Here is a 115343-nt window from a genome sequence, read left to right on the forward strand (position 1 = left end):
TGTGGAAATAATCTCAAAAGAAACACTGTTTCAGGGATTCTTCCGTATGGTTAAGTATCGCTTTAAGCATAAATTGTTTGAAGGCGGTTGGAGTGAGCCCCTCGAAAGGGAGATGTTTGAGCGCGGTCATGCTGCAGCAATGCTTCCTTACGATCCTATCAGTGACCAAGTCGTGATCATTGAGCAGATCCGTGTCGGCGCGCTCGAACACCGAAGTCCGTGGCAGCTTGAAATAGTGGCTGGCATGATTGACCGTGATGAAAAGGCTGAAGATGTCGTCAGACGTGAAGCGATTGAAGAGGCCGGGATAGACGTTGGTTTACTTGAGAAAGTGACGTCTTATTATCCTTCTTCGGGCGGCTGCTCTGAAATGCTAGACGTGTATGTCGGCCAAGTGGATGCAAGCACGGCGCATGGCGTTCATGGTTTAGACTATGAAGGGGAAGACATTAAAGTGCACGTTATCTCTCGCCAACAGGCCTATCAATGGGTTGTTGACGGAAAATTTGAAAATGGTGCCTCAATCATTGCACTGCAGTGGCTAGAGCTCAATCATCAACGTTTGAAAGAAGAATGGAACAAGTAGCAATAAAGAAGTCGTATCATGTTGATTTATCAGATTTGATGCGAACTTATGAAACAAATTACGCTAAGTTGAACGCTTTGCTGCCTAATCAGCCGAGTGTCGGTGACGTACGCTGCTATCAAGCGGCCATGATGACCTACCAAATTCAAGTGGTCGAAGTCACAAAGTACACAACTTTGGTCGATATTTGTCAAAGTGATGACGTTCCAGTATTTCCATTGCCGACAATGTCTGTCAGGCTTTACCACGATGCGAGAGTCGCAGAAGTAAGTGGTTGTGAACACCTCAAACGTGTTCAAGCTCGCTATGAATATCCCAACGATAAAATGCTCCAACAAGATGAAAAAGTGCAGCTCAACCGATTTTTAGGTGACTGGCTTTCATTTTGCTTAAGACAGGGTATTAGCCGAACCCCATTGAATATTTAGGTTTAGTTTTGAAAGTAACGTCTATTTCACCAGCTCAAGACAGTATCAAACTGCTGCAAATAACGGACACTCACTTGTTTGAGCCGTTAGATGGCAGCTTGTTGAGTGTCAAAACGCTAGACAGTTTTCATGCGGTCGTTGCAGCCATTGCTGAAAGTGGAGCAAGCTATGACGCGATGCTGGCAACGGGTGATATTTCCCAAGATCACACTGCGGTATCATACCAGCATTTTGAGCAAGGTATTTCCCCCTTGGCGTTGCCATGCTATTGGTTGCCTGGAAACCATGACTTTAAGCCGAGCATGCATTCTGTGTTACCTTCTAGTCAGATTCAGCAGGTGGAACACGTATTGCTTGGTGACCATTGGCAAATGGTTCTTTTAGACTCGCAAGTTGTCGGTGTCCCTCATGGCTTCCTAAGTGATGATCAGCTTTCGATGTTAGATGAAAAGCTTACCCAGAACCCAGACAGACATACCTTAGTGTTACTGCATCATCACCCGCTACTTGTCGGAAGTCGTTGGCTTGATCAACACTCGTTAAAGGAAGCAGAAAGCTTTTGGAATGTGGTTGAAAAACATAGCAACGTCAAAGCTGTTGTGTGTGGTCACGTTCATCAAGATATGAATGAGATGCATAGAGGGGTTCAAGTGATGGCAACCCCGTCGACGTGTGTACAATTCAAACCTAAATCGGACGATTTTGCGTTAGATACCCAATCACCTGGTTGGCGTGAATTGGATCTCCACAATGATGGCTCGGTCTCGACTCAAGTGAAACGACTTGCTTCGGGAAGTTTCCAACCAGACTTTAACTCAGCCGGCTATTAAGCTTTATCCTTAGGGCAAAATATGAAACCTTCATTGCTTCTGTATATCCACGGCTTTAACAGTTCACCACTTTCACATAAAGCACATGTGATGAAAGCGTATTGTGAGTCTCAGAGGCCAGATATTAAAGTGGTGATTCCTCGCTTGCCTTGCTTTCCTAACCAAGCTGCACAGCTATTATTGGATATCGTGACGCAGCACAAAGACGATTACCAGATTGGTCTGGTAGGCAGTTCTTTGGGGGGATATATGTCGATGTGGTTGAATGCCCAGTTTGGTTTTAGAGCGGTGGTGGTCAACCCAGCGGTAAAACCATACGAATTGCTTGTTGATTTCCTAGGTGAGCAAGAAAATCCTTACACTCATGAGAAGTATTTGCTAGAAGAAAAGCATATCGACGAGTTAAAATCGCTTGATACTCCATCCATCAAGGCTCCAGAAGATTTTTGGCTGCTGCAACAAGAAGATGATGAAGTGCTTGACTACCAACAAGCTGTGGCACATTTTTCTGGTGCACTTCAAACAGTAGAACAGGGCGGTGATCATAGCTTTGTTGATTTTGAACGTTACCCAAGTCAGATCATAGATTTCTTACAACTCTGACCTTCATTGAGGGAAGAGTCATAATTTTACTTGTTACTTACTTATCTCTCTTGACATAATTGGGCCTGTTCCAGACTATGTCTCTCCTGTGCTAAGCAGGATACGAGCTATGATGATTAGCTTGTACTCTCGATAACTTGAAATTATTGAGCGCAATTTCACCTGCCTGTTTAGCTACTCCATTTTTTCTCTATAAAGATATTCCGTATTATGACTGAACAATATAATGCGAAAGACCTTTCGGTTCTTGAAGGTCTTGACCCAGTACGACATCGTCCTGGCATGTATACCGAGACAGAGCGACCAAACCATCTTGCACAAGAGGTTATCGACAACTCGGTGGATGAAGCGCTTGCTGGGCACGCAAAGAAGATCAAAGTCATTCTCCATGCTGACCAGTCACTCGAAGTTATCGATGATGGTCGAGGCATGCCAGTTGATATCCACCCAGAGAAAGGTATCTCGGGTGTTGAGCTCATTATGACCAAGCTTCACGCTGGTGGTAAGTTCTCAAACGACAACTACAAATTTTCCGGTGGTCTACACGGCGTCGGTATTTCGGTAGTAAACGCACTATCAAAACGTGTTGAAGTCACAGTAAAACGTGGCGGTGAAGTACACGACATCGCTTTTGAAGGCGGCAATGCCGTTACCGAGCTAACGGTGACGGGTACGTGTGGTCATCGTAATACCGGTACATCGGTACACTTCTGGCCAGATGAAAAATACTTCGATAGCCATAAATTCTCCGCGCTACGCCTGGTGAACAACCTGCGTGCGAAAGCGGTCCTCTGCCCGGGCTTGGAAATCATCTTTAGCGATAAGGTGAATAACGAAGAGCATAAGTGGTATTACGAAGATGGCCTTAAAGACTATCTTTCTGAAGGCGTGAAAGGTTACGAAGTTCTACCCGCTGAACCCTATATCGGTGAGTTTACTGCTGAAACAGAAATGGCGACGTGGGCAGTCATTTGGCAGCCAGAAGGCGGCGAAATGATCACGGAAAGTTACGTGAACTTAGTCCCAACAAAGCAAGGTGGTACCCACGTTAACGGTCTGCGCCAAGGTCTGCTTGATGCGATGCGTGAGTTCTGTGAGTTCCGTAACTTGCTACCGCGTGGTGTGAAGCTAACCGGTGATGATATTTTTGACCGCTGTTCTTACGTTCTTTCTGTCAAGATGCAAGATCCTCAGTTTGCTGGCCAAACCAAAGAGCGTCTTTCATCTCGTCAGACCGCAGCGTTTGTTTCTGGCGTCGTAAAAGATGCCTTCAGCTTGTGGTTAAACGAAAAACCTCAACTGGCTGAACAGCTGGCAGAAGTATGTATTGCTAATGCTCACCGCCGCATGCGTGCAAGCAAAAAAGTCGTGCGTAAGAAAGTCGCGTCAGGTCCGGCCCTTCCGGGTAAGCTGACAGACTGTTCGGTACAAGACTTAAATCGCACTGAAATCTTCTTTGTCGAGGGTGACTCGGCGGGTGGTTCTGCGAAACAGGCTCGTGACCGAGAGTTCCAAGCGGTGATGCCACTGCGTGGTAAGATCCTAAATACTTGGGAAGTGTCTGCAGATCAGGTGCTTGCTTCACAAGAGGTGCATGATATCTCGGTTGCACTCGGTATTGATCCTGACAACGATAACCTAGAAGGCCTGCGTTACGGTAAGATTTGTATCTTGGCCGATGCGGACTCGGATGGTCTTCACATTGCGACCTTGCTTTGTGCGTTATTTACGCGCCATTTCCGAGCGCTTGTGGAAGCAGGTCATATCTATGTCGCAATGCCACCTCTCTATCGTATCGACTGCGGCAAAGAAGTCTTCTATGCCCTTGATGATGATGAGAAAGAAGGGGTACTTGAGCGCCTGTCTAAGAAGAAAGCCAAAATCAACGTACAGCGATTCAAAGGTTTGGGTGAAATGAACCCGCTGCAGCTGCGCGAAACTACCATGGATCCAAATACGCGTCGTCTGGTTCAGTTAACCATTGATGACAATGAGCAGACCATGGAAATGATGGATATGCTGCTAGGTAAGAAGCGCGCGGATGACCGCCGTCACTGGCTGCAATCTAACGGTGATATGGCAGAGGTTTAATGAATGTCTACTGAGATTACATACGATGGCGTTGAACAGTTGCCGATGCGCAAGTTCACCGAAGACGCTTATCTAAATTACTCAATGTACGTAATTATGGACCGCGCGTTGCCATACATTGGTGATGGTTTAAAGCCGGTTCAACGACGTATTATTTACGCAATGTCGGAGCTTGGCCTATCGGCAGCGTCAAAATATAAGAAATCAGCACGTACCGTGGGTGACGTGTTAGGTAAATACCATCCACACGGTGATTCTGCGTGTTATGAGGCGATGGTATTGATGGCTCAGCCATTCTCTTACCGTTATCCATTGGTTGATGGTCAAGGTAACTGGGGTGCGCCAGACGATCCGAAATCATTCGCGGCAATGCGTTATACCGAAGCGAAACTGTCGAAGTTTGCTGAGGTTCTACTGGGTGAATTAGGTCAAGGCACGGTTGAATGGCAACCAAACTTTGATGGCACCATGAAAGAGCCACAGATGCTTCCTGCTCGCTTGCCTCACATTCTGCTGAATGGTGTGACCGGTATCGCTGTAGGTATGGCTACAGATATTCCGCCACATAACGTGCGTGAAGTAGCAGGTGCCGCGGTTCATTTGATTGATCATCCCAAGTCTGAATTGGCTGACGTGATGAACTTTGTTCAAGGGCCTGATTACCCGACTGAAGCAGAGATCATCTCGCCGAAAGCTGACCTTGAAAAGATCTACCGTACAGGTAAAGGCAGCATTAAGATGCGCGCGGTTTGGCATAAAGAGGGCAGTGATATTGTCATCACGTCTTTGCCACACCAAGTGTCAGGCTCAAAGCTGTTAGAGCAAATTGCAAACCAAATGCGAGCGAAGAAACTGCCAATGGTGGATGATCTTCGTGATGAATCGGATCACGAGAACCCAACACGTATTGTTGTGGTTCCTCGCTCGAATCGAGTTGATTGCGATCAGCTAATGAACCACCTATTCGCGTCGACGGATCTTGAAAAGAACTATCGCGTTAACTTGAACATGATCGGTTTAGACAACCGTCCTCAGGTGAAAGGTTTAGTTCAAATTCTGTCTGAGTGGATTGAGTTTCGTCGTGAAACCGTTCGACGTCGCTTGCAGTACCGTTTAGACAAAGTGCTGGCTCGCCTACACATCTTAGAAGGTTTGTTAGTTGCTTATCTTAACCTTGATGAAGTGATTGAGATCATCCGTACGGAAGACGACCCTAAAGCAGTGCTAATGGCACGCTTTGGTATCACTGATATTCAAGCTGACGCGATCTTAGATACCAAACTTCGTCACCTAGCGAAGCTAGAAGAGATGAAGATCCGTGGCGAACAAGATGAACTTGAGAAAGAGCGCGAGAAGCTAGAGAAACTGCTAGGTTCTGAGCGCCGTATGAACACCCTGCTTAAGAAAGAAATTCAAGCGGATGCTGAGAAATACGGTGACGATCGCCGTTCTCCATTGGTTGAGCGTGCAGAAGCGAAAGCACTGACAGAGCGTGATTTAGTGCCAAGTGAGCCGATTACTGTCGTGCTTTCTGAAAAAGGTTGGATTCGTCATGCGAAAGGCCATGACGTGGATGCTGAAAGCTTGAACTACAAGTCAGGCGACAACTACCTCGCGCATGCGCGTGGTAAGAGCAATCAGCAAGCGGTGTTCTTGGGTAATGATGGCCGAAGTTATTCGCTTGAGTCTCACTCTTTACCATCTGCACGTAGTCAGGGTGAGCCAATTACCGGTCGACTTAACATCAATGCGGGTAGCCAAATTCGCCATGTAGTGATGGGTGAAGAAGAGCAGCTGTGGCTTGTGGGTTCTGATGCGGGTTATGGTTTCGTATGTAAAGGCAGTGATCTACTTTCTAAGAACAAGAGCGGTAAAGCGTTAGTTACTTTACCTGCTAACTCAGAAGTGATTTGCCCACAGACGATCGGTAACTTAGATAGCGATGAAATCTTAACGATTACCAACCAAGGCCGTATGTTGCTGTTCCCGATTAAGGATTTGCCGCAATTGGGTAAAGGTAAAGGGAACAAGATCATCAACATTCCGGCAGCCAAGGCCAAAGAACGTGAAGAGTTTGTTTCTCACCTGATGTCTTTGCCACAGGGAAGCACGGTCACTTTATATGCAGGTAAACGAAAACTCGGTTTGAAATCGGCTGACCTTGAAAACTTCCGTGGTGAACGAGGTCGACGTGGTGGATTACTACCACGAGGCTTGCAGCGAGTGACGCGCATAGAGATAGAGTCCTCAGATAGCACTGACTCAGAACCTCAAGAGTAATAACAAAAAACCCATGCCAACAAAGCATGGGTTTTTATTTGTCAGAGTGTCACTCGTCAGTTAGTTGCGAACATCTTCTGCAATCGTCACAGGAAGCGTTTTCTCTTCACCTTTGCGCAGAATCAATACATCAACGGTTGTGCCAGGCCTTAGCTCTGTAACAATGTCCATGACGCTCTGGCGGCCATTGATCTTCTGCCCATCAATCTTAAGAATAATATCTTGCTCTGTGAATCCAGCCGCCGCGGCTGGACCATTAGGGTCAACACCAAGTACCACAATGCCACCTAAGTGTTCGTTGCCAAGCAGTCGAGAGGTGACCGAATTAATATCTTGGCCATCGACACCTATATATCCACGAATAACACGCCCATCAGCGATGATCTTCTCCATGATCTTATTCGCCAACGTGTAGGGGATAGCAAATGAAATTCCATAGGTTTCAAGCTCGGTCGCTTGTTGGAAAGAGGCGGTATTGATGCCAACCAATTCCCCTAAAGTGTTCACTAGAGCGCCACCAGAGTTGCCCTCATTGATGGCTGCATCCGTTTGAATGAATGCTTGGTGACCATCGGCGCTGATTGAAGAACGCCCTGTTGCTGAGATGATACCAAAAGTGGTGGTTTGACCTAGGTTATATGGGTTTCCTATCGCGAGTACCACATCGCCTACTTTAGGCGTGTAATTTGGGTTTAGGGGGATGACGGGTAAGTTCTCGCCTTCAATGCGCAAAATTGCTATATCAGTACGGCGGTCTTTTCCGACTAATTGGGCGGCAGCAATACGTCCATCCTGCAGCGCGACGATAATTTGGTCTGCCTGAGCCACAACATGGTAATTAGTAATGATATAACCTTTCTCACTGACGATGACACCGGAGCCCAAGCCTTGAGTTAGAAGCTTAGAACGATCGTTCTCGGTGTATTTACGGCTGTAGATGTTTACAACGGCAGGGGCTGCTTTACGTACCGCCTTATCAAACGAAATTTGAGAAAGATTCACCGCGTCGCGATCTTCTGGAGCGCTCGGTGGGACGATATTGTAGCGTAGAGAGGGCACTGCAATCAGCAGTAGTAGCGCGGTTGCCAAGCCTAAGCCAATAGAGCGCAACAGAAATTGCAGCATGTCTTCCCCATAAATGTGATTCAACAGATAAGTTGGTGAAGAATAGCACTAGATGAGAAAATAACAAAAGGACAGCAGCATAAGCTCCTGTCCTTTCAAGCCTGTATCGCATTTATGGCTTTGATGTAATTATCGGATAACGACTAAACCTAGCGGATGACTAAGTAAAGGCTACGGTCACCACGTTGAATGTTAAGCGCTAAAACGCCTGAATGGTTCTCAACAATCGTTCTAAAGTCAGCGAGGTTTTTGACACGCTGGCGGTTCACTCCAATGATGATATCACCTTGCTGTAATTGATAAGATTCGGCATTGGAGCCTACTTCAACCGATGTCACTTTTACGCCTTGAGCTTTATCTGACGCATTGGTATTGGTTAGCTGAGCGCCAGTGAGGCCTTGATGAAGTTTATCTGCGGTGGTCTTTACATCGGACTGTTCACCCAATGTCACGTCATAGCTCTTGCTCTTACCATCGCGAATAATGCCCAGCGTCACTTCCTTACCCGCCCCTAAAGTGGCAACTTTTGCACGTAGTTCACTGAATGAATCAATCGACTTACCGTTAACTGAAACGATGACGTCTCCTGGTTCAAGGCCCGCTTTGTCAGCCGCACTGTCTGGAACAACTTGGCTGACGAAGGCGCCTTTGCTAGATTCGTAGCCTAAAGCTTCTGCCAGTTCTGAAGTTATCTCACCACCTTGCACACCGAGCATGCCGCGTTTTACTTCGCCGAACTCAAGAATTTGCTCGGTGAGGTTGGTCATCATATTCGATGGAATAGCGAAGCCGATGCCCACATTGCCGCCATTAGGGCCCAAAATTGCGGTATTTATACCAATTAGTTCACCTTTAAGGTTTACTAACGCCCCTCCTGAGTTGCCGCTATTTATCGCTGCGTCTGTCTGGATAAAGTTCTCTAAATTTTCGAGGTTTAGTCCACTACGTCCCAGCGCGGAGACAATGCCAGAGGTCACGGTTTGCCCAAGTCCAAACGGATTGCCGATAGCAACAGTGAAGTCGCCAACACGAAGTTGGTCTGAATCTGCGATTTTTATATCAGTTAAGTTTTTTGCTTCTTCGAGTTTGAGTAGTGCCACATCTGACATCTGATCGCCGCCAATCAGCTCTGCGTCATACTCACGGCCGTCGCGCAGCTTTACACGGATTTTTTCAGCGCCATTAATGACGTGATAGTTAGTCACGATGTGACCTTTCTTGGCATCGATAATAACCCCGGAGCCCAAGCCTCTAAATGGGCGCTCCTGAAGCTGTTCGGTCGGGAAGTCCGGACCAAAGAAGAATCGAAATTGCTCTGGAATGTTTTGTCTAGAGACTTGAGTGCCTTCAACTGAAATGCTAACAACGGCAGGGGTCACCTTTTCGAGCATTGGGGCCAAACTGGGAAGTTGCTCCCCATCAACAGCGAAAGGTAGGGCGGCGGTTGCCTGTATTGGTGTGATGATTGAACTTAGGCTTAGAGAAAGGACAGTTAAGGCAAGCAAAGGCTTTTTCATCGGATACTCCTAGTTGATTAAGGGCTGAGCTCTAATCTTGATACGATAGATAAGAGCTCAGTGGCCACTTCTAGGAGTATGACTCAAAAACCGATGCAAAGTTCACAGGAGATATTAGGAAGCTTTCTTCTCCGAAACAACATCTTGCGAATCTAGGATGGCCTTTTTTTCTTCTTTTAGAAGACCGGTTGAGCCAGACGCATAATCTTTTGGTGCTTCACTGATTGATTGAACATCTGCGTCAGCTTGGCTGCTTTCAGTGTCGTTCGACTCTGATTGTTGCGTTACTTTCTTAACGAACGGGTTATCCTGCTCAGGAAGGTTCGGAAGAAGTTCTGATGACGTTTTAGCCATGTGTTGATAAAGCTTCGTGTACTCTTTGCCGACAGAATCTAGCATTTCCGCTGTTTGGGCGAAATGATCGGCAAGGTCTTGTTTTTGTTGCTCTAACTCAAATTTAGCGCTTTCTAAATCTTTTTGGACACTCTTTTGTTTCTTATAACTAGGTGTTGTTAAGCGAGAAATGACCACACCCAATACTGTACCGACAAGCAAACCAATTAAGGCGTACATCCAAGGCATAATAGCTCCTTATCATTGTTATTTAACATGTTTTTTACTGGTTGGTTACACATGTTGAGCTCACATGGTACTATGAGAGTCTTAGCCAATAAAGAAAAATGCATGTGCTCTACATAGCAGTTTAACAGTCTTCTTCATCAGGTAGCGATACGATGACGCCATTAGAAATCTATAACAAAGACATAAAAGATCACGGTTTTCAAAAGGATGAAGCTCAACTTCAAGCGGTCACTGCACTTGATACGCTTTATCACGAGTTTATCGAATATATGAATACGCCGGTCGAGAAGCCGAGTGGCTGGCGGAGTTGGTTTTCGAAGAAAGAGGCAGGTTTACCCCAAGCGCCTAAAGGCCTCTATTTTTGGGGCGGTGTAGGTCGAGGGAAAACGTATCTTGTTGACACATTCTTTGAAGCGCTACCGACCGACAAGAAGATGCGCGTGCACTTCCATCGCTTTATGTACCGTGTTCATGATGAACTTAACGCACTCGGAGATGTGAACGACCCATTGGAATTAGTGGCGGACAAGTTTAAGTCTGAAACAGAAATTATCTGTTTCGATGAGTTCTTTGTGTCCGATATTACTGATGCGATGATTCTAGGGACATTATTCCAAGCCTTGTTCAAGCGAGGTGTAATTCTTGTCGCGACATCAAATATTCCGCCGGAACAGCTGTATCGAAACGGTCTACAGCGCGCTCGTTTTTTACCCGCCATCGCACTTATTCAAGAAAACTGTCGGATCTTGAATGTCGACAGTGGAATCGACTATCGACTACGAACGTTGGAACAAGCTGAAATCTATCACTTCCCACTCGATAAAGCCGCCGCAACTAACCTAGCTCATTATTACGAGCAGTTGGTTGGGGAAGGGAAACAAGGACAAACAAGCATAGAGATAAATCATCGCCAAATTACGGTAATTCAAGCCTCAGAAGATGTCCTTCATGCAAGTTTTGAGCAGTTATGCCAGTCAGCGCGCAGTCAAAATGACTATATCGAAATGTCACGTTTGTACCACACAGTGTTGTTAGCTGATGTAAAACAGATGAACAGTACGATAGACGATGCAGCAAGACGATTCATTGCGTTAGTGGATGAATTTTATGAACGTAACGTGAAATTGATCATTTCTGCTGAGATCGCTTTAGAAGAACTTTATGCGGGTGGTCAGCTTGACTTTGAATTCAAACGTTGCCAGTCACGTTTGATAGAAATGCAAAGCCATGATTACTTGGCAAAAGAGCATTTGGCGTAAAACCTCGCTAGCTCAGAGTGGGATTCAAAAAAAGTTGAATTTTTTCTTCGAAAAGAGGTGATTTTTTCAACTGACTTCCCTATAATCTTGCGACCCACCGTTACTGCAGACCTTATTATCGAAGGTATTTCGACATAACGGGTCGAGAGTGCCAACCACTCGAAGGGGTGTTGACTGGACTCTTAGTCAGTGGGAGCGAAAGCTCCTTAAGTGTAAATTTAATTATTGAACGGGTTATTATTAGCATGAAAACTTTCGTTGCTAAACCAGAAACTGTAAAACGCGACTGGTACGTTGTAGACGCTGAAGGTAAAACTCTTGGCCGTCTAGCAAGTGAAATTGCATCTCGCCTACGTGGCAAACACAAAGCTGAGTACACTCCACACTGTGACACTGGTGATTACATCATCGTTGTTAACGCGGAGAAAGTTACTGTAACTGGTAACAAGGCTAAAGGTAAGATTTACTACCGTCACACTGAATTCCCTGGCGGCCTAAAATCAATCAGCTTCGAGAAGCTAATTGATCGCAAGCCAGAGATGGCTCTTGAACTAGCAGTTAAAGGTATGCTACCACGTGGTCCTCTTGGCCGTGCTATGTACCGTAAGCTGAAAGTTTACGCTGGTGCTGAGCACAACCATGTTGCTCAACAACCACAAGTACTAGACATCTAATCGGGGATTTCGAAAATGGCAGATAATCAATACTACGGTACTGGCCGTCGCAAAAGCTCAGCTGCACGTGTTTTTGTTAAACCAGGTAGCGGTAACATCGTAATCAACAAGCGTAGCCTTGATGAGTACTTTGGTCGTCCAACTTCTCGCATGGTTGTTAAACAGCCTCTAGAGCTAGTTGAACTTACTGAGAAACTAGACCTATACGTTACTGTAAAAGGTGGCGGTATTTCAGGTCAGGCAGGTGCGATCCGTCACGGTATCACACGTGCTCTAATGGAATACGATGAGTCTCTACGTCCTACTCTACGTGCAGCTGGTTACGTTACTCGTGACGCTCGTTGCGTTGAACGTAAGAAAGTTGGTCTACGTAAAGCACGTCGTCGTCCACAGTTCTCTAAGCGTTAATCTTTTTCGAAAGATTTTTCGCTTCCAATGTTTACATTGGAATGTGGTCCAAAAGCCTGGCTTCTGCCAGGCTTTTTTGTTTTTTATCCCTCAAAAAATTCCTTTCCGACACAGACTTACCGTTTGCAGTACCTTACTTACTCTCCTTTTGTGACCTCACAGGCGATTCGCCTCACAAATGTTACAAAAAGGTAGCTTTATCTTGTCAAAAAGTAGGGTTTTATTTATCATTTGCCGTCAAATAAATACAACTAAATTCGTATTTTGTTAGCCATGCTCTTTAAGCGGAATAACAATAATCCACAAGGAGCAAATGGGAGAATGTTTGGATGAGCAATGCGCCTTTAAATAACGGCCGTAGACGTTTCCTAACCGCGACAACAGCTGTTGTTGGTGGTCTGGGAGCTGCTGCTGTCGCCGTTCCTTTTATTAAATCTTGGAACCCAAGTGACAAAGCCAAAGCTGCGGGTGCCCCTGTTGAAGTTGATATCGGTAAACTTGAAGAAGGGCAAATGGTTCGTGTCGAGTGGCGTGGTAAACCTGTATGGGTTGTCCGTCGTGCACAAACCGTTGTAGATGGGCTTAAATCAATCGATGGTCAATTACGTGACCCGTCTTCTGGTGAAGAACAACAACCGACTTACGCTCAGAATGCTTTCCGCTCAATTAAGCCTGAGTATTTTGTTGCAGTAGGTATCTGTACACACCTTGGTTGTTCACCAACGTATTTACCTGACAGTTTCAATGAACAAGTTCAGGGTGTGAAATCTGGTTTCTTCTGTCCATGTCATGGTTCTAAGTTCGACATGGCAGGACGTGTATTCCAGGGTGTTCCTGCGCCATTGAACCTAGTTGTTCCAAAGCACATGTATTTAAGTGATACAAGAATCCTTATCGGTGTTGACGAAGAAGGGGAGGCATAATGCAAGGTCTACTGGATTGGGTAGAAAAACGCATACCCGCAATGAACGCGTACAAGAAGCACCTTTCTGAGTACCCGATGCCGAAGAACTTTAACTTCTGGTATCTATTTGGCTCGTTGGCAATGCTTGTTTTGGTTAACCAAATCCTCACGGGTATTTGGCTAACAATGAACTACGTACCATCTGGTGATGGTGCATTTGCGTCAATCGAATACATCATGCGTGATGTAGAGTACGGTTGGCTACTGCGTTATATGCACTCTACAGGTGCGTCAGCATTCTTCGTTGTCGTTTATCTGCATATGTTCCGTGGTCTTATCTACGGCTCATATCAGAAGCCTCGTGAGCTGCTGTGGATCTTTGGCATGCTTATCTTCCTTGTGTTGATGGCTGAAGCGTTCATGGGTTACCTACTTCCTTGGGGACAAATGTCTTACTGGGGCGCGCAGGTAATCATCTCACTATTCGGTGCAATTCCTGTTATTGGTGACGATTTAACACTATGGATTCGTGGTGACTACGTTATCTCTGGTGCGACGCTAAACCGTTTCTTCGCTCTGCACGTTATCGCACTGCCAATTGTACTTCTGCTGCTAATCGTACTTCACGTACTCGCGCTGCATGAAGTGGGCTCGAATAACCCTGACGGTATCGAAACCAAGCTTCCTAAAGGCACAATGGGCGATGACTACAAAACTCAGTTCCCATTCCACAAGGATTACACTAAGAAATACGACATCATCGACTCTATTCCGTTCCACCCTTACGGTACGGTTAAGGATATGGTGGGTGTTGCTGGCTTCTTGTTCTTCTTCTGTTACGTGCTGTTCTTTAACCCAGAGATGGGCGGTTTCTTCCTTGAGCCACCTAACTTTGAAGCGGCTAACCCACTGAAAACGCCTGAACACATTGCTCCTGTATGGTACTTCACTCCGTTCTACGCGATCCTGCGTGCGGTTCCAGATAAGCTACTTGGTGTTATCGCGATGGGTGGTGCAATCGCTGTACTGTTTGCTCTACCGTGGTTTGACCGTTGTAAGGTCCGTTCTTACCGTTACCGCAGTAAGTTCCACCTATTCAATATCATCCAATTTACGATCAGTTTCATTGCTCTTGGTATTCTAGGCGCGCTTCCAGCAACGGATCTATACACGCTGTTAGCTCGAATCTTTAGTTTGGGTTACTTCATGTTCTTCGTATTGCTGTTCTTCTACAGTAAGAATGAAGCGACTAAGCCACTACCAGAAAGGGTGACATTCAAATGAAAAAATGGATTGTAATTTTATTTGCAATGCTGCCTTCATTGGCGATGGCAGCGGGTGCAAACGTACCACTAGACAAAGCAAACAATGACCTTAGTGACCAAGCTTCACTTCAAAATGGCGCCAAGCTGTTTATGAACTACTGTTTCGCTTGTCACTCAACGCAATATCAACGTTACGAGCGTGTTGCTCGTGACATTGGTATCCCAGTTGATTTGTTAAAAGATAACCTGATCTTTGATCCTGAAGCGAAGGTTGGCGATCTTATGGTGAGCGCGATTCCACAAGAATCAGCGGCGAAATGGTTTGGTGCTCCACCACCAGACCTAACTCTTGTTGCTCGAGTTCGTGGTACAGATTGGTTATACACTTACCTACGCTCTTTCTATGAAGATCCAAGCCGTCCATTTGGCGTTAACAATGTTGTTTTCCCAAGTGTTGGTATGCCGCATGTTCTAGAAGAGCTGCAAGGTATTCCTAAGCCGGTTTACGCAACAGAGATTGTTGATGGCAAAGAAGTGACGAAAGTTGTTGGTACTCAATCAGACGGTACTGGTGAGCTGAACCAAGAAGAATATGATAACGCAGTGCGTGATCTCGTAAACTTCCTAGAGTACTCAGGTGACCCTGTGAAACTCGAGCGTCATGCTCTAGGTTGGTGGGTAATGGGTTTCCTTGTTATCTTCACTATCGTTGTAGTATTGCTGAAGAAAGAGTATTGGCGTGATGTGCACTAATTGTGCTATCATACCGTGCTAATTCCCAATTTTTGAACTTAACAATGGAGGCATAGCCTCCATTGTTTTTATATTTGTAAGTGTGCTGGAGGGCTCCATGGCTGTAGCTGCCAATAAACGTTCTGTGATGACTCTGTTTTCAAGTGCATCTGATATGTATAGCCATCAGGTACGTATTGTTCTAGCAGAGAAAGGTGTAAGTGTTGAAGTAGAACTTGTAGATGATGCAAATCTACCTGCTGAGCTTATTGAACTTAACCCGTACAAGACAGTTCCTACACTGGTTGACCGTGAGCTAGCGCTTTACGATTCAAAGATCATTATGGAATACCTAGATGAGCGTTTCCCTCATCCACCGCTAATGCCTGTATACCCGGTTGCTCGTGGTAATAGTCGTCTAATGATTTACCGTATCGAGAAAAACTGGTACACGCTTGCTGAGAAAGTTGTAAAAGGCAACGCTGAAGAAGCGGAATCGGCACGTAATAAACTGCGTAACGACCTACTGACTCTAGCGCCAGTGTTTGCAGAGTATGAATACTTCATGAGTGAAGAGTTCAGCCTAATCGACTGCTACCTTGCACCTTTGCTATGGCGTCTACCTCAAATGGGTATTGAGCTAGTTGGCCCAGGTTCTAAAGAGCTTAAGATTTACATGAACCGCGTATTTGAGCGTGATTCATTCCTAGCTTCTCTTACAGAAGCTGAACGTGAAATGCGTCTAACTCGCTAATCGAGAAGATGGATATCGCAAATATGACACCACGCCGACCATACATGCTGCGCGCATTCTATGATTGGCTGGTAGATAACGACTTAACACCACATTTGGTTGTTTCTGCTGATCTTCCTGGGGTACGAGTACCGCTCGAGTTCGTGCAAGATGGTCAAATCATTCTAAATATTGCACCAAGAGCGGTGGGTAATTTAGAGCTTGGCAACGAAGCGATTACGTTTAGTGCTCGTTTTAGTGGTCGCCCTCATTCGGTTATTGTTCCGCTTTATGCAGTACAAGCGATTTACGCTCGAGAGAACGGCGCAGGCACTATGTTTGAGCCTGAAGAAGCTTACGAGGGTGAGTATGAAGAAGGTATCTTTGAAGAAGAGGAGCTAGCGGAAGAGATGACTCTCTCTGTTGCTTCAGACTCTGAAGAAACAACCGCTTCTGACGATGATGGTGATGATGAACCACCGAGACCAAAAGGTCGCCCAAGTTTAAGAGTCGTAAAATAACAAAAAGCAGCGTGAAAACGCTGCTTTTTTTGTGCCCCAATTATGGTCTTTGGTGCCTAAGACAGATATAAGAACGCGGGATTAGCTTTCAGAATGGAAGGCTCGAATCACCTGTTTTACGCCAGAAATGTTACGGGCAATGTCTGTTGCTATATCCGCATGTTGCTCAGAGACATAACCAAGCAAGAACACTTCTTTATCTTCTGTAATAACCTTAATCTTTACTCCATTGAGTTCAGAGTTCGCTAGCAACGCTGATTTAACTTTGGTTGTTATCCAGCTATCGTGGCTAATCTCGCCCATTGAAATAGGAGCCTTGACGCGCAATTGGTTGTGAACGTTTTTCACCCCTTTGATGTCACGTGCTTGAGACTCAAAATCGCGCTTCAACGACTCAGTGTTCGCTTGCCCCACTAGGACCACAGTCCCGTTGTATGAACTGGCTGTGATACGAGCATTTCCACGAAAGGGCGCTTTGTTGCCGATGCCTGCGACTTCAAACTCAATGTTGTTATCGTTCCAAATTTCTTGAGTGCTTCGTGGATCAATCACAATACTGGCAGTGGTGGCTGCTCCAGCAACAAACAGGCCCGCACAGCCTGTGGTTGAAAGAAGGATGAGAGCAAGGAAAAAGGCTTTAACAGAATGCATAAGTTACTCTTCGTGAGCTGGGAACAATACTTGGTCGATAAGATCGCATAAGCAGTGCATCGTCACCATATGAACTTCATGAATTCTTGCCGTTCTGTGAGATGGAATACGGATCTCTACATCATGTTCACCAAGCAAGCCAGCCATTTCACCACCGTCTTTACCGGTTAATGCAATGATGGTCATATCACGCGTTACCGCCGCTTCCATGGCCTTAATGATGTTTTTGCTATTACCGCTGGTCGATATCGCCAAAAGAATATCGCCTGGCTGACCAAATGCACGAACTTGCTTTGAGAAGATCTCTTCGTAGTGGTAGTCGTTCGCCACTGCCGTTAATGTTGTGTTATCAGCGGTGAGAGCCATAGCCGGAAGGCTTGGGCGTTCAGTTTCAAAGCGGTTTAGAAGACAAGAAACAAATTGTTGCGCGTTTGAAGAAGAGCCACCATTACCACAGCAGAGAATCTTGCTGCCATTCAGTAGGCTTGCCACCATCGCTTGTGCAGCGTGAGTAATCGCGTCAGGTAACGCTTCTGCGGCTGCGATTTGAATTTGAATACTTTCAGTAAAACTGTCTTTAATGCTATCGAGCATTGTTTATCCTTCGGTTATTGCGTTCTTAATCCATTCGATTTGCTCACCTTGCTTATGAATCGCAATAAGGTCAAATCGAAAGTCTGTTGAATAGATAGATAAGCCATTCTTCAGCAACCACACATTGGCGGCTTTGATTAGCTTCTTTATTTTGCTGCGAGTGACGGTTTCCGCTGCATGGCCATAAGCCTGACTGTTTCTATAGCGGACTTCGACAAACACGATGGTAGGGCCGTCACGCATAATCAGGTCGAGCTCTCCACCTTTGGCAAGGAAGTTTCGCTCAATTATGGTTAAGCCGCAACCGATAAGGTACTTTTCGGCAGCGGCTTCATAGAGTTGCCCCTGTGAGCGACTAGTGTTTGGCACCGTGCTCAGCCCAAGTGACTTCGCGCTGTACGACACAGTTTTGGTCGATGGTTAACACCCCGGTATTACCTTGGATGTTGTAGCCTGGGACCACCTTCATTTGTGGTAGGTGCTCAAGAAGTTGGTAGGCGTCCATCCCAAGAGCTTGAAGGCGCTTCTCTGCATTCGACTCCTTCGGCCACAGTTGATCCATTTGCGCTTTCAGTGCAGCCTCTGGTTGAATCAGTAGTGGGATGTCACTGTACATGACACCGGATAGGTCTTCGTATTGATGACGACCACTGTTGCTGCGTGAGTTCGAGTACAGTTTTGGTGGCACTGTGTCAGGGTTGATAGCCACTTCGATAAACGGCTTGATAAGAGTAAGTTCAGAGCTTTGAGCAACGATGTAAACCGAATCGATATCGCGACGGCTACGAGGCTGGCTTTCTAATGGGGCGCTCAGTAGCGACTCCATTTGAGCGATGTGCTGCTGACTTGATTGTAAACCAAAGACATTATTGATATCGCGCTGTAGTTGACGTTTATCACCGAATAGATTCACCGCGACCTTAGTGTCACTGTGTTTTTTCCACTCTTGCTCAAAGGCTTCAACAACACGAGAGCCTAGACGGCCTTTTGGCGCCAAGATAAGTGGGTATTGATAACCTTGTGCAGAAAGGTGCTTAGCGGCCTGCGCGACTTCTTGCTCTGGAGAAAGCGCTAGGTAACAAACGTTGGTGCCAGGAACAATTTCATCGGGAATGTTAAGAGCAAGTGCTGAAATATTACTGTTTGAATCTGCAAATGCTTGTTGTAGTTGCTCAATGTTGCTCTTAACTAAAGGACCGACAATGGAATCAACCTGCTTATCAATGATCGCTGATTTGATCTCTTCTGGTGTTTTCTCGTTGGTATCAATGACCGTTAGCGTGGCATTTTCGTCACGTTCTTTATCATTCATCATCGATAAAACAAAGCCATCACGAATCAATTGTGCCTGCTTAGCGAATTTTCCTGAAAGAGGAAGCAGCAGTGCCGTATTGACTGGTTTGGTGATTTCTAAAGCCAGAATATCAAGGATGGCCTGAGGTGTGTATTGGGCCGCCGGGTGAGTCGGGTTTTGCTCAATCCATTGAGTTAAGCGATCTTTGAGTGCTGGCAAGTTTGTTGACAGTACTTTGGTGTCACTCGATAACTCAAGCCAACCTAGCCAAACACTATTGCTCTCTTGTTGTTTGTTAGCGAGCAGAGCGGCACCGGTATAAGACTCTAGATTACGCCAGATGTTATCAGCGATCGCTGCTTGCTCTGATTCAGGCTGATATTGACTGCCAAGAGAAAGCTCTTTCGCGGTGTTGTAGAAGTCTCCTAACTGAACGTACAAAGAGGCACGAACTTGATGGTAAGTTCCCCACTGTTCGTTAGCAAGCTGCCATGAAGGGCGGAAGTTTAATAGGTCTAACGCTTCCTGAGGTTTGCCTTGTGCTTGCAGCAGTTCCGCTCGCGCAAGTTGCCATTCAGCCTGCTGCATGTCAGTCAGTGTTTGGCGAGCTAAACGTTTAATGAGAAGTTCAGCTTGCGTTGTGTCGCCATTATCGACAGACGCTTTAAGGGCCATGATCAACCAATCGTTTTGAATAGCGCCGCTCGTGCTATCCGCGCGCATTAGATAAGTTTGAACAGGTTGATTTGGATCTAAGGTAATATCCACACTCTGAGGTGTTTTAGGAGCAGAAGAACACGCTGCCAAAGTGACAGCAAGTGCTACAGGAGTCAGTAAGCGTGTTACACTGAGACGCTTGTGGTTTTTCTTGGCCATGAGTTCTTTATAATTCCGTATAAAATTGTGTCTATATTAATCGTTGAAGTGATGGTAAACAAATGACAGATAACAAAACCTTACCAACTGAGGTTCCAACTCTTTATATCGTACCTACGCCAATCGGCAACTTAGGTGATATTACTCAACGAGCGATAGAAGTGCTATCTACAGTTGACCTTATTGCGGCTGAAGATACACGTCATAGTGGCAAACTACTGTCTCACTTTGGCATTCAAACGAAAACTTTTGCGCTTCATGATCATAATGAACAGCAGAAAGCGCAAGTATTAGTCGACAAATTGTTAGCTGGGCACTCTATTGCATTGGTTTCTGATGCGGGTACCCCATTAATTAGTGATCCAGGATACCATCTTGTCAATCAATGTCGTCAAGCGGGCGTCAGAGTTGTGCCTCTGCCTGGGGCTTGTGCTGTAATCACTGCGTTGAGTGCATCTGGTCTTCCATCAGATCGTTTCAGCTTTGAAGGTTTTCTACCAGCCAAAAGTAAAGGGCGTAAAGATAAGTTTCTGGAGATTGCAAAAGCCGAGCGCACCTGTGTTTTTTACGAATCGCCTCACCGAATTTTAGACTCCCTTGATGATATGCTAGATATCTTAGGGCCTGAGCGTCAGGTTGTCTTGGCTCGAGAGTTGACTAAGACATTTGAAACGATTCAGGGCATGCCATTGGGCGAGCTGATTGAGTGGGTTAAATCGGATCCAAATCAGCAGCGTGGTGAAATGGCGCTATTGATTCATGGTTATCGCACCGAAGCGGAAGATACGCTTCCTGATGAAGTGACGAGAACATTGACTATTCTGACCAAAGAACTTCCTCTCAAGAAAGCGGCCGCAATGACGGCTGAGATTTACAACCTCAAGAAAAATGCTCTCTATAAATGGGGACTAGAGAACTTAGATTAGAGGTCTAGAAGAGGAAGGGGATAAGTTATCTTGGCTAATCCTTCACCACTTAGCCCCTCGTTTGCAGCAATTGTGTGATCTCGCTAGACACCTACAGTAGAAGTCTATACAATCCGCCCTCGGAGTTGACTGGGTAATCGCTGCTCTGTTGATGTCCTTCGGGAGACTGACGTTGAGGTCCTTTTTGGAGACTGACGTTGACGTCCTTCGGGAGACTGACAGGGGGGAGGAACGTCCGGGCTCCAAAGAGCAGGGTGCCAGGTAACGCCTGGGGGGCGCGAGCCCACGACAAGTGCAGCAGAGAGAAAACCGCCGATGGCCCGTAAGGGAACAGGTAAGGGTGAAAGGGTGCGGTAAGAGCGCACCGTGCGTCTGGTAACAGTGCGTAGCAAGGTAAACTCCACCCGGAGCAAGACCAAATAGGCCTCCACATTGCGTTGCTCGCGTAAGGAGGCGGGTAGGTTGCTCGAGCCTGTGAGTGATTGCAGGCCTAGACGAATGGTTACCGCCGCGAAAGCGGTTACAGAACCCGGCGTATGTGTCAACTCCACCTATTCGAGACCCATCGTAACTTTATTGTTATGATGGGTTTTTTGCTTTTTATTGACCAAATTAAATTTCTAACCATTAAACTTGGCGCAAAATCACGAGTTCTCTTTTGCTAGAGGTGGCGATAAGCCGCGAAATCAGTACACTGGAGAGTCTGAATTTATCAATGCGTCAGCTACATGAGATAACTATGACCGAAGCATTCAAACACATATCCGTACTTTTACATGAATCTATCGATGGCTTAGCAATTAAGCCAGATGGCATCTATATTGACGGAACATTCGGTCGTGGTGGTCATAGTCGTACTATTTTATCGAAACTGGGTGACAATGGTCGTCTTTACAGCATTGACAGAGACCCTCAAGCGATTGCTGAAGCGGGTAAGATCGATGATCCTCGTTTCACCATTATTCATGGGCCGTTCTCGGGTATGGCGGACTACGCGGTAGACTACGGTTTAGTTGGTAAAGTCGATGGTGTTTTGCTTGATCTCGGCGTTTCCTCGCCGCAGTTGGATGACGCAGAACGTGGCTTTAGCTTCATGAAAGATGGCCCGTTAGATATGCGTATGGACCCAACATCGGGTATCCCTGTTTCTAAGTGGTTGATGGAAGCAGACCTTGACGATATTACCTGGGTGATTCGTGAATTTGGTGAAGATAAGCATGCTCGTCGTATTGCTAAAGCGATTGTGGCTTACCGTGAAAATGAAGAAAACGAACCGATGACGCGCACTGGTCAATTGGCGAAGTTAATCTCAGAGGCGGCACCAAAAAGCTTTAAAGAGAAAAAACACCCAGCAACGCGTTCATTCCAAGCGTTCCGTATTTACATCAACAGTGAATTGGAAGAGATCGATACGGCATTGAAAGGAGCAGCTAGCATCTTAGCGCCTGAAGGTCGCCTGTCAGTGATCAGTTTCCACTCTCTTGAAGACCGTATGGTTAAGCGCTTTATCCGCAAAGAGAGTAAAGGCCCTGAAGTCCCTCACGGTATTCCAATGACCGAAGATCAAATCAAGGCACTGGGTAGCGCAAACCTAAAACCTGTGAGTAAGGCAATTAAGCCGTCTAAAGAAGAAGTTGAAGAGAACGCGCGCTCTCGCAGCTCTGTACTACGTATTGCTGAAAAACTGTAATTTTTAATGAGTAACTCAACGCCTAACTTAGCAAAACTGATTGCGCTTGACCTGCTTGGGGTTGGGCGTGTTCCTCTGATTTTGTTGGTGTTGATATTCGTCAGTGCGATGGGGGTTGTGTTCATGACTCACCATACACGTGAGGCGATTACTGAGAAAGACCAATCCCTCGTAGAGCGTGAAAGGCTCGATAACGAGTGGCGTAACCTGATTTTAGAAGAGACAGCCTTAGCGGAACACAGCCGCGTTCAAGCCGTCGCCAAAAGTGAGCTGGAAATGAAACGTCCAGACGCCGATAAAGAAGTCATCATTAATCTCCCATGAGCAAAAAAGTTAAACCAACAGAATCGACATCTGAAGTACAGCCAACGGCTTTGATACGTTGGCGTTTTTATATTGTGCTGTTTTTTGTGTTCTGTGCGTTTGCTGCACTTTGCGCGCGGATTGCTTATATCCAAATCATTGAGCCTGATAACCTGATAAAACAGGGTGACATGCGTTCTGTTCGCGCTCAAACACTCCATTCTGCCCGCGGTATTATCTCTGACCGAAATGGTGAACCTTTGGCCGTGAGTGTGCCAGTTGAAGCTGTATGGGCGGATCCGGCGACCATCTTTAAAGAAGGCGGATTAGACAATATCAATCGTTGGTATGCGCTTGCTGATGTACTTGGCCTAAAACGCCAAGACATGATCGATAAAATTAAACGTAATAAGAAGCGACGTTTCATTTATCTGCAACGTCAGGTTAGTCCTGCAATGGCTCACTATATCCGTGAATTGAAACTTGCTGGTGTCGGTTTGAAAGCGGAGTCGCGACGTTATTACCCAGCCGGTGAAGTTAGTGCCCACTTAGTTGGTGTAACTGGTATCGATGGTCATGGCTTAGAAGGGGTTGAGCGTAGCTATGATAAATGGCTAACCGGTGAGGCGGGTAAGCGTATTATTCGCAAAGACCGTTACGGCCGTGTCGTTGAGAATATCTCACTTGAAGAGCGTGAAGAGGGTAAACCACTCGAGCTGACAATCGATCAACGTATCCAAGCTATTGCCTACCGTGCCATTAAACAAGCGGTTGCCGATTACCGAGCCACATCAGGTTCGGCGGTAATTCTAGACGTAAAAACCGGCGCGGTTTTAGCCATGGTGAACGCGCCTTCTTATAACCCGAATAATCGCTCCGACTTACAATCAGCCAAAATGCGTAACCGAGTGATCACGGATGCGTTCGAGCCAGGCTCTACAGTTAAACCATTTGTTGTGTTAGCCGCTTTAGAAAATGGTGTCGCTGATGATGAGACCATTATTGATACCGGCAATGGCATCATGCAAATTGGTGGTAGCCGAGTACGAGATACCTCTAAAGTTGGCAAAGCAGATCTGACTACTATCCTCAAAAAATCGAGTAATATCGGTGTGGCAAAACTCGCGTTAGATATGCCACTTGAAGCGCTGCTTGGTATGTATAGTTCGGTCGGCTTTGGTGAAGTCTCTGGCTTAAACCTTGTCGGCGAAACCAACGGTATTTTCCCTAACCGCCGACGTTGGTCTAAATTCGAAATCGCGACCCTCTCTTTTGGTTACGGTTTGACGATTACGCCTCTTCAGCTTGCTCATGCCTATGCCACTCTCGGCAATTTGGGTGAGTATCAGCCAATTCATATTATTGAAAACAATCAGCGAGACCTTTCTAAGCAGGTCATTGACCACGACAATGCGCGCAAAGTGTTGTCGATGCTCGAAACGGTCACTCAGCCGGGCGGCACTGCGACAAAAGCGGCCGTTCCTGGCTATCGTGTTGCAGCAAAAACAGGTACATCACGTAAAGCCATCGCGGGCGGTTATGGTGACGAATACTTTGCTTATACAGCCGGTGTTGCCCCAGCGAGCGATCCAAGAGTCGCTCTCGTCGTAGTTGTGAATGAACCGCAAGGGGATAACTACTATGGTGGTTCGGTTGCCGGCCCTGTCTTTGCTGAAATTCTTAAGGGAACGCTACAGATCTTGAACGTAGCCCCTGATGAAAACCGATTTAAATAAGATTAAGTGAGTTTACTATGTCCAAGGAACTGACCTTAGCCACGCTGCTTTCTCCATGGCAGGACATTTCTTCCGATAAGATTGCCAACATTGCTGTTCAACACCTTGAATTAGATAGTCGTAAAGTCGTGGCTGGGAACACGTTTGTTGCGGTAAAAGGACACGCTGTTGACGGCCGTCGCTTTATCCCATCTGCCATTGAGCTTGGTGCTAACGCGGTGATCGCCGATGCTTGTGAGCAGCACCCAGCAGGCACGATTGAAAACGTTTCCAATATCCCGGTTATTTATGTTGCTGATTTGGGTCAGCACCTTTCCGTACTGGCTCGTCGCCTATACCCACTGTCAAACCACAAGGTGATTGGCGTAACTGGGACGAATGGCAAAACTACGATTACTCAGCTTATTGCTCAGTGGCTTGATCTTGTTGGTCAAAAGACAGCAGTGATGGGCACAACGGGTAATGGTTTCCTCGATGATTTAAAACCAGCAGCGAATACCACAGGCAGTGCGATTGAAATTCAACACACTCTGCATTGTTTAGAGCAGCAGTCTGCGCGGTTTACTGCGTTAGAAGTCTCGTCTCATGGCCTAGTTCAAGGACGTGTTAAGGCGCTTGAGTTTGAAGTTGGTGTGTTTTCCAATCTGAGCCGTGACCATCTCGATTATCACGGTACGATGGAAGAGTATGCAGAAGCGAAGTTTACGTTGTTTAGCGAACACAAATGCCATCATGCAGTCATCAATGTGGATGATGAAGTGGGCGCAAATTGGGTTGAGCGTTTAGACCATGCTATTGCCGTCTCTCTTAAACCCACTCAGCATCAAAAGGCGGTTTGGGCGAAGAACGTAAGTTATTCAGAGCAAGGTATTTCTCTGAGCTTTGATGGTACGTTTGGCGCTGGACAGCTGCATGTCCCGCTTATTGGTGAGTTTAACGCGAGCAATGTCATGCTCGCATTAACGACGTTGCTTACGTTGGGTATCGATAAACAACGTTTGATTGAGACAGCGAGCTCTTTGAAGCCGGTGCTGGGTCGAATGGAACTGTTTACTGCGCCCAAGAAAGCGAAAGTTGTCGTCGATTATGCCCACACACCAGACGCATTAGAAAAAGCATTGAACGCGCTGCGAGTCCATTGTGAAGGTCAACTATGGGCTATTTTTGGCTGCGGTGGTGACCGAGATAAAGGTAAGCGTCCGATGATGGCTGACATTGGTGAGCGTTTAGCTGACCGCGTCATTTTAACGGACGATAACCCTCGCAGTGAGTCTCCAGCTGAGATAGTTCAAGATATGCTAGTGGGAATGCAGCAACCTGAACTATCAGTGGTTGAACACAATCGTTTTGAAGCACTGCAGTTTGCACTATCGAATAGTCAGGCTGACGATATTATTCTTTTAGCCGGTAAAGGGCATGAGGATTATCAAGTGATGGCAACAGAGACGATTCACTACTCTGACCGAGAGTCTGCTATTCAACTTTTGGAGCAAGGTGCATGATTTCATTAATGTTAAGCCAAATCGCCGAAGCGCTAGACGCGCAGTTGGTCGGTAGCGACAAAGCCATTACTGCAGTTTCAACCGATACTCGCGCGATTGAGCAAGGCGCTTTGTTTGTTGCGTTAGTCGGTGAGCGTTTTGATGCACATAACTTTACAGCACAAGCAGTAGAAGCGGGTGCTGGCGCATTACTGGTAAACAAAGCGGTGAGTGATTCTGTACCGCAATTGATCGTTGAAGATACTCAGGTAGCCTTAGGTCAACTTGGGCAATTGGTCCATCACGTCTGTCAAACCCCAACCGTGGCGATTACGGGCAGCTGTGGTAAAACCACAGTGAAAGAAATGATCGCCAGTATCATGGAACAGAAAGGGCAGGTATTGTTCACAGCAGGTAACTTCAACAACGAAATTGGCGTTCCTTTAACGCTGCTTCGCTCTACCCCTGAAGATGACTTTGCCGTGATTGAACTTGGGGCGAATCATATTGGTGAAATCGCCTATACCACCCGTTTAGTGCAGCCAGATGTGGCATTAGTGAATAACGTGGCCGCGGCGCACCTAGAAGGTTTTGGCTCCATGGATGGCGTAAAGCAAGCCAAAGGTGAAATCTACCAAGGACTTCAAGCGGGCTCGGTTGCTGTGGTTAACTTAGACAGCAATGGTGGTCAGTTCTGGGAACAAGTATTGGCCGATAAAGTGGTGAAAACCTTCTCTTTACTTGATGATAGTGCTGATTACACCGCTCAAGACATTCAGTTAAATGCCATCGGTGAAGCGAGCTTTACTCTAAATAGCCCGATAGGCTCAGTTGCAATCAAACTGGGTATTATAGGCCAGCATAATGTGGCGAATGCGTTGGCGGCTACAGCGTTGGCTTTAGAGCTTGGAGCCAGCTTAGAGATGATTCAAGCCGGCCTCGCTTCACTTAATAAGGTGAAAGGTCGTGTAGAATTGATCGAGCTTAGCAACAATATCAAGCTGATCGACGACAGTTACAATGCCAGTGTTCCAGCCATGAAAGCTGCCGCAGATTTGCTGTCGGGGTTTGAGGGTGTGCGCTGGCTTATTTTAGGCAATATGGCGGAGTTAGGCGATGAAAGTCTTGCACTTCATCGTCAAGTCGGACAACATGCTGCCCCATTCAAATTTGACTACGTGCTTACTTATGGCGCAGACGCGAAAGCGATCAGCGATGAGTGTGATGGAACTCATTTCGAGGATCATCAGAGCATGATTGATTTTATTAAACAGCAGGTAGAACAGCACCAAGCACCACAAACACTATTGGTCAAAGGGGCAAATAGTGCGGGTATGAGTAAAGTTGCTGCTGCTGTTAAGGAGATGTACACATGATTATTTGGCTCGCGGAGCTGCTACAGCCATATTTTTCATTCTTCCGTTTGTTTGAGTACCTTTCATTTCGAGCGATCGTTAGTGTGTTAACAGCACTTGGCCTGTCATTGTGGATGGGCCCGATTATGATCCGCCGTTTGCAAATGTTGCAGATAGGTCAGGTTGTTCGTAATGAAGGCCCAGAATCGCACTTTAGCAAGCGCGGTACGCCTACTATGGGCGGAATCATGATCTTAACTGCGATTGTGACGACGGTATTGCTTTGGACTGACCTCTCTAACCCTTATGTTTGGGCCGTCTTGGCAGTCTTACTAGGGTATGGTGCCGTGGGCTTTGTGGATGATTATCGCAAAGTGGTACGTAAAAATACCGATGGCCTTATCGCTCGTTGGAAATACTTCTGGCAGTCAGCGATCGCACTTGTGGTGGCTTTTGCTCTGTATGCGCATGGTAAAGACACCGCAGCCACTCAGCTGGTTGTGCCGTTTTTCAAAGACATCATGCCTCAGCTTGGCTTGTTCTACATTATCCTGACCTACTTCGTCATTGTAGGTACCAGTAATGCCGTTAACTTAACGGATGGCCTTGATGGTTTGGCAATTATGCCTACTGTGCTGGTTTCAGCGGGTTTTGCTGCTATTGCTTGGGCAACGGGTAACGTTCAGTTTGCAAATTACCTCCATATCCCATACATCCCTCACGCTTCTGAGCTTGTTGTGGTATGTGCTGCCATCGTTGGTGCAGGTTTGGGCTTCCTTTGGTTCAATACTTATCCAGCGCAAGTGTTCATGGGCGATGTTGGCTCATTAGCACTCGGTGGCGCTTTAGGTACGATTGCTGTCTTGGTTCGTCAAGAGTTCGTGTTGGTGATCATGGGCGGTGTTTTTGTGATGGAAACGCTATCGGTAATCTTGCAGGTAGGCTCATACAAGCTACGCGGTCAACGCATTTTCCGCATGGCGCCGATTCACCACCACTATGAGTTGAAAGGCTGGCCAGAGCCGCGTGTTATCGTACGCTTTTGGATCATCTCAATCGTACTGGTATTGGTAGGCTTAGCAACGCTGAAAGTACGATAAGGATTGGTATCCATGACCATGGTACGTTGGCAAAACATCGAAAAAGTGGTGGTTGTAGGGCTCGGCATTACCGGGCTCTCAGTCGTTAAGCATCTACTCTCTTTGCCCAAGTCACTCGACATTCGTGTTATTGATACTCGAGATTGTCCTCCAGGCCGTGACGAGCTTCCGAACTCGGTTCAACTTCACTCAGGCAGCTGGAACGTGGATTGGCTGTTAGAAGCGGATCTCGTCGTCACTAACCCAGGTATCGCATTAGCCACACCTGAAATACAGCAAGTGTTGCATGCCAATATTCCAGTTGTGGGTGACATCGAATTGTTTGCATGGCAGGTTAGTAAGCCGGTTATCGCCATTACCGGTTCTAATGGTAAAAGTACGGTTACTGATTGGACTGGCAGCGTTGCAAAAGCGATGGGGCTCACCGTCGGTGTGGGGGGTAACATCGGTGTGCCAGCACTCGACTTACTCAAGCAAGATGCTGACTTATATGTGTTAGAGCTATCGAGCTTTCAACTAGAGACAACATCGTCGTTAAAACCTAAAGCCGCCGCTTTTCTTAACTTATCTGAAGATCATATGGATCGCTATCAAGGCATGACGGATTACCGTGAAGCTAAACTGCGAATCTTTGATCAGGCTGAGTCTTGTATCGTCAATGCGGACGATAAAGCGACCTATCCTGACACTCCGAAAAATGTGGTTGAGTTCAGCTTAAGCAAAGCGTGTCGTTATCATTTGATGGTAGCGGATGATGTAGAGTGGTTAGCTGTTGATGAACAGCCTATTTGTGCGACATCAGATCTCTCTTTGGTAGGTCGCCACAATGTCGCGAACGCACTGGTTGTTCTTGCTCTGCTCAATGAATCTTCATTTGATATTGTTCAAGGTGTTGAGGCTCTTAAGTCTTACAACGGTTTGACACATCGATGCCAGGTTGTTGCCGATAATCAAGGCGTCAAATGGGTCAATGACTCAAAAGCAACTAATGTCGCGAGTACCTTAGCCGCATTAGCTGGGTTAGAGCTCTCCGGTAAGCTTTATTTACTTGTTGGTGGTGTTGGCAAGGGCGCAGATTTTTCTGAATTAGCTCCAGTGCTTGCTAATCTCAATGTTCAGTTATGTTGTTTTGGCGAAGATGGACATGAATTTATGCCACTTCACACTAGCGCTCAGTCATTTGAAACAATGGCAGATATTGTTCGTTGGGTAGCGCCACAAGTTGAGTCTGGTGACATGGTATTACTTTCTCCGGCTTGTGCGAGCTTTGATCAATTCAATAACTTTATGGCTCGTGGTGACGCCTTCACCGAATTAGCTAACAATTACGCTTAACTGGCAGGGAAGCATGGAGATACGAGAAGTTTTCAGTCGCATTAAACGCTGGGTGGTAAGTGCATCCCCAGAAGTTCTATACGATCGTCAGTTAGTGTGGATTTCACTGGGTTTAATGCTGACTGGTCTGGTAATGGTAACGTCAGCCTCGTTTCCAATCAGCTCTCGTCTTACGGATCAGCCGTTCCACTTCATGTTTCGCCATGCGGTCTTCCTGCTGCTTGCTATTTCAACCTCCGCTGTGATTTTGCAAGTCCCGACTAAACGTTGGCTTCAATACAGTATGTGGCTTCTTCTGCTTTCGATCTTTTTACTTTTTGTCGTGTTGGTTGCGGGTAAATCGGTAAACGGTGCGTCACGTTGGATCCCTCTAGGCTTGTTCAACCTCCAGCCCGCCGAAGTTGCTAAGTTATCCCTATTTATCTTTATGTCAGGGTATCTGGTTCGTAAAAGTGAAGAAGTGCGCTCTAGCTTTGTTGGTGGTTTCATCAAACCCATTGTGGTGTTTGCGACCTTAGCCGTGTTGCTTCTGATGCAGCCAGACTTGGGTACCGTGGTCGTAATGCTCGTTACTCTATTTGGTATGCTTTTTATCGCTGGTGCAAAACTGACTCAGTTCATCGCTCTAATGGTTGTCGGTTTACTCGCGGTTGCAGGCCTTATCTACATAGAGCCCTACCGAATGCGCCGAGTGACCTCCTTTTTAGACCCATGGGAAGACCCGTTTGGTAGCGGCTATCAGTTAACGCAATCACTGATGGCGTTCGGTCGCGGAGAGTGGTTTGGTCAAGGGCTAGGGAACTCTATTCAAAAGTTAGAATACTTACCTGAAGCGCATACTGACTTTGTCTTTGCAGTATTGGCTGAAGAGCTTGGTTTTATTGGGGTGGTTTTAGTCTTGTTACTGGTGTTTAGCCTTGTGACTAAAGCAATCTATATTGGCCGTAGAGCGCTCGAAAGTGAGCAGTTATTTGGCGGGTATCTCGCCTTTGGTATTGGGATCTGGTTTGCTTTCCAAACGCTTGTTAATGTAGGCGCTGCAGCGGGTATGGTCCCGACTAAAGGTTTGACCTTGCCCCTGATCAGTTACGGTGGTTCCAGTTTGATTGTCATGTCAGTGGCGGTTTCTATCCTTTTACGTATTGACCATGAATATCGACTCTCGCAAGTAGAACAAGAACAAAAGTTAGAAACGAATGAACAAGAATAAACGATTAATGGTGATGGCTGGTGGTACTGGCGGTCATGTATTTCCTGGCCTAGCGGTCGCTAAAAAACTCCAAGAGCAAGGGTGGGAAATCCGCTGGTTGGGGACGGCTGATCGAATGGAAGCGGACTTGGTGCCAAAACACGGCATCGAAATAGACTTTATCAAAGTAAAAGGTCTACGAGGTCAAGGCGTGGCTCGTTTAATTAAAGCACCCTTTCAGATAATTAACGCCATCATGCAAGCTAAGGCGCATATGAAACGCTGGAAACCGGATGCGGTTTTAGGCATGGGTGGCTATGTAAGTGGCCCGGGAGGTATCGCGGCGTGGTTACTGGGTATCCCCGTTGTGCTTCATGAGCAGAACGCCGTTGCCGGTTTAACGAACCAGTGGCTGTCGAAAGTGGCAAAGAAAGTGTTTCAAGCTTTTCCGGGCGCATTTCCAACCGCACCGGTTGTCGGTAACCCAGTTCGAGAAGACGTGGTCGCACTTGCTGACCCCGCAGAGCGAATGGCTGAACGTGAAGGTAATATTCGCATCCTAGTGATGGGGGGGAGCCAAGGGGCACGAATTCTCAACCAGACGCTACCAGAGACAATGGCAAACTTAGGTGAAGGCTATGAAATCCGTCACCAAGCAGGGAAGAACAGTCAACAAGAGGTAGAAGCTGCCTACCAAGCGCAGAACGTAAAATCGGCAGAAGTGACAGAATTCATTGATGATGTAGCGGACGCTTATGCTTGGGCTGATATTTTGGTGTGCCGCTCTGGCGCTTTGACCGTATCGGAAGTTTCTGCAGCAGGAGTCGGGGCGATATTTATCCCATTCATGCACAAAGACAGACAGCAAGCACTGAACGCTGACCATTTGGTCGAGTGTGGTGCAGCAAAAATGATTGAGCAGCCTGACCTAACCGTAGATAAATTGGTTTCGGAAATCCAAAGCTTGGACCGTGAAACGCTACTTTCTATGGCAGTAAAAGCAAAAGCGGCTGCAAAGTTAGATGCCGATAAGGTGGTTGCCGACGCCATCATCGCATTGACGAAATAACGAGAATATTCATGACAATTCAACATACTCAAGATTTGGCTCAAATTAGAGCAATGGTGCCAGAGATGCGCCGTGTTAAATGTATTCACTTCATTGGTATTGGTGGCGCTGGAATGAGCGGCATTGCAGAAGTTCTTCTGAATGAAGGGTATCAAATTTCGGGCTCAGATCTTGCCGACAATCCAGTCACTGAGCGACTCGCAGAAAAAGGGGCAACTATCTTTATTGGCCATGCTGAAGAGAACGTGGCTAAAGCGAGTGTCGTGGTTGTTTCAACGGCCATCAATGAAGAAAATCCAGAGATCATTGCAGCGCGCAGTGCTCGTATTCCGGTGGTTCGCCGCGCAGAAATGCTCGCAGAGTTGATGCGATTCCGTCATGGTATTGCGGTAGCGGGTACTCACGGTAAAACGACGACGACAGCATTAGTGACTCAAATTTACTCAGAAGCTGGCCTTGATCCAACGTTTGTGAATGGTGGTTTGGTAAAGAGTGCAGGAACTAACGCTCGTTTGGGTTCTAGCCGCATCTTAATTGCTGAAGCTGATGAAAGTGACGCCTCTTTCCTACACCTTCAGCCAATGGTCAGTATTGTCACCAACATTGAAGCGGACCATATGGATACTTATGGTGGTGACTTTGAGACGCTTAAGCAGACCTTTATCGATTTTCTTCACAACCTCCCTTTTTATGGTCAGGCAATTCTTTGTGTCGATGACCCAGTTGTCCGTGAGCTGATCCCAAAAGTAAGCCGTCAGGTGATCACTTATGGCTTCTCAGATGATGCTGACGTGCGAATTGCAAACTACCGCCAAGAAGGCCAACAGGGCAAATTCACGGTTATTCGCCAGGGTAAAGCTGACCTCGATATCACATTGAATATTCCTGGTCGCCACAATGCCTTGAATGCTTCAGCCGCAATTGCTGTGGCGACGGAAGATGATATCTCTGACGAAGCGATTTTAAGTGCAATGGCTGGCACGCAAGGTACGGGACGTCGTTTTGACCATCTTGGTGAGTTTGAGACGGGTAACGGCAGCGCGATGTTAGTCGATGACTATGGTCACCACCCAACTGAAGTTGATGTGACGATTCAAGCGGCTCGCAATGGCTGGGAAGATAAACGTTTGGTTATGGTCTTCCAGCCTCACCGTTATAGCCGAACTCGTGATCTATATGATGACTTTGCCAACGTATTAGAGCAGGTTGATGTACTGATTATGCTCGATGTCTATTCGGCTGGAGAGACACCGATTGCGGGCGCAGACAGTCGAGCACTATGTAGGACTATTCGTAGTCGCGGTAAGTTGGACCCGATTTTTGTCCCAGAAAGCAAGGCGTTACCTTCCGTTCTCGCCAACGTTTTACAAGACGGTGACTTAGTATTAACCCAAGGTGCAGGCGATATTGGTAAAGTCGCAAAACAGCTTGCTAGTTTTGAGTTAAATATCGATAAAATGAGCCAAGCCTAGATATAAAGGTTGAATTTTGGGGTTTTATGTCACTTCTTTCATTTAAAGTGGCATTTTCTCATTATCAATGTTTGATACTTTCTTTGACCCCAGTATAATCCGAAGGTTAAAGTAGGTACTTTAGTCTCTAAGAACGAATTGGGTTAGGGAAAGATAAAGCGAGCTGATAGCAAGGACTATGGACTTTGATTAAAACTGCTTTTAATGAAAGCCGTCGTTTAACCTCTATGCCACTAGTAAAAGAACATGCCTTCGGCGGTAGTTTTTTGCTGGTGGTCTTGTTGTTAATAGGCTCACTCCTCTACTCAACGATTTCCTGGATGTGGGATGACCAACGTCTGCCACTTTCAAAGATCGTACTTCAAGGTGATTTGCATTATGTTTCTGCTCAAGATGTTCAGCGAGCCTTTGCGCAGCTAGAGCATGTGGGCACTTTCATGTCACAGGACATAGACGTATTGCAAACAATGGCCGAGTCCATACCTTGGGTTTCTCATGCTTCAATTCGTAAACAGTGGCCAGATACCGTCAAAGTGTTCCTCACCGAACATCACGCAGAAGCGATTTGGAATGGCAATGCGTTATTGAATGACTACGGTCAGGTATTTGATGGTGATATCGGTCAGCTTGATGAAGACCGAGTCAAACTGTACGGTCCTCGTGAGACAAGTAACGAAGTCCTGCAGGTTTGGCGAGACATCACTCCTAGATTTGAAGCACTAGGGCTGACTATTACCTCTTTAGTGTTGAATGAACGCCGAGCATGGCAGATCATTTTAGACAATGGCATTCGCTTGGAACTAGGCAAAGAGTCTTTAGAAGAGCGGATCGAGCGATTTATATCGTTGTATGAGAATTTAGGTAACGACACTCAGCGAGTGAGTTACATTGACCTCAGGTATGATACGGGAGCCTCTATTGGATGGTTCCCTGAGCAAGAGTTAGAACAAGAGAATACAGATGACTAAGACCGCTGATGACAACATTATTGTTGGTCTTGATATAGGCACTGCTACCGTATCAGCTCTGGTAGGCGAAGTATTGCCTGATGGTCAAATCAATATTATTGGTGCTGGTAGTAGCCCATCCAGAGGGATGGATAAAGGTGGTGTTAACGACCTTGAATCGGTGGTGAAGTCAGTTCAACGAGCCGTTGATCAGGCGGAGCTGATGGCAGAGTGCCAAATTAGCAATGTATTTATTTCGCTCTCTGGGCGACATATTGCTAGTCGTATTGAAAAAGGCATGGGAACAATATCGGATGAGGAAGTTTCTCAAGAAGATATGGACCGTGCTATTCATACGGCGAAATCGATTAAAATTGGTGATGAACAGCGCATTCTGCACGTTATTCCTCAAGAATTTACGATTGATTACCAAGAAGGGATTAAAAATCCGCTAGGTTTATCAGGAGTACGGATGGAAGTAAGCGTCCATCTTATTTCTTGTCATAACGATATGGCACGGAATATTATAAAGGCAGTCGAACGCTGTGGCCTGAAAGTAGAACACTTAGTGTACTCTGGGCTCGCAGCTAGTAATGCGGTGATTACTGAAGACGAGCGTGAACTGGGCGTATGTGTTGTTGATATCGGTGCTGGTACAATGGATGTTTCCATTTGGACTGGCGGTGCATTACGACACACAGAAGTGTTTTCTTATGCCGGAAATGCCGTCACCAGTGATATTGCTTTTGCTTTCGGCACGCCGGTGAGTGATGCGGAAGAGATTAAAGTCAAATACGGCTGTGCTCTTAGCGAGCTGGTTAGTAAAGACGATACGGTTAACGTTCCTAGCGTTGGTGGACGCCCATCACGCAGTTTACAACGACAAACTTTGTCTGAAGTGATAGAGCCTCGTTATACTGAGCTTATGGGATTAGTTAACCAAACTATCGACAACGTCCAAGAAAAACTGCGCGAAGAAGGGATTAAACATCATCTTGCCGCAGGTGTGGTGCTCACTGGTGGAGCGGCACAAATTGAAGGCGTGGTTGAATGTGCGGAACGTGTATTCCGCAACCAAGTTCGAGTTGGCAAGCCTTTAGAGGTAAGCGGCTTAACAGATTACGTAAAAGAGCCGTATCATTCGACGGCTGTTGGTTTACTTCATTATGCAAGAGATAGCCAAATAAACGATGAAACTGAATACAACGAGCCAACTCGTCCTTCAGTAACGGGTTTGTTTGATCGCTTGCGTAATTGGATACAAAAAGAGTTTTAACCTGAGCACAGGAAAAACGGAGATAACACATGTTTGAACCGATGATGGAAATGTCTGACGATGCGGTAATTAAAGTCGTTGGAGTTGGTGGCGGTGGTGGTAACGCTGTTGAACACATGGTGCGTGAGTCCATCGAAGGTGTTGAGTTTATTAGTATTAACACTGATGCTCAGGCACTTCGTAAAACCAGTGTGAATAGTGTTATTCAGATTGGCGGCGATATGACCAAAGGTCTAGGTGCTGGTGCGAACCCTCAAGTAGGACGTGACGCAGCTCTCGAAGATCGCGATCGTATTAAAGAAGAGCTAAATGGTGCCGATATGGTATTTATCGCAGCTGGTATGGGCGGTGGTACAGGTACAGGTGCAGCTCCGGTAATTGCAGAAGTAGCGAAAGAGCTAGGTATTCTGACAGTTGCTGTTGTAACTAAGCCATTTAGCTTCGAAGGCAAAAAGCGTTTAGCTTTTGCTGAGCAAGGTATTGAAGAGCTTTCTAAACATGTGGACTCGTTAATTACGATTCCAAATGAAAAGCTACTTAAAGTACTTGGCCGTGGAATTACTCTACTAGAAGCCTTTGCTAGTGCGAATGACGTATTGAAGAACGCGGTACAAGGTATTGCGGAACTGATTACTCGCCCAGGCATGATTAACGTCGACTTTGCGGACGTACGCACTGTAATGTCGGAAATGGGTCATGCAATGATGGGTAGCGGCGTTGCGAAAGGCGAAGATCGTGCGGAAGAAGCGGCAGAGATGGCTATCTCAAGCCCACTTCTAGAAGATATCGATCTTGCTGGTGCTCGTGGTGTGCTTGTTAACATCACTGCTGGCCTAGACATGCGTCTAGACGAGTTTGAAACTGTGGGTAACACAGTGAAAGCATTCGCATCTGACAATGCTACCGTAGTCATTGGTACTTCATTAGATCCAGATATGGCTGATGAAATCCGTGTAACGGTTGTTGCTACCGGTATTGGTAACGAGAAGAAACCTGATATTACGCTAGTTGCTGGCGGAAAGGCGAAAGTAGCACCTGTTGCTCAGCCGCAAACTCAACCACAGACGGCACCTGCTCAGCAGACTGTCAATAAAGTGGAAGAGAAACCGGCACCAACTTTGCAAGAAAAACCTCAGGTAACTCCTCAGCCAACGACTACAACACCAGTTGCTGGTGGTGCAGGCCAAAGTGCAGCACCAAAAGCAGACAAAGAAAGCGGTTACTTAGATATCCCAGCGTTCTTACGTCGTCAAGCTGACTAAAATAACTACAATTTGACACTGTTCAAAATTGTGGTAGCATGCACGGTCAATATCGCTTATTGACCGTGATTTGTAGCATATTTATTGAGGCAAAGCAGATGATCAGACAACGTACTCTGAAAGAAATGGTGAAAACAACTGGTGTGGGTCTCCACTCTGGTCGTAAGGTCACACTTACTCTTCGCCCAGCTGCTGCAAATACCGGCGTTATTTATCGCCGTACAGACGTAAACCCGCCAGTGGATTTCCCGGCAGACCCAGAATCAGTTCGTGACACTATGCTGTGTACAGCGCTAGTGAACGATCAGGGTGTGCGTATCTCTACGGTTGAGCACCTAAATGCAGCCCTAGCGGGCATGGGTATCGACAACGTTGTTGTTGAAGTAGATGCACCTGAAATCCCAATTATGGATGGCAGTGCAAGCCCATTTGTATTCTTACTACAGCAAGCGGGTGTTGAAGAACAAAACGCAGCTAAACGCTTTATCCGCATTAAAAAGCCAGTACGCTTTGAAGATGGCGATAAGTGGGCTGAATTTGTTCCTTTCGATGGTTTCCGTATGGACTTCGAAATCGAGTTTAATCACCCAGCGATTGATGCCGATGAGCAACACTTACTGTTTGATTTCTCTTCTCAAGGTTTTGTTAAAGAGATCTCACGAGCTCGTACGTTTGGCTTCATGCGTGATATTGAATACTTACAGTCTCAGAACCTCGTTCTAGGCGGTAGTTTCGACAACGCAATCGTGCTGGATGAATACCGTATTCTTAATGAAGAAGGCCTTCGTTTTGAAAACGAGTTTGTTACTCACAAAGTATTGGACGCGATTGGCGACCTGTACATGTGTGGTCACCCAATCATCGGTGAATTCCGTGCCTTTAAATCAGGCCACGGTCTAAACAACCAACTACTACGCTCAGTGCTTGCTGATCAAGAAGCTTGGGAATGGGTAACATTCGAAGAAGAAGCAACCTCTCCAGTTGCTTTCGCTGAACCAAACATGGTTCTAGCGTAAACTTAAATTCTAAAAAGAAAGCCAGGCGAAAGTCTGGCTTTTTTACTTGTTATGAGTCTAAATGTCTCACTCTGCGTTTTTCTCGATTCGCTAACTTGGCTAAGCTTTCCAAACGTGCGAATCCTTTTGATCTGAGTTGATTCAGAATATTCAATCGTTCGTAATCGGTCTTCATTTTGATGCTAGTGCTGGCCACTTCAAGGATCAACTGGCTGTCTCTGATGTTTGCCACCCGGCAATATCGTTCCGTTCTCTGAGCTAAGATCATCTTTAATTCTTGGTTGATCACCATGATCTCTTTGGCGTGTTGCTGCTGTTTTGATCGTTGCGAATCAGCGATGATGTCATCACCAAGAGTCGGGCGGTGGTCTCTCATATCAGGTCTTAGTTCTGATCTATACTGGTTAGTTCAGTGAACAGATGCGCGGGAAGAGAGCATTAATCGAGTCACTGAATGACATTTACTCTGCGATAAATGAGCAAACAAACGGCAGATAACCGCTAAAAATAAAGAGTGGTTCAAACAAATTACTATGTTATTGGTTGTTCGATAGAAAATTTCTTAAACTACCCGCCACTTATCATTATATAAGCCTTGAAATCGAGAGTTCTCATCACAATATCTGAGTAAAGTGATTTATCTCAGTATTCTTAGTTAAAAACTGTTAGAGACTGAAGGCATTAAAAGTAGATCGGGCCCGATCTAAGTAAAGAGAGATTCATAACACATGATTACTAAGCTACTGACAAAGGTAATTGGCAGTCGCAATGACCGAACACTGCGCCGCCTGAGAAAAATTGTAAAAGAGATTAATAACTACGAGCCGACTTTCGAAGCGCTTTCTGACGAAGAACTAAAAGCGAAAACGGTTGAGTTCCGTCAGCGCTTAGAGCAAGGTGAAGCACTCGATAAGCTGATCCCAGAAGCTTTTGCAACGGTACGTGAAGCATCTAAACGTGTGTACGGCATGCGTCATTTCGACGTGCAGCTTATTGGTGGTATGGTCCTAAACGCAGGCCAGATTGCTGAAATGCGTACCGGTGAAGGTAAAACGCTTACTGCAACATTACCAGCGTACCTAAATGCACTGAAAGGGGCTGTTCACGTGGTTACCGTGAATGACTACCTAGCAAAACGTGATGCTGAGACAAACCGCTCTCTATTTGAATTCCTAGGTATGACTGTTGGCGTTAACGTGCCAAACATGCCTCCTCATGAGAAGAAAGAAGCGTATCAAGCCGATATTCTCTACGGTACAAACAACGAGTTTGGTTTCGACTACCTACGAGACAACATGGCTTTCCGAGCAGAAGATCGTGTACAGCGTGAACGTTACTTCGCTATTGTCGATGAGGTGGACTCAATCCTAATCGATGAAGCGCGTACTCCGCTTATCATTTCAGGCCCAGCTGAAGATAGCTCAGATCTTTACACTCGCATCAATACCTTGATTCCTCAACTGCAAAAACAAGATCAGGAAGACTCAGAAGAGTACCGAGGTGACGGTCACTACACGGTTGACGAAAAATCGAAGCAAGTTCACTTGACGGAAACAGGTCAGGAATTTGTTGAAGAGTTGATGATCAAAAATGGTCTGATGGAAGAGGGCGATACGCTTTACTCTCCAACTAACATTAGCCTATTACACCACGTTAACGCGGCTCTTCGTGCTCATGTATTGTTTGAAAAGAACGTAGATTATATCGTCAATGAAGACGGCGAAGTGGTCATCGTTGATGAACATACAGGTCGTACGATGGCAGGACGTCGTTGGTCTGAAGGTTTACACCAGGCAGTAGAAGCAAAAGAAGGCGTTAAGATCCAGAACGAGAACCAGACGCTAGCGTCAATCACGTTCCAGAACTTCTTCCGTTTATACGAAAAACTATCTGGTATGACGGGTACTGCGGACACCGAAGCATTCGAATTCCAGTCTATCTACGGTCTAGAAACGGTTGTTATCCCAACCAACAAACCGATGATTCGTAACGATATGCCAGATGTGGTTTACCGTACTGAAACTGACAAGTTCAACGCAATCATTGAAGATATCAAAGAGCGCGTTGCTAAAGGTCAGCCTAGCCTTGTTGGTACTGTTTCTATCGAAAAATCTGAGCTTCTTTCGAATGCTCTGAAAAAAGCGAAGATTAAACACAACGTACTGAACGCGAAATTCCACGAGAAAGAAGCGGAAATCGTTGCAGGTGCGGGTACGCCAGGCGCGGTAACTATCGCGACCAACATGGCAGGTCGTGGTACCGATATCGTATTAGGTGGTAGCTGGCAATCTAAAGTTGAAGCACTAACAGATCCAACATCAGAACAAATCGCAGAAATTAAAGCTGAGTGGAAAATTATTCATGACCAAGTGTTAGAAGCGGGTGGTCTACACATTATTGGTACTGAGCGTCACGAATCTCGCCGTATCGATAACCAGCTGCGTGGTCGTTCTGGTCGTCAGGGTGACGCGGGTTCTTCTCGCTTCTACCTGTCGATGGAAGACTCACTGCTTCGCATCTTCACGTCAGATCGTATGGCGAGCCTAATTCAAAGTGGTATGGAAGAGGGTGAAGCGATCGAATCTAAGATGCTCTCTCGTTCAATCGAAAAAGCGCAACGTAAAGTGGAAGGTCGTAACTTCGACATCCGTAAGCAGCTTCTTGAATACGATGATGTAGCGAACGATCAGCGTAAAGTTGTGTACGAATTGCGTGATGAACTGATGAGCGCAGAAGACATCAGCGACATGATCGAACATAACCGCACGGATGTTCTTTCGGCTATTATCGATGAATACATTCCACCGCAATCTTTAGAAGATATGTGGGACACTGAAGGTCTTCAAGAGCGCTTGAAGAATGACTTCGACATTGATGCTCCAGTGAAGCAGTGGCTAGAAGAAGATGACAAGCTCTACGAAGAAGCCCTTCGTGAGAAAATTCTAGAAACAGCGGTAACGGTCTACAAACAGAAAGAAGAAGTGGTAGGCGAGCAAGTGCTACGCAACTTCGAAAAATCTGTGATGCTACAGACGCTCGATACACTGTGGAAAGAGCACCTAGCGGCAATGGATCATCTACGTCAAGGTATTCACCTGCGCGGCTATGCTCAGAAGAACCCAAAACAAGAGTACAAACGTGAGTCGTTTGAGTTGTTTGAAGGTCTTCTAGATGCGCTGAAATCGGATGTGATCACTATTTTGTCTAAGGTGCGTGTACAGCAGCAAGAAGAAGTTGAGCGTATGGAAGCTCAGCGTCAGGCACAAGCTGAAGAAGCGGCACGCCGTGCTCAAGCTCAACATGCTTCGGCTGAAAACCAGCTTTCGGAAGGCGAAGAGTCTGACGGCGCACACCAACCAATGGTACGCGAAGAACGTAAAGTTGGCCGTAATGAGCCATGCCCTTGTGGCAGTGGCAAGAAGTACAAACAGTGTCACGGCAAAATCGAATAAGGTTTGTTGATGAATCGTTGCTGTAACAGATGACTGCTGCGTTGATGGCACTCACTTACTGGCGTAAGCTCCGTGCCATCGCCTTGTATTCATAGCGTTACAGCTTAGCTTCATGCAAACTTATAAAACTAATGAAGAGTCGCTTAGGCGGCTCTTTTTGTATGTAAATTTCATGGCTTACTTTGTTACGCAAGGAAGTCGTCATTCCCTATAGCGAGGAACGAGCGTAATAGGGAATCTCGTTTAGTTAGGCTCACGTTGTTTTAGGTCCCCAACTCAGTCGTTCCTCCTTCTTGAGGATGACGTACTCAGGGACTATGTGAGTTAAGCGTTTTATTAAGGAACACCATCAATGAAAAGAATCCATATTGTCGCGGGAATCATCTTCAATCCAGAAAAGTCTCAGGTATTTATTACTAAGCGCCCAGATGATAAACACAAAGGGGGCTTTTGGGAGTTTCCTGGTGGCAAAGTCGAACAAGGTGAAACGATTGAACAAGCAATGATCCGCGAGCTTGAAGAAGAGATCGGTATCACTACGACTGAACAGCACGTATTTGAACATTTAGAGTTTGACTACCCAGAGAAGTCACTGAAGTTCGACTTTATCTGTATCACGGCCTTTGAAGGACAGCCTTATGGGAAAGAGGGACAGCAGGGAGAATGGGTCGATCTCGCTCAATTGGTTAACTATACCTTTCCGGAAGCGAATGTACCTATCTTAGAGCGAGTAGTAAAAGAGTTCGCATAGACCCTAGCCACTGATGGCGAATGTTGATAGTTTAATGAGACAAATTGGAATGGACTGCAAAGAAGCAGTGAAGAAAACAACGGAGAACAGCGCAATGGTAAGAATTGCAGTTGCAGGTGCGGCAGGCCGCATGGGACGCAACCTAGTCAAAGCAACGTATAACAACGAACAAGCTTCAGTCGCCGCAGGATCTGAGCGTCCAGAATCCTCTCTTGTTGGGGTAGATCTTGGTGAGTTGTGTGGTGAAGGAAAGTTTGACGTTGTTGTAACTGATGATCTTGCTAAAGATATTGAGCAGTTCGATGTGATTATTGATTTCACTGCACCAGTGAGTACGTTGGTTAACTTGGATCTTTGTCGTCAACATGGCAAAAGTATCGTGATTGGTACAACTGGCTTTACGGATGAAGAGCGTGAATTGATAGACACGGTTGCCCAAGAAGTGCCTGTTGTTATGGCGCCAAACTACTCTGTCGGTGTTAACCTGGTATTCAAGTTACTTGAGAAAGCAGCCAAAGTAATGGGCGATTACTGCGATGTAGAAATCGTTGAAGCGCACCACCGCCATAAAGTCGATGCACCTTCAGGTACCGCGATTGGTATGGGAGAAGCGATTGCTGGCGCTATGGGGAACAAGCTGAATGATGTCGCGGTTTATGCTCGCGAAGGTATTACAGGTGAGCGCACCAAGGATGAGATTGGTTTTGCGACCATTCGTGCTGGTGACATTATTGGTGAGCATACCGCAATGTTTGCCGATATTGGTGAGCGAGTAGAAATCACTCATAAAGCAACAGATCGCATGACCTTTGCCAATGGAGCAGTAAAGGCGGCGGTATGGTTAAACCAAAAGCCGGCGGGTTTTTACACCATGACGGACGTACTTGGTCTTAATGATCTATAGACAATGTTTATTCGCCAAGTTTCGTACGGATTAGAGAGTATGAAATTTGAGGGTAAATAGATAATTATGCGCTGGGCTTGCCCGGCGTTTTTTGTGCCTTGAATATTGCTATTAGTATTTCTTCGAAAATAACGCGTTAGAATGAAGGGGTTTGTTGTTGCTTTTATGGGTTAAGGTGCGTTTTTTCTTTGAGTTGCGTGAAAGTAAGGGTAAATAATGGTGTTGCATCGTTTGCGCTAATTTTGTCGATAAAAGTGTGATCTAAGATTTGCTGGGAAATGATGATTTCATTAATCATTAACCATTAGTCCGTTAAAGTGGCACTAAACCTTGTGTTTTGGCCTTCTAAATCGGTTTTTTGATTTAAGGCTCCTAAATATTAAATTTATTTTTGAGACTGTATTGACAGGTTTCATCATGATCACTAAAATACCGCCAATTTGTCTAATTTCCATAAACACGCAGTTTCTGGTGTTTCAGGAAGGTAGATTTGCAAATTAAATCAATTTTAATGCATATTTATTTCTGGAGGTTGTCTTGAAAAAGTCAGCACTACTTGTCCTAGAAGATGGGACAGTATTTCACGGTGAAGCCATTGGCGCTGTAGGTTCTGCAGTTGGTGAAGTCGTTTTTAATACCTCGATGACGGGGTACCAAGAAATCCTCACTGATCCTTCCTACTCTCAACAAATCGTTACCCTTACTTACCCTCACATTGGCAATACCGGAACCAACTCCGAAGATGAAGAATCCTCTTCAATCCACGCTCAAGGCCTTGTGATTCGCGATCTTCCTCTTATCGCTTCTAACTTCCGTAATGAACAATCCCTTTCTGATTATCTTAAGTCGCAAAACGTTGTTGGTATCGCTGATATCGACACTCGTAAGCTGACGCGTATTCTTCGTGAAAAAGGCGCACAGAATGGTTGCATCGTGGCGGGTAACAACTTAGATGAAGCTTTGGCTCTCGCTAAAGCAAAAGAATTCCCTGGCCTGAAAGGTATGGACCTTGCGAAAGAAGTTACAACAAAAGAAGCGTATCAATGGAAACAAGGTTCGTGGACGCTTACGGGTGGACTTCCTGAAGCGAAAGCAGACTCAGAATTGCCATACCACGTTGTTGCTTATGACTTCGGTGCAAAACGAAATATCCTACGAATGCTCGTTGACCGCGGTTGCCGCCTAACGGTTGTTCCTGCTGAAACTTCTGCTGAAGAAGTGCTTGCACTAAACCCAGACGGTGTATTCCTTTCAAATGGCCCTGGTGACCCAGAACCATGTACTTACGCAATTGAAGCGACAAAAGTGTTCCTAGATACAGGTTTACCAATCTTTGGTATCTGTCTAGGCCACCAAATTCTTGCTCTTGCGTCAGGCGCTAAGACAGTGAAGATGAAGTTTGGTCACCACGGTGCAAACCACCCAGTTAAAGATTTAGATCGTGATGTTGTGATGATTACTTCGCAAAACCACGGCTTTGCTGCTGACGAAGAGACGCTTCCTGAAAACCTACGTGCAACGCACAAGTCTCTATTTGATGGTTCTCTACAAGGTATCCACCGTACAGACAAACCAGCATTTAGCTTCCAAGGTCACCCAGAAGCAAGCCCAGGTCCAGAAGACGCAGCGCCGTTATTTGACCACTTCATTGAACTAATTAAACAGCACACAGCGTAATTCGGAGTAGTAGACAATGCCAAAACGTACTGACATTAAAAGTATTCTAATTCTAGGTGCTGGCCCGATCGTTATCGGCCAAGCATGTGAGTTCGATTACTCTGGTGCTCAAGCTTGTAAAGCGCTTCGCGAAGAAGGTTACCGAGTTATTCTTGTAAACTCGAACCCAGCGACCATCATGACTGACCCTGATATGGCTGATGCAACTTACATCGAGCCTATCCAATGGGAAGTTGTTCGCAACATCATTGCGAAAGAGAAGCCAGATGCAGTTCTACCTACAATGGGCGGCCAAACAGCACTTAACTGTGCACTAGACCTAGAGAAATACGGTGTTCTTGAAGAGTTCGGTGTAGAGATGATTGGTGCAACGGCTGACGCTATCGATAAAGCAGAAGACCGTTCACGCTTTGATAAAGCAATGAAAGCAATTGGTCTAGAGTGTCCAACTGCTGATACAGCGAAAAGCATGGAAGAAGCTTACAAAGTTTTAGACATGGTTGGCTTCCCTTGTATCATCCGTCCATCATTCACTATGGGTGGTACAGGCGGTGGTATCGCTTACAACAAAGAAGAATTTGAAGAAATCTGTCGTCGTGGTTTGGACCTATCTCCAACCAACGAACTTCTCATCGATGAATCTCTTATCGGTTGGAAAGAGTACGAGATGGAAGTGGTTCGTGACAAAAACGACAACTGTATCATCGTATGTGCGATTGAAAACTTTGACCCAATGGGTATCCACACGGGTGACTCAATCACAGTTGCACCAGCACAAACTCTAACAGACAAAGAATACCAACTGATGCGTAACGCTTCTCTAGCGGTACTGCGTGAGATTGGTGTTGAAACAGGTGGTTCAAACGTACAGTTTGGTATCAACCCGAAAGATGGCCGCATGGTTATCATCGAGATGAACCCACGTGTATCTCGCTCTTCAGCACTCGCGTCTAAAGCGACAGGTTTCCCAATCGCTAAGATTGCAGCGAAACTGGCTGTTGGCTTCACGCTAGACGAGCTAATGAATGACATCACTGGCGGCGCAACGCCAGCATCATTCGAACCAACCATCGACTACGTAGTCACTAAGATTCCTCGTTTCAACTTCGAGAAATTTGCAGGTGCTAACGACCGTCTAACGACGCAAATGAAGTCTGTTGGTGAAGTTATGGCTATCGGCCGTAACCAACAAGAATCTCTACAAAAAGCACTTCGCGGCCTAGAAGTTGGCGCGACTGGTTTTGACGAAATGGTAGACCTAGATGCACCTGACGCTCTAACGACTATCCGTCACGAACTGAAAGAAGCAGGCGCAGAGCGTATTTGGTACATCGCGGATGCATTCCGTGCGGGTATGTCTGTAGATGGTGTATTCAACCTAACGCAAATCGACCGTTGGTTCCTAGTTCAAATCGAAGACATCGTTAAGCTTGAGCAAGAACTTAAAGCGAAAGGCTTTGCTGGTCTGAACAAAGACGAGCTAAACAAGCTGAAGCGTAAAGGCTTTGCTGATGCGCGCCTATCTAAGATTTTAGGTGTAGCAGAAAGCGAAATTCGTCGTCTGCGTGACCAATACGATATCCACCCAGTGTACAAGCGTGTTGATACGTGTGCGGCTGAGTTCTCTTCAGATACGGCTTACATGTACTCATCTTACGATGACGAGTGTGAAGCAAACCCAACAGATAAAGACAAAATCATGATTCTGGGCGGCGGTCCAAACCGTATCGGCCAAGGTATTGAATTTGACTACTGTTGTGTACACGCATCACTAGCTCTACGTGAAGATGGCTTTGAGACTATCATGGTTAACTGTAACCCTGAGACTGTTTCAACGGATTACGACACCTCTGACCGTTTGTACTTCGAACCAGTCACTCTGGAAGATGTACTAGCAATCGCTCGCGTTGAGAAGCCAAAGGGCGTTATCGTTCAGTACGGTGGTCAAACACCACTTAAACTGGCTCGCGCACTTGAAGCGGCTGGCGTGCCAATCATCGGTACTAGCCCTGATGCAATCGACCGTGCAGAAGACCGTGAGCGTTTCCAAGTTGCAGTTGACCGCCTAGGTCTTCTACAGCCAGAGAACGCGACAGTAACAACAATGGAACAAGCGGTAGAGAAATCTCGCGAAATCGGCTTCCCATTGGTTGTACGTCCTTCATACGTACTTGGTGGTCGTGCGATGGAAATCGTATACGACGAGCAAGACCTACGTCGTTACTTCAACGAAGCAGTAAGCGTATCGAACGAATCTCCAGTTCTTCTTGATAGCTTCCTAGACGACGCAGTTGAAGTCGATATCGATGCTATCTGTGACGGTGAGCGCGTAGTTATCGGCGGTATCATGGAGCACATCGAACAAGCGGGTGTTCACTCAGGTGACTCAGCATGTTCTCTTCCTGCATATACGCTAAGCCAAGAAATCCAAGACGTAATGCGCGAGCAAGTTGAAAAGCTAGCGTTCGAGTTGGGTGTTCGTGGTCTAATGAATACGCAGTTTGCTGTTAAGAACAATGAAGTGTACCTAATCGAGGTTAACCCTCGTGCAGCACGTACGGTTCCATTCGTATCGAAAGCAACTGGCGCGCCAATCGCTAAGATTGCCGCTCGTGTAATGGCGGGTCAATCGTTAGAGTCTCAAGGCTTTACCAAAGAAATCATTCCACCTTATTACTCAGTAAAAGAAGTGGTACTTCCATTCAACAAGTTCCCTGGTGTTGACCCACTGTTAGGCCCAGAAATGCGCTCTACTGGTGAAGTTATGGGTGTTGGCGCGACGTTCGCAGAAGCATACTCTAAAGCTGAGTTGGGTTGTGGCAACATCTACCCAGAAGGCGGCCGTGCACTTCTTTCTGTTCGCGAAGGCGACAAAGAGCGTGTTGTTGACCTAGCCTCTAAGCTATCTAAGCTTGGTTACCAGCTAGACGCAACTCACGGTACCGCCGTTATTCTAGGCGAAGCGGGCATCAACCCACGTCTAGTAAACAAGGTACACGAAGGTCGTCCTCACATTCTTGACCGTATCAAGAACAACGAGTACACCTACATCGTGAACACTGCAGCTGGCCGTCAAGCGATTGAAGATTCTAAAGTACTTCGTCGTGGCGCACTTGCTGAGAAAGTGAACTACACGACTACGCTAAACGCTGCATTCGCGACTTGTATGGCGCACACAGCAGACGCGAAGACGTCAGTCACTTCAGTTCAAGAGCTACACGCACAGGTGAAAGCTTCTCAAGCTTAATTTGTTTATCTCAGCTAACTTGAACTGAAGTTAGCGAAGAGAAATGCTCAGAGCCCACTTTTCGGAGTGGGCTTTTTTACGTTTCTAATTAGCTGGTTAGACAGGTACGTTCTGCAAGTGGCGGAGTTGTTATATGTTTGTCATAACAATGGATTTTGATAACAGCTTTGACCAATTGATGATATTTTATCGAGGACTCTAACAACTTCGTAAATGACTCAAATGGAACTGACTTTCGAGATTTTGGCGCTACTTTTTTTTGTTGCGACCCTTGCTGGCTTTATTGATGCCATGGCGGGTGGTGGTGGGCTTATCACTCTTCCTGCATTGTTAGCGGCTGGTATTCCCCCAACGCAAGCATTGGCGACGAACAAGCTGCAAAGTTCTTTTGGCAGTTTTTCGGCCAGTTGGTATTTTGTCCGCAATGGCATCGTCAGTATCAGGGAACTGCGGTTTGCTATTCTTTGCACCTTTGTCGGTTCAGCCGTTGGTGCTGAAGTGGTGCAATACATTGATGCGGGCATCTTAACGAGCTTAATCCCACTTCTATTGGTCGCTATCTCTCTTTATTTCTTGATGATGCCAAAAGCGAAAGAGCAGAAAGGTACAGCGAAACTCTCTGAAGCGATGTTTGCCTTCTGTGTTGGTGGCGGGGTTGGCTTCTACGATGGTTTCTTTGGCCCAGGCACAGGATCAATATTTACGGTCTGCTTTGTGGCGTTAGGACATTTCTCCTTAGTGGATGCGACAGCACGAACTAAGGTGCTTAACTTTACCTCGAACATCGCAGCGCTGATCTTCTTTGTTATCGCAGGTCTACCAGTGTGGGAATTAGGGTTGGTGATGGCTGTTGGTGGCTTTATTGGTGCGCAGCTTGGAGCAAAAGTGGTGGTCACCAAAGGTCAAAAATGGATTCGCCCATTAGTGATCGTGATGTCGATGTTGATGGCGATTAAACTGTTGTGGGAACAACATCATGATTGGCTGGTTTCTTTGATTCAGTAGAAATAAAAAAGGCGCTCACTGAGCGCCTTTTTCAAATATCGTTGACTGAGAATTATAGAGACTCAGTGAAAGTACGTGCGATAACGTCGCGTTGCTGCTCTGTCGTTAGAGAGTTGAAACGCACAGCGTAACCAGATACACGGATTGTTAGCTGAGGGTAGTTCTCTGGGTGAGCAACGGCGTCTTCTAGCGTTTCACGCTTAAGAACGTTAACGTTTAGGTGTTGGCCACCTTCGATACGTGGAGCTGTTTCGATTGCCACTTCACGGCTCTCGTAATCACCTAGGTCGTTGATCGCGATTACTTGGTCTGCTTCGAAACCAGAGTTTGCTGCAACGCAACGTGCTTCATTCTTTTCGCTATCTAGTAGCCAGATTGAGTTAAGTAGGTCATCGTTAGCTGCTTTAGTGATTTGAATACCTTGGATCATTACTATCTCCTAGTCCACTTGAGTGGTTGTTTGGTGTTAACTTTCGAATTTTGTCGAGCTACGTATTATATAGCGAATATCCCTTATGGTAATATTGATTTAAGTCAAAAAACAACCAAAAACACTATTTTTACAAAGGTTATTTTCTTGTTCTAAATCAATAAAATCTTTGAAAACAATATAGTTACAATTTATTTGATATTATAAAAATTATTTAATAACTATTTTTGTTGTAAATTTACTACAAAAATAGTTCATAACTTGAGCTGTATCATCTAAATGATGGTAAATAGGCCCTTAGACTGAAAGTACAAAGTGATTAAGTAACAATGGTAAAAAAACAGTACGGAAATAAATTTATTGGTGCTCACGTATCAGCGGCTGGTGGTGTCGATCAAGCGCCATTGCGAGCGAGAGAAATTGGTGCGAATGCATTTGCCCTTTTCACTAAGAATCAGCGTCAATGGGTCGCTAAACCTCTAGAGGCGAGTACCATTAGTGCGTTTAAAGCCAACTGTAAAATGCTGGGTTATAGTAGCGACCAGATTCTTCCTCATGACTCCTACCTAATAAACTTAGGTGCGCCGGAAGAGGAGAAGTTAGAAAAGTCGAGGGCTGCGTTTATTGATGAAATGGAACGCTGTCAGCAACTCGGTTTGACTCTGCTCAATTTTCATCCTGGGAGTCATTTAAAGAAAATTTCTGAAGATGAGTGTTTGGCTAAGATTGCGGAATCGATCAATTTAGCACATCAAGCGGTTCCGGATGTTATCGCTGTGATTGAGAATACTGCAGGGCAAGGAACAAACCTTGGTTGGCGTTTTGAACACTTAGCACAAATCATTGAACAGGTGGAAGATAAGTCGCGTGTCGGAGTGTGTCTCGACACCTGCCATACGTTTGCCGCAGGCTATGATTTAACGAGCTTTGACGCGTGTGAAGTAACCTTCGCTGAGTTTGACCGTGTGGTTGGTATGCAATATTTGCGTGCAATGCACATCAATGATTCAAAAATTGCCTTAGGCGGCAAAGTCGACAGACACGATGCGTTAGGCAAGGGCGCAATTGGATGGGACTGTTTCGAGTACATCTCAAAAGATCCTCGCTTTGACGGTATCCCACTGATTTTAGAGACAATAGAACCTGATTTGTGGTCGCAAGAGATCAACCAAATGCGACAATTTCATTTGCAAGCGTTGGCGGAGATCGCCGAGTAAAGTAAAGCTGGCATGGATCTTTCTTATTTTCTATTGAGTTTGCAAAATGAGGATTTCACCATGCCATATACTCACACTTATTTCTCTGCACGCCCGGTTCGTTTTCCGATGCCGAATCGTCATATTTCAGGTCAAGGTCACTACCGTACCCCTCAGAAGCATTAACCTCTTTGTTCCTTCTTTCTATTTTGCGACAATTACGGAGTAAATAGAGAAGAAGGAACGATCGATGAATACTTCCATGACTTGGCATGATGTTATTGGTGCTGAGAAAGAGCAGCAATACTTCAAACAGACACTCGCTTTTGTTGAATCTGAACGTGCTGCCGGTAAAACAGTCTTTCCAGCTACTAATGATGTGTTCAACGCATTCAAAGCCACTGAGTTTTCACAAGTCAAAGTGGTGATTTTGGGGCAAGACCCTTATCACGGACCAAACCAAGCACACGGCTTAAGTTTCTCTGTACGGCCAGGAATTAAAGTGCCTCCGTCTTTAGTTAATATGTATAAAGAACTGGTTCAAGATATCGAAGGGTTTGAAATTCCATCGCATGGCTATCTGCAAAGCTGGGCGCAGCAAGGAGTGCTTCTTCTCAATACGGTTTTAACGGTCGAGCAGGGCAAAGCTCACTCCCATGCAAAAAGTGGCTGGGAAACGTTTACAGATAAAGTCATTGAAGCGATTAACCAGCATCAACAGGGCGTTGTATTTCTGCTGTGGGGCGCTCACGCTCAAAAGAAAGGCCAATTTATTGATCGTAGTAAGCATCATGTTTTGTCTGGTCCGCACCCGTCACCACTTTCGGCCTACCGAGGCTTCTTCGGTTGTCGTCATTTCTCTCAAGCCAATGACATTCTATTAGCGCAGAATAAGACGCCAATTGACTGGAAACTTCCCCTTGATGTGACCGTTGAGTAACTGAATCTCGAAAATAGATTAAAATTCGAACAAGATCAAAGCGCTTTACCGGTATCTCTAATAAGCTTAATAAAAGTAAGTGTTAAGGAGAGCGCTATGATGATTGAACGGATTAAAAGAGAACATGGGTATATGGTGAAGTTATTGGCGATCTTAAGGCATAAGCTCGCCGTGCTTAAAGATGAAAGAGCGGTAAACTACGCGGTTCTAAAGGAAGTGGTCGATTACCTCGCGAATCACTCAGAGAAAGTGCACCACCCTAAAGAGGATATTCTCTACCACTATTACCTTACCCATTATGGTCACCACCAAGATATTGAAAACCTAGAGTCTGAACATGAGGCGTTGTCACGCATTACCCATGATTTTCTGAATGTTGTTGAGATGGTTTTACAAGATGCGGTGGTTCCTCAAGAGATCTTCATTGAGCAGTTGGAGGCTTTTTTAGATGCTCAGAAAAAGCACTTGGAGCTAGAAGAACAAAAGATATTTCCTCGTCTTATCGAGACTTTCACTGTTAAGGATTGGCAGTCGGTTGAAGAGCAGTGGAGTGTATGTGAAGACGATCCTGTCTTTGGCTCTACAATAGCAGAGCAGTATCAACAACTCGCCTCACGCATTCATCAAAACGCGCATGAGAGCACCTAAATTACTCCGTGACTAGAAATGAAAAAGAGGCATTGCGCCTCTTTTATCTAGTATTCGACACCGTGTGAATCATCAAAGCCGATATCCATATCCATTAACTCTTTTTGTAAGCGTTGGCGGTCTTTAATTGCTTCGATTTCTCGCCATTTACGTTTTACTGGTTTCGAACGCCCACCTCTTCCTTTTGGTAAGTCCTGTTCAAAAATTTCTTCAAAGTTTAAGCCTTCCATAAGCGACCTCTTTATGATTTTTTATTCCCTCTACCTGGGGAATGTTTTTAATACCATATCTAAATCTACCGTAACTTTGATTCGTTTCTCATTTGTTACGTTTCAATGAAGCTTTTACGCATAATGTGCGTGAGAGTCACAAAAAACGGGGATAGTGATGGTGTTTTTTTGAGCGATCGAATTGACGAAAACGATTAAATAGCAAAATAGGGTTTGTTACATGGATGTGTGATTTTATATAAAGAGGTTCATTATTCATCTGGGTGCTTAGTGGGCTAACCCCTGAGTTGGTTTTTTACCGTTTGTTGTTTTTATTAATGTAACGAATGCCTTGTACAGTAAGGCATCGGCGTTTCAACTGGTGAAAAGCGCAACGCAGCACTATGAAACAGAGGATGTAGTCGAATGATTAATTTTTTGTTTTATTGATGTTGGTTGTTGTGATTGTGTGTTGTTAAGTTTCGGTGACTATCTAGTGAAAAATAGCAAGAATATAATCCTTGATGCATATTGATTTTTGTCTTTCTTCGCTGCATTATCCGCCCGTCAAAAAATACGCTGACACGTAAAATGGAAGCATGAAGCGCTTTTTACAGGTCTATACCGCATAAAACAACAACACAAAGACTGAGCAACCTTGACACTCAGTTAGGCGGTTAGATGGATGGCTTGGAAGCATAGGTCGGCGAAAACTCACTATGAGGATGTTATGACAGACTTAATTAACTTAATGAATGACCTACTTTGGGGTTCTATTCTTGTTTATCTATTAGTTGGTGTCGGAATTTACTTTACTGTTCGTTTAGGGTTTATTCAGTTCCGTCACTTTGGCCACATGTTCTCTGTTCTTAAGAACAGCCGTAAAGCAGACAAAGCGGGTATCTCTTCTTTCCAAGCACTTTGTACAAGCTTAGCTGCACGTGTTGGTACAGGTAACATGGCTGGTGTTGCAGTTGCTCTAACCGCTGGTGGCCCAGGCGCGATTTTCTGGATGTGGCTGATTGCGATGCTAGGTATGGCAACGTCATTTGCAGAGAGCACATTAGCACAGCTATACAAAACAAAAGACGACGATGGTAACTACCGCGGCGGTCCTGCGTACTACATGGAAAAAGGTCTAGGTATGCGCTGGATGGGTGTACTGTTCTCAGTATTCCTAATTATCGCATTCGGCCTTGTGTTTAACGCAGTGCAAGCGAACTCTATCGCAAATGCAATGCACAACGCATTCGGTTGGGAGGACACCTATGTAGGTGTTGTGGTTGTACTACTGTCTTCTATCGTTATCTTCGGTGGTATCAAGCGTATTGCACGCGTTGCAGAATTGGTTGTTCCAATCATGGCATTGGCTTACCTACTGCTTGCATTGTTCGTCATGATGATGAACCTAGAGAAGCTTCCAGCGGTTCTGACGCTGATCTTCAAGAGTGCATTTGGTCTGCAAGAAGCTGCGGCAGGTGGTTTAGGTTACGCGATCGCTCAAGCAATGATCAACGGTATTAAACGTGGTCTATTCTCGAACGAAGCAGGTATGGGTTCTGCGCCAAACGCGGCAGCATCAGCAACGCCTTACCCGCCGCACCCAGCTTCACAAGGTTATGTGCAAATGCTAGGTGTGTTCATGGATACGATCGTTATCTGTTCTGCAACTGTGGCTATCATCCTAATGTCAGGTGAATATGTACCGCACGGTGAAGTAACGGGTATCGAACTGACTCAGAGTGCACTAAGCTCTCAAGTTGGTGAGTGGGGCGGCATCTTCGTTGCAGTAGCGATTTTCTTCTTCGCATTTACTTCAATTATTGCGAACTACTCTTACGCTGAAACAAACCTGATCTTCCTTGAGCACAACCACAAAGCGGGTCTAGGTATCTTCCGTATCGTTGTGCTAGGCATGGTAATGTTCGGTGCAGTAGCGTCACTACCGGTTGTTTGGGCGCTTGCAGACGTATCGATGGGTCTAATGGCGATTGTTAACTTAGTGGCGATTCTTCTGCTATCAGGCATCGTTATTAAGCTTGCGAAAGACTACAACCGTCAGTTAGATGAAGGCAAAGTGCCAACGTTTGACTCGAACGACTTCCCTGAGCTGAAATCTCAGCTTGAAGATGGGATCTGGGATCAGAGCAAGAAAGACTAGTAGATAGTTATAGATAACGTCTATTAAAACGATTCAAAAAGCCATGCAGACAATGCATGGCTTTTTTTGTACCCTAAACTCAATAAAACAAGAATGGACAGAGTAAAGTTATGTTAATCGTCGTTTCTCCTGCGAAAACTTTAGATTATGAATCCCCACTGGCGACAGAGAAGTTCACTCAGCCAGATTTAGTTGAGTACTCGAAAGAGCTGATCGACGTTTGCCGTAAACTTACGCCAGCGGACGTAGCGAGTTTGATGAAAGTCAGCGATAAGATTGCTGATTTGAACGTTGGCCGTTTTCAAGAGTGGAGTGAGAATTTCACTACTGACAACTCGCGCCAGGCGATTCTGGCATTCAAAGGTGATGTCTATACCGGCCTAGATGCGCAAACATTGTCGGAAGAAGACTTTGATTATGCTCAGTCCCACCTACGTATGCTGTCTGGCTTATACGGCCTGCTAAAGCCTCTAGACTTGATGCAGCCATACCGCCTAGAGATGGGCACCAAGCTTGCGAATGAGAAAGGCACCAACCTTTACCAATTCTGGGGTAACGTTATTACCGATAAGCTCAATGCAGCGATCGAAGCCCAAGGCGATAACGTGCTTATCAATCTTGCGTCGAATGAATACTTCAAAGCAGTAAAACCAAAAGCGTTAGATGCCCAAGTAATCACACCTGTCTTCAAAGACTGTAAGAACGGTCAATATAAAGTGATCAGCTTTTACGCGAAGAAGGCGCGTGGCATGATGGCGCGTTATATCATTGAGAATCGCATTTCCAGTGTGGCTGATTTAACCAAGTTTGATACCGCGGGCTATTACTTTGTCGAAGAAGAATCCACACCGACTGAACTAGTCTTTAAACGAGAAGAGCAGAACTAGAAGGGGACGGTGATGGGCAGCTGGCTGAAGCGTCTATTAGCAAAATATGATGCCTGGTGTTTGTCTCTCGGATTGACCCCCGAGAATAAGCGCAGCTGTGTTCCTTATCGCACTGACCCAAGTGCTGAGAACCCTGATAAAACTAAGGCGCAAAAGTAATGCGCCTTTTTGATACCCACTGTCATCTCGATTTTGACATCTTCCAAGACGATTTTGAGCCTCAACTGAAATCTGCCTATGAGCAAGGTGTTTCACGCTTTGTTGTTCCATCTGTTGGCTCAAGTAATTGGGCCAAAGTGCACCAAATGGCGGCAGGCCACACGGATATATATTATGCGCTCGGGATGCACCCCTATTTTCTTCATCCTCAAAGTATTGACGAATTGCCGACCTTAAAAGAGTGGCTAAATCGACGCAGTCATCAGTGCATCGCAGTAGGCGAGTGCGGGTTAGATGCGATGGTTAAGGTCGATATGGCGCTTCAAGAAAAAGTGTTTATTGAACAGGTCCGTTTCGCAACATCTTGTCAACTTCCTCTGGTGTTACACAGCAGAAAAACACATCACCGAATATTGCAGATTTTGAAGCAAGAAAAGTTTCAGTTTGGTGGCGTTTTACACGGTTTTTCGGGCAGCTATCAGCAAGCAATGCAGTTTATTTCGCTTGGATTCTACATCGGTATTGGGGGAGTCATTACTTATCCAAGAGCCAACAAAACCAGACAAGCCGTTGCTCAATTACCATTGGAGAGTTTGGTCCTCGAAACCGATTCTCCCGACATGCCACTGAATGGTCATCAGGGCAAGTCCAATCATCCCAAGATGTTAGGTGAAATTTTGTCCTGTGTCGCATTGCTAAAAGGAATGTCAGAGCAAACGATTGCTGAAATCGTTTGGAAAAATAGCAATTCAGCGTTCTGTATTTGTGAATAAATTCTAAATAATTTGTTCGATTGATGATTAGGATGAGATTGAAAGGTGATCTTGTTCACGTAAATGAGTGAACGCACCATGAATCTTATTAGAAACTGTGAGGGTGGCATTACTTTATCAATGGACGGATGAGTATAATCACCCCCGCTTTTGAGCTCCATTTTGTAACACGCCAATAAATAACATATAAGGAAGTCATAAACTATGAGCCTGTTTATGAGCCTAGTCGGTATGGCAGTATTGCTAGGAATTGCATTACTACTGTCTGATAACCGCAAAGCTATCAATCTAAGAACTGTGGGTGGCGCATTTGCTATCCAATTCATCATCGGTGGTTTCGTTCTTTACGTACCATGGGGTCGTGACCTTCTAGCTGGTTTCTCAGCTGGTGTACAAAACGTTATCGACTACGGTAAAGACGGTACTGGTTTCCTATTCGGAAGCCTAGTTAACTTCTCAGTTGACGGTATCGGTTTCATCTTTGCTTTCCAAGTACTACCAACGCTAATCTTCTTCTCTGCGCTAATTTCTGTACTTTACTACATCGGTGTGATGCAGTGGGTTATCAAGATTCTTGGTGGCGGTCTACAAAAAGCACTAGGTACTTCACGTGCCGAGTCTATGTCTGCAGCAGCGAACATTTTCGTAGGTCAAACAGAGGCACCTCTAGTAGTACGTCCGTTTGTTCCTAAAATGACTCAATCTGAGCTATTCGCAGTAATGTGTGGTGGTCTTGCGTCGGTTGCTGGTGGTGTACTAGCAGGTTACGCATCTATGGGTGTACCTCTAGAGTACCTTGTAGCAGCATCATTCATGGCAGCACCAGGTGGTCTACTATTCGCTAAAATCATTAAACCAGAAGTTGACACTCCAGATGAAGATTTGGAAAACAACATTGATGGTGGTGATGACAAACCAGCTAACGTTATCGACGCAGCAGCAGGTGGTGCATCAGTTGGTCTACAACTAGCACTGAACGTTGGTGCAATGCTACTAGCATTCGTTGGTCTAATCGCACTAGTTAACGGCATCCTAGGTGGTGTTGGCGGTTGGTTCGGTATGGAGAACCTAACTCTAGAACTACTACTAGGTTGGTTGTTTGCACCTCTAGCATTCCTAATCGGTGTACCATGGGCTGAAGCAACATTTGCTGGTTCTTTCATCGGTCAAAAACTGGTTGTAAACGAATTCGTAGCGTACCTAAACTTCGTACCTTACGTTGGTGATGCAGCACAAGTTGTTCCTGCAACAGGTGCGGTAATGTCTGAGAAGACTCAAGCAATCATCGCATTCGCACTATGTGGTTTCGCAAACCTTTCTTCTATCGCGATTCTACTAGGTGGTCTAGGCAGCCTAGCTCCTGCACGTCGTCACGACATCGCTCGTATGGGTGTTAAAGCAGTAGCTGCTGGTACTCTATCTAACCTGATGGCAGCGACTATCGCTGGCTTCTTCCTATCTTTCTAAGAAAGTAGAGTTAGATTATATAGACGCCGTTTTACAAAACCCCGTAGTAACTCTGTTACTGCGGGGTTTTTTTGTTTCTTTCCTTAGAAAGAGAACAGTCTAATTATATTTAGGCAATAGGTTCGTTGCGTTAGGAGATCGATAAGATTGAGCAAACGTTAAACAGAATCTTTTTTGAGATACAAACCGTTTGCGCTCTATGAGCAACTACAGATTTTCGATGAATATCTATAATGTATAGTTGTAGGAAGTAGGGTGGCGCTGATGAGTTCGCATACTACTTTTTATACATTCAGATTTATTGAAATGTTTTTCGCTAGCGATAATTAATACAAGGAGTATGATTGCCGCTGGCAGCAACTCAAGTTGCTAGGGCTTAGCCCTTATACGTTAGACACCGCAATCACAGATTGTTGTGCCATAGACCAAACTGGTACTGTGCGGTGACAAGGATAGCAATTAGGGGTCAATTCGCTGTTTACCCCTGAGTCTTCAAGGAACCAAGTCCGTTCATTAATGACTACATCGCCAACTTGAATAGACAGGTTGCGCAGTAAAATTTTTGAATATTGATCGGAGATAGAAATGAGCGATTTAAAAGCAGCAGCACTACGTGCACTTAAACTAATGGACCTAACTACGCTGAATGATGACGATACTGACGCGAAAGTTATTTCACTATGTCATGACGCAAAATCAGCAGTAGGTAACACCGCTGCAATCTGTATTTACCCTCGCTTTATTCCTATTGCTAAGAAGACACTTCGTGAGCAAGGTACACCAGACGTTCGCATCGCGACCGTAACTAACTTCCCACACGGTAACGACGACATCGAAATCGCAGTTGCTGAGACAAAAGCGGCAGTTGCTTACGGTGCGGATGAAGTAGACGTAGTATTCCCTTACCGTGCGCTAATGGCAGGTAACGAAGAAGTTGGCTTCGAACTTGTGAAGCAATGTAAAGAAGCGTGTGGTGACATCCTTCTTAAAGTGATCATCGAAACAGGTGAACTGAAAGAAGAAGCACTAATTAAGAAAGCTTCTGAAATCTGTATCAAAGCGGGTGCAGATTTCATTAAAACGTCAACGGGTAAAGTGCCAGTAAACGCAACGCCAGAATACGCTCGCATGATGCTTGAAGTGATTCGTGATATGGGCGTTGCAGAAACGGTTGGTTTCAAACCAGCAGGTGGCGTACGTACAGCAGAAGATGCACAAGCGTACTTAGCAATGGCAGATGAAATCCTAGGTGATAACTGGGTTGATGCTCGTCACTACCGTTTCGGTGCATCAAGCCTGCTAACTAACCTTCTTAATACATTAGAAGTAACAGACGAGACTGCTGACCCAGCAGCTTACTAATTTTCTCATTCGAGAATTTATAAAAACAAAGTCTGTTTGGTGGAGTAGTGATTCGCTGCTCCACATTACCTCTTTACCTTACAACCTTGCTGCTCACAGCATGGGAGGATCTAATGTACTTACCTCAAGAAATTATCCGTAAGAAACGCGACGGCGAAATTCTAACAGCCGAAGAAATCAACTTTTTCATCCAAGGTGTTGCAAACAATTCTGTATCTGAAGGTCAGATCGCGGCATTTGCAATGGCCATTTTTTTCAACGAAATGACAATGCCTGAGCGTATCGCACTGACGTGTGCAATGCGTGACTCTGGCATGGTAATCGATTGGAGCCATAAAGAGTTTGGTGGTCCTATCGTTGATAAGCACTCAACCGGTGGTGTGGGTGATGTAACCTCGCTAATGCTTGGCCCAATGGTGGCAGCTTGTGGTGGTTTCGTTCCTATGATCTCTGGTCGCGGCCTTGGTCACACAGGCGGTACGCTAGATAAGCTTGAGTCAATTCCAGGCTACAACATTACACCGACTAATGAAGTGTTTGGTGATGTGACTAAAGACGCCGGCGTAGCGATTATCGGTCAAACTGGCGATCTAGCGCCGGCAGACAAGCGTGTTTACGCGACTCGTGATATTACCGCGACAGTAGACAACATCTCGCTAATCACAGCGTCAATCCTATCTAAGAAACTGGCTGCGGGCCTCGAGTCTCTAGTCATGGATGTAAAAGTGGGTTCTGGTGCATTTATGCCAACTTACGAAGCATCTGAAGAGCTAGCGAAATCAATCGTTGCGGTAGCAAACGGCGCTGGCACTAAGACAACAGCAATTCTCACTGACATGAATCAAGTCCTAGCTTCTTCAGCGGGTAACGCAGTAGAAGTTCGTGAAGCGGTTCAGTTCCTAACGGGTGAATACCGTAACCCTCGTTTACTAGAAGTCACGATGGCGTCATGTGCAGAGATGTTGGTGTTGGCAAAACTTGCTGATGACACAGAAGACGCGCGTGCGAAACTGATGGAAGTTCTCGATAACGGTAAAGCGGCGCAGTGCTTCGGCAAGATGGTTGCAGGTCTTGGTGGTCCAGCAGACTTCGTTGATAACTACGATAACTACCTAGAAAAAGCAGAAATCATCAAGCCAGTATTTGCTGATGAGTCAGGTGTCGTTTCAGCAATGGATACTCGAGCAATCGGTATGGCGGTTGTTTCTATGGGTGGTGGTCGCCGCGTAGCAACGGACGTAATCGACTACGCAGTGGGCTTTGATGGTTTTATTCGCTTGGGTGAACAAGCGTCTAGTGACAAGCCTCTAGCTGTGATTCACGCTCGCAATGAAGAGCAGTGGCAAGAAGCAGCGAACGCATTGAAAGCAGCGATTACGATTGGTGGCGAATATACGCCAACGCCAGAGGTATATCGTCAGATTCGCGCGGAAGACCTTTAATCCCGTCATGCTTGAAGCTGCAGCAGTGCTTATTGTGTCCGCTGCAACTTCAACCAAGCTGGGTTAAATAATTACAATTAGATTGGTCGATTGAGCTTTTGCTCTCGGCCAGTTAAAGGAAGAGAGCAATGAAAAGAGCATTTATTTTAGTCTTAGACTCATTTGGTATCGGTGCAACGGCTGATGCAAAAGATTTTGGCGATGTAGGTTCAGATACGATGGGTCATATCGCAGAGCAATGTGATAAAGGCTTGGCAGACAACGCGGATCGTAGTGGCCCACTAAAACTGCCAAACCTATCTAAGCTCGGTCTGGCAATGGCGCATAAAGAATCAACAGGCAGCTTTGCTCCTGGTCTTGATGCTGACGCTGAAATCATCGGTGCATACGGCCATGCGGCTGAGCTTTCTTCTGGTAAAGATACTCCATCAGGCCACTGGGAAATTGCAGGTGTGCCGGTATTGTTTGACTGGGGCTACTTCACTGATAAAGCAAACAGCTTCCCGAAAGAGCTAACAGATCGCATTCTTGAGCGTGCAGGTCTAGACGGCTTCCTAGGTAACTGTCACGCGTCAGGTACTCAGGTTCTTGATGATCTAGGTGAAGAGCACATGAAGACTGGTCTACCAATCTTCTATACGTCTGCTGACTCTGTATTCCAAATTGCGTGTCATGAAGAAACGTTCGGCTTAGAGCGTCTTCTAGAGCTGTGCCAAATCGCACGTGAAGAGCTTGAAGACTACAACATTGGCCGTGTTATCGCTCGTCCATTCATTGGCCCAGGTAAAGGCCAGTTTGAGCGCACCGGTAACCGTCGTGACCTATCCGTTGAGCCACCTTCAGCAACGATTCTTCAGAAGCTAGTTGAAGAGAAGAATGGTGAAGTTCACTCGATTGGTAAGATCTCTGATATTTATGCTGGCTGTGGGATCACTAAGAAGACCAAAGCTACGGGCATCCCAGCGCTATTTGAAGCAACAAAAGAAGCGATCAAAGAAGCGGGTGACAATACCATTGTATTCACTAACTTCGTTGATTTCGATTCTGCTTACGGCCACCGTCGTGACGTTGCAGGTTATGCAGCAGCGCTAGAGTACTTTGACGGCCGTATCCATGAAGTCATGGAGCTGATGGAAGAAGATGATCTGCTCATTCTTACCGCTGACCACGGTTGTGACCCAACATGGCCAGGCACCGACCACACACGTGAGCATATTCCAGTGATCGTTTACGGTGCTAAAGTGCCAGCGGGCTCTTTAGGTCTTCGTGATACATTCGCAGACATTGGCCAAACCCTAGCAAGCCACTTTGGTACGTCACCAATGGATTACGGTAAAAACTTCCTGTAATTCAAAATAGATATTTCAAATAGAGGGCTTGTCCCTCTATTCTTTTGTTTATTGCTTACTTATATCCGATTAAGAAAAGGAAATTAAATCATGGCAACTCCACATATCAACGCAGAAATGGGTGCATTCGCAGACGTCGTACTAATGCCGGGTGACCCGCTACGCGCGAAATACATTGCAGAAACGTTCCTGGAAGATGTTGTACAGGTATGTGACGTACGCAACATGTACGGTTTCACGGGCACTTACAAAGGTCGTAAGGTGTCTGTAATGGGTCACGGTATGGGTATCCCATCGTGCTCTATTTACGCGACTGAGCTTATCAAAGACTTCGGTGTGAAGAAGATCATCCGTGTCGGTAGTTGTGGTGCGGTAAGTGAAGATATCAAAGTTCGCGACGTTGTTATCGGCATGGGCGCGTGTACGGACTCTAAAGTGAACCGTATTCGCTTTAAAGGTCATGACTTTGCTGCTATTGCAGACTACAAGATGGTGCGCGCGGCAGAAGACGCGGCAAAAGCTCGTGGCATTGAAGTGAAAGTGGGTAACCTGTTCTCAGCTGAGCTGTTCTACACGCCAGATCCTGAAATGTTCGAAGTCATGGACAAATACGGCATCGTTGGTGTTGAAATGGAAGCGGCGGGTATCTACGGCGTATGTGCTGAGTACGGTGCTAAAGCACTGACTATCTGTACCGTGTCAGACCATATCAAAACAGGCGAGCAAACAACGTCTGATGAGCGTCAAACTACGTTCAACGACATGATGATTATCGCACTAGACTCTGTTCTTCTAGGTGATGACGAGTAATCATCACTTTGCTTCTTCGTCATGCCATTGAACGGAGGAGTGAGTAGGGAATCTCTAGAGGCTTTTTACTCACTTCAAGAGATCCCCAACTCGCTCGTGCCTCTCTCTTGAGGATGACGAATTAAAAAAGGGCTGATGCAGATGCATCAGCCCTTTTTTGTCTCTTAGAATCGTTACATATCTTTCAGCAGTAGGTTCTCACCTTTACGCTTATTAGGCTTTCTACGCATGATTAAAGCCATCAGTAAGCCGGCAATAAAGCTTAGGCCAACCATGGTATACATATACCGATCGCTCTTACGATAGTAGTGGTCCGAAAACGCCGTCAGTTTACCTGTTTCGAAAGTCACACGCACAAAGCCGATCACACTATTGTCTCTTACTACCGGCTCTACCAGTTGTTGCTTACCAATCCGTGCTGTTTCTAGTGGAGTATCCAGCCCTAGCATTTCTCGTACTGACTTTGCGTGGTCACTGGCGGCAAGTTTGACACCTTCAGCATCGTAAATAGTGGCATCAACCACAAGGCTATCTTTGGCCAATTGATTGGCTAGTTTAAGTAAGCGTTCTTGATCTTGAGTAATGATCATATCGCCCGCAGAGAGAGAAGCTTGCGAGATCAAGATATTCGTTAGAGTCTCTAATTGGTTGGCTTGGATCTGCTCGTTACCTTTAGTGATCTTAACGCTGTTGATCGCAATTGTAGTGACCATCGCAACCAAAGAGAGGGTGGCTAACACTTTCAATGCGTTACGAAAAGAAAACAGAGATGAGTCCATTTTTTACCTAAATAGAGGATTATTATACTTTAGAGCATATTGAGACTTGCGTAGGCAAATTGCAATAGGTTAACGTGTTGAGAGATTTTTTAGGAATGATTGACATGGACACGTTAAAGCCCCTTTCTATACGTAAACACATACCACTAATTAACCGCTTACCAGAGTCACGCCTTGCGACATCGTTCGATAAGGCAAAGGCAGGCTGGGTGGTCTACGGTGACTATCTATGCCCAAGCCAGTTCGATGACATTGACTTTTTTGTTGGTCACTACACGGCGATCCTCGATGTATGGAAAGTTGGAAACTATGAAGTTGCCCTAATGGAAGGCGAACTGACGGAGCAGCATGAAGAGATCTTGCAAGCGCTTGAGCTTGATTACGCTTCATTAACGGATGTTCCTGATTTGGCTAAGCCAGGATTGATCGTGTTGGATATGGACTCAACCGCTATTCAGATTGAGTGTATCGATGAGATCGCGAAACTTGCTGGGGTCGGTGAAGAAGTGTCAGAAGTGACTGAGCGAGCGATGCAAGGTGAATTGGATTTCGAACAAAGCTTACGTCAACGAGTGGGTAAGCTAGCGGGGTCTGATGAATCGATACTGAGTGCTGTTCGTAGTGACTTACCGCTGATGCCTGAGCTTCCTGAGCTGATTGGTACACTGAAACAATTTGGTTGGAAAACGGCGATTGCTTCAGGGGGATTCACCTATTTCTCAGACTACCTTAAAGAGAACCTAGCGTTAGACCATGCTCAGTCAAATCAGCTAGAGATTGTCGATGGCAAGCTAACGGGGAACGTTCTTGGTGATGTGGTCTCGGCGCAAACGAAAGCCGATATCTTAGTCCAATTGGCGGAGCAATATGATATCGAGCCTCATAACACCATTGCAGTTGGCGACGGTGCCAATGATTTGGTGATGATGGCGGCAGCGGGTCTTGGAGTCGCGTATCATGCTAAGCCAAAGGTTGAGCAAGAAGCGCAAAGCTCGGTGCGTTATGCAGGCTTAGGCGGAATCATTTGTATTCTTTCTGCCATCTTAGTCAAACAAAAGCGAGTGAGTTTTCAGCCACGCGCGTAATGATTGCAAGTGACTAGAAAAGCAAAAGCGAGGTTATTGTGCCTCGCTTTTTGGTTTCTTACTTGGTGAGTTCAAGCCGGATTAAGACCTCTTCGGTAATGTCGATGAGCTCACCGTACCCCACAATGTTATTGATCTCTTTTTCCAGACTACGTGCTTGGTGGGTACTGATTTGTGTCAGCTCGGTTAAGTCCTTGCGGATCAGTGCAGTCATGGCGTCAAAGACGGGCGCCCCACAAATTCGAATCGCATAAAATTCACCCATCATCTGAGCGCGTTTAACAAACCCAATACGATCCTTAAGCGATTCAAACTCGGTACTGAGCTTACTCTCTACTGATTGAATCCGAGTACCAAATTTACTCGCAAACAGGTAGAGCTCATGAAATTGTGGTCCAGCCCCTTCAATGCGCTTCATTGGTTGAGCAAGTAGGGTATTGGTGTGACCTTTGTATATCGGTGCTAAGGAGAAGTTTCTCTCGTCCCCGAGCTTCGCTAGGATCGCTAGGTAAGGCTTGAGCGGGTAATTTACCCCGATCGCTTTTGGTTTTAAGCTCTTGCCTTTTTTCTCAATATAGAGCGGTGAGCTGACCATTTTATCGAGCAAAATGTCGTGCAAGCCTTCAAGCAGTTCGTTACTCGGAAGCAGTTCTTTTTTCGCGATTAACTTATCTTGGTTATGTTCGATCAAGCGACCAAAAAATGAAATGGTTTTCATCAGTTGGCTCGATTCCTGAATGGCTAATTGCAGTCGCTTACCACCTGGGCTAATGCGAATAACTTGGTAAGAGACCTCACTCAGTGGAATGGTCTTGTCGTACAGTTGTAACTCTTTGAAATTGATAGAGCAAAGATCGCCAGCTTTGAGTGGGCTTGGTGACGTCAGCGCTATATTGGCCCCATGTTTAGAGATATCAATGGTGACCCCTTCAATTGCTCGGTTATCCGAACCTGAAATCACGATAGGGGAGCGGAATTGATAGCGGGGTTCTCGGCGGCGTGATTGCGCATCAAAGTAAATACACGATGGATTGCTCTCTGGGTTGCGCGCATGTCTAAATGGATTTAACTCGTTGGCGGCAAGGCGGGGCTTATCCGTCAAGAGGTAATCTCTGCGACTGCTCTCATCCGAGATTTCTTGCAAAATACCGCAATGGGTCAGAGCGTTTGTTTCGATGTCTAACTCACTTGAATGCTCACCAAGCTCTAGCTTTTCTTCCTCGGAGAGTTCGAAAACAGAAAGTCGAAACGCTTTCCAGCTCTCTTTCTTAGCGCCAACATGCCAGAACAGCTGACGCACTTCTCGCGTCGCTTCCGGCATCATCATCGAGAAGAAGAGGTTCTTGTCTTTGTGTTGATGAGTAAAGGAGTAGATGACATTACTGCTGCCCCTTACGCCTGCTGCGGTCAGTTGCGACATGCGCTTTTGGTGGAACAAACTGCTTAAGGTTTGTTGGTTTCGTTCATCGTGCCAGTATTGCCAAATCGGTTGATTGTTCTCTGTCATCAGCACCAATTTAAGCTCATTGCCACTGAAGAAGACAGGAAGATTACAAGTATGCTTGAGATAGGTATGTTCAAAGCCACGTGAACGCGCGCGGATGATTTTATCTTGATTATCGTGGCGTGCTTTTTGACTATCATTGGTCAGTAGCGTCTCAATGATCACCTCAATGAGATTGGATGTATCGAGCTTGAGCAGTCGTAAAAACTTGATTGCATCGTTTTCGTACGACTCGTCAATGCCAACAATGCGGTATGAAATCGCGTTATCAATACCTTCAACTTGGAGCTCTCTAGCCAGCTCAACAAGCGTAACATCGACGACTTCTCCCAGCTTGTAATCAAAAGCAGAAGGGACTTTAAATTTGGCCCCAGAAGGCGAGAGATCAACCGTCAGGGCGTTGACCACCTGCTTGTTTTTCAGCTGCATTTCGATTTGGGTTGAGGTCTTAAGACGGTTTTCTCTGCGCTTAAGGTCATACCCTAAAGTGATAGGCTCAACATCTAAACTGTTTGGATTGGCGGCCACCTCTGTTCCGACCGGTTTGCCGCGTTTCTGCATCACTCGGAAATTATTGTGGGTGTTACTTAGGGCTTCCCATACGCCTTCGGTGTAGCTACCAAATTTACGTGTGTTTTTGTGGTAGGCGTTGAAGGCAACATCATCGAGAAAATGTCGAATGCCATCCAGGTTATATTCTCGGCATTCGCCTTTCACTCGTCCACGAAGATCAACGGGTTTTGTGCAAGGAGCCATAACACGGTTTAACTCCATCTTGACCAATATTTTGGTCGATGGAGGCTCGCCCTCTGTCATTTGATTAAGAAGGTGCTCAAAGTCGTGTGAGTGATAGGCTGGAATTAATCGCTCGGCTAATGAGAGTATTTCTGGCTGCTGCATATTTTTTTGTTAGAGTATTCCCTGTTCTTGATATCGGCCTTGATATAAAGATCTTTAGTGATATGTTACAGCGAATCAAGTTTCTCGTTGAGATAAACACATGACGGTGCTGTTTATGTCACAAATACCAAATATTTAGACCAGAGGTTACATGGCAAAAGCGAAACGAGCATACGTATGTAATGATTGCGGTGCAGATTTTCCACGTTGGCAAGGGCAGTGTAATGCGTGTGGCGCGTGGAATACGATCAGTGAAGTGCGTTTGGCGGCATCACCAGCGGCGGCAAGAAATGAGCGCCTGACAGGCTATGCGGGTAATTCGGGTGAAACTCTGGTTCAGGCCCTGTCGGAGATTGATCTGCAGGAAGTGCCGCGTTTTACCACCGGTTATAAAGAGTTTGATCGTGTATTAGGTGGGGGCGTGGTCCCTGGTGCTGCTATCTTGATTGGTGGTAACCCGGGTGCAGGTAAATCCACGTTATTGCTGCAAACAATGTGTTACTTGGCATCTCAAATGCCAACTCTCTATGTGACCGGCGAAGAATCTTTACAGCAGGTGGCGATGCGAGCGTCTCGATTAGGGTTGCCGAAAGAGAACTTAAAAATGCTGTCGGAGACCAATGTTGATCGCATCTGCCAAATTGCAGAGAAAGAGCAGCCGAAGATCATGGTGATCGACTCGATCCAAGTCATGCACGTTGCAGACGTTCAGTCGTCGCCGGGCAGTGTGGCTCAGGTTAGAGAATCAGCAACCGCATTAACTCGTTATGCTAAGCAAAACAATGTATCGGTGTTTATTGTTGGCCACGTAACCAAAGATGGCACTTTAGCTGGCCCGAAAGTGCTAGAGCATATTATTGACTGTTCGGTACTGCTTGATGGCGGCACAGACAACCGATTTAGAACCATGCGCAGCCATAAGAACCGTTTTGGTGCGGTAAATGAGCTCGGTGTCTTTGCAATGACAGGGCAGGGGCTAAAAGAAGTCAGCAACCCATCGGCAATCTTCTTATCACGTGGTGAAGAAGAAACGTCGGGCAGCTCCGTCATGGTTGTGTGGGAAGGAACTCGTCCGCTACTGGTTGAAATCCAAGCTTTGGTCGATTATTCGCAATTGGCGAACCCTCGCCGTGTCGCAGTAGGCCTTGAGCAAAACCGTTTGTCGTTACTGCTGGCGGTATTGCACAAACATGGCGGCCTACAAATGGCGGACCAAGATGTATTTGTGAATGTTGTTGGTGGCGTAAAAGTAACAGAAACCAGTGCGGATTTGGCTTTGGTAATGGCACTGCTTTCAAGCTTCCGCGATAGAGCACTACCAAAAGATGTGGTGGTGTTTGGTGAAGTGGGCCTTGCTGGTGAGATTCGCCCTGTACCAAGCGGACAAGAGCGTTTAAATGAAGCGTTCAAGCATGGTTTCAAAAAGGCGATTGTTCCAGCTGCAAACATGCCGAAAGGTGGCATTCCCGGTATGCAGATTCACGGGGTTAAGAAGCTCTCTGAGGCGATTGAAGCCTTTGATGAGCTGTAGATGTATCGCTCTCGACTTCTCTGAGTTTGGTCATTCCATAGGCCGAAGAATAAGAGAGAAGGGAATCTGCTTGAGTCGCATCGTTGTTTTTAGAGATCCCCAACTCACTCGTACCTCGTTCTCGGGGATGACGGAAATAAAAAGGTCGGCATTGCCGACCTTTTTATTAGAGCATATCAGCGGCTTTTTCGACCGCAATAATCAACCTTTCTACATCTTCCATTGTGTTGTAAATGGCAAAGGAAGCTCTGATCGTCCCTTTCACCTTAAGAGCGTCCATTAGAGGGTGAGCACAGTGATGGCCTGCGCGAACGGCAATACCTTGCTGGTCCAACAGTGTCGCAATATCTTGGTGATGAACCCCATCCATCACAAACGAGATAACAGATGCGCCTTCTTGATAACCCAATATTTCAATATCTTCTATGGCTGATAAGCCTGTGTAGGCGGCATTAACGAGGCGGTGAATATGATTTTCAACGTCTATGTTATCGAAACTTTGATACCAGTTTATTGCCGCCTCTAGGGCTATAGCGCCTGCGACATTGGGTGTGCCGGCTTCAAATTTTCCGGGTAGATCGCTGTAAGTCGTACCACTAAAAGAGACACGCTCGACCATTTTGCCGCCACCATGCCATGGGGGCATTGCTTCAAGTAGTGCTAACTTGCCATATAACACGCCGATACCAGCAGGTGCATACAGTTTGTGCCCTGAAAATACGTAGAAATCAGCGCCCAGCTCTTGAACATCAACCTTTTCATGGACTATGCCCTGTGCACCATCGACCACAATAATCGCACCAATCTCATGAGCTCGTTGGATCACTTGTTCAATCGGCTGTCTTGTACCTGTCACGTTGGTTGTGTGAGCAAGGGCAACAATTTTAGTGCGTGCAGAAAGCAGGGCAGTATAGGCGTCAAAATCAAACTGACAGCTCGGTGTCATCGGAATTTTGATGACCTTGGCACCGGTTTGCTCCGCCACAATTTGCCACGGAACAATATTCGCGTGGTGCTCCATCTCGCTTACTAGGATTTCATCGCCAGCTTGCAGTGTGCTTCTTGCGTAAGTTTGAGCAATCAGGTTGAGCGCTTCGGTTGCGCCGCGTGTCCAGACTACTTCTTTGCTGGTATCTGCGCCTAAAAAGTCTGCAACGGTCTGACGAGCCGACTCAAATTGACTGGTGGCATGAGCGGTTAAAGAATGGCTACCACGGTGAACATTGGCGTTCTGCTGGCTGTAGTAATGAGTGATAGCGTCAATCACGCATTGTGGTTTTTGTGTGGTTGCAGCGCTGTCTAAATAGACTAACCGTTCTCCGTTCACTTGCTGTTTAAGTGCCGGAAACTGGCTAACCACTTGGTTTACATCGAGCATTACTCATCACCTAATTTGTGATACTGCAATGTTGGAATCGTCACCATTGGCTCTGCGACGGTCCAAGCGTGTGCTTTACCAGAGAGGTTGATGATCACTTCCATCGCAAACTCGAGTGCGGTCCCTGGCCCTTGGCTGGTAAGCACGTTGTGGTTGATATCATAGGTCACACGCTTAACACGCCACTTTTTAGGATTAATATGACTTTCAAAGCTTGGGTGGCAAGTCATCAAGGCGTCGCAGTATAAGTTGTGGTGCGCAAGCACGAGAGCAGGAGCTGCACAAATCGCTGCAACTAATTTGCCTTCATACATTTGCTGACGAACAATCTCTACTAGGACCGTACTGTCGCGAAACGTTTCAGCGCCCTCGACGCCACCTGGTAGGATAACCGCATCAAATTCATCATCAGCAATATCAACCAATTTGCAATCTGCGGTGAGGGTAATGTTACGTGAGCCTTTCATACTTAGCTGGCCGTCGAAATCTGCGCTAGCAACAACGGTTTCGTAACCTGCTCGGATCATCATGTCGATGATAGTAATGGCTTCCATCTCTTCGGTGCCAGGAGCAATAGGGACGAGAACTTTTTTTGTCATTGTTGATTCCAACCTTGTTCGATCTGTTTAACTGCATTATAGAGGGCGAGATTTGTCGGAGTAGACAATTTATGCTGCTTCGCCCGCTCTAATAAATAGCCGGTAATAAAGTCTATCTCGCTTTGACGCTGATAGAAAATGTCTTGTTGCATAGAAGAGTGGTTCTTAGCCGTAGCACTAATGACCTGTTTGACTGTGTTGGTGAGCGCTTCACTCTCTATATCTAACCCCTCCGCTTGCATTACTGAGACGACTTCACTGACGATTTTCTCTACCTGCTCTGCGTAACGGGGTAAAGCTAGATCACCGTTAGAGATGTTGTTGATCGCAGTCAGTGGGTTTATCGCACAATTAATGGCGAGCTTATGCCATAAAGCGTTTGTGATGTGAGGGTTCCAAGTACAATCAGGTAGCGCATGGTTAAATACCTCGGTGAGAAAGTCGCAGCGCTGACCTGCTAGGTTGAATCCACCAAGCACGGTTTGGCCAATACCTGTATGCAAAACCTTATGTTTTGACTCGCGATAGGCACCGTGTGTGGTTGTCGCCAATACCAGTGGATTTTCTGAGAGCATCTTTAATACTCTCTCAGCAGTGCCCATTCCATTATGCATCAACACAATGATGGCTTCAGGGGCAATATGAGAGGCAAGTTGTTTTAGAACGCTCTCAACTAATGGTGCTTTGAGTGTCACCAGTAACAGATCTGCGTTTTGGACCTGCACAATATCGTTATTGAGCAATGAAATTGGTGTGGAGTCATCGAGCTCAAGAGTTAGCTGCGCTTCGCTATGTCTTGACCACGTGCTGACGCAATGTCCTGCACTGTGTAAATGAGTTGCCCAAAGTGAACCAATTGCACCAGGGCCAACAATGACAATCTTCATATTGAAATAGGTCGAGGAGTTTGACCAAGAGGATAAGGCTATATATCAAGAAAGCAAACAAAAATGGCACCCGAAGGTGCCATTTCTATCATACGTAGATTAAGACAATTAGAAGTTGTACTTAACTGTGTAGATAATTGCGTTGTCAGTTTGAGACTGGCCTAGTTTGTTGTGTGCGTAGCGGTACTGAACACCAGTGCTTACTGAATCAGTCGCGTGCCACCATGCTGCGATAGCACCGTTGTACGATAGGTCGTCATTTTCGCCGTTAACTGTTAGGTACTCATCATCGCGAGCAAACTCAGTTTCGTGCCAGTTGCTGATGCTGAATTTCGCTTCGCCTAGGTTAAAGTTGTAACCCGCAACCCAACCAGCCATACCGCCGTTTAGACCTGCGAAACCACCTTGATCGTTACCCCATGCACCGTCACTTGTGTTTGTGTAGTGGAAACCTGCCCAAGGGTTGAAGAACCAGTTATCACCAGAGAAGTTGTAAGATAGACCCGCAACTGTGTTACGTGCGTGGAAACCTTGGTTTTCAGTTGAGTAAGTTTGAGCGTAGAAACGTAGCTCTTTCATGCCAGTTTTTACTGCGATAGAGCCTTTAGTTGACATCGCCATACCATCGCCTTTCGATGCTGGGTTGTCATCTTGGAACTCTAGATCAGCGAAGCCGTATAGTTCACCCCATGTGAAACCAGCACCACCTTCAAGCTCTAGGTACATGAAGTCATTTTTGAAACCACCGCTACGGTCTTCAGTACCGTTTGACCAGTCTAGGTAGTTTACGCTCATATCACCCCAGCCGTATAAGTACTCAGCTTGTGCAGGGACAGCAGCAGCTGCTGCGATGATACCAAGAGTTAAAAGTGATTTACGCATAATGGGACTCTCTATAATGTCAGTGTAATATTCATTGCATATCTGTTTAGGTGCACGATCTGGCGCCGTGCTTTGTTGGGGCGAATAATATCGATATATTTCTCAAAAACCATATGTAACCCATGTAAAAAAACATAAAAGTGGCGATCTAGATCTCATTAACATGCAAAAAGTTCAAATGTAATGGAGCTAAACATGAGTTGCATAAAATTTGTCGCGTGTATCGATTACGCAAGCGTTTACTCGATATTTTATGTATATCAACTATTCAACAGATAAAGTGAATGATCGGTTTAACACCCTGTGACGTAAATGTTATCAAGAGGCTAGGAGAGTACATTTATGTCTGAAGTTATGCTTTTCCCTTTGAGTTCAGTTGTACTACCTGAGGGAAAAATGCGATTAAGAATTTTTGAGCCAAGGTATAAACGCTTGGTCGTTGAAGCGATGAAAAAAGATGGGACGTTTGGTATTTGCCTCTTCGACAATGACAACGCGGAGACTGGTACCGAGTTATCGGCGGTTGGTACTCTGGCGAAAATTATCGACTTTGAGCATTTAGACGATGGTTTGTTAGGTATATCCGTTACAGGCCTGAGCAAGTTTCTCATCCGCAATGTTCGGGTTGAGTTTGATGGGCTAAGATTCGCTCGAACGGAAGCACTCCCGAATTGGGAGGTTGTGAACATAGTTAAAGAAGATGAACCGATCAGCCACTATTTGGGGAAAATTTATGATCAATTTCCCGATTTAGGGCAGATGTACGAGCAAAAATTCTTTGATGATGCAAGTTGGGTCAGCCAGCGATGGTTAGAGATTCTACCTGTTCACAAGCAGCAGTTTGATGAGCTTGCTTTGCAGTATGATTGTAAGGCGACAATGACTTTTTTAAAGAATGCACTTGAAAAGTGATCGAACCGCTACGCTTAACGTAGAAACTAAAAATGGACGCAATTGAGGTTAATACCATGGCCGATATAGATACCCAGGCTTTTACGAAAGAAGATTGGGCGTCGTGTATGGAGAAAGTTAAGCAACGCGACAAAGCATCTTTTGCGATTGTCTTTAATCACTTTTCTCCTCGCTTGAAGCAATTTGCTTGTCGTCATATGGGCAATGAGCACATTGCCATCGAGATTGTTCAAGACGCGATGGCAACCGTGTGGCAGAAAAGCGCGCTGTACGATGGCAGTAAAAGCTCTCTATCTACTTGGATTTACACAATTGCGCGAAATCTATGTTTTGACATGCTTCGTAAACAAAAAGGCAGAGATGCTCATATCCATTCGGAAGATATTTGGCCTAATGACTACTGCCCGCCTGATCTAGTCGAACATTACTCGCCTGAAATGGACAGACTAAAGGAACAAATTGTTAAGTATCTCGACATACTGCCTGACGCGCAACGAGACGTTGTGAAAGCGGTATATCTTGAAGAGCTTCCTCATCAACAGGTCGCTGATATGTTCGATATTCCATTGGGAACCGTGAAGTCTCGTTTGCGGCTGGCTGTAGAGAAACTGCGAAACACAATAGAGGCAGATAAGTTATGAGTTATCATCCACAAGATTCAATGTTGAAGGCATACGCTGAGGGCTTATTGGACGATGTGAGCGCCTTTACTATCGCAACCCACATCGAGAGTTGTCCTAAATGCCGATACCAAGTAACTCAGTTTGAAAGCCAATGTGGTTTGGACTTAGTGAACACCAGTGTAGACACGAATGATGATTTTTCTTCTATGTTGGATGACATTTTGGCTTTAGAGCAAAATAGTGATCCTTTCAGAGCACCGCGTAAACCGACTTTTATTGAGGTAAACGGTAAGAAATTCAGGTTGCCTTTGTCTTTGTCTCGTTTTCGCGAAGACATCAGTGATTGGAAAAGTTATGGAGGCAAGGTGTTTAGCGCTTCTGTCGATATTTCATCGCAAGCTCGGGTTAATCTGATGTACATTGCGGAAGATGTCAGAATTCCACAGCATACTCACAAAGGGCTTGAATCGACCTTGGTTCTCCATGGTGGTTTCAGTGACGAGGATGGACATTACGGTATCGGAGATTTTTTGCTGAAAGACGCTTCGATTAAACACAGTCCGTTTACTAAACTTGGCGAAGACTGTTTATGTTTAACTGTGTTGACCGAGCCTATGATATTTACTCAGGGCGTGGCCAGAGTGTTCAATTTGTTTGGCAAAGGAATGTACCCCTAATTTGAACGTGAAAAGAAAAAGGCTTGGTGTTTTTCACCAAGCCTTTTTGCTATTTGGATGTCGCCTCTTCTTTCGAGACTGCTTCGTCTTCATCCCTTTTTTTCGCTTTTTCCAGCAGGTCAGTGAAGTAATGACGCAGTGAGTAAAGCATGACCAAACTCGGGATGACCATTAAGGAGGTAATGATGAAGAACAGCGACCAATCATTGAGGTAGTCCGCCATTTCTCCACTGAAAGAAGCGAGAGTGGTTCGGCCAAAGTTACCTAGCGAGGCAAGCAATGCATACTGAGTCGCCGAGAACGCCTGACCAGTTAGAATTGTTAGGAACGAAACAAACGCAACGGTTGAAAATGCGGTTGTAAAGTTATCTACGATGATGGTTGCTAGGAAAAGATGCTCATTCGGACCCACTTTAGCAATCCATGCGAACATCAGGTTACTGGCAGCCATCGCAATCCCACCGATCATTAAGCCACGGACGATACCGAACTTAACGTTAAACATACTACCTACAAGCGTGAAGATGATCGTTGCTCCCCAACCTAGTAGTTTAGAGTAGTACCCGATCTGTTCGTTACTAAAACCGACTTCTTTATAGAAGGTAATCGACATACGCCCAAGGAACGCTTCTCCAATCTTAAACAAGAAGACAAACAACAGTAGCGTTACGGCAACCTGAACACCATTTCGTTTGAAAAAGTCTAAGAAAGGCTCAATGACGGTCACACTGAACCAAGCAATCACTTTGGACTGCACAACCTTGCCATGACGTTGTTCTGCCTGACTCTGTAGAGTTTCGCGATTGGTGTTTGGCTCACCAACAAGAAGCGTAAATAGCATCAGCAAAGCAACGATAAGTGCCATGCCATAGTAAACGCCGTTCCAACCAATTGAATCGGCATTAATAAAGGCTAGGTAACCCGGAAGAGAATAACCTGTCCACCAACCAATGACGGCCATCGCAGATGCTTGAGGCAATTTAGACGATTCAGACTTCGGGAAGGTATCGATACGGAATGCGTCAATGGCAATATCTTGAGTGGCAGACGCTATCGCAATACCTAATGCCAACATTGAGGTAAACATTAGGTTCTGAGATGGGTCTACACCGGCAATAAATAGGGTGCTAACAAGCACTAAAGACTGACATAGGAAGATCCAGCTTCGTCTTTGACCAAGGATAGAGTGCAGTACTGGCAGTTTGACTCGGTCGACCAGTGGGGCCCACAAAAAGTTGATCGCATAAACGGCGAATACACTACCAAAATAGCCGATAGCGGCGCGGGTTAGGCCAGCATCTTTAAGCCAACCTGACATATTGGAACCGATCAGAACCCAAGGGAAGCCACTTGAGCACCCCAGCATAAACACCCACATTAGGCGCTTATCGAGATAGCTTCGAATCGTCTCTCGCCAAGTAAGAGAAGGGGAGTCTGAAGACATACACGAGTCCTTGTTCTGTTCTAGAAAAGAAATAAGGCTCTAACTGAGAGGTTAGAGCCTGAAAGGAATTACTTTAGAAGTGTTGCTTTGGTAATGATGATTGGTTCAACGGGTACGTCACGGTAGCGGCCAACAGTGTGAGTTGGCTTTTTGCCCATCGCTTGAATGACTTCAAAACCTTGAGTGACCTTACCAAATACAGCGTAGCCCGGCGGGCGCTGGTCGTAGTCTAAGAAATTATTGTCAACAAAGTTGATGAAGAACTGACGAGTTGCTGAATGAGGATTATTGGTACGCGCCATCGCAATCGTCGCGGTATTGTTCTTTAGTCCATTCGCGGCTTCGTTTCTTACTGGAGAGTAAGTAGCTACTGATTTCATGTCTTTATCAAAGCCACCGCCTTGCGCCATAAAGTTAGGGATAACGCGGTGAAATTGGGTCCCTACATAGCTGCCATCTTCAACATATTTTAAGAAGTTAGCTACCGTTAGGGGCGCTTTATCTTGAGCTAACTCGACGGTAAATGCACCTAGGTTGGTCTCAAACTGAACTTTAGGGCCCGCAACGGCGATAGTACTGACAAGGGTCAGTGCAGCTAGAAGCATTCGTAACATTAGAAGCGCTCCTGCATGTACTCTTGAAGTTCACGGTCGTTAGCGACTTCTTGCAACACAAGATTGATGACATCGTTCAACACGCCTTCAATATCTTCATTGGATGCACTTAGAGCACCAGTGCGTTTTGCTGTGCCGGTATAGGTTTTAACTAGCTTGCCTTGTGGAGTTTCAGCTGAGATCTCAAGGACGACTTTACCGTCCATTTGGTTTTCCATAACGGTGTGTTTCACAGAAACCAGTGCCTCTTGAACTTCAATCGCAAGGGTATTTTCGCTGCTGACCGTGCTACGGAAACCTTGTGAACGGAACTGCTCAAGAAGTGCATTTTCAATGGAAATACGCACGTTTTGCTTAGAATGAATCGGTTCAATGTTCGAGCGGCCACTGTCAACCAAAGCAACATATTGTGCAGAGCGAACATCTTTACTGGTTAGCGTGAACGACGCGTCTTTAACAAGGTCACCATTACTCATCACAGCTTTAGGCATAAAGTTGATTTGTTCTTGCTGCGGCGCTGCACAGGCAGTAAGTAGTGCCATTGACGCGGCTAAAACCAGTTTTCTCATTGTAATTTCCTTTATTGTTAACTCTTTGAGCAGACTCAAACGTATATGACAGATAATAGTGGACTATTTAGTTGCTTGTAAAATAACAAATTTCTTATTGGCTGCGACAACCTTGACGTTTGACTTGCCAAACAGTCTGGCAAGCTTTACATCGTAGCCGAGGTGGCGGTTGCCGATAACTAATAATTGCCCCTTGGAGCCTAGAATTTGCTTTGCATCACAGAACATCTGCCAAGCAATGTGATCCGTGATTGCTTGCTGCTGATGGAATGGAGGGTTACACATGACCAAATCTACGTTCTCAAGGTTTAAACCTTCAAGACAGTTATTGGCAATACAGTCGATCTCTCTGTTATCACCAAGGTTGGAGATCAGGTTTTGTCGTGCCGATGCCACAGCCATATAGCTTTCATCAACACAGGTGAGCTTAATGGATGGGTTAAGTTGACCCATTTTTACGGATAACACGCCATTGCCACAGCCTAAATCCACCACATGATTCAGAGTTGGGTCTACCGGTAAGTTTTGAATCATAAACCGCGCACCAAGGTCTAAACTTTCACCTGAATAGACATTTGGCAAATTATTGAGCGTTATGTCTTCGCCATCGACTGACCATTGAGTACTCGCAGAGACCGGTTGTGGTGATGGGGTATTGGCCTGACTAAAGACAAGTCGGTGCTTTTTCCAAGCCAGAGATGTTTTGGTTTCACCGAGGTGTTTTTCAAACAGCTTTAGCGTGGAAGAGTGAATGTCTTTGGCCTTGTTTACTGCAATCACAGGCACGGATTTTGGTAAGGAGTGGCGCAGTTGGCTCAATTGCCAAATTAGATGGCGGTTACTTTTCGGTAACTGAATCAACACTAAGTCGACATCGGCTGGAATGTCAGCCATGGTTGATGCAAATGTGACATTCACGCAATCATTGAGGTCGAGGTTACATTGCGTGCCTTTCTGAGAAATAAACGAATCGCTCATCATAGTGACGCGATGGCGTTGGCTAAACCAGCAAGACAAAGCGCCAAAGTTATCATTGAGGATCAAGATATGTTGGTTCTCTTCAAGCGTCATCTCTTCGATATGATTAATCAGGTATTCATCACCCGCGTCCCAAGCCTGTAGGGTTTCGTTGTTTCTTTTTGGGTATCGGAAGAGAGAAAGGGTACGCTCATGTAACGTAAGCTCAGTTTTCATAATTGGAACGCTAGGTAGTCTGTAATGGGTAAATTGTCGCAAAACCCAAGGCCGGTGGAAACTAAAACCTTTAGCTTTGTCTATTGGGGAAGTATTATTTAATCATCGCAGTTGTTCATATTTGATGGTGAAGCACAATGTTGCAAGAAGTAATTGAAACCAAACTCCATGAAGCGTTTGCTCCTAAAGAGCTTAAAGTAATCAATGAAAGTTATATGCATAACGTTCCGGCAGGCTCAGAAAGTCACTTCAAAGTGGTGATCGTGAGCGAGAAGTTTGAAGGGCAACGACTGATCGCTCGTCACCGCCAAGTAAACCAAGTATTGGCTGATGAATTAGCGAATCATATACACGCATTGTCTATGCACACTTATACAGCCGAAGAATGGCAGACTCAAAATGAGTCAGCGCCAGAAAGCCCAATGTGCTTAGGTGGCTCGAAGTAAAAGAATCATAAAGAGGGTAGCAATAAGCTACCCTTTTTTAATACTAAGACGCTGAGCATTGTTAACAACGTAGAAACAAATAAATGCAATGGTTCGTTTTAAGTCAGATTGTTTCATGATGTGAATAGTTGTAAGAGAGAGAAATATTGCGCTGTTTAGGGTTTGTGCGGTGGGTCAAACTTATGACTATTCCTTAGCCTTTTAAACTCAATTCCTTCGAAATATCTCGGTTATTCATTAGATTCATCATGGCATCAACTTCTAAAAAGATGATAGACTATCGCACCTGATAAATCTCGCTTGTTTTCTGTTGTGAGATTATTAATAGGATGTTGCGATTTTGGTGTTTAAAACAGCACTAAAACCGGACACTAGTGTCGTGTCTAAAAGTTACGCAATCAAAGAATCTTTTTCCCGATAAAAGTAGTGCAAGTGCGTATGATTACAATAAAGAAGGGTTTGGACCTGCCAATCGCAGGAACTCCATCCCAGGTGATTAATGATGGTAAGACCATCAAAAAAGTCGCCTTGCTTGGCGAAGAGTACGTTGGCATGCGTCCTACCATGCATGTCCGCGTTGGCGATGAAGTAAAGAAAGCTCAAGTTCTTTTTGAAGATAAAAAGAATCCAGGAGTGAAATTTACTGCGCCAGTAGCTGGTAAAGTGATCGAGATTAACCGTGGTGCTAAACGTGTACTTCAATCTGTTGTGATTGAAGCTGCAGGTGAAGAACAGGTGACTTTCGATAAGTTTGAAGCTGGCCAACTAGCAGGTCTTGACCGTGAAGCGGTTAAAACTCAGCTTGTTGATTCAGGTCTTTGGACTGCTTTCCGTACTCGTCCGTTCAGCAAGGTTCCAGCAATTGAATCTTCTACTAAGGCAATTTTTGTAACTGCTATGGATACTAATCCATTAGCGGCTCAGCCTGAGTTGATCATCAATGAACAACAAGAAGCATTCGTTGCAGGTCTCGATCTGCTTTCAACGCTGACAGATGGCAAGGTTTACGTATGTAAATCTGGTACAAGTCTGCCACGTTCTTCTCAGTCAAATGTTGAAGAGCATGTATTTGATGGCCCTCACCCAGCAGGTCTTGCTGGCACCCACATGCATTTCCTATACCCAGTGAATGCAGAAAATGTGGCGTGGAGCATCAACTACCAAGACGTTATCGCGTTCGGTAAGTTGTTCCTAACAGGTGAACTTTACACTGACCGTGTTATTTCTCTGGCTGGCCCAGTAGTAAATAACCCTCGTCTTGTTCGTACGACTCTAGGTGCATGCCTAGAAGACGTAACGGATAGCGAGCTGATGCCAGGTGAAGTTCGTGTGATTTCTGGTTCAGTACTAACAGGTACTCATGCAACTGGTCCTCACGCATACCTAGGTCGTTACCACGTACAGGTTTCTGTATTACGTGAAGGCCGTGAAAAAGAGCTATTCGGTTGGGCTATGCCTGGTAAGAATAAGTTCTCTATCACTCGCTCATTCCTTGGTCACATCTTCAAGGGTCAGTTGTTCAATATGACAACTACGACTAACGGTAGTGATCGTTCTATGGTTCCAATCGGTAACTACGAGCGCATTATGCCGCTTGATATGGAACCGACTCTGCTACTTCGTGATCTATGTGCAGGCGATACAGACAGTGCAGTAGCACTGGGTGCGCTAGAGCTAGACGAAGACGATGTGGCACTGTGTACCTTTGTTTGTCCTGGTAAGTACGAGTATGGTGAACTACTTCGTGAATGCCTAGATAAGATCGAGAAGGAAGGGTAATTTTCATGGCTCTTAAAAAGTTTCTTGAAGACATCGAGCATCACTTTGAGCCAGGCGGCAAACATGAAAAATGGTTTGCTCTGTATGAAGCTGTAGCAACAGTTTTCTACACACCTGGTCTAATTACAAAGAAGAGCTCACACGTTCGTGATAGCGTTGACCTAAAACGTATCATGATCATGGTTTGGTTCGCGGTATTCCCAGCAATGTTTTGGGGTATGTACAACGCGGGTGGCCAAGCTATCGCAGCGCTTAACCACATGTATGCTGGTGAGCAACTTGCAGCAGTAGTTGCAGGTAACTGGCACTACTGGCTAACAGAAATGCTGGGTGGCACCTTAGCCGCCGATGCAGGCGTTGGCTCTAAGATGATCTTAGGTGCAACGTACTTCCTACCTATCTACGCAACGGTATTCATCGTTGGTGGCTTCTGGGAAGTTCTGTTCTGTATGGTGCGTAAGCACGAAGTTAACGAAGGTTTCTTTGTCACTTCGATCCTGTTTGCACTGATCGTTCCACCAACTCTTCCTCTATGGCAAGCGGCACTAGGTATCACCTTCGGTGTTGTTGTGGCTAAAGAGATCTTTGGTGGTACAGGTCGTAACTTCCTGAACCCAGCACTTGCTGGCCGTGCTTTCCTATTCTTTGCTTACCCGGCACAAATCTCGGGTGACGTAGTTTGGACAGCAGCTGACGGCTTCTCTGGTGCAACGGCGCTTAGCCAATGGGCACAAGGCGGTAGCGGTGCGCTAGTGAACACAGTATCTGGTGAAGCAATCACTTGGATGGATGCGTTCCTAGGTAACATCCCAGGCTCTATCGGTGAAGTATCTACGCTTGCACTTATGATTGGTGCAGCTCTGATCGTTTACATGCGAATCGCTTCTTGGCGTATCATCGCGGGTGTAATGATCGGTATGGTTGTAACGGCGACGCTATTCAACGTAATCGGTTCAGATACTAACCCAATGTTCAACATGCCATGGCATTGGCACCTAGTTCTAGGTGGTTTTGCATTCGGTATGTTCTTCATGGCAACAGACCCAGTATCCGCTTCATTTACTAACAAAGGTAAGTGGTGGTACGGCGCTCTAATCGGCGTGATGTGTGTACTAATCCGTGTAGTTAACCCAGCATACCCAGAAGGTATGATGCTGGCGATTCTATTCGCTAACCTGTTCGCACCTCTATTCGACCATGTAGTAATCGAGAAGAACATCAAGCGGAGACTAGCACGCTATGGCAAGTAATAACGACAGCATTAAAAAGACGCTGGGTGTTGTTGTCGGGTTGAGCCTTGTTTGTTCAATCATCGTATCAACAGCAGCAGTTGGTCTTCGTGATAAGCAGAAAGCTAACGCTGTACTAGATAAGCAAACTAAGATCGTTGAAGTTGCTGGCATCGAAGCTGAAGGTAAACCAGTACCTGAGCTCTTTGCACAGTACATCGAACCTCGTCTAGTCGATTTCGACACTGGCGCTTTTGTTGACGGCAATGCCGCTACTTACGACCAACGTAAAGCAGCAAAAGATCCAGCTGAGTCTATTAAGCTAACCGCTGACCAAGACAAGGCTAAGATCCTACGTCGCGCAAACACAGGTGTTATTTACCTAGTGAAAGAAGGCGATGCAGTATCTAAGATCATCCTACCGGTTCACGGTAACGGTCTGTGGTCGATGATGTACGCATTCGTAGCCGTAGAAACTGACGGTAACACTGTATCTGCGATCACTTACTACGAGCAGGGTGAAACGCCTGGACTTGGTGGTGAAGTTGAGAACCCTTCATGGCGTGATCAATTTATTGGTAAGAAGCTTTATGATGAAAACTTCAAACCAGCTATCAAAGTTGTTAAAGGTGGTGCTCCAGCCGGTTCTGAACACGGTGTTGATGGCCTATCAGGTGCGACACTAACAGGTAACGGTGTTCAAGGTACATTTGATTTCTGGTTAGGCGATATGGGCTTTGGTCCATTCCTAGCAAAAGTTCGTGACGGAGGTCTGAACTAATGTCTAGCGCACAAAACGTTAAGAAGAGTCTATTAGCACCAGTATTGGACAACAACCCAATCGCGCTACAGGTTCTTGGTGTTTGTTCTGCTCTTGCAGTAACAACCAAACTAGAAACGGCTTTCGTAATGACACTAGCGGTTATTTTCGTAACTGCACTGTCTAACTTTTTCGTTTCGGTAATCCGTAACCACATTCCAAACAGCGTGCGTATCATCGTACAGATGGCAATCATCGCATCGCTAGTAATCGTGGTAGACCAAGTGCTAAAAGCATACCTATACGATATCTCTAAGCAGCTATCTGTATTCGTAGGCCTAATCATTACTAACTGTATTGTAATGGGTCGTGCTGAAGCATTCGCTATGAAGTCTGAGCCAATTCCATCTCTAATCGATGGTATCGGTAATGGCCTTGGCTACGGTTTCGTTCTTATCACTGTAGGTTTCTTCCGTGAACTGTTTGGCTCAGGCAAACTGTTCGGTATGGAAGTGCTTCCTCTAGTGAGCAATGGTGGTTGGTACCAGCCTAACGGTCTGATGCTTCTTGCGCCATCTGCATTCTTCCTAATCGGCTTCCTAATCTGGGCAATCCGTATTCTGAAACCAGAACAAGTAGAAGCGAAGGAGTAAGGACGTCATGGAACATTACATTAGCTTGCTAGTTAAATCGATTTTCATCGAAAACTTAGCACTATCGTTCTTCTTAGGTATGTGTACATTCCTTGCTGTATCTAAGAAAGTTAAGACCTCTTTCGGTCTTGGTGTTGCGGTTGTATTCGTACTGACTGTTGCAGTACCAGTGAACAACCTGCTTTACACTTTCATTCTTAAAGAGAATGCGTTAGTTGAAGGCGTGGATCTTAGCTTCCTGAACTTCATCACCTTTATCGGTGTAATCGCAGCACTTGTACAGATTCTAGAAATGATCTTAGACCGTTTCTTCCCACCTCTGTACAACGCACTAGGCATCTTCCTACCGCTGATCACAGTAAACTGTGCGATCTTCGGTGGTGTGTCATTCATGGTTACACGTGACTACAACTTTGCTGAATCTGTTGTTTACGGCTTCGGTTCTGGTGTGGGCTGGATGCTAGCTATCGTTGCGTTGGCAGGTATCCGTGAGAAGATGAAGTACTCTGACGTACCTCCAGGCCTACGTGGTCTTGGTATTACGTTCATCACAGTTGGTCTGATGGCGCTAGGCTTTATGTCTTTCTCTGGTGTTCAACTGTAAGTCGGGTAAACGGCAGCAATTAAAGGAATAGTCATGAATACTATTATTTTTGGTGTAGTGATGTTTACCCTGATTATTTTGGCGCTAGTTTTAGTGATTCTGTTCGCTAAATCTAAACTAGTACCATCAGGTGACATTACAATCTCTGTGAATAACGACCCTTCATTGGCGATCGTTACACAACCAGGTAGCAAGCTACTGGGTGCTCTAGCAGGTGCTGGCGTATTCGTATCTTCTGCTTGTGGTGGCGGTGGCTCTTGTGGTCAGTGTCGCGTAAAAGTTAAATCAGGCGGTGGCGATATTCTACCAACTGAGCTTGACCACATTAGTAAAGGTGAAGCTCGTGAAGGTGAACGTCTAGCGTGTCAGGTAGCAATGAAAACTGACATGGACATCGAACTTCCTGAAGAAATCTTCGGCGTTAAAAAGTGGGAATGTTCAGTTATCTCTAACGATAACAAAGCAACATTCATCAAAGAGCTTAAGCTACAAATCCCAGATGGCGAATCAGTACCTTTCCGTGCTGGTGGTTACATCCAGATTGAAGCACCTGCTCACCACGTGAAATACGCTGATTTCGATGTACCAGACGAGTACCGTGAAGATTGGGACAAGTTTAACCTATTCCGTTATGAGTCTAAGGTTAACGAAGAAACAATCCGTGCTTACTCAATGGCTAACTACCCTGAAGAAGAAGGCATTATTATGCTAAACGTGCGTATCGCTACGCCGCCGCCTAATAATCCTGACGTACCGCCAGGTATCATGTCTTCGTTCATCTGGTCTCTTAAAGAAGGCGACAAGTGTACTATTTCTGGTCCATTTGGTGAGTTCTTTGCGAAAGACACAGACAACGAGATGGTCTTTGTTGGTGGTGGTGCTGGTATGGCGCCAATGCGTTCGCACATCTTCGACCAACTTAAGCGTCTTAACTCTACTCGTAAGATGTCTTTCTGGTACGGTGCGCGTTCTAAGCGTGAAATGTTCTACGTTGAAGACTTCGACGGCCTAGCGGCTGAGAACGATAACTTCGTATGGCACTGTGCACTGTCTGATCCTATGCCAGAAGATAACTGGGATGGTTACACAGGCTTCATCCACAACGTATTGTACGAAAACTACCTGAAGGATCATGAAGCTCCTGAAGATTGTGAGTTCTACATGTGTGGTCCACCGATGATGAACGCAGCTGTTATCGGCATGCTGAAAGATCTTGGTGTAGAAGACGAGAATATCCTATTGGATGACTTCGGCGGCTAAATTTCAGCGTATTTGAAGCTGTAGCGTTGTTGGCTTCATAAACCCAACCTAATCACATAGAAGATCTATGCTCATAGGCTTGGGTTTATTTACCGCCTAGCTACAACTCCAACTACTTGAAATTGCACATATAAGATGGCTGACTGCTTAAAGTCAGCCATTATTTTTTAAAGAGTGGTAATAGTCGATGCGTTCGATAAAGACACATGCGCTATTCCCGTTCCCCTTACTACAGGAGTCTAACAAGTGAAAAAGTGGCTTGTTGCATTTGCTTCTCTGTTGGTACTGGCTGGCTGTGAAAAACCAGCAGAGCAAGTACACCTTAGCGGCCCAACTATGGGTACGACTTACAACATCAAATACATGTCTGCCGAAGGTCAGCCTTCACCGCAGGATCTACAAGTTGAAGTGGACCGTCTGCTTGAAGAAGTGAACGATCAAATGTCGACTTATCGTAAAGACTCAGAATTGAGCCGTTTTAATCAGTCTCAATCGTCAGAACCTTTCGATGTCTCTCCACAAACGGCAACGGTCGTGAAAGAAGCGATTCGCTTGAACGGTCTTACTTTAGGTGCTTTAGATGTCACTGTTGGGCCTTTAGTGAATTTATGGGGCTTTGGCCCTGAAGCTCGCCCAGAAGTGGTGCCAAGCGAGGAAGATCTAAAAGCTCGCAAGGCGATGACAGGTATTGCGCATTTATCGCTAGAAGGCACTAAACTGAGCAAAGACATTCCAAATCTTTATGTTGATCTGTCAACGATTGCAAAAGGATGGGGCGTCGATGTGGTTGCTGATTATATTCAGTCTCAAGGCATTCAGAACTACATGGTGGAAGTCGGCGGTGAAATGCGCCTTAAAGGTGTTAACCGTGAAGGCGTTAAATGGCGTATTGCTATTGAAAAGCCGTCTGTCGAAGAACGAGCTATTCAAGAGATCATTGAGCCGGGTGATATGGCGGTTGCAACGTCTGGCGATTACCGCAACTATTTTGAGCGTGATGGTGTACGTTACTCCCACATCATTAATCCGGAAACAGGTAACCCAATCAATCATAAAGTGGTGTCTGTAACGGTACTGGATAAATCTTCAATGACCGCAGATGGTCTTGCAACAGGCCTGATGGTCTTAGGTGAAGAGCAAGGCATGAAGGTTGCTGAACAACATAACATTGCTGTGTTCATGATCGTGAAGACAGAAGATGGATTTAAAGAATTGGCTTCTACCGCGTATAAGCCATACCAAAACAAATAACTAAGATGAGCATGTCATTATGAGTACATTTCTAATTACATTCGGTGTATTTTTGGCCGTGATTGCAGCAATGTCGATCGGCTACATCATTCAGAAGAAAGTGGTAAAAGGCAGCTGTGGTGGCCTAGGTGCAATGGGTATTGATAAGGTATGTAACTGCCCTGAACCTTGTGATGCACGTAAGAAGCGTGAAGCTCGCGAAGCGGCTCGTGCTGAAAAGCTGGCCGCATGGGAAAAGGACCGTATTGCCTAACTCCTAACGCCTAATAGATAAAAAACACCAGCCATTCGCTGGTGTTTTTGATCGTATTGATCAGAGTGCTTTAGCTGTGAACGGTTTGGTTTCTTCCTGCTGCTTTAGCGGCGTACAAACGATCATCCGCTACTTTGATTTGCTCATTCAAATTCGCATCAAGATTGCAGACACCAATACTAATAGTGACTTGAATTTTGTCATTGTTATGCTTAATTGGGGTTTTTTCTACGCGCTGACGCATATTCTCTATGCGTGACAGAAACTCATCAAAAGGCGCGCATGACTGAATACAAAACTCTTCACCACCGAAGCGAACAACCACATCTTCTGGGAAATATATTTTCAGAATATTTGCGACCATTTTTAATGCCGCATCGCCCCCATCATGACCATAGGTGTCATTCACTTTTTTAAAGTGGTCGATATCCAACATAGCCACGTTACGTAGCTCACAACCTGAACATGGTTGGTTAAATAGGAAGCGACGATTCCATAAGCCAGTTAATGCATCTTGATTCGCGAGCTTAAACAGTTCATCTGTCGCTTCTTTCATATCGAGCAGCTGATGGACTCGGCAATAGAATTCTTCTTGGTTAAAAGGCTTGGTTAGGAAGTCATTTGCTCCTGCTTTAAGAAATTGGGCGGTGAGGGTTTTTGATTCATTCCCAGACAAACCCAAAATGGCCAAGCTGTTTTTATCGTAGTTTTGTCTGACCTCTCGTGTCATGGTAATTCCATCTTTCTCGGGCATATCATGATCGGTGATGACAAAAGTGATGTCGGAGTTTTCCTCTAGCAGCGTGAGCGCTTGTGAGCCATTTTCCGCTTGAGTGGTGCGGATATATTGATGCTCCAGAAGTTGAGCAACATGATTCCGCACAGTAGGAGAGTCATCAACAACAAGCGCGTGATGTTGCTCGTTGTTAATAAGCCTTTTCGCCAGCGGGAGTAAATAGGAAACGGAAGCCATACTGTCTTTTAACAAGTAATCGACAATGCCTTTCGCAATAAAGCGTTCTCGTGCTTCATCGTTGAAAGTGGCGGTTAGGACAATCACCTTTTGTTTAAATGACAGAACTAAGTCGATGACTTCGCCATCTTGCGCATCCGGAAGACAGTAATCGAGTACAGCAAAACGGAAATCCTTGTGTTGCTTTAAAAGTTGCTCGGCCTGAGCAAATGATTCCGCATCAAAAACCTGACAGCCACAGGCGGTCAACTGCTGAACTAAATAATTTCGATACGCACGGCTATCTTCGACAACTAACACCTTATTGTTCAAAGTCGTGCCTCTTGTTTGTATTTATAAAGCTAATAATAACTCTATCTATACAAGATGCGAGAAAATTGCAGTACAAATTTAATCCATCACCCACTTTGAGAAAGCAGTACTATCTATTATACTGTTTATTTGTACAGTTTTGTTGGTTGTTATACGATGAGTTCTGAAAACATCAGGAAAATCATTCATGTAGATATGGACTGCTTTTACGCGGCAGTAGAAATGCGTGACAACCCGACCTATCGAAACAGACCACTTGCCGTCGGAGGGCATGAGAAGCAGCGCGGGGTGATCAGTACATGTAACTATGAAGCTCGTCAATTTGGCGTGCGCAGTGCAATGGCCACCGCTAAGGCGTTACAGCTCTGCCCTAAGTTACTTGTCGTGCCAGGTCGAATGCAGGTGTACAAAGAAGTCTCACAGCAGATCCGAGCTATCTTTGCCCGTTACACCGACTTGATTGAGCCTCTTTCGTTAGATGAAGCCTTCTTAGATGTTACTCACTGCCAGAAACACAAAGGTTCTGCGACATTAATTGCAGAGGCAATCCGTAATGATATTTGGAAGGAGTTGAACCTCACCGCTTCAGCGGGCATTGCACCGGTTAAGTTTCTTGCCAAAGTTGCCTCCGACATGAATAAGCCCAATGGCCAATATGTTATCCCTCCTGATAAGGTTCAGTACGAAGTCGACAAACTGCCATTAGAAAAGATTCCTGGTGTGGGTAAAGTGAGTTTAGAAAAGCTACACCAAGCGGGTTTCTATGTGGGTGAAGACATCAAAAACAGCGACTATCGGCAGCTGTTACTAAAGTTCGGTCGATTAGGCGCATCACTTTGGAATAAAAGCCATGGCGTTGATAACCGTGAAGTCGTGGTGGAGCGTGAGCGAAAGTCAGTCGGCGTGGAACGGACCTTCAGTCAAAATATCGCAACCTATGATGAGTGTTGGCAGGTGATTGAAGACAAACTGTTTCCCGAACTCGAAATGCGGCTAGAAAAAGCTTCCCCTGAAAAAGCCATTATTAAGCAAGGCATCAAACTTAAATTTGCTGACTTTCAACAGACGACGATTGAGCACATTCATCCTGAATTGGATCTCGATGACTTTAAGCAGCTGTTGCGCGATATATTAAAGCGCCAAAACGGAAGAGAGATTCGTCTACTCGGGCTCAGTGTGATGCTCAAGCCCGAAGAGCAAGTAAAGCAGCTCAGTTTTTTCTAATGTTAGTATTTAAGTCTGAGCTGCCGAATAATTAACGTGCTTCAACCCAAGCGAGTACTTGTGCAAAGGGGGTGGCTTCTAGCTGACCAAAACCAGAGAGAGAACGCGCTTTTAACTTAGTGAATTTAGGGGTTGTAATGCCACACAAAAACTTGGTTTGTAACGCGCTCGAGAGAACCTCTCCCGCTTTCTGCTCAAGTTCATTGAGCCAATCATTAATCGGTTTATCTTCTAAAGGCTCAGTCTGTGGAGCCGGAAGGAGGGCAACTTGACCACGACAAGCACTACAGTGTCCACAATGTTCAGGGGCTTGATTATCACCAAAGTAAAGCGCCAATTGGTGGCTTAAGCATTTCTCCGATTGGAAGAAACTTAATAGGTGTTCAATACGCTCAACATCGCTACGCTCTTTATTCCCAAAGAGTGTCCAGAGCTCATTAGCGTGCTGCGGTTCGGCCAATGCATTGGCGTTGACATAATACACTTCCGTCATCAACTTACTTTCTAGCTCTATCCATCCTTTTTCATGGAAGTAATCAAGGGCAGCAACGGCGCGCTGACGTTCACCTTGGAAGTGATTCCATAATGCATCAAAATCAACCTGGCACCAGACTTTTGCTTGGCTTGAGCAGTCGAAAAGAGCTTGAACAAATTGACGCCTTGAAGGATCAAACTGATTAATGATGAAGGACTTATCTTGAAGGAACTTAAATCGATAATCGGCAAAATAACTGTATTTAGACTGAATGAGCCCTGCCATTTCCATGTAGACGAGCAACGTCTTTAACGGCAGTTGGCGAACGTTGGTTTCATTCGATAAACGAGAGAGCACCACTTCCCAGTTAGGGCTGTTCTGTATTGCTTGGTTGAGCACAGAACGAATATCGCTGAGCTCGGGTGTATCGCCGTAGATAAAGTTTTCCAGCGTGCTAATACCATTCTGGTTTGCAAGCAAAATACAAGTTGAAGGATTGCCGTCTCGTCCTGCACGGCCAATTTCTTGCGCGTAGTTTTCAATGGATTTAGGCAAATCGAAATGAATGACGCGGCGAATATCTGACTTGTCGACCCCCATACCAAAGGCGATGGTCGCCACAATACAGTCTATCTCTCCCGACATGAATTGGTTTTGAATCTGCTCTCTTACTTCACTCGCGAGTCCTGCATGATAGGCAAGTGCATTGTGACCACTATTACGCAACAGTCCGGCCACACTTTCAGCCGTTTGTTGCAGCGTGACGTAGACAACCGTTGGGGCTGAGGGCTCTGGGCGCAATATCTCCAGTAAAGTGTCGCTTTTATCTTCATCACAGCAAGGCGATATGGTGATATCTAGGTTAGATCGGTAAAAGCCAGTGACGACGATGTCTTCACTCGCAATGTCGAATTTACGCTGCATATCCGCGATTACCGATTGTGTCGCCGTCGCGGTCAACAACAATGCTTGGGGGATATTCAGCTCTTTTAAGTAGTGGGGGAGTTTAAGGTAGTCAGGGCGGAAATTATGTCCCCACTCTGAAATACAGTGCGCCTCATCGACAACGAGTAACGAGACAGGGATTTGGCTAATAAATTGGCGAAAGCGTTCGTTTTTCAGGCGCTCGACAGAGATCATCAATATTTTAAGTTCGCCTTGTCGAATACGGCTCATGACCTGTTGAACCTCTTCTCTACTCAAACTCGAATCAATCGAAGCAGCGGCAATTCCTCTACTATGTAAAAAGGCTAGTTGATCTTTCATCAAAGCAAGAAGTGGCGACACAACAATCGTGAGATGAGGCAAGCAAAGAGCGGGTAATTGATAACATAGGGACTTTCCCGAACCGGTAGGAAAAATAGCGGCGCTGGAACGTTGGTTTAAGACCGTCTCGATGACTTGTTGCTGGCCGTAACGCAGTTGGTCAAAACCAAAGGTTGAGGCTAGGACTTGTTGTATTTGGTTCGAGTGTATTGAGTTGTTCATATCGCTCTTTTCGCTATTCTTGCCCACTGTTGACAGGTATTCTAAAGGCTATCTCCACTAGGGAACACGATTTTAGTATGAATAAGTTGGAACTGCGCCAAACAATCTTAACGCTTTTGCAGCATAAATTGGCGATTGCAGTGAGTTCTGCCCAACGAGCTATGGAGTCCGCGACCGATGAAGAGACGGTTCCTGAGCACAAATATGACACCTTGGCCCTTGAAGCTTCTTACTTAGCGCATGGACAAGCGATGCGTGTGCAAGAATGTGAAGAGGAAATTCGTCAGATGAAAGAACTGGTGCTTCCTGATACGCCTGAAAAGGTGGTGCTTGGATCTTTGGTTACCTTGCTTGATCTCGATGAGCAGCCACGACTGTTCTTCCTTGCGCCTTGCTCTGGAGGGTTGAAAGTCGAATGTGGTGAAGAGTCTCTGATGTTAGTGACGTTTGACTCCCCATTAGGTAAGGCGATGCGTTCAAAACAGGTTGGAGACGAAGTTGAATATTCGGTTGGCTCCTTCACCCATTGCTATGACATTGAGTCGATCCACTAATATTGGAATTTCTGGTATGGTGGGGCGAGTGAACAAAGCGGAACAGCTATGAAGAAGATATTACTAACGTTACCGATTTTACTGTCGAGCCAAGCTTATGCTGCTCAATGTAAGATTGATTTGAAGCATGAAATTCACCTTGATGGTGAGAAAGTCGAGATCCTTCAGACCAATGGTGATAGCGCGATTGTTGATGGTGACAATAATTTAATGATCCACGGCGAACGCATTGAACTCGATAGTGAGCAAAGACAAGCCATTGCGCAATATCGTGAAAGCTTAAACGACTATATTCCGCGTGCTCAGAAGATGGCTCAAGATGGCTTAGCGCTTGCGAATGACATTATTGATGATGTGGCAGAGAGTTTTGATATGCCGGGTGCATTCGATGATGTGAAGCAATCTATGCAGCAGTTCTATGCGGATATTGAAGCGCGGTATTACAAGGAGGGGGACTTAGTCTTGCCTGCTGACAGTTTCGGCTCGATGGGAGATTCTTGGGCAGATGACTTTGAAAAAGCTAAGTCTCTGTTTAACGAAGAGTTCATTACTAGTGCGTTTAATGCGATGTCAGAGAAGATGAAGCAAGAAGGTGGCTTAAATCTGACAGAGATGGCCAACTCAATGAGTGAATTGAAAGAGCGAATCGCAGAGAGGCTTCAAGAGCATTCTGCGGAAATTGAACAGCAGAGTGATGCATTTTGCGACTCTCTTGATCAAATGGCTGACCAAGAGCAAGAGCTACATAATAAGATCCCACAGCTTAAAGACTATCAAATCTTTACGATCTAAGTATTGAAGCGCATGTATAATGGACAATGTGCTGTCACTAAATTGAGCGCTTCTAGCGCTCTTTTTGTAGACATTTTAACCCCTATGCGCTTTAATGCACTCCCTTATTTTATGGTATGTCATTCTTATGGGCGTTGGTCATCTTTCTTTAAAACAGCTTACCTTACTTGCCTCTTTGATGATGGCAAGTGTCTTTGTATGCTGCTATTTGACGTTTCGCTTTTTTTGGGCGTACGATGCCGAAGTTGAACAGGCGATTGGACTTCAGCAGGAAGAGACTCAACGCGTAAAGACAGTTTTAGACATACAAAAAACAGAACTTGCTAAATCACTCATCGACTATGCCGCTTGGGATGATGTGATTGATTTCATTGATGGTAACAACCCTGAACTTTTAACAGATAGTTTAAATAGCCATACATTTGAAACTAGGCGAGTGAGTGGCATATTTATCTTTGACGAGAATGTGAGTCTAGTGTGGGGGCGGAGATACGATTATCTTCTCGATTTGAACCTTTCCTTTGAAGAAGTTAGATATAAGTTTGGTCCGTTACTGGTTGACGCATTGAAAGCGCGAACCGATAAAATTACCCCTTTTGTGAAATTCCTTGTGCTTGATGATAGGCCTCACCTGTTTGGCACTAGCAGAATCTGTAACAGTGAAGGCCGTGATTGCACTCACGGTTATATGATGTTCATCAAGCCAATTGATAATGAATTTTCGCGAACGCTAAAGAACGCAACGGGTATTGATATCGAGATATTGACGGCTAAAGAAAATACCCACCCATTAAAGGTCAATAAGCCAAATACCACAGTACTAGAAAAGCTAGACTATCAGAACCGATCAACGGTATGCGTGTTGATTAAGCATTCGGTCAAACTTCCTGACTTTATCACTTGGGGTGAGCTCTCCATGCTGTTTGCGTTTGCAGGCTTTATGTTCGTGTTTAACTTAAGTGTTGCTCATGTGATGGTTCGGCCAATCAAACGCGCTCGTTTGGCCCTTAATTCTATCCAAGCAGGTGAGCGAATTGTGAGTGTGGAAGAGCAGTTTATTTCACATGAGATGAAAGACTTTGTCTGTCGTATCAATGAAGTGTATGCAAAGCTGGATGAAAAACAGCAAGAACTAGAGTGGATTGCTCGTCATGATGCCTTAACTAAAGTCGGTAATCGTCGTAGCTTACAGCAGCATTGGTATGCCCTATATGAGCAATCTGACCATGGCTTTGCTTGTGTGGCGCTGATTGATATCGACTACTTTAAGCCCTTCAATGATAACTATGGTCATATTGAAGGAGACAGTGCACTAAGCCACGTAGCGAAACAGCTACAAACGACATCAAGTAAATGCGATAAGTTTGTTTCTCGGTTTGGCGGTGAAGAGTTCTGTGTTGTGTTCACTTCAAAGACGCCAATCGATGTCATGCACGAGGGAGAGGCTTTACGCCAAGCGATTGAGCAGCTTCATTTAGATCATCAATACTCACCAATTTCTTCTTATCTCACTGTTTCTATTGGAATGGCAGATTGCCAAAATCACTCCCTATCCAATCAAAAAGAAGTGCTTCAGGTGGCAGACAAGGCACTTTATGAAGCGAAAGAGCAAGGTAGAAATAGAGTGGTTGCTCATCAGTATTGAGTGCTGGCTCTTTGCTGTTTTAATTGCTTTACATTCTAGTTCCTTTAAATTTACTTTTATGATGTGCTGAATATGTTGCTAATGGTGATATTTTAATTTATCGTACTAGCCAGCTAGTTCATAAGTGCGAATTAAGAAGTATGGCACAGGTAGATTCCTCTCAATCTCGTGAGCATTTTGGCTCTCGTCTTGGTTTTATTCTCGCGGCAGCAGGTGCTGCGGTTGGTCTTGGCAACATTTGGGGCTTTCCTACTCAAGCAGCAAGTAATGGCGGCGGCGCGTTCTTACTAGTCTATCTAGTGATGATTCTTGTGGTTGCGTTCCCGATGCTGGTGGTGGAAATGGCCATTGGTCGCCATGGTCAAGCTAACCCAGTTGATAGTATGCGCTCACTTACCAGCAACCCCCTTGGGAAGCGTGTCGGTGCTGCCGTTGGTTGGATAGGCCTAAGTGTGCCGAGTGCGGTATTAGCTTTCTACAGCATCGTCGGGGGTTGGTTGATCTGTTTCTTGCTTGGCGCTGTAACTGATGTGTTAGGTATGGAGGCGGCAACCGCTTGGTTTAAAGGCTTCAGTGTTGAACGTAACCTTTTTGGTACGATTACTTTTTACGTTCTCACTATTTTAATTGTTCAAGGTGGCGTTAAAGAAGGGATTGAGAAGTGGTCGACACGCTTGATGCCGGCTCTGTTTATTTTATTTGGTCTGCTGTTTATCTACATCATGACGCAAAATGGCGCGATGGAAGGTTTAAAGCATTACCTGATCCCAGACTTTGAGAAGGTGATGGACCGTAAGTTGATTCTAGCGGCAATGGGGCAAGGGTTCTTCTCGCTGACTATTGGTGGCTGTTCAATGCTGATTTATGGCTCTTACCTGAGTAAGAAAGAAAACTTACCAAAGATGGCGATGAATGTGACGCTAGTGGATACCGCAGTCGCGTTTATTGCCGGGCTGGTCGTGATGCCTGCTATGTTTGTCGCAATGCAAAAAGGTGTACAGATTTATGCTGAAGATGGGTCACTACTAAGCTCTGATACCTTGGTCTTTACAGTGCTACCGTTGATGTTTGATAGTTTAGGTCTGTTAGGCCAGCTATTTGCCATTGTGTTCTTCTTACTACTGACTATTGCTGCGTTGACGTCATCGATTTCAATGTTGGAGTGTCCTGTCGCTCTGGTAAGCGAACGTTTCAATACCAAACGTACGCCAACGAGTTGGGTACTTGGCGGTCTTATTGCCCTATTTAGTGTCGTCATCGTCTATAACTTTGGCGAGTTGTTCGGTTTGGTGGCGATGGTCGCAACTCAGTACCTACAGCCAGCTGCGGCACTTCTGTTCTGCTTATTTGGTGGCTGGGTATGGAATCGTCATTCAAAGATTAAAGAGCTAGAGCAAGGCTGTCCTGAGTTTACTCAAGGCTGGTTTGGCAAGCTGTGGCCTGCCTACGTGAAGTTTGTTTGTCCGATTTTAGTCGCGACGGTTATCTGGGCCTCATTTGGTTAATAGCCAATTTGGCCTGCAGTCAATTTGATTAACAGGAAAGCGACAGATAATAAAAAGCCCGCATAGTGATATGCGGGCTTTTTAACAGCTTCAGTTTACTGAGCAGGAGCGTTGATTTGACCAGTCGTCAAAGGATCAGCGTCAAGGTCAGTAACCTCTTCAATGAACTCTTCTACGACCTGCTCAACTTCTTCATCATCTTGCTCAAAGTAAGCTAAGTGGAAGATTGCATCGCCTTCGTTGACCAAAGGTAGTGTCTGTTGACCGATAACAATACCGCCTTTACGAGCGGTAAGTTCAATCTCACTGTGGCCGAGTGGGGCGCTGATGTAAGCCAGAACCTGGCCTTTTTCAACTTTCTCACCCAGTGTTACAACAGTACGTAAGATGCCATCACTTTCAGCACGTAGCCAACTAGTGGATTTCGCAATCACAGGTGTTGGCAGCTTTTTACGGCTTGAGCGTAGCATGCCAATCGCCTGCATCACGCGTTGGACACCGATGAAACCGGCACTGATACAAATTGGCTCAAAGCGCAATGCCTCGCCCGCTTCGTAAGTCAGAACCGGAATGCCCAGGCGTTCAGCCTCGCTACGCAGAGAACCATCACGTAGTGGAGCATCGACTATCACTGGCGTAGCGAACGCCTGAGCAATACGAAGTGTTTCTGGGTTACTTAAATCTGCACGAATTTGCGGCAGGTTAGTGCGGTGAATCGCACCCGTGTGTAAGTCCAGAATGTAATCACAGCGCTTAGCGACCTGAGAGAAGAAAGTGTTCGCCATGCGTGAAGCTAACGAGCCTTTCTCACTTCCTGGGAAGCAGCGGTTTAGATCGCGTCGATCCGGTAGGTAACGCGATTTATGAATAAAGCCAAACACGTTGACGATTGGCACAGCGATCACGGTACCTTTGAGCTTGTTAGCATCAATGGTGTTGATCAACTGGCGTACAATCTCAACGCCGTTGAGTTCATCACCATGGATAGCTGCGTTGACCATTAAAACGGGTCCTGCTTGCTTACCATTGATGATCTCAACAGGAATCGATAAAGGTGAGTGGGTATAAAGCTTAGCGGCTTCTAACTCAATAACCTTACGTTCTCCCGGCGAGACGGACTCGCCGAGAAATTCAAATGCGCTATTCTTTTTAGCCTTTGCCACGAGTTTTAGTCCTTTTGCTTGCCGCATTCTTCTCAATAAATTCGACAATCATTCCAGCAATGTCTTTACCAGTTGCGGCCTCAATACCTTCAAGACCTGGAGATGAGTTTACTTCCATGACTAATGGACCACGGTCTGATCTTAGTAGATCCACCCCAGCCACATTTAGACCCATTATCTTCGCAGCCGCTACCGCAGTACGGCGCTCTTCTGGAGTGATCTTAATTAATGATGCACTACCACCACGGTGTAGGTTTGAGCGGAATTCGCCTTCAGCACCTTGACGCTTCATTGCTGCAATCACTTTGTCACCCAGTACGAAGCAGCGAATATCGGCACCGCCCGCTTCCTTGATGTACTCTTGCACCATGATGTTTGCTTTTAGGCCCATGAAGGCTTCCACTACGCTTTCTGCTGCTTTACGCGTTTCAGCCAGAACCACACCGATACCTTGAGTACCTTCAAGTAGTTTGATCACTACTGGAGCACCGCCGACCATTTCAAGTAGGTCTTTTACGTCATCAGGCTTGCTTGCAAAACCTGTGATTGGCATGCCGATACCTTTGCGTGATAGCAACTGCATTGAGCGTAGTTTGTCACGAGAACGAGTAATTGCCACTGACTCGTTGACTGGGTAAACACCCATCATTTCGAACTGGCGTAATACCGCAGTTCCGTAGAAAGTTACAGACGCACCTATTCGAGGAACAATCGCGTCAAAGCCAGACAGCTCTTCACCTTTGAAGTGGATCTCTGGTTTCTCTGAGTTGATATTCATGTAACAACGTAGCGCATCGATCACTTTCACTTCGTGACCACGGCTTTCTGCCGCTTCAATTAGACGCTTGGTTGAGTACAGGTTCGCGTTGCGAGACAGAATACCAATTTTCATTATTTGCTTTCCTCGAAAGGGACTAAAAACGATTCAACAGGGTCGACAATGATGCGATCATGCATTGCAGTGCGACCTAATAACATGCGAAAAGCCATATTTTCGCGATTAGTTAAAGTAATTTCGATTGGCCAACATCTTCCGCCAATGCTTAGTTCAGACTCGATAACGTAACGTGATTCTTCGTGACCACCTGAGTCGCGCACTACGCGCTCATCGACAACTTTAGCTTCACATACTGTTTCGAAATCCGTGTCATGTTGTTTTGGGTGAATCCAGAAGCGGACCCACAGAGCTTCGTCCTTTTTAAAGCTCTCTACTTTGAACGCGTGTAAGCAAGACGTCCTGGCTCCGGTATCAATTTTTGCGTTAATTTCATCAATACCTAAACCTGGCAGGCTAAGAGTTTCTCGCCAACCGACTAATAGTTTTTCTTTCATCGCAGTAACATAATTTTAGAGAGTATTTAAGACGCTCGAGTGAAGTGAGCATCCCCAACATAACACGGTCGAATAGGGCCGAGTCTTGTGCTTGAAGAGGGTAAGAATGTACCCAAAGGCGCTTCAAGGAGGGCGACTGTAGCAACCAGGTGAGGGTGTGACTAACGAAAAAATAATACCGTTACGACAAAAAATATTTATGGATTTAAAATGAGTGGCAATAAAAAAGCCAGCTAATCTGAGCTGGCTTTTCGGATAAGTTTTTCTAATGAAAAATAGATTAATGGGCGAGTTATGCCTTTTCAGGAATCGCTTCTAGAAGTGCAACCATTTGATCCCAGAATAGAGCTACGGTATCAATCTTCACTTTTTCATCAGGAGAATGAGGGAACTTGATGGTAGGGCCAAAAGAAACCATATCCATGTTCGGGTAAGGTTCTTTAAATAGACCACACTCAAGGCCGGCGTGAATCACCATGATGTTTGGTTTGTGACCGTAGATGCCTTCGTACATATCACGGAAAATCGCCATGATTTCAGAATCTGCATCTGGTTTCCAACCTGGGTAAGCACCAGAGAACTCAATCTGTGCGCCAGCTAGTTCAGCAACAGATGAAAGCATACCTTCCACTTGTTGACGACCAGAGTCAATCAGTGAGCGAACTAGACATAGCACTTGAATTTGGCTTTCTTCAGTAGTGATAACGCCAACATTAAGAGAAGTCTCAACCACACCTTCGATTTCATCGCTCATGCGAATCACGCCGTTAGGGCATGCGTTTAGCGCAGCGATAAAGCGTTGTTGATCTAAAACTGCTAGAACCTGTGCGTCTGTTTCGATTGCTTCGTTGAACGAAACAATGTCCGTTTCCACTTTACCTAGTTCCGTTTTTAGTAGGTTAGTGTAGAACTCAAACAGCTCTGCAAGTTTTGCTTCGTTTTCAGCAGGAACAGCAACAGTAACGAATGCTTCGCGAGGAATCGCATTACGTAGGCTACCACCGCGGAATTCAACAAGGCGAAGCTCCAGTTCTTGTGCGTGACCTGCTAGGAAACGTGCAACGAGTTTGTTTGCGTTACCACGGCCTGTGTGAATATCACAGCCAGAGTGACCGCCTTTTAAACCCTTAAGGATTAGCTGACGAGTCACATAACCTGCCGGGATGGCTTCACGTTTGATGTCAAACGTCATTTGACCGTCAATGCCGCCAGCACAGCCCATGTAGACTTCGCCTTCTTGCTCTGAGTCAGTATTAAGAAGGATATCGCCTTCTAACCAACCTGCTTCAAGACCAAATGCGCCTGTCATGCCGGCTTCTTCGTCGATAGTCAGTAGTACTTCGATTGGACCATGCTTGATCTCAGTCGATGCCAGTACTGCTAGACAAGATGCCATGCCCATGCCGTTATCCGCACCTAGAGTTGTGCCTTTTGCTGTTACCCATTCACCGTCAATGTACGGTTGGATAGGATCTTTAGTGAAGTCATGATCGGTGTCTTCATTCTTTTGCGGCACCATATCTATGTGTGCCTGTAGAACCACGCCTTTTTTGTTTTCCATGCCTGGTGTTGCTGGCTTCTTAATGAAAACGTTGCCCGTTGGATCGCGACGAACAGGTAGGCCTTGATCCGTTGCCCATTTCACAATGTATTGTGCTAGGGCTTCTTCGTGCTTAGAAGGGTGAGGGATAGAACAGATCTTATCGAAAAACTGCCATAGTGGAGCAGGTGATAAGTTGCTGATTTCAGAATGGAATTCAGACACGGATGACTCCTTAAAAAGAATAATGCCAGATTTTGTGGTGCTACGAAGTTGCGAAAGCAGAACAAAAAGCTAAATCTGACCTATTAAATAGAGGCAACAGCATAGCACTCTGTGACTCTAGGTAGTAGTGAAAGCAAATAAGAAAACAGCAGAGCAATCACAGAATGATGAATTGGCCATTTATTCGTTACGCACGTGTGTTCTTATTGATTGTAATAAATTCGCCATTGAACATTGATATTTCTGTAATTAAATTACATTTCAAATTTGACCAAGGTCAAATTACAAAGTTTTTGTGATGTTTATCACTTTTATTGTTGTAATAAATTTTCTTTGGGGTATATTAGTAACCAACTTCGAAAGCGAAGAGAAAATGCTCAAAGGATGAGTCCGATTTGTCGCCTCCAAGGAACCGAGAAATCAATATTTATTTATCTGTTTAATTGATTTAGAAGGTGATAGTTATGAAAGGTTTACCAAGTGCAGCGTTCTGGCTAAACAGCTCTGTTTACACAGCAACGTTTACTTATCCAACAAGCTTCGGTTACTAATCCGAGGTTTGTGACTCTCGAACAGAGTATGTTCACCCCTATTATTAGAATTCTTTTTCAGCGCATTTTTCGCTGACATGATTCAACCGCCACTCAAATTGAGTGGCGTTTTTTTATCTGTAAGATCGCCCCTCCAACGAATAACTCCCATTTTTCCTACCTTAGCGTCAAAATTACTGAATTTTATTCGCATAAACACATATTGCAGATCGTATTTTGTCCCTGAATCCATCTGAAAGTTTACAACATGGTACAAAAAAACACCGGTTAAAATTAGAACTTAGTTTTATTTTTAGTTGTTGAAAAATAGTGTTTTTTTGTTCTTATTCAAACAATGTAATCGATTTGCTTCTAAAGCAGATCTAAGAAATATTGATTAGAGCCCTAATTCTATCTGGAATTTACTATTTGATGACTCTATAATTCACGCCAATCGATTACGCAACCGTTTATATTTACCTTTTTAGGATTCGATCATGCTCGAAAAACTGTTCAAGCTCAGTGAGAATGGCACTAACGTTAAGACTGAGATTATCGCAGGTATCACTACCTTCCTAACGATGGCTTACATCATCTTTGTTAACCCAGCAATGCTAGCCGATGCAGGTATGGATAAAGGTGCTGTCTTTGTCGCAACCTGTCTGGCTGCCGCGATTGGCTGTTTTATCATGGGTTTTGTGGCTAACTACCCAATTGCTCTTGCTCCAGGTATGGGCTTGAACGCCTTCTTTACCTATGGTGTTGTGCTGGGAATGGGACATTCTTGGCAGGTAGCGCTGGGTGCGGTGTTCGTATCGGGTCTTATCTTTATGGCGTTGAGCGTATTTAAAGTACGCGAATGGATCATCAACTCGATCCCAATGTCTTTACGTACCGGTATTTCAGCAGGTATCGGTCTTTTCCTAGCGTTCATTGGCCTGCAGAACTCAGGCATTGTTGTTGATAACCCAGCAACGCTGGTTGGTCTTGGCAATATTACTGGTCTTCAGCAAGCGCTCGCTGCATTAGGTTTCTTCCTCACGATTGCATTGGTTTACCGCGGCGTTCGTGGTGCGGTAATGATTTCTATCCTAGTTATTACAGCGATTGGTCTTCTTTTCGGTGATGTACAGTGGGGCGGTATTATGTCTACGCCACCAAGCATCGCGCCAACGTTTATGGAAATGAACATCGCTGATGTCTTCGAAGTGGGTATGATTTCTGTTGTTTTCGCTTTCCTATTTGTTGACCTATTTGACACTGCGGGCACGCTTGTTGGTGTTGCCCAGAAAGCAGATCTAATTAAAGAAGACGGCAAGCTACCTCGTTTAAGCAAAGCGCTTCTTGCTGACTCAACGGCAACGTCGGTAGGTGCGGTTCTAGGTACTTCAAGCACAACCTCTTACGTTGAATCTACGGCAGGTGTTGCGGCTGGTGGTCGTACTGGTCTAACCGCTGTGGTGGTTGGCATCATGTTCTTACTCGCACTATTCTTCTCACCACTAGCGGGCATGATTCCAGCTTATGCGACTGCAGGTGCGCTGTTCTACGTTGCAATTCTAATGATGTCTGGTCTAGTGAGCGTTGATTGGCGTGACCTAACAGAAGCAGCGCCAGTGGTTGTGACCTGTTTGCTTATGCCACTAACGTACTCAATCGCAGAAGGTATCGCGCTAGGCTTTATCTCATACGCTGCAATTAAGCTTCTTAGTGGCCGTGGCCGTGAAGTCTCTATCAGTGTTTGGGTACTGGCAGCCGTATTCATTTTCAAATACATCGTTGCTTAATCTTGCGTCGGGATTGTTACCGACAAGATAAGAAAACCATGTCTATCGCTATAACAGGTCAGCTGCTATAGCGATTATTTTTGTACAGGGCTTAATTGCCACTTAATCAAAGCCAGTCTCATTTGGATTCAGTAAATTTATGCTGATCTTTTTATCGATGACATTGGTAATATGCTGCGCTTTCGGTAAAATAAACGTTTGCGTGGTTTTTCCCCAGCTTGCCTGTTGCAATCATTTCATCATTGATGTTTTGCGGGGATGCAGACTTTTTAAATTATTAGGTTATTACAATGGCTAAAAAATTCGTTATCACTTGGGATCAAATGCACTCACTATGTCGTGAATTGGCAGAACAACAGATGCCAGCAGAGCAGTGGAAAGGCATTTGGGCAGTGAGCCGTGGTGGTCTTGTTCCTGGTGCTATCTTGGCGCGTGAACTAGGTATTCGTCACGTTGATACGGTATGTATTTCAAGCTATGACCACGATCACCAGCGTGATATGACAGTCGTAAAAGCGCCAGAAGGTGACGGTGAAGGTTTCCTAATTGTTGAAGACTTAGTTGATAGTGGTGATACCGCACGTAAACTGCGTGAAATGTACCCGAAAGCGAAGTTGATTGCGGTATGTGCTAAGCCAGCAGGTGTAGAACTTCTAGATGACTACGTGCTAGATATTGCTCAAGAAACTTGGATTGAACAGCCATGGGACATGTCAATTCAGTACGTTGAGCCAATCAATCGCAAGCAAAAGTAATCGAAATCCGCTCTTTAGCGACAGATTCTTGATAAATGACCCTTTATTGGGTCATTTTTTTTATTACTATTTAAGCATCATAGTTAATTTAGGTCGTACTCATGTCTGAGGAAGTCAGCAAAAACCTCTCAGAAGCGCTTTTTGCCAATCACAAGCAAGCGAAAGAAACGTCGGCATTGACTCGTTATATGCCGAGCAGCGAAACGTTTTTAGAGCAAAAGCAAGAACAAGAAGGTTTTAAGTGGTATCGCAACCTGCGCAGAATGCAATGGTCATGGCAGGGGCTGGATCCGATTGAGATTGAAGCGGTGCTCGCGAAAATTGCCGCGTCTAAGCATTCTCGAACGCAAGACCAATGGTTAGATACCGTCATGGGCTATCATAGCGGTAACTGGACGTATGAGTGGACCAAACTCGGTATGCTTCATCAGAAACGTGCGAGTGCGTTGAAAGGCGAAGAAGCCGCCGATGAGATGTTCAATGCTTCGCTCTGTTTCAGTATCGCGGGCTACCCACATTTAAAAAATGACAACCTAGCGACTCAAGCGCAAGTTTTGGCAAGTAATGCCTATACGGAAGCCTGCAATAAGACCAAATACATTGTTAAGCGTTTAGATATTCCTTATCAAAACAAAACCATTGTTGCGCATTTGCATTTAACCAGCACGGAAAAGCCTCAGCCGGTGGTGATGGTCAGTGCAGGCCTTGATAGTTTACAAACCGACTTATGGGGATTGTTCCGAGATCATCTCGCTAAAAAAAATATCGCCATGTTAACGGTCGATATGCCGTCTATTGGTCACAACACACACTGGAACTTGACCGAAGATACTTCGTGCTTGCATCAAGCTGTGCTGAATGAGCTCTACCATATTCCTTATGTGGATCACCACCGCGTTGGCTTGCTTGGTTTCCGTTTTGGAGGCAACGCCATGGTTCGTTTATCGTTCATTGAGCAAGAAAAGATCAAAGCGTGCGTGTCACTGGGAGCCCCTATCCATGATGTTCTTTCGTCAGCAGAGAAGCTGAAAAAAATGCCGAAGATGTATTTGGATGTCCTGGCCTCTCGTTTAGGCAAAAGCGCCGTTGATATTCATAGCTTGGCGGGCCAGTTAATGGCGTGGTCGCTGAAAGTGCAAGGGATCTTAGCGAATCGAAAAACGCGCGTGCCAATCTTAGCAATGAGCTTGGAGAATGATCCGGTTTCTCCATTGAGTGATAACCAACTTGTGGCACTATTTAGTGACTATGGGAAAGCGAAGAAAATAAGCGCTAAAACAATTACACAAGGGTATGAGCAATCGCTCGATTTAGCGATAAAGTGGCTAGAAGATGAGCTAATGAGATGACTTTTCGACTAATTTAGATAACACTTATTTATACGTGCTACCCAGACTGTTTAGTCCTAACTGGGTCACGAATAATAATAAGTTAATGAATATGGAGATTCATAATGTCTGAACAGTCGAAGAATCCGACACATTACCGCTTGCTAACAAAACTAAGAGCTATAGGTCCATACTTAAGGGAAGTACAAAGCACAGAAGAATCGTATCTGTTTGATTGCTTGTCTGTCTGTGTGAACGACAAAAAGTCACCAGAACAACGCGAGTTTTGGGGCTGGTGGCTTGAGCTAGAAAAAACGGACGGTGTATTTGAAGCAAGGTACCGTTCAGGTTTGTACGATGTGAATGGTGAATGGCAAGATAAAGCCTTACCTAAAAAAGCGATTGAAGATGTCACCCGAACTCAAGAAGCTTTCCACCAAAAGCTGATTGAAACTTTAAAGTCTGAGTTTGATATATCTGTTTCGATTCATAAAGAATCTGTCGAATTCGTCTAAAAACACCAAGCTTTTCCCTCCCTAGACTAAAAAGGCGCGTTATCGCGCCTTTTCTACTTGTGAATTTCCTATTTGATTGCTAAAACATCAGGTCTAATCAATCTTGCTAGGCCATGGGTTCAGGGAGATTGTGACGATTTTTATTTTTTTCATAGTAGAAAGGCAATGACTCAAGAAAACGGTAAAACGACTCAGTCTCAGACTGTCGTAGTTAAACTAGGTACAAGTGTTTTAACGGGTGGCACACTCGCGCTAGATCGCGCTCACATGGTAGAGCTTGTTCGTCAGTGTGCTGAGCTAAAAAAACAAGGCCACTCAGTGGTTATGGTTTCGTCTGGCGCGATTGCGGCGGGCAGAGAACACCTAGGATACCCCTCATTGCCCAACTCTATGGCAAGCAAACAGCTGCTCGCGGCAGTGGGTCAAAGTCAGCTTATTCAAACGTGGGAATCTTTGTTCGCCATTTATGGTTTGAAGATTGGTCAGATGCTTTTGACGCGTGCTGACTTAGAAGATCGCGAACGGTTTTTAAATGCGCGTGACACCATCAATGCCTTGGTTGAAAACGACATTATCCCAGTCGTTAACGAAAATGACGCGGTGGCAACCAGTGAGATTAAAGTCGGTGATAACGATAACTTGTCTGCACTGGTGGGCATTTTGTGTGGCGCAGACAAGCTTCTCTTATTAACCGACCAAAAAGGTTTGTTTACTGCCGACCCACGTAAAGACCCAAATGCCGAGTTGATTAAAGAGGTGAAAACCATTGATGACACACTACGCAAAATTGCGGGTGGCAGTGGCACCACGCTAGGCACTGGTGGTATGGCAACCAAGCTACAAGCGGCAGATATTGCTCGCCGTGCTGGTATTGAAGTGATCATCGCAGCAGGCAGTGCGCCAAATGTGGTGTTTGATTCATTAGGCAACGCGCCTCAAGGAACTCGATTCCTGCCTTGCGAAGAGGCATTAGAAAATCGCAAGCGTTGGATTTTGGCAGGTCCGGCAGCGGCGGGTGATATTACGATCGATGAGGGCGCAGTTAATGCCGTTATCGGTAAAGGAAGTAGCCTATTGGCGAAAGGCGTCACCAAGGTTACCGGTGAATTTGCCCGTGGTGACGTGGTAAGAGTGACGAACGAAAGCGGTAAGTTGGTCGCTCGTGGTATTGCCAGTTACTCAAGCCAAGACATGATGAAGATCGTGGGCAAACACAGTAAAGATATTATTGGAATTTTAGGTTATGACTACGGTAATGAAGTGCTACACCGTGACGATATGGTCGTAATCCAAGAGTAAGGAAAGAATTGTGGAACTGATTTCTATGGGTATCGCTGCTAAAGAAGCGGCTTTCCAACTTGCAACAGCATCAACAGCGCAAAAGAACCAAGCATTAGCGATTATTGCTGACGAATTAGAAGCAAACGCAGAAGTGATTCTTGCGGCTAACGCAAAAGATATCGATAAAGGCCGTGAAGCAGGGCTGACGGAGGCGCTTCTTGACCGATTACTGCTTAACTCTGAGCGTTTAACGGGTATCGCCAATGACGTACGTAACGTGATTAGCCTAAACGACCCTGTAGGCAGCGAACTTGACAGCAAAGTGCTAGAAAATGGCATGTCACTGTCTCGCCGCCGAGTGCCACTGGGTGTGGTGGGTGTGATTTATGAAGCGCGCCCTAATGTGACCATCGACATTGCGGCTCTTTGTCTAAAGACAGGTAATGCGAGCATTCTTCGTGGCGGTAAAGAGACGTTCTTCTCTAACATGGAGTTAGTCAAAGTCATTCAAGCGGCATTGGCAAAAGCGGGTCTGCCTGCCGCATCAGTGCAGTACATCGAGAAGCCTGATCGTGAGCTAGTCTCTCAGCTACTTAAACTTGATGACTACGTTGATATGATTATCCCTCGCGGTGGTGCAGGCCTACACAAAATGTGTAAAGAAAACAGCACTATCCCTGTGATTATTGGCGGCTTTGGTATTAGCCATATTTTCGTTGATGAAAGTGCTGACCTAGAAAAGTCACTGAATGTTGTAGAGAACTCGAAAGTTCAACGCCCATCAGCCTGTAACTCGCTAGACACATTACTTGTACATGAAAAAATTGCGGCAGACTTTTTACCAATGCTGGCTGAGCGCTTCGCTGACAAAGTAGCACTGGTAGCGGAGCCAAAAGCAAAAGCGCTACTGTCTAATGCACAAGATCTTCGTGATGCAGGAGAGGGTGATTTTGATACCGAATGGTTGAGCTACACACTCGGCGTAAAAGTGGTTGCCGATGTGAAAGAGGCGGTTGACCACATGCGTATTCACAATGCGAGTCACTCTGATGCGATCATGACTAACAGCCTAGAAAACTCAGAGCTATTCATTAACTCTGTCGGTTCGGCGGCGGTTTATGTGAATGCATCAACTCGCTTCACTGATGGCGCACAATTTGGCTTAGGTGCCGAAGTTGCGGTATCCACTCAAAAGCTGCATGCTCGTGGCCCTATGGGTCTTGAAGAACTAACCAGCTATAAATGGGTAGGTAAAGCAAACTACTTACCACGTAGTTAACAAAAACTGCACGATATTGTTTGAAAAAGGGGCTATCTAGCCCCTTTTGTTTTCTTGTCTCAATCAAATCCGCTACACTAGCTTTCACTTATATGGAGGTGATATGCATTGTCCTTTTTGTTCTGAGAACGACACTAAAGTGATTGATTCTCGTTTGGTTGCTGACGGCCACCAAGTGCGCCGCCGTCGCCAGTGTCTTGCATGTAGCGAACGCTTTACAACGTTTGAAACTGCTGAATTGGTCATGCCGCGAGTGATTAAATCCAATGGCAACCGCGAACCATTCAATGAAGATAAAATGGTCGGTGGACTGCAACGTGCACTAGAGAAACGCCCTGTCAGTGCAGATGCAGTCGATGTGTCGATCAGCCTGATTAAATCTCAACTCCGTGCAACGGGTGAGCGAGAAGTACCGAGTGAAATGATTGGTAATCTTGTTATGGATCAGCTCAAAGAACTCGATAAAGTGGCGTATATTCGCTTTGCTTCGGTCTATCGCAGCTTTGAAGATATTCGAGAGTTCGGCGAAGAGATAGCCCGCCTAGAAGATTAACGGATTTAATCAATGCCACAATTTACCCCTCAAGATTACTCTATGATGTCGCGCGCAATTGAACTTGCAAAAGGCGGCATCTATACCACGGCTCCTAACCCTAATGTCGGTTGTGTGATTACACTCAACGGAGAGGTGGTTGGCGAAGGTTTTCACTATCGTGCAGGTGAGCCACATGCAGAGGTTCACGCGATGCGAATGGCCGGTGACAAAACCGTGGGAGCGACCGCGTATGTCACGCTAGAGCCGTGTTCTCATTATGGTCGCACGCCGCCTTGTGCAGAAGGCTTGATTAAAGCGAAAGTGGCGAAGGTTATTTGCGCGATGGAAGATCCAAACCCTCAAGTCGCAGGGCGAGGCATCAAGATGTTACGTGATGCGGGCATTGAGGTTGAAGTTGGTTTGTTAGAGCAAGACGCAGAAGCGCTCAATCCTGCTTTTATCAAACGTATGAAAACAGGTATGCCATTTGTGCAGTTGAAGATGGCCGCCAGTTTAGACGGTCAAACGGCGTTAGATAACGGCCAAAGCCAATGGATTACTTCCCCTCAAGCTCGTCAAGATGTTCAAGCTTTTCGAGCACAAAGCAACGCAATACTGTCGACCAGTAAAACCGTGATTGATGATAACGCTTCCTTAAATGTGCGTTGGAACGACTTACCCAGTTCCTTAAAGCAAAGCTATCAAGAATCGTCGCTTCGTCAGCCTATTCGGGTCATTTTGGATCGCCAGAATCAATTAACACCAGAGTTAAAGCTGTTTCAAACAGAGGGTGAACGAATCCTCGTCTCGCACTCTGGTGATGTTACTCCAATTGAAAATGACCAACAGCAAATCGATCTAAATCAGACTTTTGCCGCATTAGTAAAAGAGCACAACATCAATCATTTATGGGTTGAAGCTGGTGCAACGTTAGCGAGCAGTTTAATCAAAGACAATTTGGTCGATGAACTTATTCTCTATTTCGCCCCTAAAATAATGGGCAGCGATAGCCGAGGTTTATTCGGTGCACTGGGATTAGAGTCAATGGCGGATGTCATTGACCTCGATATTAAAGATGTAAGACAGGTTGGCCCAGATATCCGTATCGTGGCGACCTTAAACAGAAAAGAGCCGTAAGCATGTTTACAGGTATTGTTGAAGCAGTTGGTACACTCACTGCGATTACGCCAAAAGGCGAAGATATTAGCGTGACGGTTGAAGTCGGTAAGCTTGATATGTCAGACGTTAAACTGGGTGACAGCATTGCAACCAACGGGGTTTGTCTGACGGTTGTTGATTTTACGCAGACCAGTTATAGCGCTGATTTATCGGTAGAGACACTCCAGAAGACAGGCTTTACTGATTACCAAGCGGGTGACAAGGTTAACCTTGAGAAAGCGATGCTGCCAACGACACGTTTTGGTGGCCATATTGTGTCTGGTCACGTGGATGGTGTCGGTGAGATAGTCGAGCGCAACATGGTCGGCCGAGCGATTGAATTTTGGGTTTCTATGCCAGAAGAAATCGCAAAATATGTCGCCGAGAAAGGTTCAATTACCGTTGATGGCATCAGTCTAACGGTCAACGACTTACGCAAAAATGCGTTTAAACTGACGATTGTTCCTCACACTGGTGATGAAACTACCATCGCGAGTTTTCATGTTGGCCGTAAGGTGAACTTAGAAGTGGATGTGTTAGCGCGTTATATGGAACGACTACTCACTAGCCAACGTGAACAACAACCAGAGTCACGCATCACCATGGAATTTTTACAGCAGAACGGCTTCGCATAAACTCGATATCGACAGTGCGATGTGCCTTATTTCGCTAGAGCTAAAATAGGAATACCCAATGCCAATTAGTACGCCACAAGAAATTATTGAAGATATTCGTTTAGGTAAAATGGTCATCCTAATGGATGATGAAGATCGTGAGAATGAAGGCGATCTGATCATGGCCGCAGAAATGGTGACGCCAGAAGCGATCAACTTTATGGCGACACACGGCCGCGGTTTGATCTGTCTGACGATGACCAAAGAGCGCTGTGAGCGTCTAGGCTTGCCACCAATGGTGCAGGACAACAATGCTCAATATACAACGAACTTTACGGTGTCGATTGAAGCTGCGGAAGGTGTGACAACGGGCATTTCAGCCGCGGATCGCTCTCGCACCGTAGAGGCAGCGGTAGCGAAAGATGCAAAAGCCGCTGACCTTGTACAGCCAGGGCATATTTTCCCACTGGCAGCGCAGGAAGGTGGCGTGTTAACTCGTGCTGGGCATACAGAAGCGGGTTGTGATTTGGCGCGTCTAGCTGGGTGTGAGCCTGCTGGTGTGATCGTTGAGATTCTAAATGATGACGGCACAATGGCGCGTCGTCCTGATCTGGAAATCTTTGCTGAAAAGCACGATTTAAAGCTGGGTACGATCGCTGACCTTATCGAGTACCGCAACAATACCGAGACGACCATTGAACGTGTAGCTGAGTGCAAACTGCCAACAGAGTTTGGTGAGTTTAACCTTGTGACTTACCGTGATGTGATTGATAACCAAATCCACTATGCACTGTGTAAAGGTGATCTAACGGCCGAAGCGCCACTAGTTCGTGTTCACCTGCAAGACACTTTCACCGATCTTCTGCACAGTGACCGTAACGCAGAACGCAGCTGGACATTAGATGCCGCAATGAAGCGCATTGGTAGCGAAGGTGGTGTGTTGGTGGTTCTAGGCAATGAAGAATCGACCGATTTGTTGATCCACCGTGTGAAAATGTTTGAAGCACAAGATAAAGGTGAAGCGCCAACACTGGCTAAGAAGCAAGGAACGTCTCGCCGCGTTGGTGTCGGTTCACAAATCCTACAAGATCTTGGCGTGCATGATATGCGCTTGTTATCTTCAGCAAGTAAGAAATACCATGCTCTCGGTGGCTTTGGGTTAAACGTTGTCGAATACGTTTGCGACTAATTAGATAAATTGTTTCACGCGCTTTTCGCTGAGAAAGGCGCATTATTGAGCCGGGCAATCAGTTAAGCTTAAATGCCACACATCTGTTAAATTTCTATTAGATATTGCTCACAGATTTGTGCTAGAATCCGGCGATTCTCACTTGATGAACATAGTTAAAGGAAGGCTTATGAAAGTGATCGAGGGTGGCTTCCCAGCGCCAAACGCAAAAATTGCTATCGTTATTGCTCGTTTCAACAGTTTTATTAACGAAAGTCTATTGTCTGGTGCAATCGATACTTTAAAGCGTCACGGCCAAGTAAGCGAAGACAACATTACTGTAGTTCGTTGCCCTGGTGCAGTTGAACTTCCGCTTGTTGCTCAGCGTGTTGCTAAAACTGGCAAATTTGATGCAATCGTATCTCTTGGTACGGTAATCCGTGGTGGTACACCACACTTTGACTATGTTTGTAGTGAATGCAACAAAGGTCTTGCGCAAGTGTCTATGGAATACTCTCTTCCAGTCGCATTCGGCGTATTGACTGTTGATACTATTGATCAAGCAATTGAGCGCGCAGGAACCAAGGCTGGTAATAAAGGTGCAGAGGCTGCACTAAGCGCACTTGAGATGATTAACGTTCTTTCTGAAATCGAATCCTAATGGGGGCCAGTGTGAAACCAGCCGCACGTCGTAATGCACGTCGATTCGCTCTACAAGCGATCTACTCTTGGCAAATTACTAAAGAAAATGTTGCTACAATTGAGGAGCAATTTTTGTCAGGTGGTAAGTATGATGAAGAAGAACATCATGCTTCAGAACCGGCACTTTCTACTCCAGACACAGACGTTGCATACTTCCGTGACCTACTAACAGGTGTTGTGCTAAGTCACACAGAGCTAGATTGTAAGATTCGTCCATACACAGCACGTCCAATGCAAGATTTGGATATGATGGAGCTAGCATTGCTTCGTCTTGCGATGTATGAAATGACGCGTCGTGAAGATGTCCCTTACAAAGTGGTAATCAATGAAGCGATTGAACTTGCAAAAGTGTTCGCAGCAGAAGAAAGCCACAAGTTCGTGAACGGTGTGCTCGATAAAGCCGCACCACACGTACGTAAAAAATAATCGCTAAGATTACGAAAAGGTCAGCATTTGCTGACCTTTTTTATGCTTGTTACTTTAACCCCAAGTGGACTTAAGATGTCTGGTGAGTTTAATTTAATCGAAAAGTATTTTGTAGAGCGTCAGAAGCAGCGCAAAGATGTGTTGCTTGCGGCGGGGGATGATTGCGCGCTGGTCAAGGTACCAGCAGGACTCTCTGTCGCCATCAGTACCGATACGCTGGTGGCAGGCACACACTTCTTAGCTGATGCAAACCCAGCTTGGGTTGCGCATAAAGCACTGGCTTCTAACATCAGTGATCTGGCTGCGATGGGGGCCACTCCAGCATGGGTCTCTTTTGCGCTAACGATGCCTGAGCCTGATGAAGTATGGCTTGCCCCTTTTTGTGACGCATTTTTTGATCTTGCCAATTACTACGATATTCAGCTTATTGGTGGTGATACGACCAAAGGTCCACTGAGCTTAACTTTGACGGTGCAAGGCTTGGTTGATCCAGATAAAGCACTGCGCCGAGATGGCGCGAAAGTCGGGGACTGGGTTTATGTAACGGGTAATCTTGGTGACAGTAAAGCTGGGTTAGACGTTATTCTTAACCCCGAGCTGCGCACTAAGCCGTGTGCAAAAGAGCTTGAGAAAAGGCATTACCTGTCAACGCCAAGAGTCTTAGCCGGACAGGCGCTGCTGAATTTAGCCAGTTCCGCGATTGATATCTCTGATGGCGTTATTTCCGATGTTAAACACATCCTGAAGCGTTCAAACGTTGGCGTGAGTATTGACGTTGCTAGCCTTCCCGTTTCTAATGAACTTCTTCAGTTTGTCGACACGCCAGCAATCGCTCAGCAATACGCTTTATCAAGCGGTGAAGAGTACGAATTGTGCTTTACTGTGCCAGAACATAACAAAGGTTCGATTGAGAGCGCTTTAGCCCATTGTGGTGCGCGTGTGACTTGCATTGGACAAATTCGACCTAAAGGAACGTTTGAGCTGCATTCGGGCGGCCAAGCCATTGATTGGAATCTAAGTGGGTATGACCACTTTAGCTAGAAAATACATACTATGACGAACCCTCTTACGCTTATTTCTTTAAAAAATCCATGGCACTTATTAGCAACTGGATTTGGCAGTGGTCTATCTCCGATTGTCCCGGGAACGATGGGAACATTGGCGGCCGTGCCTTTTTACCTATTGCTTGTTCAGTTGCCATTACCTTTGTACATCGTGGCGGTGATTATTTCATGTGTTATCGGTATTAAAATCTGCCAGATCACCTCGGATGATATGGGCGTTCATGATCATGGTTCGATCGTATGGGATGAGTTTGCAGGCTTTTGGATCACTATGTTGGTGGTCCCACTTCTGAATCTAGATGCGTTGGATTGGAAATGGCTTGTGACGGGTTTTGTGCTGTTCCGTTTTTTCGACATGGTAAAGCCGTGGCCAATTGGTTGGTTAGACAAGCGTGTCCATGGCGGCCTTGGGATCATGGTCGATGATATTGTTGCCGGGGTCATGGCGGGTATTGCGCTGTACTTAGTTGGCAAATACGCAGGCTGGCTAGTTTAAGATAACACCTCGTCATTCCATAGACTGACGAAGGAAGGAGTAGGGAATCTCCCATCATTTTCGTTTGGGTTTAAGGGATCCCCAACTCACTCGTTTCTCGCTCTTGGGGATGACGCACAAAAAAAGGGCTGGTCACTAAAGTTCCAGCCCTTGAGTCTATTAAAACTTGTTACTTCAGCTTATCTAGATCCGCTTCAATTTCAGCAATTTTACTTGAAACGACTTTTTCTAGATGTCTTAGATCAGAAAGAATCTTCTCTTTTACGTCCAACTCAGTCGGTTTTTCTGGCTTAGTTAGCTTGTTAAGTTCATCAATCACTAACGTTAGGTTACGGTTGATCTCAGTGACTTCACGGTACTTGTGACTGCCGCTATCAACTAAGACATTCTTCACCTGACGTGGGTATTTGAACTTAACGCTTTTCGCAAACAACTCACCTTTTTGCTTACGAAAATAGATTTTTAACACATCCTTGTGCGCTTCTTGGCGAAGTGAATAGCGCTCAATTTGTTTAGGATCGTGGATACCTAAACCAGTGAGGTGTGGATACATAGGCTACCTCTATTGTGTTGGAGTAATGTTTCCCACTTTCATGTGGGAAATAAATAATTCAACTATTAATGTAGCAGCCTATGATCGTGGTAGACAGTGCTTTTTTCACCAAGTTACTAACTTGTGCTTGAGATCGCTTAAGGTGCTAACTCTTCGACATTTTTAGTCAGTTGCTTACGCAGTAGCCCCTGCTCATCTTCGGTTAGTTTGCCGCCATTTTCTGAGGTGATAATGAATAAGTCTTCAGCGCGTTCGCCAATGGTCGTGATTTTTGCTGCGTGAAGGTGAACACCAAGATCGGCAAAGGTGGCACCGACCGTTGCCAGCAAACCCGGAGTATCAAGGGCAACAAATTCAAGTAAGGTGCGTTTTTTACTCTTTGTTGGCAGAAAGTCCACTTTGGTTTTAACGGTAAAGTGCTGCAAGTTACGTGGGATACGGCGGCGTTTGATTTTAGTCGGTCGCCCATCACTCAAAACATGAGTCAGGTGCTTCACTACCGCCTTATGACGGCTCTCATCAATGATCTCACCATGCTGATCTAAAACCATAAAGGTATCGAGCACATAGCCATCTTTACTGGTCATGACTTGCGCGTCATGAACGTTAAAGTTACGCCTGTCGAGTTCCGCAACAACCGAAGCAAACAACGCATGTTGGTCTTTACTATAGACAAACACTTCTGTGCCCCCGCGTGTGGCCTTTTTAGAGATCAGGATCAAAGGCTTGGAGTGGTCTTCGTGGCGCAGCAGGTGCATACAGTGCCACGCAATCTGCTTATGGGTATGACGTAGAAAGTAATCGGCCTTAAAACGTTGCCACAACACTTCAATTTCTCGTGCAGCGAAGCCTTCTTTACGCAGCAAGGCTGAAGCCAGTTGTTGGTTGTGGCGGATACGTTCACGTACATCAACTGGGTTTTCTAACCCACGGCGCAGAGCGCGTTGTGTAGAGTAGAACAGCTCAGCAAGCAGGGTACGCTTCCAGCTGTTCCAAAGCTCCGGGTTAGTTGCACAGATGTCAGCAACCGTTAAACAGACCAAATATTCCAGATATTCTTCATCACGGACTTGTTTGGCAAACTCAGTGATCACCTCTGGATCATAGATATCTCTGCGCTGAGCAGTGACAG

The 115343-nt window shown here is 45.6% G+C and carries 109 protein-coding genes and 1 other RNA gene (2 of these 110 running past the window's edge); 82 read left to right on the forward strand and 28 right to left on the reverse strand.

Features of this window, described 5'->3' with window-relative positions:
* The 6 genes from nudF to parC form a co-directional block, all read left to right on the forward strand.
* On the forward strand, positions 1-586 hold the 3' portion of the coding sequence (nudF, locus tag EJ063_RS09495) for an ADP-ribose diphosphatase (RefSeq protein WP_126574054.1). It extends 44 nt beyond the left edge of the window; the window shows 586 of its 630 coding nt (coding positions 45-630); its start codon lies off the left edge, out of view; it ends in the stop codon at positions 584-586.
* A complete protein-coding gene (locus tag EJ063_RS09500) occupies positions 574-1014 on the forward strand; it encodes a DUF1249 family protein (RefSeq protein WP_126574055.1) in 441 nt (146 codons plus the stop codon). The genes nudF and EJ063_RS09500 overlap by 13 nt, the downstream gene beginning before the upstream one ends.
* A gap of 8 nt (positions 1015-1022) precedes the next feature.
* A complete protein-coding gene (cpdA, locus tag EJ063_RS09505) occupies positions 1023-1844 on the forward strand; it encodes a 3',5'-cyclic-AMP phosphodiesterase (protein ID WP_126574056.1) in 822 nt (273 codons plus the stop codon).
* 21 nt (positions 1845-1865) lie between these two features.
* Positions 1866-2447: an esterase YqiA gene (gene yqiA, locus EJ063_RS09510; protein WP_126574057.1), complete on the forward strand. Its 582-nt coding sequence runs from the start codon at positions 1866-1868 to the stop codon at positions 2445-2447.
* A 210-nt stretch (positions 2448-2657) separates the two neighbouring features.
* Complete coding sequence (gene parE / locus EJ063_RS09515) at positions 2658-4538, forward strand: DNA topoisomerase IV subunit B (RefSeq protein WP_126574058.1); 1881 nt, start codon at positions 2658-2660, stop codon at positions 4536-4538.
* Positions 4539-4541: 3 nt separating this feature from the next.
* The gene (parC, locus tag EJ063_RS09520; protein ID WP_126574059.1) at positions 4542-6818 is read left to right on the forward strand and encodes a DNA topoisomerase IV subunit A; all 2277 of its coding nucleotides are present in this window, start codon (positions 4542-4544) and stop codon (positions 6816-6818) included.
* Positions 6819-6878: 60 nt separating this feature from the next.
* Here parC and degS read toward each other — a convergent pair whose 3' ends face one another.
* From degS to zapG, 3 genes are all read right to left on the reverse strand, one after another.
* Positions 6879-7943, reverse strand: coding sequence for an outer membrane-stress sensor serine endopeptidase DegS (gene degS, locus EJ063_RS09525; RefSeq protein WP_126574060.1), 1065 nt, complete (start codon positions 7941-7943; stop codon positions 6879-6881).
* Between the two features lie 149 nt (positions 7944-8092).
* The gene (locus EJ063_RS09530; RefSeq protein WP_126574061.1) at positions 8093-9460 is read right to left on the reverse strand and encodes a DegQ family serine endoprotease; all 1368 of its coding nucleotides are present in this window, start codon (positions 9458-9460) and stop codon (positions 8093-8095) included.
* 114 nt (positions 9461-9574) lie between these two features.
* On the reverse strand, positions 9575-10042 hold the full coding sequence (gene zapG, locus EJ063_RS09535) for a Z-ring associated protein ZapG (RefSeq protein ID WP_126574062.1): 468 nt from the start codon (positions 10040-10042) through the stop codon (positions 9575-9577).
* 152 nt (positions 10043-10194) lie between these two features.
* On the opposite strand from zapG, the gene zapE reads away from it, so the two are divergent.
* From zapE to sspB, 8 genes are all read left to right on the forward strand, one after another.
* Positions 10195-11301, forward strand: a complete 1107-nt coding sequence (gene zapE, locus EJ063_RS09540) for a cell division protein ZapE (protein ID WP_126574063.1) — start codon at positions 10195-10197, stop codon at positions 11299-11301.
* Between the two features lie 245 nt (positions 11302-11546).
* Positions 11547-11975: a 50S ribosomal protein L13 gene (gene rplM, locus EJ063_RS09545; protein WP_004744972.1), complete on the forward strand. Its 429-nt coding sequence runs from the start codon at positions 11547-11549 to the stop codon at positions 11973-11975.
* A 15-nt stretch (positions 11976-11990) separates the two neighbouring features.
* Positions 11991-12383 (forward strand): 30S ribosomal protein S9, encoded by a 393-nt coding sequence (rpsI, locus tag EJ063_RS09550; RefSeq protein WP_004415472.1) that lies wholly within the window; start codon positions 11991-11993, stop codon positions 12381-12383.
* Positions 12384-12712: 329 nt separating this feature from the next.
* Complete coding sequence (gene petA, locus EJ063_RS09555) at positions 12713-13306, forward strand: ubiquinol-cytochrome c reductase iron-sulfur subunit (protein WP_126574064.1); 594 nt, start codon at positions 12713-12715, stop codon at positions 13304-13306.
* On the forward strand, positions 13306-14571 hold the full coding sequence (locus tag EJ063_RS09560) for a cytochrome b (RefSeq protein WP_126574065.1): 1266 nt from the start codon (positions 13306-13308) through the stop codon (positions 14569-14571). Before petA ends, EJ063_RS09560 begins: the two co-directional genes overlap by 1 nt.
* Positions 14568-15305, forward strand: coding sequence for a cytochrome c1 (locus EJ063_RS09565; RefSeq protein ID WP_126574066.1), 738 nt, complete (start codon positions 14568-14570; stop codon positions 15303-15305). Before EJ063_RS09560 ends, EJ063_RS09565 begins: the two co-directional genes overlap by 4 nt.
* Positions 15306-15402: 97 nt before the next feature.
* Positions 15403-16038 carry a stringent starvation protein SspA gene (sspA, locus tag EJ063_RS09570; protein WP_126574067.1) on the forward strand — a complete coding sequence of 212 codons (636 nt, stop codon included), beginning with the start codon at positions 15403-15405 and terminating at the stop codon, positions 16036-16038.
* 8 nt (positions 16039-16046) lie between these two features.
* Positions 16047-16538, forward strand: coding sequence for a ClpXP protease specificity-enhancing factor (sspB, locus tag EJ063_RS09575; RefSeq protein WP_126574068.1), 492 nt, complete (start codon positions 16047-16049; stop codon positions 16536-16538).
* Positions 16539-16619: 81 nt separating this feature from the next.
* Here sspB and EJ063_RS09580 read toward each other — a convergent pair whose 3' ends face one another.
* The 4 genes from EJ063_RS09580 to EJ063_RS09595 are packed head-to-tail and all read right to left on the reverse strand — an operon-like array spanning position 16620 to position 19953.
* Positions 16620-17189: a BON domain-containing protein gene (locus tag EJ063_RS09580; RefSeq protein WP_126574069.1), complete on the reverse strand. Its 570-nt coding sequence runs from the start codon at positions 17187-17189 to the stop codon at positions 16620-16622.
* Positions 17190-17192: 3 nt separating this feature from the next.
* A complete protein-coding gene (locus tag EJ063_RS09585; RefSeq protein ID WP_126574070.1) occupies positions 17193-17783 on the reverse strand; it encodes a phosphoheptose isomerase in 591 nt (196 codons plus the stop codon).
* Positions 17784-17786: 3 nt separating this feature from the next.
* On the reverse strand, positions 17787-18152 hold the full coding sequence (locus tag EJ063_RS09590; protein WP_126574071.1) for a YraN family protein: 366 nt from the start codon (positions 18150-18152) through the stop codon (positions 17787-17789).
* Positions 18139-19953 (reverse strand): penicillin-binding protein activator, encoded by a 1815-nt coding sequence (locus EJ063_RS09595; RefSeq protein WP_126574072.1) that lies wholly within the window; start codon positions 19951-19953, stop codon positions 18139-18141. Before EJ063_RS09595 ends, EJ063_RS09590 begins: the two co-directional genes overlap by 14 nt.
* Positions 19954-20015: 62 nt before the next feature.
* Between EJ063_RS09595 and rsmI the strand changes: the two genes are divergently transcribed.
* The 16 genes from rsmI to lpxC all read left to right on the forward strand — a co-directional run bounded on the left by rsmI (position 20016) and on the right by lpxC (position 38110).
* Positions 20016-20879, forward strand: coding sequence for a 16S rRNA (cytidine(1402)-2'-O)-methyltransferase (rsmI, locus tag EJ063_RS09600; protein WP_126574073.1), 864 nt, complete (start codon positions 20016-20018; stop codon positions 20877-20879).
* A 121-nt stretch (positions 20880-21000) separates the two neighbouring features.
* Positions 21001-21432, forward strand: an RNA gene (gene rnpB, locus EJ063_RS09605) — RNase P RNA component class A.
* 186 nt (positions 21433-21618) lie between these two features.
* Positions 21619-22569 carry a 16S rRNA (cytosine(1402)-N(4))-methyltransferase RsmH gene (gene rsmH / locus EJ063_RS09610; protein WP_126574074.1) on the forward strand — a complete coding sequence of 317 codons (951 nt, stop codon included), beginning with the start codon at positions 21619-21621 and terminating at the stop codon, positions 22567-22569.
* 6 nt (positions 22570-22575) lie between these two features.
* On the forward strand, positions 22576-22893 hold the full coding sequence (gene ftsL / locus EJ063_RS09615; RefSeq protein WP_126574075.1) for a cell division protein FtsL: 318 nt from the start codon (positions 22576-22578) through the stop codon (positions 22891-22893).
* Complete coding sequence (locus tag EJ063_RS09620; RefSeq protein WP_126574076.1) at positions 22890-24608, forward strand: penicillin-binding transpeptidase domain-containing protein; 1719 nt, start codon at positions 22890-22892, stop codon at positions 24606-24608. Before ftsL ends, EJ063_RS09620 begins: the two co-directional genes overlap by 4 nt.
* A 17-nt stretch (positions 24609-24625) precedes the next feature.
* The gene (murE, locus tag EJ063_RS09625) at positions 24626-26110 is read left to right on the forward strand and encodes a UDP-N-acetylmuramoyl-L-alanyl-D-glutamate--2,6-diaminopimelate ligase (protein ID WP_126574077.1); all 1485 of its coding nucleotides are present in this window, start codon (positions 24626-24628) and stop codon (positions 26108-26110) included.
* Positions 26107-27465, forward strand: coding sequence for a UDP-N-acetylmuramoyl-tripeptide--D-alanyl-D-alanine ligase (locus tag EJ063_RS09630; protein ID WP_126574078.1), 1359 nt, complete (start codon positions 26107-26109; stop codon positions 27463-27465). Before murE ends, EJ063_RS09630 begins: the two co-directional genes overlap by 4 nt.
* Positions 27462-28544 carry a phospho-N-acetylmuramoyl-pentapeptide-transferase gene (mraY, locus tag EJ063_RS09635; RefSeq protein WP_126574079.1) on the forward strand — a complete coding sequence of 361 codons (1083 nt, stop codon included), beginning with the start codon at positions 27462-27464 and terminating at the stop codon, positions 28542-28544. Before EJ063_RS09630 ends, mraY begins: the two co-directional genes overlap by 4 nt.
* An 18-nt stretch (positions 28545-28562) precedes the next feature.
* The gene (gene murD / locus EJ063_RS09640) at positions 28563-29879 is read left to right on the forward strand and encodes a UDP-N-acetylmuramoyl-L-alanine--D-glutamate ligase (RefSeq protein ID WP_208640369.1); all 1317 of its coding nucleotides are present in this window, start codon (positions 28563-28565) and stop codon (positions 29877-29879) included.
* 13 nt (positions 29880-29892) lie between these two features.
* Positions 29893-31089, forward strand: a complete 1197-nt coding sequence (ftsW, locus tag EJ063_RS09645) for a cell division protein FtsW (RefSeq protein ID WP_126574081.1) — start codon at positions 29893-29895, stop codon at positions 31087-31089.
* Complete coding sequence (gene murG, locus EJ063_RS09650; RefSeq protein ID WP_126574082.1) at positions 31076-32137, forward strand: undecaprenyldiphospho-muramoylpentapeptide beta-N-acetylglucosaminyltransferase; 1062 nt, start codon at positions 31076-31078, stop codon at positions 32135-32137. The genes ftsW and murG overlap by 14 nt, the downstream gene beginning before the upstream one ends.
* A gap of 11 nt (positions 32138-32148) precedes the next feature.
* Positions 32149-33609, forward strand: coding sequence for a UDP-N-acetylmuramate--L-alanine ligase (gene murC / locus EJ063_RS09655; RefSeq protein ID WP_126574083.1), 1461 nt, complete (start codon positions 32149-32151; stop codon positions 33607-33609).
* 185 nt (positions 33610-33794) lie between these two features.
* A complete protein-coding gene (locus EJ063_RS09660; protein ID WP_126574084.1) occupies positions 33795-34577 on the forward strand; it encodes a cell division protein FtsQ/DivIB in 783 nt (260 codons plus the stop codon).
* Complete coding sequence (gene ftsA / locus EJ063_RS09665; protein ID WP_126574085.1) at positions 34570-35832, forward strand: cell division protein FtsA; 1263 nt, start codon at positions 34570-34572, stop codon at positions 35830-35832. Before EJ063_RS09660 ends, ftsA begins: the two co-directional genes overlap by 8 nt.
* 29 nt (positions 35833-35861) lie before the next feature.
* Entirely contained in the window at positions 35862-37094 is a 1233-nt protein-coding gene (gene ftsZ / locus EJ063_RS09670) for a cell division protein FtsZ (protein WP_126574086.1), read from the forward strand.
* Between the two features lie 98 nt (positions 37095-37192).
* Complete coding sequence (gene lpxC / locus EJ063_RS09675) at positions 37193-38110, forward strand: UDP-3-O-acyl-N-acetylglucosamine deacetylase (protein ID WP_126574087.1); 918 nt, start codon at positions 37193-37195, stop codon at positions 38108-38110.
* 49 nt (positions 38111-38159) lie between these two features.
* Here lpxC and EJ063_RS09680 read toward each other — a convergent pair whose 3' ends face one another.
* Entirely contained in the window at positions 38160-38486 is a 327-nt protein-coding gene (locus tag EJ063_RS09680; protein WP_126574088.1) for a DciA family protein, read from the reverse strand.
* A gap of 352 nt (positions 38487-38838) precedes the next feature.
* On the opposite strand from EJ063_RS09680, the gene secA reads away from it, so the two are divergent.
* The 6 genes from secA (at position 38839) to EJ063_RS09710 (ending at position 49146) form a co-directional block, all read left to right on the forward strand.
* Positions 38839-41562 (forward strand): preprotein translocase subunit SecA, encoded by a 2724-nt coding sequence (gene secA, locus EJ063_RS09685; RefSeq protein WP_126574089.1) that lies wholly within the window; start codon positions 38839-38841, stop codon positions 41560-41562.
* A 352-nt stretch (positions 41563-41914) separates the two neighbouring features.
* Complete coding sequence (gene mutT / locus EJ063_RS09690; protein ID WP_126574090.1) at positions 41915-42313, forward strand: 8-oxo-dGTP diphosphatase MutT; 399 nt, start codon at positions 41915-41917, stop codon at positions 42311-42313.
* 94 nt (positions 42314-42407) lie between these two features.
* Positions 42408-43217, forward strand: coding sequence for a 4-hydroxy-tetrahydrodipicolinate reductase (gene dapB / locus EJ063_RS09695; RefSeq protein ID WP_126574264.1), 810 nt, complete (start codon positions 42408-42410; stop codon positions 43215-43217).
* A 537-nt stretch (positions 43218-43754) separates the two neighbouring features.
* On the forward strand, positions 43755-44894 hold the full coding sequence (carA, locus tag EJ063_RS09700) for a glutamine-hydrolyzing carbamoyl-phosphate synthase small subunit (RefSeq protein ID WP_126574091.1): 1140 nt from the start codon (positions 43755-43757) through the stop codon (positions 44892-44894).
* A 16-nt stretch (positions 44895-44910) separates the two neighbouring features.
* Positions 44911-48141 carry a carbamoyl-phosphate synthase large subunit gene (gene carB, locus EJ063_RS09705; protein ID WP_126574092.1) on the forward strand — a complete coding sequence of 1077 codons (3231 nt, stop codon included), beginning with the start codon at positions 44911-44913 and terminating at the stop codon, positions 48139-48141.
* A 222-nt stretch (positions 48142-48363) separates the two neighbouring features.
* On the forward strand, positions 48364-49146 hold the full coding sequence (locus EJ063_RS09710) for a TSUP family transporter (RefSeq protein ID WP_126574093.1): 783 nt from the start codon (positions 48364-48366) through the stop codon (positions 49144-49146).
* Between the two features lie 52 nt (positions 49147-49198).
* Here the strand turns inward: EJ063_RS09710 and grcA are convergent, their stop codons facing one another.
* Positions 49199-49576: an autonomous glycyl radical cofactor GrcA gene (grcA, locus tag EJ063_RS09715; protein ID WP_053440121.1), complete on the reverse strand. Its 378-nt coding sequence runs from the start codon at positions 49574-49576 to the stop codon at positions 49199-49201.
* Positions 49577-49905: 329 nt separating this feature from the next.
* Between grcA and nfo the strand changes: the two genes are divergently transcribed.
* From nfo to EJ063_RS09730, 3 genes are all read left to right on the forward strand, one after another.
* The gene (nfo, locus tag EJ063_RS09720) at positions 49906-50793 is read left to right on the forward strand and encodes a deoxyribonuclease IV (protein ID WP_126574094.1); all 888 of its coding nucleotides are present in this window, start codon (positions 49906-49908) and stop codon (positions 50791-50793) included.
* 229 nt (positions 50794-51022) lie between these two features.
* A complete protein-coding gene (ung, locus tag EJ063_RS09725) occupies positions 51023-51712 on the forward strand; it encodes a uracil-DNA glycosylase (RefSeq protein WP_126574095.1) in 690 nt (229 codons plus the stop codon).
* Positions 51713-51808: 96 nt separating this feature from the next.
* A complete protein-coding gene (locus EJ063_RS09730; RefSeq protein WP_126574096.1) occupies positions 51809-52360 on the forward strand; it encodes a hemerythrin domain-containing protein in 552 nt (183 codons plus the stop codon).
* A 47-nt stretch (positions 52361-52407) separates the two neighbouring features.
* On the opposite strand, the gene EJ063_RS09735 is transcribed toward EJ063_RS09730, so the two are convergent.
* Positions 52408-52590 carry a DUF3545 family protein gene (locus tag EJ063_RS09735; RefSeq protein WP_126574097.1) on the reverse strand — a complete coding sequence of 61 codons (183 nt, stop codon included), beginning with the start codon at positions 52588-52590 and terminating at the stop codon, positions 52408-52410.
* Between the two features lie 709 nt (positions 52591-53299).
* Between EJ063_RS09735 and EJ063_RS09740 the strand changes: the two genes are divergently transcribed.
* The 9 genes from EJ063_RS09740 to deoD all read left to right on the forward strand — a co-directional run bounded on the left by EJ063_RS09740 (position 53300) and on the right by deoD (position 62979).
* On the forward strand, positions 53300-54730 hold the full coding sequence (locus EJ063_RS09740; protein WP_126574098.1) for an alanine/glycine:cation symporter family protein: 1431 nt from the start codon (positions 53300-53302) through the stop codon (positions 54728-54730).
* A 110-nt stretch (positions 54731-54840) separates the two neighbouring features.
* Positions 54841-55617, forward strand: coding sequence for a peroxide stress protein YaaA (gene yaaA, locus EJ063_RS09745; protein WP_126574099.1), 777 nt, complete (start codon positions 54841-54843; stop codon positions 55615-55617).
* Between the two features lie 12 nt (positions 55618-55629).
* Entirely contained in the window at positions 55630-55776 is a 147-nt protein-coding gene (locus tag EJ063_RS20885; RefSeq protein ID WP_158675997.1) for a DUF5363 family protein, read from the forward strand.
* Positions 55776-56549: a TatD family hydrolase gene (locus EJ063_RS09750; RefSeq protein ID WP_126574100.1), complete on the forward strand. Its 774-nt coding sequence runs from the start codon at positions 55776-55778 to the stop codon at positions 56547-56549. Before EJ063_RS20885 ends, EJ063_RS09750 begins: the two co-directional genes overlap by 1 nt.
* 204 nt (positions 56550-56753) lie before the next feature.
* Positions 56754-58016 carry a NupC/NupG family nucleoside CNT transporter gene (locus EJ063_RS09755; protein WP_126574101.1) on the forward strand — a complete coding sequence of 421 codons (1263 nt, stop codon included), beginning with the start codon at positions 56754-56756 and terminating at the stop codon, positions 58014-58016.
* Between the two features lie 585 nt (positions 58017-58601).
* Positions 58602-59378: a deoxyribose-phosphate aldolase gene (gene deoC / locus EJ063_RS09760; RefSeq protein ID WP_053440112.1), complete on the forward strand. Its 777-nt coding sequence runs from the start codon at positions 58602-58604 to the stop codon at positions 59376-59378.
* 113 nt (positions 59379-59491) lie between these two features.
* Positions 59492-60820 carry a thymidine phosphorylase gene (gene deoA / locus EJ063_RS09765; protein ID WP_126574102.1) on the forward strand — a complete coding sequence of 443 codons (1329 nt, stop codon included), beginning with the start codon at positions 59492-59494 and terminating at the stop codon, positions 60818-60820.
* A gap of 128 nt (positions 60821-60948) precedes the next feature.
* Entirely contained in the window at positions 60949-62169 is a 1221-nt protein-coding gene (locus EJ063_RS09770) for a phosphopentomutase (RefSeq protein ID WP_126574103.1), read from the forward strand.
* A 90-nt stretch (positions 62170-62259) separates the two neighbouring features.
* Positions 62260-62979, forward strand: coding sequence for a purine-nucleoside phosphorylase (deoD, locus tag EJ063_RS09775; protein WP_126574104.1), 720 nt, complete (start codon positions 62260-62262; stop codon positions 62977-62979).
* Between the two features lie 173 nt (positions 62980-63152).
* Here the strand turns inward: deoD and EJ063_RS09780 are convergent, their stop codons facing one another.
* Complete coding sequence (locus tag EJ063_RS09780; RefSeq protein WP_126574105.1) at positions 63153-63758, reverse strand: YtjB family periplasmic protein; 606 nt, start codon at positions 63756-63758, stop codon at positions 63153-63155.
* Positions 63759-63862: 104 nt separating this feature from the next.
* On the opposite strand from EJ063_RS09780, the gene serB reads away from it, so the two are divergent.
* Positions 63863-64843 carry a phosphoserine phosphatase gene (gene serB, locus EJ063_RS09785; protein WP_126574106.1) on the forward strand — a complete coding sequence of 327 codons (981 nt, stop codon included), beginning with the start codon at positions 63863-63865 and terminating at the stop codon, positions 64841-64843.
* A 58-nt stretch (positions 64844-64901) separates the two neighbouring features.
* Here the strand turns inward: serB and EJ063_RS09790 are convergent, their stop codons facing one another.
* Positions 64902-67247 carry a PilZ domain-containing protein gene (locus EJ063_RS09790; RefSeq protein ID WP_126574107.1) on the reverse strand — a complete coding sequence of 782 codons (2346 nt, stop codon included), beginning with the start codon at positions 67245-67247 and terminating at the stop codon, positions 64902-64904.
* A gap of 151 nt (positions 67248-67398) precedes the next feature.
* On the opposite strand from EJ063_RS09790, the gene radA reads away from it, so the two are divergent.
* Positions 67399-68778: a DNA repair protein RadA gene (gene radA / locus EJ063_RS09795; protein WP_004415378.1), complete on the forward strand. Its 1380-nt coding sequence runs from the start codon at positions 67399-67401 to the stop codon at positions 68776-68778.
* 166 nt (positions 68779-68944) lie between these two features.
* Here the strand turns inward: radA and csdA are convergent, their stop codons facing one another.
* The 4 genes from csdA to EJ063_RS09815 all read right to left on the reverse strand — a co-directional run bounded on the left by csdA (position 68945) and on the right by EJ063_RS09815 (position 72524).
* Positions 68945-70156 (reverse strand): cysteine desulfurase CsdA, encoded by a 1212-nt coding sequence (csdA, locus tag EJ063_RS09800; RefSeq protein WP_126574108.1) that lies wholly within the window; start codon positions 70154-70156, stop codon positions 68945-68947.
* Complete coding sequence (locus EJ063_RS09805; protein WP_126574109.1) at positions 70156-70755, reverse strand: DJ-1 family glyoxalase III; 600 nt, start codon at positions 70753-70755, stop codon at positions 70156-70158. The genes csdA and EJ063_RS09805 overlap by 1 nt, the downstream gene beginning before the upstream one ends.
* Complete coding sequence (gene panE / locus EJ063_RS09810; RefSeq protein WP_126574110.1) at positions 70752-71642, reverse strand: 2-dehydropantoate 2-reductase; 891 nt, start codon at positions 71640-71642, stop codon at positions 70752-70754. The genes EJ063_RS09805 and panE overlap by 4 nt, the downstream gene beginning before the upstream one ends.
* A gap of 108 nt (positions 71643-71750) precedes the next feature.
* Positions 71751-72524: an outer membrane protein OmpK gene (locus EJ063_RS09815; RefSeq protein ID WP_126574111.1), complete on the reverse strand. Its 774-nt coding sequence runs from the start codon at positions 72522-72524 to the stop codon at positions 71751-71753.
* Between the two features lie 342 nt (positions 72525-72866).
* Here EJ063_RS09815 and EJ063_RS09820 point away from each other — a divergent pair, with 342 nt between their 5' ends.
* The 3 genes from EJ063_RS09820 to EJ063_RS09830 are packed head-to-tail and all read left to right on the forward strand — an operon-like array spanning position 72867 to position 74736.
* Positions 72867-73436: an LON peptidase substrate-binding domain-containing protein gene (locus EJ063_RS09820; RefSeq protein WP_126574112.1), complete on the forward strand. Its 570-nt coding sequence runs from the start codon at positions 72867-72869 to the stop codon at positions 73434-73436.
* A 56-nt stretch (positions 73437-73492) separates the two neighbouring features.
* Positions 73493-74077 (forward strand): sigma-70 family RNA polymerase sigma factor, encoded by a 585-nt coding sequence (locus EJ063_RS09825; RefSeq protein WP_126574265.1) that lies wholly within the window; start codon positions 73493-73495, stop codon positions 74075-74077.
* Positions 74074-74736 carry a ChrR family anti-sigma-E factor gene (locus tag EJ063_RS09830; protein WP_126574113.1) on the forward strand — a complete coding sequence of 221 codons (663 nt, stop codon included), beginning with the start codon at positions 74074-74076 and terminating at the stop codon, positions 74734-74736. The genes EJ063_RS09825 and EJ063_RS09830 overlap by 4 nt, the downstream gene beginning before the upstream one ends.
* Before the next feature lie 49 nt (positions 74737-74785).
* On the opposite strand, the gene EJ063_RS09835 is transcribed toward EJ063_RS09830, so the two are convergent.
* The 4 genes from EJ063_RS09835 to EJ063_RS09850 all read right to left on the reverse strand — a co-directional run bounded on the left by EJ063_RS09835 (position 74786) and on the right by EJ063_RS09850 (position 78557).
* The gene (locus tag EJ063_RS09835; protein WP_126574114.1) at positions 74786-76180 is read right to left on the reverse strand and encodes an AmpG family muropeptide MFS transporter; all 1395 of its coding nucleotides are present in this window, start codon (positions 76178-76180) and stop codon (positions 74786-74788) included.
* Positions 76181-76248: 68 nt separating this feature from the next.
* Positions 76249-76794: a peptidylprolyl isomerase gene (locus EJ063_RS09840; RefSeq protein WP_126574115.1), complete on the reverse strand. Its 546-nt coding sequence runs from the start codon at positions 76792-76794 to the stop codon at positions 76249-76251.
* Complete coding sequence (locus EJ063_RS09845; protein WP_126574116.1) at positions 76794-77363, reverse strand: YajG family lipoprotein; 570 nt, start codon at positions 77361-77363, stop codon at positions 76794-76796. Before EJ063_RS09845 ends, EJ063_RS09840 begins: the two co-directional genes overlap by 1 nt.
* 63 nt (positions 77364-77426) lie before the next feature.
* A complete protein-coding gene (locus EJ063_RS09850) occupies positions 77427-78557 on the reverse strand; it encodes a methyltransferase (protein ID WP_126574117.1) in 1131 nt (376 codons plus the stop codon).
* A gap of 137 nt (positions 78558-78694) precedes the next feature.
* Here EJ063_RS09850 and bolA point away from each other — a divergent pair, with 137 nt between their 5' ends.
* From bolA to nqrM, 9 genes are all read left to right on the forward strand, one after another.
* Complete coding sequence (gene bolA, locus EJ063_RS09855; protein WP_126574118.1) at positions 78695-79003, forward strand: transcriptional regulator BolA; 309 nt, start codon at positions 78695-78697, stop codon at positions 79001-79003.
* A gap of 438 nt (positions 79004-79441) precedes the next feature.
* Positions 79442-80782, forward strand: a complete 1341-nt coding sequence (locus EJ063_RS09860; protein ID WP_126574119.1) for a Na(+)-translocating NADH-quinone reductase subunit A — start codon at positions 79442-79444, stop codon at positions 80780-80782.
* Positions 80783-80787: 5 nt separating this feature from the next.
* Positions 80788-82032 carry an NADH:ubiquinone reductase (Na(+)-transporting) subunit B gene (locus tag EJ063_RS09865; protein ID WP_126574120.1) on the forward strand — a complete coding sequence of 415 codons (1245 nt, stop codon included), beginning with the start codon at positions 80788-80790 and terminating at the stop codon, positions 82030-82032.
* On the forward strand, positions 82022-82792 hold the full coding sequence (locus EJ063_RS09870) for a Na(+)-translocating NADH-quinone reductase subunit C (RefSeq protein WP_126574121.1): 771 nt from the start codon (positions 82022-82024) through the stop codon (positions 82790-82792). The genes EJ063_RS09865 and EJ063_RS09870 overlap by 11 nt, the downstream gene beginning before the upstream one ends.
* Positions 82792-83424, forward strand: a complete 633-nt coding sequence (locus EJ063_RS09875) for an NADH:ubiquinone reductase (Na(+)-transporting) subunit D (RefSeq protein ID WP_053440090.1) — start codon at positions 82792-82794, stop codon at positions 83422-83424. Before EJ063_RS09870 ends, EJ063_RS09875 begins: the two co-directional genes overlap by 1 nt.
* A 7-nt stretch (positions 83425-83431) precedes the next feature.
* Positions 83432-84028, forward strand: a complete 597-nt coding sequence (nqrE, locus tag EJ063_RS09880; RefSeq protein WP_004415327.1) for an NADH:ubiquinone reductase (Na(+)-transporting) subunit E — start codon at positions 83432-83434, stop codon at positions 84026-84028.
* A 33-nt stretch (positions 84029-84061) separates the two neighbouring features.
* Positions 84062-85288: an NADH:ubiquinone reductase (Na(+)-transporting) subunit F gene (gene nqrF, locus EJ063_RS09885; RefSeq protein WP_126574122.1), complete on the forward strand. Its 1227-nt coding sequence runs from the start codon at positions 84062-84064 to the stop codon at positions 85286-85288.
* A gap of 246 nt (positions 85289-85534) precedes the next feature.
* Positions 85535-86539, forward strand: a complete 1005-nt coding sequence (locus EJ063_RS09890; RefSeq protein ID WP_126574123.1) for an FAD:protein FMN transferase — start codon at positions 85535-85537, stop codon at positions 86537-86539.
* A 19-nt stretch (positions 86540-86558) separates the two neighbouring features.
* Complete coding sequence (nqrM, locus tag EJ063_RS09895; RefSeq protein ID WP_126574124.1) at positions 86559-86792, forward strand: (Na+)-NQR maturation NqrM; 234 nt, start codon at positions 86559-86561, stop codon at positions 86790-86792.
* Between the two features lie 70 nt (positions 86793-86862).
* Here the strand turns inward: nqrM and EJ063_RS09900 are convergent, their stop codons facing one another.
* Entirely contained in the window at positions 86863-88077 is a 1215-nt protein-coding gene (locus tag EJ063_RS09900; RefSeq protein WP_126574125.1) for a GGDEF domain-containing response regulator, read from the reverse strand.
* Positions 88078-88233: 156 nt separating this feature from the next.
* Here EJ063_RS09900 and dinB point away from each other — a divergent pair, with 156 nt between their 5' ends.
* Positions 88234-89301 carry a DNA polymerase IV gene (dinB, locus tag EJ063_RS09905; RefSeq protein ID WP_126574126.1) on the forward strand — a complete coding sequence of 356 codons (1068 nt, stop codon included), beginning with the start codon at positions 88234-88236 and terminating at the stop codon, positions 89299-89301.
* A gap of 31 nt (positions 89302-89332) precedes the next feature.
* Here the strand turns inward: dinB and EJ063_RS09910 are convergent, their stop codons facing one another.
* Positions 89333-91264, reverse strand: a complete 1932-nt coding sequence (locus EJ063_RS09910) for a RecQ family ATP-dependent DNA helicase (protein ID WP_126574127.1) — start codon at positions 91262-91264, stop codon at positions 89333-89335.
* A gap of 77 nt (positions 91265-91341) precedes the next feature.
* On the opposite strand from EJ063_RS09910, the gene EJ063_RS09915 reads away from it, so the two are divergent.
* The 4 genes from EJ063_RS09915 (at position 91342) to EJ063_RS09930 (ending at position 95760) form a co-directional block, all read left to right on the forward strand.
* Positions 91342-91818, forward strand: a complete 477-nt coding sequence (locus tag EJ063_RS09915) for a GreA/GreB family elongation factor (RefSeq protein WP_126574128.1) — start codon at positions 91342-91344, stop codon at positions 91816-91818.
* A 48-nt stretch (positions 91819-91866) separates the two neighbouring features.
* Entirely contained in the window at positions 91867-92610 is a 744-nt protein-coding gene (locus EJ063_RS09920; RefSeq protein ID WP_126574129.1) for a YggN family protein, read from the forward strand.
* Between the two features lie 94 nt (positions 92611-92704).
* On the forward strand, positions 92705-94255 hold the full coding sequence (locus EJ063_RS09925; RefSeq protein WP_244225177.1) for a sensor domain-containing diguanylate cyclase: 1551 nt from the start codon (positions 92705-92707) through the stop codon (positions 94253-94255).
* Between the two features lie 140 nt (positions 94256-94395).
* Positions 94396-95760: a sodium-dependent transporter gene (locus EJ063_RS09930; protein WP_126574130.1), complete on the forward strand. Its 1365-nt coding sequence runs from the start codon at positions 94396-94398 to the stop codon at positions 95758-95760.
* A 95-nt stretch (positions 95761-95855) separates the two neighbouring features.
* Here EJ063_RS09930 and EJ063_RS09935 read toward each other — a convergent pair whose 3' ends face one another.
* From EJ063_RS09935 to EJ063_RS09950, 4 genes are all read right to left on the reverse strand, one after another.
* The gene (locus EJ063_RS09935; RefSeq protein WP_126574131.1) at positions 95856-96950 is read right to left on the reverse strand and encodes a succinylglutamate desuccinylase/aspartoacylase family protein; all 1095 of its coding nucleotides are present in this window, start codon (positions 96948-96950) and stop codon (positions 95856-95858) included.
* Positions 96910-97815 carry a 30S ribosomal protein S6--L-glutamate ligase gene (rimK, locus tag EJ063_RS09940; RefSeq protein ID WP_004415299.1) on the reverse strand — a complete coding sequence of 302 codons (906 nt, stop codon included), beginning with the start codon at positions 97813-97815 and terminating at the stop codon, positions 96910-96912. The genes EJ063_RS09935 and rimK overlap by 41 nt, the downstream gene beginning before the upstream one ends.
* Complete coding sequence (locus EJ063_RS09945; RefSeq protein WP_126574132.1) at positions 97815-98255, reverse strand: ATP-dependent zinc protease family protein; 441 nt, start codon at positions 98253-98255, stop codon at positions 97815-97817. Before EJ063_RS09945 ends, rimK begins: the two co-directional genes overlap by 1 nt.
* Before the next feature lie 292 nt (positions 98256-98547).
* A complete protein-coding gene (locus EJ063_RS09950) occupies positions 98548-100020 on the reverse strand; it encodes an aminoacyl-histidine dipeptidase (protein ID WP_126574133.1) in 1473 nt (490 codons plus the stop codon).
* A 464-nt stretch (positions 100021-100484) separates the two neighbouring features.
* On the opposite strand from EJ063_RS09950, the gene vcdP reads away from it, so the two are divergent.
* The 15 genes from vcdP (at position 100485) to pgpA (ending at position 113658) form a co-directional block, all read left to right on the forward strand.
* Positions 100485-100571, forward strand: a complete 87-nt coding sequence (vcdP, locus tag EJ063_RS21750) for a small protein VcdP (RefSeq protein WP_500691441.1) — start codon at positions 100485-100487, stop codon at positions 100569-100571.
* 476 nt (positions 100572-101047) lie between these two features.
* Positions 101048-102337 (forward strand): NCS2 family permease, encoded by a 1290-nt coding sequence (locus EJ063_RS09955; RefSeq protein ID WP_126574134.1) that lies wholly within the window; start codon positions 101048-101050, stop codon positions 102335-102337.
* A 290-nt stretch (positions 102338-102627) separates the two neighbouring features.
* On the forward strand, positions 102628-103092 hold the full coding sequence (gene gpt / locus EJ063_RS09960; protein ID WP_126574135.1) for a xanthine phosphoribosyltransferase: 465 nt from the start codon (positions 102628-102630) through the stop codon (positions 103090-103092).
* Positions 103093-103193: 101 nt separating this feature from the next.
* Positions 103194-104441 carry an esterase FrsA gene (gene frsA, locus EJ063_RS09965; protein ID WP_126574136.1) on the forward strand — a complete coding sequence of 416 codons (1248 nt, stop codon included), beginning with the start codon at positions 103194-103196 and terminating at the stop codon, positions 104439-104441.
* 104 nt (positions 104442-104545) lie between these two features.
* Entirely contained in the window at positions 104546-104935 is a 390-nt protein-coding gene (gene crl, locus EJ063_RS09970) for a sigma factor-binding protein Crl (RefSeq protein ID WP_126574137.1), read from the forward strand.
* A 165-nt stretch (positions 104936-105100) separates the two neighbouring features.
* Positions 105101-106234 carry a glutamate 5-kinase gene (proB, locus tag EJ063_RS09975; protein ID WP_126574138.1) on the forward strand — a complete coding sequence of 378 codons (1134 nt, stop codon included), beginning with the start codon at positions 105101-105103 and terminating at the stop codon, positions 106232-106234.
* A 10-nt stretch (positions 106235-106244) separates the two neighbouring features.
* Entirely contained in the window at positions 106245-107495 is a 1251-nt protein-coding gene (locus tag EJ063_RS09980; RefSeq protein ID WP_126574139.1) for a glutamate-5-semialdehyde dehydrogenase, read from the forward strand.
* Between the two features lie 103 nt (positions 107496-107598).
* A complete protein-coding gene (gene nrdR, locus EJ063_RS09985) occupies positions 107599-108048 on the forward strand; it encodes a transcriptional regulator NrdR (protein WP_038139576.1) in 450 nt (149 codons plus the stop codon).
* Positions 108049-108060: 12 nt separating this feature from the next.
* A complete protein-coding gene (gene ribD, locus EJ063_RS09990; RefSeq protein ID WP_126574140.1) occupies positions 108061-109167 on the forward strand; it encodes a bifunctional diaminohydroxyphosphoribosylaminopyrimidine deaminase/5-amino-6-(5-phosphoribosylamino)uracil reductase RibD in 1107 nt (368 codons plus the stop codon).
* Between the two features lie 2 nt (positions 109168-109169).
* Positions 109170-109823: a riboflavin synthase gene (locus EJ063_RS09995; RefSeq protein WP_126574141.1), complete on the forward strand. Its 654-nt coding sequence runs from the start codon at positions 109170-109172 to the stop codon at positions 109821-109823.
* A gap of 58 nt (positions 109824-109881) precedes the next feature.
* Complete coding sequence (gene ribBA / locus EJ063_RS10000) at positions 109882-110991, forward strand: bifunctional 3,4-dihydroxy-2-butanone-4-phosphate synthase/GTP cyclohydrolase II (RefSeq protein ID WP_126574142.1); 1110 nt, start codon at positions 109882-109884, stop codon at positions 110989-110991.
* 169 nt (positions 110992-111160) lie between these two features.
* Complete coding sequence (ribH, locus tag EJ063_RS10005) at positions 111161-111631, forward strand: 6,7-dimethyl-8-ribityllumazine synthase (RefSeq protein WP_126574143.1); 471 nt, start codon at positions 111161-111163, stop codon at positions 111629-111631.
* Positions 111631-112098 (forward strand): transcription antitermination factor NusB, encoded by a 468-nt coding sequence (gene nusB / locus EJ063_RS10010; protein WP_004744878.1) that lies wholly within the window; start codon positions 111631-111633, stop codon positions 112096-112098. The genes ribH and nusB overlap by 1 nt, the downstream gene beginning before the upstream one ends.
* Positions 112099-112173: 75 nt before the next feature.
* Positions 112174-113139, forward strand: coding sequence for a thiamine-phosphate kinase (gene thiL / locus EJ063_RS10015; protein WP_126574267.1), 966 nt, complete (start codon positions 112174-112176; stop codon positions 113137-113139).
* Positions 113140-113151: 12 nt separating this feature from the next.
* Positions 113152-113658, forward strand: coding sequence for a phosphatidylglycerophosphatase A (gene pgpA, locus EJ063_RS10020; protein WP_126574144.1), 507 nt, complete (start codon positions 113152-113154; stop codon positions 113656-113658).
* Between the two features lie 169 nt (positions 113659-113827).
* On the opposite strand, the gene EJ063_RS10025 is transcribed toward pgpA, so the two are convergent.
* Both EJ063_RS10025 and glnD read right to left on the reverse strand, forming a co-directional pair.
* Positions 113828-114211, reverse strand: coding sequence for a DUF3461 family protein (locus EJ063_RS10025; protein WP_126574145.1), 384 nt, complete (start codon positions 114209-114211; stop codon positions 113828-113830).
* Between the two features lie 137 nt (positions 114212-114348).
* Positions 114349-115343, reverse strand: the end of a protein-coding gene (glnD, locus tag EJ063_RS10030; protein ID WP_126574146.1) for a bifunctional uridylyltransferase/uridylyl-removing protein GlnD. Its footprint extends 1627 nt past the window's final position; only the last 995 of its 2622 coding nucleotides appear in the window; the start codon falls outside the window, past its right edge; the stop codon is at positions 114349-114351.

It is taken from the genome of Vibrio aquaticus, from assembly GCF_003970385.1.
GTDB classification, from domain to species: Bacteria; Pseudomonadota; Gammaproteobacteria; order Enterobacterales; family Vibrionaceae; genus Vibrio; species Vibrio aquaticus.

Bases quoted from the DNA above. Each gene is read 5' to 3' on its own strand.
- EJ063_RS09920 (WP_126574129.1), top strand. From the start codon at position 91,867: ATGAAGAAGATATTACTAACGTTACCGATTTTACTGTCGAGCCAAGCT.
- bolA (WP_126574118.1), top strand. From the start codon at position 78,695: ATGTTGCAAGAAGTAATTGAAACCAAACTCCATGAAGCGTTTGCTCCT.
- vcdP (WP_500691441.1), top strand. From the start codon at position 100,485: ATGAAAGGTTTACCAAGTGCAGCGTTCTGGCTAAACAGCTCTGTTTAC.
- ftsA (WP_126574085.1), top strand. From the start codon at position 34,570: ATGACTAAGACCGCTGATGACAACATTATTGTTGGTCTTGATATAGGC.
- nqrF (WP_126574122.1), top strand. From the start codon at position 84,062: ATGAATACTATTATTTTTGGTGTAGTGATGTTTACCCTGATTATTTTG.
- EJ063_RS09595 (WP_126574072.1), bottom strand. From the start codon at position 19,953: ATGGCCAAGAAAAACCACAAGCGTCTCAGTGTAACACGCTTACTGACT.
- deoC (WP_053440112.1), top strand. From the start codon at position 58,602: ATGAGCGATTTAAAAGCAGCAGCACTACGTGCACTTAAACTAATGGAC.
- EJ063_RS09915 (WP_126574128.1), top strand. From the start codon at position 91,342: ATGAATAAGTTGGAACTGCGCCAAACAATCTTAACGCTTTTGCAGCAT.
- EJ063_RS09995 (WP_126574141.1), top strand. From the start codon at position 109,170: ATGTTTACAGGTATTGTTGAAGCAGTTGGTACACTCACTGCGATTACG.
- rimK (WP_004415299.1), bottom strand. From the start codon at position 97,815: ATGAAAATTGGTATTCTGTCTCGCAACGCGAACCTGTACTCAACCAAG.
- ftsW (WP_126574081.1), top strand. From the start codon at position 29,893: ATGGAGATACGAGAAGTTTTCAGTCGCATTAAACGCTGGGTGGTAAGT.
- degS (WP_126574060.1), bottom strand. From the start codon at position 7,943: ATGCTGCAATTTCTGTTGCGCTCTATTGGCTTAGGCTTGGCAACCGCG.
- petA (WP_126574064.1), top strand. From the start codon at position 12,713: ATGAGCAATGCGCCTTTAAATAACGGCCGTAGACGTTTCCTAACCGCG.
- murC (WP_126574083.1), top strand. From the start codon at position 32,149: ATGACAATTCAACATACTCAAGATTTGGCTCAAATTAGAGCAATGGTG.
- rpsI (WP_004415472.1), top strand. From the start codon at position 11,991: ATGGCAGATAATCAATACTACGGTACTGGCCGTCGCAAAAGCTCAGCT.
- EJ063_RS09585 (WP_126574070.1), bottom strand. From the start codon at position 17,783: ATGCTCGATAGCATTAAAGACAGTTTTACTGAAAGTATTCAAATTCAA.
- EJ063_RS09845 (WP_126574116.1), bottom strand. From the start codon at position 77,363: ATGAGAAAACTGGTTTTAGCCGCGTCAATGGCACTACTTACTGCCTGT.
- murG (WP_126574082.1), top strand. From the start codon at position 31,076: ATGAACAAGAATAAACGATTAATGGTGATGGCTGGTGGTACTGGCGGT.
- EJ063_RS10025 (WP_126574145.1), bottom strand. From the start codon at position 114,211: ATGTATCCACACCTCACTGGTTTAGGTATCCACGATCCTAAACAAATT.
- EJ063_RS09820 (WP_126574112.1), top strand. From the start codon at position 72,867: ATGTCTGAAGTTATGCTTTTCCCTTTGAGTTCAGTTGTACTACCTGAG.
- pgpA (WP_126574144.1), top strand. From the start codon at position 113,152: ATGACGAACCCTCTTACGCTTATTTCTTTAAAAAATCCATGGCACTTA.
- rplM (WP_004744972.1), top strand. From the start codon at position 11,547: ATGAAAACTTTCGTTGCTAAACCAGAAACTGTAAAACGCGACTGGTAC.
- proB (WP_126574138.1), top strand. From the start codon at position 105,101: ATGACTCAAGAAAACGGTAAAACGACTCAGTCTCAGACTGTCGTAGTT.
- ribH (WP_126574143.1), top strand. From the start codon at position 111,161: ATGAAAGTGATCGAGGGTGGCTTCCCAGCGCCAAACGCAAAAATTGCT.
- nfo (WP_126574094.1), top strand. From the start codon at position 49,906: ATGGTAAAAAAACAGTACGGAAATAAATTTATTGGTGCTCACGTATCA.
- EJ063_RS09870 (WP_126574121.1), top strand. From the start codon at position 82,022: ATGGCAAGTAATAACGACAGCATTAAAAAGACGCTGGGTGTTGTTGTC.
- EJ063_RS09930 (WP_126574130.1), top strand. From the start codon at position 94,396: ATGGCACAGGTAGATTCCTCTCAATCTCGTGAGCATTTTGGCTCTCGT.
- panE (WP_126574110.1), bottom strand. From the start codon at position 71,642: ATGAAGATTGTCATTGTTGGCCCTGGTGCAATTGGTTCACTTTGGGCA.
- ribBA (WP_126574142.1), top strand. From the start codon at position 109,882: ATGCCAATTAGTACGCCACAAGAAATTATTGAAGATATTCGTTTAGGT.
- EJ063_RS09790 (WP_126574107.1), bottom strand. From the start codon at position 67,247: ATGCAGCAGCCAGAAATACTCTCATTAGCCGAGCGATTAATTCCAGCC.
- sspB (WP_126574068.1), top strand. From the start codon at position 16,047: ATGGATATCGCAAATATGACACCACGCCGACCATACATGCTGCGCGCA.
- EJ063_RS09565 (WP_126574066.1), top strand. From the start codon at position 14,568: ATGAAAAAATGGATTGTAATTTTATTTGCAATGCTGCCTTCATTGGCG.
- EJ063_RS09770 (WP_126574103.1), top strand. From the start codon at position 60,949: ATGAAAAGAGCATTTATTTTAGTCTTAGACTCATTTGGTATCGGTGCA.
- murD (WP_208640369.1), top strand. From the start codon at position 28,563: ATGGTACGTTGGCAAAACATCGAAAAAGTGGTGGTTGTAGGGCTCGGC.
- deoD (WP_126574104.1), top strand. From the start codon at position 62,260: ATGGCAACTCCACATATCAACGCAGAAATGGGTGCATTCGCAGACGTC.
- nqrE (WP_004415327.1), top strand. From the start codon at position 83,432: ATGGAACATTACATTAGCTTGCTAGTTAAATCGATTTTCATCGAAAAC.
- EJ063_RS09850 (WP_126574117.1), bottom strand. From the start codon at position 78,557: ATGAAAACTGAGCTTACGTTACATGAGCGTACCCTTTCTCTCTTCCGA.
- murE (WP_126574077.1), top strand. From the start codon at position 24,626: ATGTCCAAGGAACTGACCTTAGCCACGCTGCTTTCTCCATGGCAGGAC.
- EJ063_RS09935 (WP_126574131.1), bottom strand. From the start codon at position 96,950: ATGCGGCAAGCAAAAGGACTAAAACTCGTGGCAAAGGCTAAAAAGAAT.
- crl (WP_126574137.1), top strand. From the start codon at position 104,546: ATGTCTGAACAGTCGAAGAATCCGACACATTACCGCTTGCTAACAAAA.
- grcA (WP_053440121.1), bottom strand. From the start codon at position 49,576: ATGATCCAAGGTATTCAAATCACTAAAGCAGCTAACGATGACCTACTT.
- EJ063_RS09835 (WP_126574114.1), bottom strand. From the start codon at position 76,180: ATGTCTTCAGACTCCCCTTCTCTTACTTGGCGAGAGACGATTCGAAGC.
- EJ063_RS20885 (WP_158675997.1), top strand. From the start codon at position 55,630: ATGGGCAGCTGGCTGAAGCGTCTATTAGCAAAATATGATGCCTGGTGT.
- mutT (WP_126574090.1), top strand. From the start codon at position 41,915: ATGAAAAGAATCCATATTGTCGCGGGAATCATCTTCAATCCAGAAAAG.
- ftsZ (WP_126574086.1), top strand. From the start codon at position 35,862: ATGTTTGAACCGATGATGGAAATGTCTGACGATGCGGTAATTAAAGTC.
- EJ063_RS09580 (WP_126574069.1), bottom strand. From the start codon at position 17,189: ATGCATTCTGTTAAAGCCTTTTTCCTTGCTCTCATCCTTCTTTCAACC.
- EJ063_RS09825 (WP_126574265.1), top strand. From the start codon at position 73,493: ATGGCCGATATAGATACCCAGGCTTTTACGAAAGAAGATTGGGCGTCG.
- EJ063_RS09780 (WP_126574105.1), bottom strand. From the start codon at position 63,758: ATGGACTCATCTCTGTTTTCTTTTCGTAACGCATTGAAAGTGTTAGCC.
- carB (WP_126574092.1), top strand. From the start codon at position 44,911: ATGCCAAAACGTACTGACATTAAAAGTATTCTAATTCTAGGTGCTGGC.
- EJ063_RS09710 (WP_126574093.1), top strand. From the start codon at position 48,364: ATGGAACTGACTTTCGAGATTTTGGCGCTACTTTTTTTTGTTGCGACC.
- dapB (WP_126574264.1), top strand. From the start codon at position 42,408: ATGGTAAGAATTGCAGTTGCAGGTGCGGCAGGCCGCATGGGACGCAAC.
- ribD (WP_126574140.1), top strand. From the start codon at position 108,061: ATGCCACAATTTACCCCTCAAGATTACTCTATGATGTCGCGCGCAATT.
- EJ063_RS09740 (WP_126574098.1), top strand. From the start codon at position 53,300: ATGACAGACTTAATTAACTTAATGAATGACCTACTTTGGGGTTCTATT.
- EJ063_RS09500 (WP_126574055.1), top strand. From the start codon at position 574: ATGGAACAAGTAGCAATAAAGAAGTCGTATCATGTTGATTTATCAGAT.
- rsmH (WP_126574074.1), top strand. From the start codon at position 21,619: ATGACCGAAGCATTCAAACACATATCCGTACTTTTACATGAATCTATC.
- rsmI (WP_126574073.1), top strand. From the start codon at position 20,016: ATGACAGATAACAAAACCTTACCAACTGAGGTTCCAACTCTTTATATC.
- EJ063_RS09860 (WP_126574119.1), top strand. From the start codon at position 79,442: ATGATTACAATAAAGAAGGGTTTGGACCTGCCAATCGCAGGAACTCCA.
- EJ063_RS09530 (WP_126574061.1), bottom strand. From the start codon at position 9,460: ATGAAAAAGCCTTTGCTTGCCTTAACTGTCCTTTCTCTAAGCCTAAGT.
- EJ063_RS09865 (WP_126574120.1), top strand. From the start codon at position 80,788: ATGGCTCTTAAAAAGTTTCTTGAAGACATCGAGCATCACTTTGAGCCA.
- ftsL (WP_126574075.1), top strand. From the start codon at position 22,576: ATGAGTAACTCAACGCCTAACTTAGCAAAACTGATTGCGCTTGACCTG.
- secA (WP_126574089.1), top strand. From the start codon at position 38,839: ATGATTACTAAGCTACTGACAAAGGTAATTGGCAGTCGCAATGACCGA.
- gpt (WP_126574135.1), top strand. From the start codon at position 102,628: ATGGCTAAAAAATTCGTTATCACTTGGGATCAAATGCACTCACTATGT.
- nrdR (WP_038139576.1), top strand. From the start codon at position 107,599: ATGCATTGTCCTTTTTGTTCTGAGAACGACACTAAAGTGATTGATTCT.
- mraY (WP_126574079.1), top strand. From the start codon at position 27,462: ATGATTATTTGGCTCGCGGAGCTGCTACAGCCATATTTTTCATTCTTC.
- EJ063_RS09830 (WP_126574113.1), top strand. From the start codon at position 74,074: ATGAGTTATCATCCACAAGATTCAATGTTGAAGGCATACGCTGAGGGC.
- parC (WP_126574059.1), top strand. From the start codon at position 4,542: ATGTCTACTGAGATTACATACGATGGCGTTGAACAGTTGCCGATGCGC.
- nusB (WP_004744878.1), top strand. From the start codon at position 111,631: ATGGGGGCCAGTGTGAAACCAGCCGCACGTCGTAATGCACGTCGATTC.
- serB (WP_126574106.1), top strand. From the start codon at position 63,863: ATGGACACGTTAAAGCCCCTTTCTATACGTAAACACATACCACTAATT.
- dinB (WP_126574126.1), top strand. From the start codon at position 88,234: ATGAGTTCTGAAAACATCAGGAAAATCATTCATGTAGATATGGACTGC.
- deoA (WP_126574102.1), top strand. From the start codon at position 59,492: ATGTACTTACCTCAAGAAATTATCCGTAAGAAACGCGACGGCGAAATT.
- EJ063_RS09955 (WP_126574134.1), top strand. From the start codon at position 101,048: ATGCTCGAAAAACTGTTCAAGCTCAGTGAGAATGGCACTAACGTTAAG.
- EJ063_RS09620 (WP_126574076.1), top strand. From the start codon at position 22,890: ATGAGCAAAAAAGTTAAACCAACAGAATCGACATCTGAAGTACAGCCA.
- yqiA (WP_126574057.1), top strand. From the start codon at position 1,866: ATGAAACCTTCATTGCTTCTGTATATCCACGGCTTTAACAGTTCACCA.
- EJ063_RS09560 (WP_126574065.1), top strand. From the start codon at position 13,306: ATGCAAGGTCTACTGGATTGGGTAGAAAAACGCATACCCGCAATGAAC.
- EJ063_RS09805 (WP_126574109.1), bottom strand. From the start codon at position 70,755: ATGACAAAAAAAGTTCTCGTCCCTATTGCTCCTGGCACCGAAGAGATG.
- zapE (WP_126574063.1), top strand. From the start codon at position 10,195: ATGACGCCATTAGAAATCTATAACAAAGACATAAAAGATCACGGTTTT.
- EJ063_RS09630 (WP_126574078.1), top strand. From the start codon at position 26,107: ATGATTTCATTAATGTTAAGCCAAATCGCCGAAGCGCTAGACGCGCAG.
- EJ063_RS09680 (WP_126574088.1), bottom strand. From the start codon at position 38,486: ATGAGAGACCACCGCCCGACTCTTGGTGATGACATCATCGCTGATTCG.
- EJ063_RS09755 (WP_126574101.1), top strand. From the start codon at position 56,754: ATGAGCCTGTTTATGAGCCTAGTCGGTATGGCAGTATTGCTAGGAATT.
- EJ063_RS09815 (WP_126574111.1), bottom strand. From the start codon at position 72,524: ATGCGTAAATCACTTTTAACTCTTGGTATCATCGCAGCAGCTGCTGCT.
- csdA (WP_126574108.1), bottom strand. From the start codon at position 70,156: ATGCTCGATGTAAACCAAGTGGTTAGCCAGTTTCCGGCACTTAAACAG.
- EJ063_RS09735 (WP_126574097.1), bottom strand. From the start codon at position 52,590: ATGGAAGGCTTAAACTTTGAAGAAATTTTTGAACAGGACTTACCAAAA.
- radA (WP_004415378.1), top strand. From the start codon at position 67,399: ATGGCAAAAGCGAAACGAGCATACGTATGTAATGATTGCGGTGCAGAT.
- EJ063_RS09840 (WP_126574115.1), bottom strand. From the start codon at position 76,794: ATGTTACGAATGCTTCTAGCTGCACTGACCCTTGTCAGTACTATCGCC.
- yaaA (WP_126574099.1), top strand. From the start codon at position 54,841: ATGTTAATCGTCGTTTCTCCTGCGAAAACTTTAGATTATGAATCCCCA.
- EJ063_RS09875 (WP_053440090.1), top strand. From the start codon at position 82,792: ATGTCTAGCGCACAAAACGTTAAGAAGAGTCTATTAGCACCAGTATTG.
- frsA (WP_126574136.1), top strand. From the start codon at position 103,194: ATGTCTGAGGAAGTCAGCAAAAACCTCTCAGAAGCGCTTTTTGCCAAT.
- EJ063_RS09730 (WP_126574096.1), top strand. From the start codon at position 51,809: ATGATGATTGAACGGATTAAAAGAGAACATGGGTATATGGTGAAGTTA.
- zapG (WP_126574062.1), bottom strand. From the start codon at position 10,042: ATGCCTTGGATGTACGCCTTAATTGGTTTGCTTGTCGGTACAGTATTG.
- EJ063_RS09910 (WP_126574127.1), bottom strand. From the start codon at position 91,264: ATGAACAACTCAATACACTCGAACCAAATACAACAAGTCCTAGCCTCA.
- EJ063_RS09925 (WP_244225177.1), top strand. From the start codon at position 92,705: ATGCACTCCCTTATTTTATGGTATGTCATTCTTATGGGCGTTGGTCAT.
- EJ063_RS09750 (WP_126574100.1), top strand. From the start codon at position 55,776: ATGCGCCTTTTTGATACCCACTGTCATCTCGATTTTGACATCTTCCAA.
- EJ063_RS09945 (WP_126574132.1), bottom strand. From the start codon at position 98,255: ATGAAAGAAAAACTATTAGTCGGTTGGCGAGAAACTCTTAGCCTGCCA.
- parE (WP_126574058.1), top strand. From the start codon at position 2,658: ATGACTGAACAATATAATGCGAAAGACCTTTCGGTTCTTGAAGGTCTT.
- sspA (WP_126574067.1), top strand. From the start codon at position 15,403: ATGGCTGTAGCTGCCAATAAACGTTCTGTGATGACTCTGTTTTCAAGT.
- lpxC (WP_126574087.1), top strand. From the start codon at position 37,193: ATGATCAGACAACGTACTCTGAAAGAAATGGTGAAAACAACTGGTGTG.
- nqrM (WP_126574124.1), top strand. From the start codon at position 86,559: ATGAGTACATTTCTAATTACATTCGGTGTATTTTTGGCCGTGATTGCA.
- ung (WP_126574095.1), top strand. From the start codon at position 51,023: ATGAATACTTCCATGACTTGGCATGATGTTATTGGTGCTGAGAAAGAG.
- thiL (WP_126574267.1), top strand. From the start codon at position 112,174: ATGTCTGGTGAGTTTAATTTAATCGAAAAGTATTTTGTAGAGCGTCAG.